The following is a 115,343-nucleotide window of genomic DNA, read 5'->3' as shown; positions in this document are numbered from 1 at the left end:
CACGCACATATGGCGAGCTTGGCAACGTTCTGCGGCGAGTTCGGCATCTCAGTTTTCTTCGCTATGCGCGCGGCGCGCGGCATCAAGCATGTCGAGCACGGCGGCTGATTTGACGATATCGAATTTACGCGCAAAAAATTTTCCCGATGTGGCCAGCGCCGGAAAATCGCTGGCATCAAAGACGGCAGGATCTTCACGCGCGGGATTCCAGTCTATGTAATGCAGGGACACTTTATTTTCGTTTTTCATGTCGCCAGGCATGCGCCTCAGCACATCCTCCTCGAAATTTTCCAAGGTGGCCGCCCATGGTGAATTAAGGACGATGGTCTGGAAAAAAATCTCGTCCGCGCAATTGACCGAGTGGAAGAATTTCAGATAGGCCTGATTGGCGGGATCGGCGACAAAGGCCAGCAGGTAGGCCACGACGGACTGCGACAGGCACCATGAAGTGGAGCCGCGATACGGCTGCATGCCGGATATAAAGGTACGTGCGGGTAAGGCATTGCTGATGTCGCGCACCATACGATTGGCCACGCGTTGCAGCCAACGGCCAGGCAGGCGGGCATAGATATCGTAATAGCAGTAGCGGCGCACTTTGTCGACAAAATCGACACCATCCGTCAATGCATAAAAATTCATGTAGCTTTTGCCTCCGCTGGCAGCCAAGTGAGCGCTGATTGCTCGCTGGCTACGCAGTGGATAATCGCGTCCGCTGAGGAAAACATAATAATCGTGGGGTCCATGTTGCGCGGCCAGTTGTAGCAAGCTCAACATAGCCGCGACCTGGGAATACCCGCCCCAGTTCACGCTCACCGGCGCCGCCACGAAATGCACAGGGTGCGCGGACACGGCGGCGCGAAACGGCGCGGCATCGGCCTTAGCATCGATATGTGCAAAAAGACGCGCATCCGCGCCAGCCAGCGCGCCAGCCAGGCGCGCAAACAAGGCCGGCTGGTCGTGCGCCAGAATCAAATAAGCTATTTTCATTCATTCTCCAGTTCAACAACAAGCTGCCGGGACAATATCGCCCCCGGGCTCACCTGGCCGAAATAAGCATGAACATACGCGCCAGGCGCGGCGACACGGTGGAGACGCTGTCGACTTCATCACGATAAAACAAAGACATCTTACGCAATACCAGATAATAAACTAACACGCTGCCGACAACAGCCGTCAACACACCCCATACCGGCCAGGCCGCCAGTAACCAGCAGGCCAGGCGCGCCGTCATGGCGGCAGCCGCTACCGGCACGGCCAGGCGCACGATAGCGCCCATGCCCAGGCCGCCGAGCAGGAGCGGTTCACGCTGAATCCAGCGCAGAGTAGCGAACACGAGCAGATAAGGAATGGCGCTGACCACGATCAGCAACGGAATATTGCGCAGCCAGGCGGCCAGGCCGATCGCTGCGTAGCAAACCATGGAAACCCATATCCAGATGCGATTATGTGGTCCGATGCGGCCGATAGGATTCAGCCCGATCCACAGCGCCTCGCCCAAGGTCATGGCGCCCAGTTGCAGCAACAGCATGATGGCGATCCAGCTTTCAGAACCATAGCGTCCATGCGTCATCCAGTCGACCAGCGGCACGCCACAACCAAGCAGGATCGCCATGCCAAGCCCGAGAATGACAAAGTTCAGCCGGATCAGCAGCGAGACCATTAGCCGGATACGGGCAAAGTCGCCGCGCACGGCAAAATCGCTGGCCAGCGCCGGCTCAATCATCCCCTTCATCATGAAAATCGGCATGAACTGATATGCGCGGTCGGCGATCGTCTGAAAGAAACCGAAGGAAGCTGTCGCCACCGGTGTGGCAATGGCACCAACAATGAGCTTCAGCAAGCCACCACGGAATGGCAAGCTCAGCATATACGTCATTTGCGTGCCGAGACTGTCGCCGATCAGCATTTTCCAGGTAAAGCCAAAGACCAGTGGGCCCGCCGCTGGCGCCTTGCCGCGCAAGGCAAAAAACTCCCGCGCCAGCACCGCCAGCATGGTGGCGGCGAGCAGGCTTTCCGTAATGATCATGACGTCGGCCACCATGAAGGCATCGAGCGCACCGTGCCATGCCAGCCAGCCGATAATGACGGCAATACGCAGAAAGGTCATACTGGTCTGCAACATAGCCTGTCGCCCCTGCTGCCCCAGGCTATTGCAGAAGATGGCGAAGGTATCCGTAAACGCCGTGGCTACGGCGAACAGCGCGTATTGCACCGACATCAAGCGCACTTCCGCCAAGATGGGCACAGGCAGGATCAGCTGGCCCGCGCCCCAGAAGAGCAACAGCAACAGCAAGACCACCAACTGGCGCACACCGATCAAGCCGGCCATCAGCAGCAGCATCTCGCGCCAGCGCATAGCCTCGCGCAGCGGAGGCATGAAGCGATAAACGACCCGGTCCATGCCAAACATGGTAGCGAAGACCAGTAAGCCGTTGGCAGCCGTAAAGATCGTAAACGACACATAGTCGGCCACACTGAGATTGCGTATCAGCACAAACTGGAACCACAAGGCGGCCAGTGCCACGCCTATCTTTGCTATCGCGAACCACTTTGCCTGCAATATCACCCGCGCAGCGTGATATGGACTCTCAGCCATGCGGCGCACTCACAGCCGCCACGTGCCGCGGCTTGTCCCATGCCCTACCGTGCGGGATTGCTTGCACGCCGTGCAATTGCGGCGGCGCATCGCTCTGGGCGCCAAAACGCACGATCTGCAAGATGCAAGACAGACAGAAAACGAACAATAGCTGGCTACCCGGGTCGTCCATCAGGGTACGGTTATAAATCAGCAGGGAGGCGAACAGCACCAGCAAGCCGGTGGACGTTTCCACGATCGCCATCTGCAGCGGGCTGCCGCGCGCCTCCTTGACATAGCGCCATCCGGCGCGGATACCGAACAACATCATCGAGACATATGCCAGGCATCCGACCAGCCCCAAGTCCCACAGCAAGACGGAAATGGCAATCGAATCGACGTGCAGTGGTGCAAAACGTTGATACAGCGGCCCAGCGCCCAGGCCAGGACCGGATTTGACCGCACCGGGACCATAGCCGATCAGGCGAGTTGGTGTGGTAGCCAGATGATCCTGCGCCCAGATCGCAATCGAGGCGCCGCGCCCGACCTCACCCGTTTCATAGCTGACGCTGTTCGGATCGAAGAAATAACCGCCCCCGGCCTTCAGCTTACCGCTGAGCGTGTGCTGGCTATCGAGCTGCTTGCCCCAGTAAAGAGCGTTATAGGTTAGGTAAATCGTACCGCCCAGCACCACGGCAAGCAAGCCATACCAGATGAGGGTCAGTAAGTTCTTCATGATGCGCTTGCGCAGTACAAAAAACAGCGCGATAGGCATCCAGATAAAAGCAGCCTTCACTTCGCCCAGCAAAATCACTGCCAGGCACACGGCACAAATGAGGCCGGCGCGCATGCCCGTCATCAGGCCGCGGTTCCACAGCGCCAGGCTATAGCTCATCACGGCAATGACAAACATGACCAGAAGCGCGCTATTACCGCCGCCCAGGGGATTGCCGCCAAACGTGCCGACCACAGCGTCATGCGCGGCAAACGTGCGTCCGCTGGAAATAAAGAAATGCTGATATATCGTGACTGGCAACTGCACCATCGCCACCACAATGAGTATCCACCATAGACGGCTCAAGCGCTCTGGATGCCATCGCCCCCAGGCGAAGGCCAGCAGCAGCCCGAACATGGGCCAGGAAGACTTTATGGCAACGATCAGCTGCGCCGTCGAGGGACGGTTCAGCACCGTGCTGGCGCAGAAACACATGGCATACACCAGAAGCGACACCATCACGCCCGTATCGGCTGTGCCCGTATCCGGCTTGACCTTGCCCGTCCGCGAGAACATCAGCTCCATCAAGGCACGCAACGCAAACAATCCCGTCAGGCCGACCACGACCCAGGGCGCTTGCCGATTGCTAAGGAAATACACTGCCGACCCCTGTACAAGGAAAGTCAGCACGAAGACCGCCAGCAGTAGCTGGTAGGCGTTCAGCATGAAAAAAACCAGAGCAACAAAAATGGCGCCACCGAACAGGGTGACGAGCACAGGCGAATCCAGGCCGATGATGGCGCCCATGAAAAGAGCCAGAATTACGATGACAAAAAATAGCAGAACTGGCGCACCGCGCGACGCGGACGAGCGCGCACGCTTGCGCGCCGCCGGTGCTGCAGCACGCCGGATTCCAAACGCAAATTTCATGATGGTTTCCCTCGTCTAAACACCGGGTGCGCCTATCAGTCTGGTACGCGTTTCCTGGTTCACTGAATTCAACAGATCATTCACAAACTTATCCTGCAGGCGATAGCCAACAGCCGTATCTGTACCGATGGAAGACACTCGCACCAACATGCCATCGGGGACGGTTCCCGTCAACCCCAGGCGAATCTGAGTCAGTTTCTGTCCGATACCGGGTTTGATGAGTTCGTCACCGATGGTAATCCAGTAACTGATAGGTTCATGACGTTCGCCGTTTACCGCCATCAGGCGCTTGACAGGCAGACGGCCAAAGGCGGTGCCCAAATCCTCCACCTTGTCCGACTCTACCGAAAATCCCTGCGCCGCATAGCACACCTCGGGACGATGCAGGCCCAGGCCTTCGCTCTGATCACCGCCATAGGCAATCGACAGCATGACTCGGCTGCCATCGCGATTGACGTATGTACGAGTAACAGTTTGGTTATACAGCTTGTCGAGCTTTGCTTGCACTTCAGGATCGAGTTTGAGGGGCACCATGCTGGTGTCGACCTGCCATTCCGCAAAGCGGGTGGGGATCATAGCGTCCAGGTTGAAGCGCGGCTGCGAATCGGCCTGCTTGGCCGTTGGCGTCAAGGCTTTCGTCATGCCAGCCGAGGCCAGCATCAATGCACACAGGATCAGGCTGACGGAAAGGGGTTTGGTGATCATTGCTCGCTCCCGGCGCTGCGGCCGGTCTTGGCCGCACGCTTCTTGACAATCCATTGCAAAAAGGAATCCATGCTCAATATCAGCATCAGCGCAGTGAGGAACAGCACCATGCCGGCAAAACCATGCAGAAAACCCTGCCCTGCGGCATCACCGAAATAATAGGTAATCAGGCACAAGACGATGACGCGGATAACGTTCGCAGAGAACGAAATCGGAATGATAAGCAGGGCCAGCATCACATTGCGGAACGCCGAGGTATGACGTACCAGATTCAGATAGAACAGGCCCAGCGCTTCAAGTGTCAGCAAGGTTTGCAAACCTGCGCACGCATCAGCCACGAGCAACTGGTATTGACCGATCTGAAGAATCACGCCACTACGGGCAATCGGATAGCCGGCCAGGAACAGCAAGTGCTCGGTTACATAGGATACCGCCATCTTCATCGGCATCGTCAGCATGCTCACCAGTGGTCCGGGAAGCGGGACCATAAACAGCATGAAAAAGAAGGGAAACCACAGTAGCGCCAACGCGCGTGTACCCCGTTTTATCAGCAGGACGGCTGCCAGCGCCAGAATGAAGGACAGGATCTCGAAGGCCGTGATCTGCTGCGAACGGCCAACGATGTACAGCAGCATCGCCAGCACGGCCAGCGGCCAGCCGGCTGCGGACGGTTTGACAGGCGCGGCGAGCACGGCCGGCCAAGTGCGATAGCCCAGCCACAGCGACAGGAAGAGGATGATCGGTCCATGCGCTTGCTCTTCCGTGGTCCACATACCCGTAAACAGCGTGTAGAAAGTAGGAATGAACAGGCAGGCTAGGCCCAAAAGCACAGGCCACCATTCCGGCAATGCCAGGCGCAAGCCGGTGAGCGGCGCAACGGGCCAGGGCAGGATATCGCGTGCCATCAGAAGTCAACCAGGACAGAGCCCACAAGCTCTGCGCCAGAATTGGCCAGCTGCTCGCCAACCGCGGCTACGTCATCGAGCAAGGTCTTATTCTTGCGCACCACCAGCAACACACCGTGCGCGCGTCCGGCGACGGCCAGCGCATCTGCGCCTGCGGTAAAGGCAGACGCGTCGTACAGCACGATGTCGTGCTGCGTCTCGAGCTGGGTAACCAGTCCGCCGAAGGACGAGCGGCTTAACAATTCTTGCGGATTCGGCGGCAGTGTGCCAGCACCCAGCACTGACAGGGAGACAAACGATTCGACCTTCGCCACCGCATGCAGATCGGCGCGGCCGGCAAGCACGTCGGACAAGCCCTGCTTGCCCTTCAGGTCAAAGATTTCATGTTGGCTGGGCTGGCGCAAGTTGGCATCGACCAGCAGCGTATTTTCGCCCAACTGGGAAAATACCACGGCCAGGTTGGCGGCAAACAGGCTGGCGCCATCGCCTGGGTCGATACTGGCGATGACAAGCGACTTGTTGCCCCTTGAGAACCAGCGCAGCATCAGCTGGCTGCGCACGGCGCGCAAGGTTTCCACCTGCCGGCTGAAAGGCTCATAGGCCGCCACCAGCTTGTTGGAAAATTTGGCCTCGCCCGGTTGCAGATACGGGTAATCGAATTGCTGCGCCAGCACTTGCTGGATATCGGCTTCGGTAATCAAGCCCAAACGCAATGCAGCTTCGCCAAAGCGGATACCCAGCTCCTTCTGCATGCGCAGGACGCGCTCGGCATTTTCAGGCGTGATCTTGCCCGATTCCAGCAGCAGACGGCCGATGCTCGAATCACCGCGTCCTGGAGCCGCGGCGGGCGCGGGGGCTGTCATTGCCGTATGGTTCAACGTTGTATCCATAAAAATCCTAATTTAAGCGAAGGCGGCGTGGAGCAAGCGATTTGAACAAACCGAAACGCTTGCGTGGTTTGCCATTCCAGTCGATGACGCCCAACACGGGAATTTGCGCGCTCTCGGACAAATCACTGTCGGAGCGCACGCGGCGGTCCAACATTTCCGCCAGCATTGCCAGGCCCAGGCCCAGCATGGTTCCTAGGAAGAACGACAGCATTGTATTGAGTAGCACCCTTGGTCCCGATGGCTCGATTGGCGCCGCGGCGGGATTGAGCACGGCCACATCGGATTGGTCGGACTGTCCTTCGATGCGGGTTTGCGAAAAACGCTGGGAAGCGATATCAAACGCGCGCTGGGCATTTTCAACGTCCTTGCTCAGCACATTCATTTCATCGCGAGTCCGGTTTAATTCCAGCACGCGTGTCTTCTGAGCCTGCATGGCCGCACGGATAGCGCCTTCGCGTTGCTGGAATATCTGCGCGTTGTTACCGACGCTACGCGAAGCGACCGCCATTTGCTCACGCAAATCGGCGCGCAGTTTCTCCACCTCAGCCTTGGCGCTCAGGTATTGTGGATGATTGCTGCTCAAACGCTGCGACACCTCGGCAAACTTGGACTCAGCGTTGCCCAAGCCAATTTTCAGGTTCTGTATCAAAGGATTCGAAGCAACATCCGGCGAATCGGCAAACCGGCTACCCGCTGCCATATTTTGGCGCGACATTGCTTCCATGGACTGTCCCTGTGCAACGACGAGTTGCGCGGACAGATCATTGAGGCGGTTTGATTCCACGTCCAGGCGATTATCCAGACTGACAATGCCATTGTCTTGCTGATACTTGGACAATTTGCTTTGTGCCACTTCCACGTTGTCACGCAAGAGCTTGATCTGCGAGTCGAAATACAAAGCCGCCTTTTTCATCGGATCAACTTTGAGCTGAATATTGATCTTCTGGTATTCATCCGCAAAAGCGTTGGCAATGGCTGCAACAAATTGCGGATCCGCCCCCTTAAAGCTGATATCGACCACGCTGCTTTCGCGCGACGGTACCACTTCGAGTTTTTTCAGCAACAGGTCGGCAAGCCAGTCGCGTACTGTACCCTTGCCCTCGGTCGCCTGGCGGAACTGTTCAATAACGGCCGGACTCTGGGCCAGGCCCAAGCTATCAACGACGCGCAAGGCCACATTTTTGCTGCTGATAATGTCAATTTGCGTGGCCATATAACCAGGCAACAGCTGGCCAGGCATGGTCAGGCCGGTCAACGGATCGACACCCTTGTAATTGAGCACCAGCGAACTAGTTGCCTGATATGTCTTCGGCAGCAGCAAACTGACCAACAACGTCGTCGCCACAGTGATCAGCAACGTGATCACCACGATCCGCATACGCGCTCGCAGAATCAGTAAAATTTGGGAAAAATTCATAATCTAACTCTCAACTCTCTAAAAATGCCAGCCGTACCGCCGTGAAAGCCCTGCGATGGTCGTGGGTCAGAACAGACTTTCCTGCACATAGACGACATCGTCCACCTGCAGCAAATCGTCGTGCTTGGCCGTGATCACCTGCATCACCCCGTTCGCGTCGCGGCGCTTGATGCGCATGTTGCGCTCGGTACCACGCGGCGTCAGGCCACCGCCGACCGACAGGGCTTGCAACACAGTCATGCTGCGTTCCAGACGAAAGGCGCCGGGGCGCTGCACTTCGCCATAAATGTAGAAACGCGGCGCGCGCTCAACATAAATGACGTCGTTGCCGGCCAAATCAAAGTCCCGGTTCAAGTTCGCGTTGCGCACCATGTCGATGATGTCGATATCTTCCTTGGTCGACTTGCCACCCCGTTTACGGATCAGGCTAACCGTATCGCCCCCTTCAGCACCGATACCGCCGGCCATCGCCAGCAAATCCATCATGCTGCGCTTGCCTTCGATCGGATAGCGGCCAGGGCGATTTACCTGCCCCAGCACGGATACCTGCTGGCTTTGCAAGGACGTGACAATGATGTTCACTTGCGCCTTGCGCAGGAAATTACCGCTTTCAAGCAATCCGCCGATTTTCTTTTCCGCGGCCGAGACGGACAAGCCGCCGAGCGCCACATTGCCTATCAGTGGAAAAGTAATTTCACCGGCTTCGCTCACGCGCGTCTCGAGTGCCAAGTCAGGATTGCCGTACACAGAAATCTTTAATACATCACCAGCGCCCAGCAACACGTCGGCCGCGCCGGCGAATCCGGCGCTCAGCGTCAGCAGGAGCGCCATACACCACATCGAAAGTCGTTTCATGATTCGCTCATTTCAATAATAAATTAATAACCAAAAAAAAGCCGCGATTTACTTCAACCCGGCAACGCCACGCTCATTAGCTTCCGTGGAAGCGGACGCCGCCGGCACTGGTGCGACTGGCAGGGGAACACTGGCCGGTGCAGGTGCAGCCACCACAGGGGCGCTGGCTGCCGGCTTGCTGTCCGCGTCCTTGTTCAGATACTCGACCTTGGCAGCGGCACGCAGGCGTTTCAGTTCGGCATCGGCAGTATCCTTGTTCTTTTTATTGAACAGGAATTGTTCGATCTGCGGTGCCGCCTGCGCCAGAGTGGCCGGGTTATCACGAATGTCTGCCAGCGAGATCAGCAGCGTGCGGTCGCCTTCGCGAATGATGAACAACTGCCCTTTCGGCATCGCCAGCAATTTCGCGGTCAGTTCCGGTGCCAGGTCGGCGCTGGTACGTGACAATTGCGTACGTGCATACTTGACCTTGTTGCTCTCCAGCCAGGCTGCCACGTCATCCAGCGACTTGGCTGCGTCCATCGCGGCTTTGAGCTGATCATTCATGTCGGCGCTGGCAATCACCAGCTCGCGCATGTCAAACTGCTTGCGCTGGCTGAAAAACTGCGGATTCTTGTTGAAGTAGTCTTCCACTTCCTCTTTTGTCGGCCGCGCGATGGTACCGATGCGTTTTTGCATATACGCTTGCGCAATAATCAGCGCCTTGGCGCGCTCGACGGCCTGCACCACTTTCGGATCACGATCCAATTTCTCCTTGACGGCTTCATTCAGCAGTAACTGACGGTCGATCAGGGATTCCAGCAGCTGCTTGCTGGCTACTTCTTGCTGAGCAGCTTGAATATTGGCGCGTTGCAATTCTTCATTCAGCTGCAACACGGTCACTTCCTCACCGTTCACGCTGGCCAGAGCCTGGCCAGGTTTTTTTTCCTTGCCGCCACAAGCAGACAAGCTGACCGCTGTGAGCAAGAACAAGCCCGCACACAGCAAACGCGGGGAAAATGTGGAGATGGGCGTGATCAAACGTGTGTGGTGCGTATGGTTCAAAATTGCTCCTTCAGTTCAGGTAAGGAAATCGGATGCCGCCAACGATAAACATTGAAACAATATTTACACACGAAAATATTGGCAAAAAACACAAATTTCCCGCGAAATTATGCCGCTTGACCACATAATTGTCAATATTATAAATATGATACACAATGTACAAGAGTCGTCGGGAATTATTTGCTTAAAAATCCATTAAGAAGGTTTAAAAACAACTGTTTCCACGAAAACTTAGATATAAGAAACGTTTATCGTCAGCGCAAAGCTTTAACAAGATAGCATTTCTTGCGCTTGGTACGATTGTAGTTTTTTGCGGGAGCGCTGTCGTATCGCGCTACCGCCCAGGACCGGCGAAGATGGGGCCGTAATCTGAGGCGCTACATGAAGAAACACAGGCTTGTGGGTAAAGCCAAGCGCAGGCCAAGCTGGCCTGGTATGGCATCGGGAGCAACACGCGTCGCCACCTGCCTTCACATGATGTTGTCGCGCCTGTCTCATATATTCTTTGCATTACCGCCTGGTTTGCCTGTGCGGGCCATGGACCCGCACTTCGAATGCTTGCTTCATTTTAACGCGTATTGATCTGGCGCAAAACAAATTCCATACAGTGTTGCTTGAGCACTTCATTCAATGAGCATTGTCCCGCTTCAGCACGACTTTCACCGTGCGCATGATAATCCACAGATCCAGCCATAACGACCAGTTGCGCAGGTAGTCGAGGTCGAAATGAATGCGCGCCTCCATCTTGTCCAGGGTTTCCGTCTCCCCCCGCAAGCCATTCACCTGCGCCCATCCAGTGATGCCAGGCTTCACCTTGTGACGCAACATGTAGCCCTTGATCAACTTACGGTACTGTTCATTGTGTGCCACCGCGTGTGGACGCGGCCCCACGATACTCATACGCCCCTGCAGCACATTGATAAACTGTGGCAATTCATCGAGTGAACTGCGGCGCAAAAACCCTCCGATGCGCGTGACGCGCTGGTCATCCTTGGTTGCCTGCACCACCTTGTCACCATCCTCGCTGACAGTCATGGAACGGAATTTATACACAATGATCTCCTCGCCATACAGACCGTAGCGACGCTGGCGAAAAATCACCGGTCCCTTCGATGTCATCTTGACAGCGATGGCGATGACCAGCATCACTGGCAACAGCATGACCTGGATCAGCAGGCCCAGCACGATATCGCTACCGCGCTTGACCATGCTGTTAAAGCCTGTGAACGGCGATTCGCGGATGGCAATGACCGGCATGCCACCCACGTTGTCGAAGCGTGCCTGCATCAGGTCGAAGATATAAATATCAGGCAGGAAATACACGGACGCCGTCGTATCCTGCAATTCATCGAGCATCTTGCGGATACGTGGCTGGGCCGAAATGGGCTGGCTGATGAATATCATCTTGATATTGTGCTCGCGTACATAGGCGGCGATATCGGCCATCTTGCCCAGCATGGGTTCGCGCATCGTCTCGGGCCAGCGGTCATCGGTGCGGTCGTCAAAAAAACCGCGCACGCTCATGAACAGGTTCGGATTACGCTCGACGGTGGCGGCAAACTTCAGGCTGGCATCATTGGCGCCAATGATGACGACCGAACGCACTTCGCTATCGCGGCCGGGATCGGCCACCATGCGACGCGCGGCAAGATGACTGAGCAGCAATATGAATGGCGTCAGCAGGAACCACGCCAGCACCAGTTCGCGTTCAAAATGAAACGCCAGCCCCGTCGCCGAGCCAAGAAAGATCAGAATCAGGGCGGTGATGGCCCAGCTGACAAAAACATCGCGGGCGTAGGCCAGCATGCGGCCGCTGCGCCATGTACGATAGGGGTCGACATACTGGAACACCGACGATGAAATAAAAAAAGCCAGGATCATCAACACCAGCGAATATCCGGTAAATGGTGTGCCGGACAAAAGCGACAGCAAATACAGGGTGCCCATGATGATGAGCGGGTCCAGAATACGCTGAAAGAACGAAATTAGGGGTATATCGTTAACCGTCATGATGCTCTTTAAAACTGGGCGCTGGCATTAAACGAAATGCCTTTGGCATGATAACTGCCAGTGTTGATCACAGGCGCTCCGCTACGTGCATCGCGGAAGGCACTAATACCAAGCTGAATATTCTGCTTCGGTGAATACGTCACACCTAGCGATGCCGTGCGCGTCGTATCACTGACATCGCCGGGCAAAGTCAGGCCGCTGGCGGCAGAAAAATCGCGCTTTTCACGCCGCACCTGCGCATCCACGCGCACCTTGGCTGAAACATCCCAGGCGGCGGCCAGACTGGCTCCATTGTTCAAACTGCTGGAAATCAGGGAATTTTCCACTGCAGCAAACTCATGCCACAGGCTGCCCGTGAAACGAACCTTGCCCAGCGGTGCCCAGTAGACGATCAGCCTACCATTGGCGCCGCTCGAATCGCGGCCGGAAAATACCTCATTTTTACGCTTCACCCAGCCACCCAACAGTTGAATCTGGGTAACTCCGCTAAAGCGCCAGTAGATATTAGCCTTGATTTCATCCTGCTCGTATCCGTGCTCGATGTTGGAAAAGATCGGATCGGAGCGATTCGGATAACTCCCTTTCAGATGGCGCAACTGCAGGCCGATCCGGCTATCGCTGGGAGCCAGGTAATCAACGCCCAGTTCAGTCGCATCTTCGCGTCGGTTGGCGTAGCGCTGCGCGACGGCATCATAGGAATAGCGCTCGCGCGTGAAGCCAGCACGCACCCGCCAGCTGGGATGAAAACGCCAGGCACCGTTAGCGTACTCGCGCTGCACCACGCGCAAATTGCGGTCCGTGGTGCGCAAGTCATTAAACGGCGTCAGGGTCTGCGCATAGCTCACACCCACATGTCCTTCCAGATGATTCGCGATATGCCATTCCAGATCGGCGAGGTAATCCTTGCCGCTGTAGTTCAGCTGATCGAAGTGATCGAATGACACGCGCGACCACTTCACCTGCCCGGTGAGTAATTGCCGTCCGATCGGGCGATTGAATAGTAGGCCCACTTGCAATTGCCGCGAAGTATCCGAACGAGAGCCATCAAAACCCGGCGAATTATCGGGCAAGCGGAAAAGATTATCGTCATAGGAATACGACGTGGCGATAAATGGCGCGATGGTATCGCTAATTGCCGCCACCGCCGGCAAGCTAAACGCGGTACTACCAAGCAGCAGCACGGCAGCAGGCAACCGTGCCAAGCGCGGGTGCGGCAAGGCGCAAGTACCTGACAGGCGATATTTCTTACGCAAGGTATTCAACATGGGTATTGTCTTTGAAAGAGCAAACAGTTAGTTGGTAATATTACCAGTAAGTCCAGTGTCCACCGGAAACAATCCAGAGGCCCAGCACGCCATTCGTCACGCCATGGGCGAGGATGGGCGACCATAGCGTTTGGCTGCGCATGTACAGCAAGCTATAGGCGGCGCCCGCAACGATACCGGCCAGCCACAAATTGTGTTCGAAGCCAAACAGTACCACGGTGATAACAAAGGCCTTCGCACTCGCCAGGCGCGGGTTGAACCGCAGAAAGTCAGGGGCATCGATCCAGCGCAACAGGAAGGAGCGCCAGAACAGCTCTTCCATCACAGGCACCACGAGCGCCGCGCCGGCGATGCGCAGCACCACCAGCGTCCACTCGATGCGGCCGTCATCGCGGGGATCGAAGCCGTCGGCGCTGCCGATCGTCATCCAGCCTGCGTCCAGGTTGATCCACAGCAGAAAAACAACAATGCCGGTCGCCAGCGCCACGGCGAGCGCGCGCGCACCCAACGGCACCCAGGCCAGTTCCGTATAGCTGCGGCGCCAGTACAACAACATGCCCATCACGACACCGATCTTGACGGCGTACAGCCAGCGCAAATCGTGCGCGGCATAGCCCGCCCGGCCCAGCATGTCGGCGATAAAGATAAAGGAGAGGTAGGCCAGGAACGGCGCTACGCGGGGCAAGGCGGCGCGATCAAACATGCTGATGCGCACCGGAGGTGGAACCACGCGCCGGACGCAGTGGTCCGGAGCGCGTGTTTTTGATAACAAACATGCATCCTCCGATGTAAAAAATATAATTATATAATTATATCAAGCGGAACCGTTGCCGTGGCAAGTAATCCTAACTTAAATTACAACAGAGGATGCAAGAAACTAATCAGGCATTGCTGCGCGCCTCGATCTGCTCCCACTTTTCCAACGCTTCCAGCAGCTCACCTTCGATCTCGGCCACGCGCGCGTTCAGGCGCTTGCCTTCGGCCGGCGTCTTCTTGTAGAAGTCCGGATGCGACAGTTCGGCGGCCAGCACCGATTGCTCGTCTTCCAGCTTGGCGATCAGTTTCGGCAACTCTTCCAGCTCGCGCTGTTCCTTGTAGCTGAGCTTTTTCTGCTTGGCGGCCGGCGCGGCGGCTTCGACCTTCACGGCCGGCTTGCTGGCGGGCGCCGTGGCGATCGGCAAGGTGCGCACGCGCTCCCAATCCGTGTAGCCGCCGACGAATTCGCGCCATTTGCCCTCGCCTTCGGCGACGATCACTTGCGTGACAACGTTGTCGAGGAAGGTACGGTCATGGCTGACGAGGAAGACGGTGCCGGTGTATTCTTCCAGCAACTCTTCCAGCAATTCCAGGGTATCGATATCCAAGTCATTGGTCGGCTCATCGAGCACCAGCACGTTGGCCGGCTTGGCGAACAGACGGGCCAGCAGCAAGCGGTTGCGCTCGCCACCAGACAGCGACTTGACGGGCGAGCGGGCACGTTCCGGCGCGAACAGGAAGTCGTTCAGATACGTCATCACGTGGCGGCGCTGGCCATTGATCTCGACCCAGTCGCTGCCTGGCGCGATGGTTTCCATCAGGTTCGCCTCTTCGTTCAGCTGCGTGCGCATCTGGTCGAAATACGCGACCTGCAGCTTGGTACCCAGGCGGATGGTGCCCGTGTCCGACTCTTCCTGGCCCAGGATCATCTTCAGCAAGGTGGTCTTGCCGGCGCCGTTGGCGCCGATCAGGCCGACCTTGTCGCCACGCAGGATGGTGGCGCTGAAATCCTTGACGATGACCTTGTCGCCATAGATCTTCGAGACGTTTTCCAGGTCCGCCACGATCTTGCCCGAGCGTTCGCCGGCCGATACGTCCAGTTTCACTTGCCCCTGCTGTTCGCGGCGCGCATTGCGCGTCAGGCGCAGCGCTTCCAGGCGGCGCACGCGGCCTTCGTCGCGCACGCGGCGGGCCTTGACGCCCTTGCGTATCCACACTTCTTCCTGCGCCAGGAACTTGTCGAACTTGGCGTTTTCCACTTCCTCGATTTCCAGCTGCTCCGCCTTGCGGGTCTGGTAAGCCGTGAAGTTGCCCGGATACGACAGCAAACGGCCGCGGTCGAGTTCGATGATGCGCGTGGCGACGTTGTCGAGGAAGGAGCGGTCATGGGTAATGAACAGCACGCTGCCCTTGAAGTCGCGCAACAAGCCTTCCAGCCACAGGATGGAGCTGAAGTCCAGATGGTTGGTCGGCTCATCGAGCAGCAGCACGTCTGGCGCCGACACCAGTGCACGCGCCAGGGCCACGCGCTTTTGCATCCCGCCGGACAGGGTTTTCATCAGCATATCGCCCGTCAGGTTCAAACGGTCGAGCACAGTTTCCACCTTGTTCGGCAAGCTCCACGCATCGGCCGCATCGAGTTTGACCTGGATGTCGTGCATGCGTTCCATCAGTTCGTCGTCATTGCCCTGGCCAAACTGACCGGTCAGCGCATCGTACTCCTTCAGCCACGCCTGCGATTCGCCCATGCCGGAAGCGACGGCGTCGAACACGGACATCTCCGGGTCGAATTGCGGCTCCTGCTCCACATACGCGATCTTGATGCCTTGCTGCATCACCAACAAACCGTCATCGAGCTTGAACTTGCCCGAAATAACCTTCAACAGCGACGATTTACCCGTGCCGTTGCGGCCGATCAAGCCGACCCGCTCCGAGGTTTCCAGTGAAAATTCCGCGTGATCGAGCAGCGCGACGTGACCGAACGCAAGTTGCGCCGATGAAAGAGAAATGACAGCCATAATGAGTAAGAGTGCTCGGGCGCCGTCTCGCGCACACCGCGTGGTGTGCAAAACAGCCGCCGATTGGATGAATGAAGCACGCATTGTACCGATAACTCGGACTTCAATCGCCATCGACCAGTAACTACCGCCTGGAATATCACAGGCTGCCGACGCGCGTTGCGTGGAAACGTGGTGTCGCCAGCAGGAATCGAACCTGCATTTAAGTCTTAGGAGGACCTTGTACTATCCATTGTACGATGGCGACACGCGCAGCGGCATTATACAGGCTAGTCCCACCTATTAATAGTCCGGCAAGCCGACATGTGCAAGGCAGGGATCCTCAATTCCTGGCCGTCGGGCCTGCCGGCAGCGATGACGAAGCCGTATTTAATAGCGGCAATATCTGTTGTGCCGCCAGGCCATGTGCCACCTTGTTCCAGTGCCCATCCATGGGCAGGAAATCCATGCGTTCGCGCCGCAACGCCCAATGCTGCGCGAACACAGGCTGCATGTCGACCACCGCAAAACCATGCTTCCTGACACGATCCATGAAAAATTCGCGGTCATCGCCATGCCATAGGGGTTTGGCCGAGCCAGAACCGTACAGCGTGTTACGGTCGCCGTCGACCAGGAAGATAAACCGCGTTGCCGCGCCACCACCCACTTGGCGCAGTTGCGTCAGGTAATACTCCAACACCTCTCCGCGCGCGGCGGACGCATCAGCCACTGCCGCACCGCCTGACCGGCCGCTCCGCATCTTGGACATGATCCAATCGGACAATTTCAAGTTGTAATACACATACCGCGCCAATGCAGAATACGATACCAGGCGCTTGATCTTCGATTCGGTATACGGATTATGTACCACCGCCACGCCCTGCCCGCTCACCACAAAATTACTGTGTCCGCGCGGCGCTGGCGCCAGCATATCGCTCAAGTCACCGGAATCGACGAACAACACCACATTGCGCGGATGCAGACGTGGTTGATAGTAGCGGACCATTTCCAGGGCATCGGCAAGGCCGTTGCCGGAACTGGCAGCGGCATAGACGCTGCCACCCAATACTTTGTCGAGTTTGCCTTGCACGGTATCGGGATAATTCAGCATCAGGCTTTCAATAAAGCTGTCGCCGACGACCATCACGGCAGCGCCATCCTGAAAGTCGGCCGAATTGTTATACCCCTGCTGGCTGGTCGCGCCGCGCCTGGCATTCGCCATGGCCCAGCCGTGAGAATATACATAGTGCTGGCGCGGCAGGTAACGATTAAAAGGTACCGCAGAACTGGTATTTTCCATGCGCAAGCCAGACACAACCGGCATGCATTGCAAGAAAATTTCCAGTGCCAGCGCCGTGGCCGCGACACCGAGGCCGATTGCGAATATGGAGCGCATAGGATGAGTTAGAAATTAAAGTACAAGAATTCGGAAACGCCGCGCGTTTCACTGATCGCCAGCAATAACAAGCACAGCATCAACATAGCACCAAGCAAGATATCGCCACGGCCGCCGCTCAGTCGCACTTCCTGCTCGCGCCGCAAACCGCGTCCCAGCAATTGATAGGCATTCGGCAAGAAAAAGGTAATTGCAGCGCAAGCACCCAGCCACCACAAACAGTTCCCCAGTTCCATGATGCGGTTAACACCCAGCGCACCTTCGCGCATCTGCGGCGTTAACGTGCCGCCAACCATGCCGCGCAACACATCGAATGCTACACCCACTGAACTGGCGCGAAAGAAAACCCAGGCCAGCACGACCGCCAAAAAAGTAGCCGCGCAACCGCCGAGACGAATCAACAGGTTGCTACGCCCCCCCAGAAGATGTCGCATAGCATGATTGATGATCAGATAAACGCCATGCAGGGTGCCCCATACCAGGAAAGTCCAGTTGGCACCATGCCACAGGCCACCCAGCAACATGGTCAACAGCAGGTTGCGGTAACGCTGGAAAGCGCCCTGGCGGTTGCCGCCAAGGGGAATATACAGATAATCGCGCAAAAAATTAGACAAGGTAATATGCCAGCGACGCCAGAAATCGATGATGGAAGCGGCCTTGTAGGGCGAATTGAAGTTGATGGGCAAAATGATGCCAAACATATATGAGAGGCCGTATGCCATGTCGGAATAGGCAGAAAAATCAAAGTACAGCTGGAAGGTATAGGCCAATGCGCCAGCCCAGGCTTCCAGCATGCTCAGATGTTGGTGATGCAGATCGAATACAGGGCTCACATACCGTGCCACGCCATCGGCCAGGATCACCTTCTTGAACAGGCCGATGGTAAAGAACGACAAGCCCACAATCAACCTGCCGCGGCTGAAGACATGCGACTCGGGCGCTACGAATTGCGGCATCATCTCCTTGTGATGCAGGATAGGACCGGCAATCAGGTGTGGAAAATAGGTAACAAAGAGACCGTAGCTTTCAGGCTGGTAGTCTTTCACCTTGCCTGCGTGACAATCGACGAGATAGGCGATTTGCGTGAAAGTAAAAAATGAAATGCCAATTGGCAGCGTGATGCCGATCGGCTCGATCGGCGCGCCCGTCAGCGCTGCGATATTGCTGAGCAAGAAGTCAAAATACTTGAAAAAGAGGAGCAGGGACAAGTTGAAGACGAGACCGGATATCAGCCATGCCTTGGCACTCTGCGCCTGGCCCTGCTCCTGGCGCTGCGAAATGCCACGGCCGATCGCGAAATTGCTGCAGACAGACAATGCCAGCAAAGGCAGAAATGTGATATCCCAGTAGCAGTAGAAAGCAATCGAGGCAAATAGCAGGAAGACGATTGACAGGCGCAATGAATATTTTGACAAAACAAAATAGCCGAGCAACGCCAATGGCAGAAACACCAGAAAAAAAGGAAATGAGTTAAATAACACAGCGCTATCCCAAAAGAGGAAGGTGACTCATGCAAAAATTTCAATCACAAAATAATATAATTATAGCAATTTTATTGTATCAACGGGGGGGATTTGTCGCTAAAACGGACCTCATCAGACAGGCAACGCGCATCAATGCCATGTCGTCGCCTGTAGCGTGGCAACGGTCTGGCCCGGCGTTTCACCGCACCAGGCAGGCGCATGGATGCCGCCCGTCAGCCACCATAGCGGACGTCTTTGCAGACTCAAGCCAAGTGGCTGTCCAAGTGGCGTTTGCGTGCCTGGATGCCGCCAATCAGCGCCAGACCAAGCACCATCAGGGCATAGCTTGCTGGCTCGGGCACGGCGCTGATGGAAAATACCTGGATCGCGCCAAAGGTCACATTCGGATGGGAGGAATAAGGTTTGCCGTCAAGTAAGCTGATACCGAAGACGCCCTGATCCGGATCAATATACGAATACCGGTAAGAGACGCCTTTTGTCGTCAGATCGGAAGAAACGCCAAGATCAGCACCGATGCCAAACGTGGGACCAGCGTTGATATCGTTAAGAGTCTGATAGGCACCGATGGAATCCAGAGCATAGCTCTTCGGCGTCTGGATATGACGCTGTCCAGTACTCAGATTGAAGATGAAAGCAGTTCGCTGACTATCTTCCGGAGTCATGTTATATGTGCCAGATGAATTCCAGCTTTGAGGATTGTAACCGCCGACCAGCCAGGTCTGCCCGGACTCATTGCGCGCTTCCATCACGGAGAACGTGCGCCCTTTTCCATCGGAGGCTTTGTGAAAATCCAACGAAGTATCACCGACGGACTTGGTATAGATTGCCTTGAGCGATAATGGCCCTTCGCCGAGCCAAGATGCCAATTGCGCCTGACTCGCACTATCAAGTAGTGATTGCGCAAAAACAGCGGGCGCATGACCGAGGCACATGAGCAGGCCAGCACAGCACAGCACCGGACGGGCTTTTTCGATGTTACTCTTGATTATTTTTCGCATCGCACATCCTTGATTGGAGCCAGAAATTTTCGGCATTCCAATATAGCATGAGAGATGCATTTAATGCATCCATTAAGTGTAACTATATTATCATATTTGACATTTAACAAGATGGTGGCAACACCGCCGTCACCTCGATCTCAACTCTCGCTCTGTCCTCGATCAGTCCCGCCACCTGCACGGCCGTCATGGCCGGGAAATGCTTGCCGATGATTTCCCTGTAGGCAACGCCAATTTGTGGATATGCCGCCACATATTCCCTCTTGTCCAGTACATACCAGTTCATGCGCACGATGTGTTCGGGCAAGGCGCCCGCCTCGGCCAGCACGGCGACGATATTTTGCAAGGCCTGGCGCACCTGCCCCGCAAAATCGTCCGTGTGGAATTGCCCCTGTGCATCCCAGCCTATCATGCCGCTGACGTACACCGTGCGCCCGCTGGCGGCGATGCCGTTCGCATAGCCGCGCGGTCTGGCCCAGCCCGCTGGTTGTAACACTTGCATATTGTTTTCCTCGTTGTTCATGCGGTTCATGCTGCTCATGCGTTTCCCGCCTCGCGCAGCAGTTCGCGCGCAATAATCAATTGCTGTACTTCGCTGGCGCCCTCGTAGATGCGCAAGGCGCGAATTTCGCGGTACAGGCGCTCGACCGGATGCCCGCTGACGACGCCCATGCCGCCAAACAGCTGCACGGCCGCATCGATCACCTGCTGCGCCGTTTCCGTGGCCGTCAGCTTGGCCATCGCCGCTTCCTTCGTCACCTTGCGGCCCTGGTCGCGCTGCCAGGCGGCGCGGTAGGTGAGCAAGGCGGCAGAGTCGATGCCGGTGGCCATCTGCGCCAATTTTGCCTGCGTCAGCTGGAAGTCCGCCAGGGTCTGGCCGAACATCTGGCGCGCCGTCGCGTGGCGCAGCGCTTCGTCAAACGCGCGCCGCGCAAAGCCCAGGGCGGCGGCGGCCACCGATGTGCGGAACACGTCGAGTGTCGCCATCGCCACCTTGAAGCCCTGCCCCGCTTCGCCCAGACGCTGCGACACGGGCACGCGACAATTGGCAAAACGCAGGCGCGCCAGCGGATGCGGGGCGATGACGGCGATGCGCTCGACGATTTCCAGGCCCGGATTGTCGGCGTCGACGATAAAGGCGCTGATGCCGCGCGCACCGGGCGCCTCGCCCGTGCGGGCAAACACCACGTAAAAGTCGGCGATACCGCCGTTCGAGATCCACGTCTTTTCGCCCTCGAGCACATACTCGTCGCCGTCGCGGCGCGCCGCGCAGACCAGGGCCGCCACGTCGGAGCCGGCCTGCGGCTCGGACAGGGCAAAGGCCGCGATGCGCTTGCCGCTGGCTACGTCCGGCAGATAGCGCGCCTTGTTGTCCAAGCTGCCGAACAGGCCGATGGCGCCCGAACCGAGTCCCTGCATGGCAAAGGCGAAATCGGCCAGGCCGTCGTGGCGCGCCAGGGTTTCGCGGATCAGGCAAATGGCACGCGTATCGATCTTGCCATCGGCGCTTGTGGCATGCGCGAGCCAGCCTCCCTGCCCCAGTTGCGCCACCAGCGCGCGGCAAGCCGCATCGACATCGCCATCATGGGCGTCGTCCAGGTGCTGCGTCGCCCACGCATCGAGCTCGGACTCAAGCTTTGCATGATGCGCCTCGAAAAATGGCCAGTCCAGATAGCTCATGTCACGCATGTCAGTTACCCTCGAATTGTGGTTTTTCCTTCGCCACGAAAGCGTGATAGGCGCGGTGGAAATCGTTGGTGGCCATGCAAATGGCCTGCGCCTGCGCTTCCGCCTCAATCGCTTCATCGACGCCCATGTTCCACTCCTGCTGCAGCATTTTTTTCGTCATGCCGTGCGCGAACGTGGGGCCGCTGGCCAGGCCGGCGGCGAACAGCTGCGCCGCCTCTGCCAATTCTTCCGGCTCGACGAGGCGGTTGAGCCAGCCGCAGCGCTCGGCCTCGGCGCCGGCCAGGGAGCGTCCCGTGTACAGCAGCTCGGCGGCGCGGCCCTGGCCAATCACGCGCGGCAGCAAGGCGCAGGCGCCCATGTCGCAGCCGGCCAGGCCCACGCGGGTAAACAAAAAGGCCGTCTTGCTGCGCGCCGTGCCGATGCGGATATCGGAAGCCAGCGCCAGCATGGCGCCGGCGCCCGCGCATATGCCGTCGATGGCGGCGATGATGGGCTGCGGACAGGCGCGCATGGCTTTCACCACGTCGCCCGTCATGCGGGTAAACGCCAGCAGGCCAGGCATGTCGAGCTTCGTCAGCGGGCCGATGATGTCGTGCACGTCGCCGCCCGAGCAGAAATTGCCGCCGCTGCCCGTGATGATGACGGCCTTGACGTCGTCCGCATGCGCGAGCGCGCGAAACAGCTCGCGCAATTCCGCATACGAGTCAAAAGTGAGCGGATTCTTGCGCTCGGGGCGGTGCAGGGTCAGTGTGGCAACGCCTGCGTCGACGGCAAACAGAAAATGCCGCGCGGCGTAATGGGCCAGGCTGGCACGGTTGCCTGGCAGGTCTTGCGGCTGGCCGGGGAGGTGGCGCATGGTCAGTCCTTTATCGAGGTGTCATTCAGTTGCTGCTTCATGTGCGACAGCAGGTCGATCAACTGGGTTTTGTCGTCGGGCGTCACGCCGTGCAGCAGTTCCGCGATCCAGCCTTCGTGCACGCGCGCCATCTCGTCGAAGGCGCGCCGGCCCGCTGGCGTCAGCTTGACGCTGTACGAGCGGCGGTCCTTCGGATCGACCACGCGCACCACGAGTTTTTCCTGCTCCAGCTGGTCGGTGATGCCCGTGATGTTGCCGCCCGTGACCATCATGCGCTTGGACAGTTCGCCCATGCGCAAACCATCGGGAAAGCGCTCAAGCTGCGCCATCAGGTCGAAACGGGGCAAGGTGATGCCGAAGGTGGCGCGCAAGCGCGTGCGCACCTCGTTTTCAATCTTCACCGTGCACGAGAGCATGCGCAGCCACAATTTCAGCGACTGGTGGTGGTCCTGCGTCAGCCGGCTCGCCAGGTCCAGCACGGGTTCGTCGTGCAAATTTTCGGGTTCTTTATCCATGGTCTTCAATCAGTTACATGACTTCGCCGCCGGCGACGGCGATCGATTGTCCATTCATGGCGGACGACGCGGGCAGGCAGAGCCACGCCACCGCATCGGCCACTTCCTGCGGCTGCACCAGCCGCTGCTGCGGATTGGACGCCGCCAGTTCCGCACGCGCCGCGTCTTCGCCACGCCCCGTCTTGCGCACGATGTTTTGCACGGCCTGCGCCACCATGTCCGTTTCCGTGTAGCCGGGACAGACGGCGTTGACGGTGACGCCGCGCGGCGCCACTTCCAGCGCCAGCGCGCGCGTCAGGCCGATCACGCCATGCTTGGCCGCGACATAGGCGCTGACATAGCGATACCCCTTCAAGCCCGCCGTCGACGCCACGTTGACGATGCGCCCCCAGCCCGCTTCCAGCATGGCCGGCATGGCCGCCTGGCAGCAGTGATACACGCCCGTCAGGTTCACGGCCAGCATCTGCTGCCAGATGGCGGCGTCCGTCTTGCCGAAAGGCGCCGCATGCGCCCGGCCCGCGTTATTGACCAGGATATCGACGCGGCCGAAATGCGCGGCCGCCTGCGCAAACCCTGCCTGCACGGACGCTTCCACGGCCACGTCGAGCACGCAGATGGCGACCCTGCCCGCGTGGCCCGCCTCTTCCAGCTGCATGCACGCGCGCGCCAGCCGCGCGCCGTCGCGCCCGGCCAGGGTGACTCTGGCGCCCATGTCCAGCAAGGCGCCCGCGCAAGCGAGGCCAATACCGCTGCCGGCGCCCGTCACCAGCGCGTGCTTGTCGGCCAATGCACCGTCCAGTCGTTCCTTGCTCATGTCATCCTTCCAGCAGCCGCGCGGCCACCTGTTGCGGGGTGAGGCCCGTGTTGGCGGCGGCCAGCTGGCGCTCGCGCTGCAGATTGCGTTCCAGCTGCTGCTGGCCAGGGCGGTACTGTTTCGGCCACGCTGCGCCTGCCCCGGCGCCGTTGTAGCCGATGCGCGCCATTTCCGTCAAGGTCCAGGCCGGGTTGGCCAGATGCGGGCGGCCCACGGCGCACAGGTCGGCGCGCCCGGCGGCGATGATGCTGTTGGCGTGGTCGGCTTCGAAGATCGAGCCGACGGCCATGCTGGCGATGCCCGCCTCGTTGCGCACGCGGTCGGCGAACGGCGCCTGGAACATGCGTCCGTACACCGGCTGTTCGAGTTTACTCACCTGGCCCGAGGAACAGTCGATCAGGTCGGCGCCGGCCTGCTTGAACAGGCGCGCGATGCGCACCGCATCGTCGGGCGTGATGCCGCCTTCGACCCAGTCGTGGGCCGAGATGCGCACGCTCATCGGTTTATCCTGCGGCCAGGCGGCGCGCATGGCGCGGAACACGCGCAGCGGATAGCGGCAGCGGTTTTCCAGGCTGCCGCCATATTCGTCGCTGCGGCGGTTGGTCAGCGGCGAGATAAAACTCGACAACAGATAACCATGCGCACAATGCAGTTCCAGCCAGTCGAATCCGGCGACGGCCGCCGCCAACGTGGCGCGCACGAAGTCCTGTTCGATGCGCGCCAGGTCGCTTTCCGTGGCCGCGCGCGCCACCTGCGACACACCCGCCAGATATTGCTGTTCCGAGGCCGAGATCAAGGGCCAGTTGCCCTCGCTGAGCGGCAGGTCGATGCCGTCCCACATGGGCCGCGTCGAGCCTTTCGCGCCCGCGTGGCCCAGTTGCAGGGCGATCTTCGCATCGCTGTTCGCATGCACGAAATCGACGATGCGGCGCCACGCCTGCGTGTGCGCTTCGCTGTACATGCCGGGACAGGCGGGCGTGATGCGCGCATCGGCCGACACGCATGTCATCTCGGCAAACACGAGTCCCGCGCCGCCCATGGCGCGCGCGCCCAGGTGCATCAAATGGTAGTCGCCCGCCACGCCATCGACGGCGCTGTACTGCGCCATCGGCGAGACGGCGATGCGGTTTTTCAGCAGCACGCCGCGCAGCCGGAACGGTGTAAGCATGGGCGGCAAGGCTTCGTCCCCCATCTCCACGCCGGCCTGCTCGCCCGCGCGCCGCGCCAGCCACTGTTCATAATCGGCCACGTAGGCAGGGTCGCGCAGGCGCAGGTTTTCATGCGAAATGCGCTGGCTGCGCGTGAGCATGGAATAGGCGAACTGCGGCGCTTCCATGGCGCTGTAGCGCTCGACGTTTTCAAACCACTCCATGGAATTGCGCGCCGCGCTCTGGATTTTCAGCACTTCGATGGCGCGCAGCTGCTGGTAGGCGGCCAGCGCAGCGTCGCTATCGTCATGTTGGCCGAAGCAGCGCGCCAGCTCGATCGCGTCTTCCAGCGCCAGCTTGGTGCCGGAACCGATCGAATAATGGGCCGTGTGGGCCGCGTCGCCCATCAGCACGACGGGCACGCCATCTTCATGATGCACCCATTGCCGGCAAACGATGCGCGGGAAGGTGATCCACTGCGCCGAGCCGCGCAAGTGCGGCGAATTGCTCAGCAAACCGTGGCCATCGAGCTCTTCGGCGAACAGCGCTTCGCAAAAGGCGATGCCCTCTTCCTGGCTCATGCTGTCCAGCCCCGCCGCGCGCCACACGTGCTCGGGCGTCTCGACGATGAAGGTGGAAGTGTCGCCATCGTATTGATAGATATGCGCCTGGAACCAGCCGTGCGGCGTCTGGCGGAAGGCAAACGTAAACGCCTCGAATTTCTTGCGCGTGCCCAGCCAGACGAAGCGGCAATGGCGCTGGTCGATCTCGGGCTGGTAGCTGGCCGCATAGCGCGTGCGGATACGGCTGTTCAAGCCATCGCTGGCGATCACCAGGTCGGCGCCGTACTGCTTCGCGATGGCCTGGTCGTCCTGTACTTCCGTCTCGAACACCAGCTGCACGCCAAGCTCCTCGCAGCGCGCCTGCAGGATGTTGAGCAGGCGCTTGCGGCCGATGCCGCAAAAGCCATGGCCGCCGGAACGCACGGTCTGGCCCTTGAAGTGGATCTCGATATCGTCCCAGTGGTTGAACGCTTGCAGGATGGCGCGCGCCGTCGGCTCGTCCGCGTTGGCCAGGTTGCCCAGGGTCTGGTCGGAAAACACGACGCCCCAGCCAAACGTGTCATACGGGCGGTTGCGTTCGATGACAGTGATGCGGTGATCCGGGTTCTGCTTTTTCATGAGCAGGCTGAAATACAGGCCGGCGGGGCCGCCGCCGATGCAGACAATATTCATGGGGTGTCCGTGCGAAGTTTGAAGCGCTGCAGCTTGCCCGTTTCCGTGCGCGGCAGCGAAGGCAGGAAGCGGATGGCGCGCGGATATTTATACGGGGCGATCTGCTGGCGCACGAAGTCCTGCAGTTCGGCCGCCAGCGCATCGCTGGCCTGGCTGCCGTCTTTCAGCACCACGTGCGCCTCGACGATCTGGCCACGCTCGGCATCGGCGCGCCCGACCACGCCGCATTCGGCCACGGCAGGGTGGCGCAGCAGCGCCTCTTCCACTTCCGGGCCGGCGATGTTGTAGCCGGCCGAGACGATCATGTCGTCGCTGCGCGAGCGGTAATAAAAATAGCCGTCGGCATCCATCTCGAAGGTGTCGCCCGTCAGGTTCCAGCCATTCTGCACGTAATCGCGCTGGCGCGGGTCGGACAGATAGCGGCAACCGGTGGGGCCTTTTACGGCCAGGCGGCCTGTCACGCCGGGCGGCTGCGGTACGCCCGCATCGTCGACGATGCACGCCTGGTAGCCGGGAATGGCCTTGCCGATGGCGCCGCGGCGTATGCCCTCGCCCGTGGCGGAAATGAAGATGTGCAGCATCTCGGTGGCGCCGATGCCGTCCGTCATGGCCAGCCCGGTCGCCGCCTGCCACGCGTCGCGCGTGGCCAGCGGCAGCGCTTCGCCGGCCGACACGGACAAGCGCAGGCTGCGCAAGTCGTGGCTGGCTGCCAGGGGTGCCATCTGGCGATAAAAGGTGGGCGCCGTGAAGCAGATCGTGGCTTGATAGGCGCCGATGGCGCGCAGCAGGCCGTCGGGCGTGAGTTTTTCCAGCAGCACGGTGGCCGCGCCAAAGCGCAGGGGGAACAGCAGCAAGCCACCGAGGCCGAAGGTGAACGCCAGCGGCGGCGTGCCGATGAAGATATCGCCGGCGCGCACCTGCAGCATGGAGCGGGGAAAACAGTCGCAGATGGCCAGCAGGTCGCGGTGCATGTGCATGGTACCTTTGGGGACGCCCGTCGTGCCCGAGGTAAAGCTGATCAGACAGACGTCGTCAGCCGCCGTGTCGCATGCGGAAAATGGCGCAGCGTGGGCCGCCATGCGCCGTTCCAGTTCCGCGTCGGCGGCGCCAAAGCACAGCATGGGCGGCAAGCCGGGCACGCCATCGAGTTCCGCGCGCAAGCTCTGCGCGCACAGCACGGCATTCACTTCCGCTTTGGACAGGATGATGGACAGTTCGCGTGCGCGCAGCAGCGGCATGGTGGGCACGGCGATGCAGCCGGCTTTCAGCACGGCGAGCAGGCAGGCGGCCATCATGGGCGTATTCGCGCCGCGCAGCAGCACGCGGTTGCCGGGGATCAGGCGTAAATCGCTGCGCAGCACGTGGGCGATGCGGTCGACTTGCCGCGCCAGCTCGGCGTAGCTCCAGCGCTGGCCGTCGGCAAGGATGGCGGTACGCTCGCCGCCGCCGTTGGCCACGGCCGCATCAAGCAGCGCGGCGACGCAATTGAGGCGCGCCGGATACTGGAGCTCGGGCAAATCAAGGCACAGCTGCGGCCAGAGTGCGCGCGGCGGCAAATGCGTGCGCGCAAAGTCGTCCTGGGGAGATGCTGTGGTAGGCGAAGGGTCGCTGCTCATGCTCATCCTGGCGGGTAGCGGGCGCGTGCACAAGGCCCGGAAGCAGATACTTTAAACCTAAAGTATTTTTCCGGCAAGCGAAAAACAGCAGATTCAGTCGTCTCTGTCCTGTTGCTGCAGCAAACGCGCCTGCTGTGCCACGCTGCGCGCCAGCGCGGCCAGGGCCGTTTGCATCTGGCCGCCGTCAAGCACCGCCGATTGCAGCAGCGCGCTCATACCGGCTTCCGCGCCATGCAGTCCCAAGGTGCGGCAACCGAGGTGCAGCCGTTCCAGCTGCTGGCGCGCCTGGGCCGGTTCGCCGCGTGCCAGCAAGGCGTCGACCTGTTCGCTGGCGGCGCCGATCTGTCCCTGAAAGCCCGTCAAGTAGGCCAGCAGGCGTTCGCCGTCGATGCCCAGCCGCTGCAAGGTATCGCGCGGCGCCTCGGCCGGCAAGGCGGAAACGTCGAAGCAGGCGTCGATATGCTGGCGCACCTGCTCCGGCTGGAAGGGTTTCACGATGTAGCCGGCGGCGCCGGCCTGCACGGCGTCGCGCACCGTGTCCTGGTCATTGGCCGACGAGACGAGCACCAGCGGCATGGCGTCGAGCGCGCTGTCGGAGCGGATTTTCTGCAGCAGCTCCATGCCGGACAGGCGCGGCATGCGCAAGTCGCAGAAGCACAGCGAGGGACGCAAGCCGCCTTCGAGCTGCTCCCACGCCGCCGCGCCATCTTCGGCTTCCACGATATCGTGCACGCCGCAGCTGTCGATCAAATGCATCAATACCATGCGCGACACGACATCATCGTCAACCACCAGTACTTTCATTGCTTTCTCCATTGGCGGCAGCGTCAAGGTGCCTGGCCGTATTCTACCCAGTTTCGCCGCGCGCCCGATGGCCGGCATTGCCTATTTTACATTTCTTGACCCGAAACGGCTATTTGCGCCAACAGTGCGCGCAATTGCGGCAAATGCAGGGCCACCTGCGTCCAGCGCCCGCCATCCGCCGCCTCTTCCATTTCCGTGCACAGCATGTGCAGCTGCGTTTCATCGAGATAGGCGGCGCTGCCCTTCAAGCCGTGCAGCAGGCGCCCGGCGTTATCGCGGTCCTGCGCCGCCAGGGCGGCGTCGAGTTCGCGCAAGCGCCCTTCCAGGTCGGCGACGAAGGCGACACGGATGCGCCGTTGCAGCTCGCCGCTGCGGATCGACTGGGAAGGCGCCGGAACAGGAACTGCCGGCGCGATGCCGAACAGGGCATCGAGTTCGGCCTGCCCCCGCGCGGCGCCGCGCGGCGCGTTCGACGGCATGCGCGGCAGCATGAAACCGCGCTGCAGCTGGCGCTCGATGGCGCGCGCCAGCAAGCCATGCAGCGCCGCCTCGTCCACCGGCTTGCTGAGGAAATCATCCATGCCGACGCCCAGATAGCGGCTGCGGTCTTCTTCGCTGGCGTTCGCCGTCAGGGCCACGATCATCAGCTCCTGGTCGCGCACGGGCTGGTCCGGCCAGCCGCCCACGCGGATCAACCGCGTCGCCGTGGCGCCGTCCATCTCCGGCATGCGCCCGTCCATCAGGATCAAGTCATAGCGCGTATGCACGCAGGCCGCCACCGCCAGCACGCCGTTGGCGACCACGTCGACCCGGTGTCCCAGTTCCTCGAGCATGACGCGGATGATGATCTGGTTGGTGGGGAAGTCTTCCGCGCACAGCACGCGCAGCTGGTGGCTGTGCGGCGCCAGCGCCACCTGCGGCACCAGCGGCGGCGCCACGCCATCGGCCAGCGGCAGGGTGAAGGCGAACGTGCTGCCCTGCCCCGGCGTGCTGGCCACTTCGATTTCGCCATCCATCAGTTCGACCAGCTGGCGGCAGATGGCCAGGCCCAGGCCCGTGCCGCCGTAGCGCCGCGTGGTGCTGGCGTCGGCCTGTTCGAACTTCTGGAACAGGCGCGCCATCGCATCCGCATCGATGCCGATGCCGCTGTCGCTGACGGTAAAGCGGATCAGGTTGACACGTCGCCCACCCCTGCCGCTGGCCACGCCGGCCCGCTCGACGCAGACGCTGACGCCGCCGCGCTGGGTGAACTTGAAGGCGTTGCCGACCAGGTTGACCAGCACCTGGCGCAAGCGGGTCGGGTCGCCCACGACGAAAGGCGGCAGGTCAGGCGCGAAATCGATGGAAAAGCCGATGCTGCGCGCGGCCGCCTGTTCCTCGAACAGGGTCACCACCGTCTCGATGGCCGCGCCGAGTGCGAAGTCGATGTTTTCGATACTCAGCTTGCCCGCCTCGATCTTGGAAAAGTCGAGCAAGTCATTGATGATCACCAGCAGCGACTGGGCATTGGCCTGGCCGCGCAGGATCTGCTCGCGCGTGGCGTCGTGCAGCTGCTCGTCGCGCAGGGCAAAGCCCAGCATGCCGATCACGCCAGCCAGCGGCGTGCGCATCTCGTGGCTCATGTTGGCCAAAAATTCCGATTTCTGGCGCGTCGCATCTTCGGCCTTGCGCTTGGCCTGGCGCAGGCTTTCCTCGTTTTTCGTCAGGCTGCTGTTGACCTGCGCCAGCTTTTCCGACTGGGCCAGCACTTCGATTTCCTTGCTCTGCAACTCGGCCGTGCGTTCGCCGACCAGTTTTTCCAGTTCGTTCTGCTGGCGCCGCAGCGTGCGCACGCGCTGGCGGTAGGCGCCATACACGGCGCCCAGCAGCAGCGCCGCCATCAGGGTGCGGAACCACCAGGTTTTCCAGAACGGCGGCAAGATCGTGATGGCCAGGGTGGTGCCGCTCTCGTTCCACACGCCATCCTTGTTGGCCGCCTTGACGCGAAACACGTAGTTGCCCGCATCGAGGTTGGTGTAGGTGGCAAAGCGCCGGCCCGCATCGGTCATGACCCAGTCCTGGTCGAAGCCTTCGAGCCGGTAGGCGAACATATTGCGCTGGGGCGCGGCGAAATGCAGGGCCGCGAATTCCAGCGAAAAGACGCTTTCGCGGCTGGTCAGCACCAGCTCGCGCGTATGGTCGATGGCCGTCTTGAGCACATGCGCGAACTCGCCGCGGCCGATGCCCACCGGCTTGTTGAAGATCTGCAGTTCCGTGACGGCCACCAGCGGCGGCACGCGGTTGTCGTGGATATCCTGCGGCATGAACGCCGTCATGCCGTTGAAGCCGCCGAAATACATGGTGCCATCGGACGCGCGCAGGGCCGCGCCATCGAAGTACGAGCCTTCCACCGTGCCGTCGGCGCTGTCGTAGTTGCGAAACAGGCCGCTGCGCATGTCGAGCCGCGTGATGCCGCTATTCGTGCTCAGCCACAGCTGCTCGTTGTCGTCGCCGAGGATGCTGGCGACGGCATCGTCGGCCATGCCATCCTTGCGCAGGAAACGGCGGAAACGGATCTCGCCCTTGGCGTCGATGTCCATGCGGTTCAGGCCATTGGCCGTGCCCACCCACAGCACGCCGCGCTTGTCCTCGTGCAGGAAATGCACTTCGTCGTGGCTCAGGCTCTGCGGGTTTTGCGGGTCGTGGCGGAAATGGCGGAAGCGGCCGCTGGCGCGGTCCAGCAAGTCCAGGCCGTGGAAGGAGCCTATCCACAGCCGCCCCTTGCCGTCTTCCAGCACGGGCCGCACCATGTTGTCGGACAGGCTGTTCGGGTCGGCCGGGTCGTGGCGGTACGTGGTAAAACGCTTGCTGGCCGGGTCGAAGCGGTGCACGCCGCCCCGCGTCGAGACCCACAGCATGCCGCTGCGGTCGCTGACGATATTGCGGATGGTGTCGCTGTTCGGATCGCCGGCGGCAAAGCGCATGGTGAAGAAACGCCCCAAGGCCGGATCGAATCGGTGCAAGCCCGTCGAGCCGCCCACCCACAGCACGCCGTCCGGCGCCTTGTACAGGGTCGTGACCTGCTCGTCGCGCGACATGCCGGGCGCGCTGCGCAGGTCGAACAGGCGTGAGCTGCCGTCGCGCGTGTCGTACAGTTTCAGGCCGCCCTTGGTGGCCAGCCACAGCTTGCCGTCGCCCGCGTCGGCCACGGCGCGCACTTTCTTGTCCGCCAGCGCGCCCACGTCGCCGGGCGCGCGCGCCATGCGCGAAAAGCCGCCGCTGCCCAGGTCGACCCGGCTCACGCCGTTGTACCAGGAGCCGACCCAGAAGGTGCCGGCGCGGTCGCGGTACAACGACGACAGCTGGTTGTCGGCCACGCTGAACTTGTCGCCCGTCTGGTGGCGGTACTGCAGGAAGGTGTCGCTTTCGGGCAGCCAGCGGAACAGGCCATCGGCATTGCTGCCCAGCCAGACGGTGGCGTCGACATCCTGGTACAGGCTGGCCACGCGGATGGCGGAAAAACCATGTTTCTCGCCTAAGCGCACTCTCGATTGCGGCGGCTGGCCGGCGGCGCCCAGGCGCCAGCGCTCGGCGCCGGCCATGGTGCCGATCCACAGGTTCTGCTGGCGGTCGATCAGCAGCGATTGGATCACGTTGTACTTCGAGCCGGGCGTCGCATCGACGGCGAAATGCTCGAAGCGCTCGCTGCCCGGCGCCAGCATGTCCAGGCCCGTCACCGTGCCTATCCACAGGCGCTGCTGCGCATCCAGCGCCAGCGCCTTGATTTCATTGTCGCCCAGGCTGTGCGGGTTGCCCTCTTCATGGTGCCAGGTGCGGAAGCGGCCCGTGGCGGGATCGAAATGCTGCAAGCCGTCCGAGGTGGCGATCCAGAAGCCGCGCGCGCCATCGTCGAGAATGGCGTGGATATGCCGGTTGCCGTTGCCGCGCTTGCTCTTTTCTGCCGGGCCGTAATGGATGAAGGTCTGGCTGGCGGCGTCGAAGCGGTCCAGGCCATTGTCCGTGCCCACCCATAGCTGGCCCTGGCTATCGACATGCAGCTCGCCGACCCAGTTATCGGCAAGGCTGGTCTTGTCGCCCTCGATATTCTTGTAGACGACCATGCGGTAGCCATCGTAGCGGCTCAGGCCTGACTGGCTGCCGAACCACATATAGCCTTGCCGGTCCTGGGCGATGGCCAGCACCGATTCCTGCGCCAGGCCCTGGTCGACGCTGAGCTGGTCGAAACGCAGGGTGGGCGCAGGCGCCGCCACGGCCCATCCGCCCGCCATCAAAATTAACAGTAAGGCAACATCGCAAACACGTCGAAATACCCGCACAATCGTCCTGTCAAAAAAACGCGAAAAACCCGCACACCGCTCCAAGGGCCGTCTCAAGAACCAAAAAACGCCAGTACATCGTCCTTGCGGGCCTGCGTATCGCGCTGTCCAAGACGGATCAGCTCGTTAGTATACGTCGATTCGAACAATAAATACGATGCCAGCGCCGCGCCGCGCGCTTCTGCCGCGCCGATGCCCGACAACATGGTGCGGATGGGACGCGGCAAACTGCCGATATGCCGGCTGGCGATGGCGTCGAGCCGCTCGGACGGCGCGATGACGAGCAATTCCACCGGCCGCAAGGCCGTCTTGCCCAGCAACTCGGGCGGCAGCATCGACAGGGTCAGGTTGATGCGGTTCAGGCGTTCGATGTCGACGGCCAGGCCATCGAGGAAGATCGACGACAGCGCGTGGCCGGCGATCTGCGCCAGGCTCGGATAGCGCGCCGCTTCGGACGCGGCGGGTGCCGGCTCCGTCATGCGCCCGGCGCCCACCACCAGCACCTTGTTCGCGCCCAGGTGAATCGCCGGCGAGATCGGCGCCAGCTGGCGCATGGATCCGTCGCCGCAGTATTCGCGCTGGCCGCCCACGTACAGGGGCACGGCGGGGAAGATGAAGGGGATGGCGGCCGAGGCCAGCAAATGCTCCACGCCGATCTGGTCCGGCAGGGCCAGGCGCTGCGTGCGTACCCATGGCGCGATATCCTCGGCCGTCTGGTAAAACGTCATGTGGCGGCTGCCCGAATACGACGACGCCGTCACGGCCAGCGCATGCAGCAAGCCGTCGGCCAGGGCCGCGTCCAGGCGCGGCAGGTCGAGCATGCGGTGCAGCAGGCTGACCAGCGGGGTATTGTCGAGCAGGGAATTGGGCGGCGACGCATGCCACTGGCGCAGCAGCCAGCCGAACGACAGCAGGGACAGCCAGCGCGCGCCCGAGCGGATCACGCCCAGCGAATCGGCACGGTACACTTGCTCGACTTCGATGTGCTGCCACACGTCGAGCAGCTTTTGCACGCCTTCGCCGAAGTTATCGGCACGGCAGGCCAGTGCTGTGGCATTGATGGCGCCGGCCGAGGTGCCGCAGATGATGTCGAACGGATTGCGCGCCGGCGCCCAGCCCGCTTCCCACAGTATCGCCGAAATCGCCTGCAGCACGCCCACCTGATAGGCGGCACGGGCGCCTCCTCCCGTGAGTATCAAGCCTGTTTTATTTTGCATTCCCATGCCGGCAGATTAGCAGGGTCTGGATGCTTTGTGGAAAAGTTTGGAAGGTAGACGCCAGTTCCTGCAGGTATATTGTTGGCAGCACGGCGCCGGACAAAATCGTAGCGAGCGGAAGGGAGAGGCGGCTAAGAAGCGCAACCGTACTCTAGTACGGTGAGCATCGCAGGCCGCCTATACCGACGCGCAGTAGGTTTGGTCCGGTGCCCCTAATCGCCCCTGACCATGCCTTCACGCCGTGGATCCGCCCCCCCAAACCAGAAATCCTTGCCATGCGCATTCAGGCGCATGATGCCCTGCAAGCCCGAGTTCTGCTCGATCACGCGCACCTCGTGGCCCATCGCCTGCAGCGCCTCGACTTGCGCTGCCGGCGCGCGGCCCTTTTCCAGTTCCGTCGGGCCGTTGCGGCTGCCGAAGTTCGGCAGACTGATCGCCTGCTGCACGTTCAAGCCCCAGTCCATGGTGCCGACCAGGACCTTGGCCACATAATTGATGATGGACGAGCCGCCGGGCGAACCCGTGGCCAGCACCAGCTTGTGCGTGCCCTTCTCGAACACGAGGGTGGGCGACATGGCGCTGCGCGGACGCTTGCCCGCTTCGACCCGGTTGGCGATCGGGCCGTCCGCATCGCGCGAATCGAACGAGAAATCCGTCAGCTGGTTATTGAGCAAAAAGCCGTCGACCATCTGGCGCGAACCGAACGCGTCTTCCACGCTGGTGGTCATCGACAGGCCGTCCCCAAAAGCGTCGACGGCCACCAGGTGCGACGTCGACGGGCGCTGCAGCGCGTTGTCCATGCCCCACGCCACCTGCATGCCGGGCGGCGTGCCGGGTTTCGCCTTGCCCATGGATTTTTCACCGATCAGCGCGGCGCGCTGGGCAAGGTAGGTTTTATCGAGCATCGAGGCGACGCCATTGCCCGGCAGCGGCACGAAGTCCGTGTCGGCCACGTAGCGGTTGCGGTCCGCGTAGGCCAGGCGCCCCGCTTCCGAGAACAGGTGGATCGCTTGCGCATTGAGCACGCCGTCGACGGGCGGATACGACCGGATGTCTTTGACCTCCAGGATGCCCAGCATCTGCGCGATGGCGATGCCGCCCGACGATGGCGGCGGCATGCCGCACACGGTCCAGGCCTTGTAATCGCTGCAGACGGGCTCGCGCACCTTGGCCTTGTAGCCGGCGATGTCGGTCGCCGTCAGCTTGCCCGGGTTGGTCGGGTGCGAGGCCACCTTGGCGGCGATGTCGCGCGCGATGCGGCCGTTGTAAAAAGCGTCGGCGCCGCCGCGGGCGATCTCGCGCAAGGTGCGCGCCAGTTCGGGATTCTTCAGCACGTGGCCGACGGACCAGGCCTTGCCCTCTTTGTCATAGAAATACGCGGCGGCGACAGGGTCGCGCTTCAAGGCCTGGTCCCAGTTCAGCAAGCCGTTGAGGCGCTGGCTGACGGGAAAGCCGCCGTGCGCCAGCTTGATGGCGGGGCCGAACAGGGTCGCCCACGGCAGCTTGCCATGTTCCTTGTGCGCCAGTTCCAGCATGCGCAGCACGCCCGGCGCGCCCACGGAACGCCCGCCCACCACGCCCGTGGCGCGCGAGACGGGGCTGCCGTCCGGATTCTGGAACAGGTGTTCATCGGCGGCGGCCGGCGCCGTTTCGCGTCCGTCGAACGCCTGCACGCCCTTGGCCGTGGAGTACAGCAGGAATGCGCCACCGCCGATGCCCGACGATTGCGGCTCGACCAGGGTCAGCACCAGCTGCGTGGCGATGGCCGCGTCGATGGCGCTGCCGCCCTTTTTCAGCATCTGATAGCCCGCATCGGCAGCCAGCGGATTGGCGGCGGCGACCATGAATTTCTGCGCCGCCCAACCCGATTTTTCCGCATACGCGGTGGCGACTTCCGGCGCCTTTTGCGGCACCTCGGCAAATACGGGACTGGCAGCGAGTGCTCCCAGCAAGGTCAGGCTCAGCGCCAGCGGCTTCAATGTGATCATGCTTACTCCGGTAAAGATACCCGGGTATGCTACCTCAAATGCCGGCCACGGCGCTGCACCCTCGCCGAGGGCTTACTTCGGTTGCATGCGGATCGCGCCGTCGAGACGAATCGTTTCGCCATTGAGCATGACGTTTTCCACGATGGCTTTCACCAGTTGCGCGTATTCGCCGGGCTTGCCCAGGCGCGATGGGAACGGCACCATCTTGCCCAGCGCATCCTGCACTTCGGCCGGCATGCCCAGCAGCATCGGCGTTTCGAAAATGCCGGGCGCCACCGTCATCACGCGGATGCCGTTGCGCGATAGGTCGCGCGCCATCGGCAGGGTCAGTCCCACCACGGCTGCCTTCGACGAGGCGTAGGCTGCCTGGCCGATCTGGCCATCGTAGGCCGCCACGGACGCCGTGTTGACGATGATGCCGCGCTCGCCCTCAGCGGTGGCATCCTGCTTGGCCATGGTGTCGGCCGCCAGGCGGCACATATTGAAGGTGCCCACCAGGTTGATGTTGACGACTTTCTGGAACAGGGCCAGCGGATGCGGGCCATCCTTGCCCACGGTTTTCACGGCCGGCGCCACGCCGGCGCAGTTGACGAGGCCACGCAAGGTGCCCAGCTTGGTGGCCGCGGCCACCACGGCCATGCCGTCTTCTTCCGACGTCACGTCGCACTGCACAAACACGCCATCGAGTTCCGCGGCCAGCGCCTGGCCCGCTTCCGTCTGCACGTCGGCCAGCACGACCTTGCCGCCCGCCGCCGTCAGCATGCGCGCCGTGGCCGCGCCCAGGCCCGATGCGCCGCCCGTGATGATGAATACATTGTCTTGAATCTGCATGAAATCTCCTGAGTGATAAGGGCCGTGTTCCCGGCGCCTGATGGTTACATGGTGCCATAGTTACGTTTACGTAAACGTAATGTCAGCGACAATTGTAGCTATTTTTGAACCCACCAAGCGAAAACTTGCAGCGTTAGAGAACGGATAGGCTAAAAACACTGGATGAACGCGCCATTGCGATGGCAGATGCGCCCGTTGGCATCGAGCGTGGCGTTGCCCGCGCCGTTGTAGCGCGCGCCGGCCGCATCGCGGCAACCGCCCGTGTCGCAAGCGCCGATCGGCTGCGGCGCACGGGGGATGGGCACGGCCGGGCTGGGCGGCAGGGGCGCCATGGGCACGACGGGAGGCGCGGGCTGCGCCGGCATGCGGCCGATCACTTGCGGCACGGAACGGCGCGGCTGCACGGGCGGCGCCGGGCGGCAAGGTTCGACGGCCAGCTTGCTGCTGTCGCGCGGGTCGAGCTGGCACACAGGCAAATCATCGGAAACGGCCTGTTCCTGACCGTCTGCATGGCCGCCAGCGAGCAGCAGGACGCAGGCCAGCGCCGGTATGGTTTTGATCATCGTCTTCATGCCACCTCCCCATGCATCGATCATACCGCTTTCATTATTGGCACACGCGGCGCCAGATGCCATGCATATGCTGCAACGGTGTTTTATTTCCTTTCATCACTTTCCTTCTTGCCAGGATAGCATTACAATAAGAACGATTCTTATTCTCATTAGCAGAATGGGAGCGCAGTTTATTGCATTTTCAATCATTCATACCCGAGCCACCCGGAAGGCAGCCAGGAAAAAACAACATCCGGAAAGTTCACCATGACCAAGCGCAGTCCCGCCTTCGCAACCTTCGCAGTCCCAGCCGCCATTCCCGCCCGTCCCCGCCATTGCACCACCCTGATCCTGCCCTGCCTGCTGTCCTTGGCCGTCAGCAGCGCCTGGGCCGAAGGCAATGTGGCCGCCGATCCCACCATGAACACGGTGGTCGTCACCGCGTCGGGTACGGCCATCGACATCAAGGATGCGCCGGCCAGCATCAGCGTCATCACGCGCGAGGAAATCGAGCGCCAGCCCGTGTACGACCTCAACACCCTGCTGCGCCGCATCCCCGGCGTGACGGGCGGCACCAGCCCGGTAGGCGAAGAATCGAAGATCAAGCTGCGCGGCCTGCCCGACAAATACACCTTGATCCTCGTCGACGGCAAGCGCGTGGGCAGCTCGGCCGACACGGCTTACCGCCCGGACCTGGGCCGCCAGGACTTGAACTGGATCTCGCCCGACATGATCGAGCGCATCGAAGTGGTGCGCGGCCCCATGTCCTCGCTGTACGGCTCGGACGCCATGGGCGGCGTGATCAACATCATCACGCGCAAGGTGCCGGGCAAGTGGAACGGTTCGGCCACGGCCAACTACACGCAGCCGCAGGACAGCGGCCGCGGCACGGCGCACCAGCTGGGCGTGAACCTGGCCGGCCCCTTGTCGGACACGGTCGGCATGCGCCTGGGCGTGGGCCAGACGCGCCAGAATCCCGATGAAAAAGCCATCGGCAAATCGGGCGGCATCGGCGGCGAACGCAACCAGACTGTCACAGGCCAGCTGAGCTGGGCGCTGGACAAGAAACAGAACCTGACGCTGGACGCCAGCTACGGCAAGCAGCAATCGACGGATTCAACCACGCTCGACGCGGACGGCTACCCGCTGTTCGGCGCCTGGGGCGCCAGCAAGCTGATACGCAAGAGCGCCAGCATCGGCTATGAAGGCCGCTGGGACTTCGGCAAGGCCATGGTCAACCTGTACCACAACGATTTCGACAACGAAGTCGTCGGCACGGTGGCAAAATCCAAGGACAGCACCCTCGACGCCAGCCTGGAAAAACGGGTCGGCTGGGGCGGCATCGAGCAGATGCTGGTGATGGGTGGCCAATGGAAGCACCAGGAACTGACGAACACGGACACCATCGGCACCATCCCCACCGACTACCTGGGCAACCCCGTGAGCGGCGCCACCCTGTCCGGCACCACATCGGCCCTGTTTGCGGAAGACCAGCTGTTCCTGCGCGACAACCTGACGGCCACGGCCGGCCTGCGCCTCGACCACCACAGCAAGTTCGGCAACCATTACAGCCCGCGCCTGTACCTGGTGTACCACCCTGCCCCCGCCTGGACCATCAAGGGCGGCGTGTCGCAAGGCTTCCGCGCCCCGAGCCTGAAGGAAAACTCGCCGGCGGCGGCCACGCAGTCGGGCGGACGCGGTTGCGGCAGCCTCAAACCCCTGGGCTACATCACGGGCGGCTGCTACATGGCCGGCAATGCGGACTTGAAGCCGGAAACGAGCACGGCCGGCGAAATCGGCGTGGCGTGGGAACAGAATGGCTGGGACGTGGGCGTGACGTACTTCCACACGGATTTCAAGAACAAGATCGACTACGCGCCGCTGGGCTTTTACCAGAAGCAGTGGTGGACCAAGATGACGAATATCCAGAAAGCGCGCACCAGCGGCGTGGAAGCGACGGCCACCATCCCGCTGACGAAAAACCTGAACTGGCGTAACAACATGACCTACATGGCGGAAGCGAAAAACCTGACGACGGGCGCCAACCTGCTGTCGACGCCGAAGCTGTCGTGGTACTCGGCCCTGGGCTGGCAAGTCAACGACCAGCTGTTCGGCGAAGTATCGGCCCAGTACACGGGCAAGGAACTCGACGCGGGCCAGGCGGCCAACAAGGCCTACACCATCGTCGACACGGTCGTGTCGTACAAGGTCACGCCACAATGGACCGTGCGCGGCGGCGTGGAAAACCTGTTCAAGAAAGGCCCGCTGGCCGATGGACTGGTCGACTATTACGTGCCGGGACGGCGCATGTTCGTCGGCCTGACGTCGCGCTTCTAATAGCGGGGCGGCGGCGTATTTGGCGGCGGCGTGGCGGCATTGGCCGGCACGCTGCTCAGCATCTGCCCGGCCACGGGCACCTTGTGGCCGCTCGCGTACATGCATTGCTGGTAGGCGTAGTCATAGCGGCGCTGCATGCCATACGCCGAACTGTCGGCCGCGCCCGTGCCGGCCAGCGCGCCAAAGACCAGCCCAGTGCCGGCACCCACGCCGGCGCCATGGCTGCCATCGATGGCGGCGCCGGCCACCGCACCGAGCAAGGTGCCCAGGGCCGCACTGCGCACGCCGCTGTCGGCCGCGGCCTGCTGCGCCGAACTGCCGCCCAGCTGCGCCTGCGCATACCCGCGGCACTGGGCGTCATCGCCCTGGAATTGCGCGAAACTCTTGCCCGTGCCGGGCAACACCATGGCCGATGGCCCTTGCGGCATCACCGTGCATGCCGCCAGCACAAGGGGCGCCAGCACGCCCCCGCACACTGCGCCTGTTTTCCCGTTCATGTCGCACCTCGCTTTCAGCGCACACTGCCCGGCGCCACGGCGCGCCACGGCAATGTACAACTTGTCACGTAGGGATAATAGCCTTGCGGCTGACGGCAGTAGTACCACATCGGCGCCGTCGGCACCCCGCCCTGCTCGACATACACGGGCGGCGCGACGGGCAGCGGCTGTACCACGACCGTGCGTCCGTACGGATGGCGGTACCACGGGTCGCCGTACCACCCCGGCCCGTAGCCCCAGCTAGAACCCAGCCACACGCCGACATGCGAGCGGCCACGGAAATGGCCGTGTCCGTGATGACCATGATGGCCGTGGAAGCCGTGTCCACCGTGCCGTCCATGCCTGCCAGGATCGGCCCAGGCGCTGCCGGCCAGCGCCAGCCCCACCGCCACGGCCAGCCCCCGCATCAGCCAGCGCCGTTTGTCTGCCTTGTCCATGATGCCTCCTGCCTTCTGCTGCCTGAAGTGACTCCTTCATTATTGGCAGGCGGCTGGCGCAGGCAAGGCGCTGTAACATTTGCTCACTTTTGATACGTACACGATATGGAAATCAGGAAATTTTGACATGCCCGACGTAAAAACAGCCCCTGGAAACGGGGCTGTTTGACGTGGCGTTTATTGCGCCGGCAAGCTTTGCACCGGTGTGGCCGGCGCCAGGATGGGCGGCACGGGCGCGTGGATCGGTGCCGGCGCCTTGACCGCCAGCCAGCCCGTGGCCGGCAGCAGCGGCACCAGCAGCAGGGCCACGATATTGATGATCTTGATCAGGGGGTTCACGGCCGGACCGGCCGTGTCCTTGTACGGGTCGCCCACCGTGTCGCCCGTGACGGCCGCCTTGTGCGCATCGGAACCCTTGCCGCCGAAATGGCCATCCTCGATGTATTTCTTCGCATTGTCCCAGGCGCCGCCGCCCGTGGTCATGGATATGGCCACGAACAGGCCCGTGACGATGGTCCCCATCAAGAGGCCGCCCAGGGCCGCAGGCCCCAGCAGCATGCCCACGACGATGGGCACCACCACGGGCAGCAAGGAGGGCACGATCATTTCGCGGATGGCCGACGCCGTCAGCATGTCGACGGCCTTGTCGTATTCGGGCCGCGCCGTGCCTTCCATGATGCCCTTGATGTCGCGGAACTGCCGCCGCACTTCCACCACCACGGCGCCGGCCGCGCGGCCCACGGCTTCCATCGCCATGGCGCCGAACAGATACGGTATCAGGCCGCCGATGAACAGGCCGACGATGACCATGGGGTTCGACAGATCGAAGGTGATGTGCTGGCCCACGGATTCGAGCGCATGCGTGTAGTCGGCAAACAGCACCAGCGCGGCCAGGCCGGCCGAGCCGATGGCATAGCCCTTGGTGACGGCCTTGGTCGTGTTGCCGACGGCGTCGAGCGGATCGGTAATGGCGCGCACGGAGTCGGGCAGGCCCGACATTTCCGCGATGCCGCCCGCGTTGTCCGTGATGGGACCATACGCGTCGAGCGCGACGATGATGCCGGCCATCGACAGCATCGACGTGGCGGCAACGGCGATGCCGTACAGGCCCGCCAGTTGATACGAGACGAGGATGGCGACGCAGACGGCCAGCACCGGATACGCGGTGGACTTCATCGACACGCCCAGGCCGGCGATGATGTTGGTGCCGTGGCCCGTCGTCGACGCTTCGGCGATGTGGCGCACGGGCTTGAAATCCGTGCCCGTGTAGTATTCGGTGATGTACACCATCAGGCCCGTGAGGACGATGCCGACGACGGTGGCGCCCAGCATCTTGTAGCGCATGGCGTCGTCGGGCCACAGCAGCCACGTGACGACGGCAAAGCCGACCAGGGACAGGCCGGCGGCCCACCACAAGCCCGTGTACAGGGCCGACATGATCTTCGCACCCGGCTTGGTCTTGACCATCGAGCAGCCGACGATGGAAGCGAGGATGGACACGGCACCCAGCAGCAGCGGGTAGATGATGGCCGTGCTGCTCGCTTCTGCCATCAGCAGTGCGCCCAGCAGCATGGTGGCGATCAGGGTCACGACATAGGTTTCGAACAGGTCGGCCGCCATGCCGGCGCAGTCGCCCACATTGTCGCCCACGTTGTCGGCGATGACGGCCGGGTTGCGCGGATCGTCCTCGGGGATGCCCGCTTCGACCTTGCCCACCAGGTCCGCGCCCACGTCGGCGCCCTTGGTGAAGATGCCGCCGCCGAGCCGCGCGAAGATGGAAATGAGCGAGGCGCCGAAGGCCAGGCCGATCAGCGGTTTGATCAAATCATGCTGGGTCAGGCCGGGCGCGCCCGTCGTCACCAGCAGCCAGTAGAACAGGGTCACGCCCAGCAAGCCCAGGCCAACCACCAGCATGCCGGTGATCGCCCCGCCCTTGAAAGCCACGTTCAGCGCCTGGTTGATGCCATGCGTGGCCGCCTGCGCCGTGCGCACATTGGCCCGCACCGAGACATTCATGCCGATGAAGCCGCAGGCGCCCGACAGCACGGCGCCGATCAGGAAGCCCAGCGCCGTATGCAGGCCGAGCAGCAGATAGATGGCGATCAGCAGCACCACGCCGACGATGGCGATGGTGCGGTACTGGCGCGCCAAGTAGGCGGCCGCGCCCTGCTGGATGGCCAGCGCGATTTCCTGCATGCGCGCGTTGCCGGGATCCTGCCTCAGGATCCAGCTGCGCGACACCAAACCGTAAATGACTGCGACCACGCCGCAGGCTACCGCAAACCACAAACTGGCTGCCATATCGTCCCCTTCTGTTTTTATCCGACGTCATTGCCAACAGCTGCAGACCGCACCGGGTAGGCACGCGCAGCCAGGAAAACACGACCTGCAAAAAAACTGAACCACGAAAACGATACGGCGCCCGCCTGAAGCGCGGGCACAAAAAAAGCGGACACTCAGGTCCGCTTTTCAAACACTGCTTATTCCGCCAGGGCGGCAAATGCGCTGTCGCGGATTTGCTCGACCGGACCGACACCGGCGATGCGGCGGTATTTCGGCGCGCCTGGCAGGCCGGACTTGGCCCAGTCATTGTAGTAGTTGAGCAAAACCTTGGTCTGGTTGTGGTACACGTCCAGGCGCTTCTTGACGGTTTCCGCCTTGTCGTCGTCGCGCTGGATCAGCGGCTCGCCCGTGATGTCGTCGACGCCGTCGACTTTTGGCGGATTGAATTTGACGTGGTACACGCGGCCCGAACCCGGGTGGCTGCGGCGGCCGTCCATGCGCTCGATGATCGAAGCGTCAGGCACGTCGATTTCCAGTACGTAGTCGACATTGATGCCGGCATCTTTCATGGCGTCCGCTTGCGCGATGGTGCGCGGGAAGCCGTCGAACAGATAGCCATTGGCGCAATCGGCTTCCTGCAGGCGGTTCTTGACCAGGCCGATCATGATGTCGTCCGACACGAGGCCGCCCGCATCCATGACTTTTTTCGCTGCCAGACCCAGTTCCGTGCCTTCCTTGATCGCCGCGCGCAGCATGTCGCCCGTGGAGATTTGTGGAATATTGTATTTTTCTTTGATGAAGTTAGCTTGGGTGCCCTTGCCGGCACCGGGTGCTCCTAAAAGTATCAGACGCATTGAAAAGTTCCTAAAAAACAGATTTTGGATGGTGGTATGTGTAATTATTTTTAGATGATGTTGCTATGGCTATCTTTCCCTACGAAACTTACCACAAAAAATCCCCGGAACGCCAGTTTGCTGTCGAATTGCTATGCCCTGATTGATCAAAGCCAGCAATTAGCGAAGCAGACGTTTCAAAATGTGGTTTTTGCTGCAGGCGCACAAAATTATATTTGCACGCCTGCCGTTTTGCGGGTAACGCGCTTACTGGGCGCGATAGTGGGCTTGCACCCTGGCAAGATCTTCCGGTGTGTCGACACCGGCGGCCGGGGCCGAGTCCGTGACATGCACGGCGATGGCAACACCGTGCCACAGCACGCGCAACTGCTCGAGCGCCTCGATCGCTTCCAGCGGCGACGCGGACAATTGCGGATACTCTTGCAGGAATGCATTGCTGTAGGCATACAGGCCGATATGGCGCAGCGGCACATAGCCGGCCGGCAGGCTGTCTTTCGACTGCGCGAAGCCGTCGCGGTGCCACGGAATCGTCGCGCGCGAGAAATACAAGGCGCGGCCATTCTTGTCCAGCACGACCTTGACCACGTTCGGGTTGAACGCATCGGCCACGTCGTGCAACGGATGGGCGCACGTGGCCATGGGGACGGCGGCGCTGATCTGCGCCGCGCAGGCGGCCAGCAAGGCCGGATCGATCAACGGTTCGTCGCCCTGCAGGTTGACGACGACGGCATCGAGCGGCAGCTCGAGCGTGCGCGCCACTTCGGCGATGCGGTCCGTGCCCGACGGATGGTCGCTGCGCGTCATGCACACTTCCACGCCATGCGCGGCGCAGGCGGCGCGGATGGATTCGTGGTCGGTGGCGACGATGACGCGCGCGGCGCCCGACAGGGCTGCCTGCTCGGCCACGCGCACCACCATGGGTTTGCCGCCCAGGTCAGCCAGCGGCTTGCCCGGCAGGCGCGTCGAGGCCAGGCGGGCCGGGATGATGACGATGAACGCCATCGTTATTCCACTGCGTCTTGCAGGGTGCGCGCTTCGTCCGCCCACATGATGGGGATGCCATCGCGGATAGGATAGGCGAGGCGGTCGGCGCGGCAAATCAGTTCCTGCGCCTTCTTATCGTGTTCAAGCGGACCCTTGCAAACAGGGCAGACCAGGATATCAAGCAGTCGAGCGTCCACGACATTTCTCCACAATTTGTTGGGCCAGCGCGCTATCGATGCGCGCACTGACGGGGACGACCCACAGTCTCGGGTCATCTTTGAGATATTCAATTTGCGCACATTTTACTGCATCCTTCTCGGTGATCAAGATCACATCCGTGTCGAGTGCCGCAAATGGCTGGTCGAGGAAGTCGTGATGATCGGGCAAGGGCAGTTCCGTGAAGTCCAATCCGGCGCCGCGCAGCATGGCAAAGAAGCGCTGCGGGTTGCCGATGCCGGCCGCCGCCACGATGCGCCGGCCGCTGGCCGCCAGGGTTGCAAGCGCCACGCTTTCACTGCGGTTCACCATGCGCTCGGCCACGCCGCCGGCCAGCAGCATCTGCACCACCAGCCCGCCCTGCGGCGCGACCCTGGCCACCAGATCCGGCGCCAGCTCGGGCGCATTGATCACCGTCACGTCGCGCCGGCGGCGCGGCGATTCGCGCAGCGGGCCCGCCGGCAGCAGCCAGCCATTGCCCGCGCCGCGGCCGTCGAACAGCACGATTTCCACGTCGCGCCGCAAGGCGTAATGCTGCAAGCCGTCGTCCGTCACCAGCACGTCGACGTCCGGGTGCGCGGCCAGCAGCGCCCTGCCCGCTTGCGCGCGGTCGCGCCCCACCATCACGGGGCAGCCGCCGCGCTGAAAGATCAGCAGCGGCTCGTCGCCCACCTGCTGCGGCGTGGAAGCAGCGGTGACGGCGCGCGGCGAACGGTCGGCGCTGCCATGGCCGCGCGAAATGACGCCCGGGCGCATGCCAGCGTCGCGCAAGGCTTGCACCAGCCAGATCGTCAACGGCGTCTTGCCGGTGCCGCCAATAAAAATGTTGCCGACGACGACGACGGGCACGGGCAGTCGCGCGGATGTCAGGAGGTTTGCCCGGTACAGGCCTCGCCTGACACTGCTCAAAGCGCCGAACAGCAGGGAGACGGGCCACAGCGCGCACGCCAGCGGGCCGCGCGTCAGCCAGGCGCGGGTGAGAGTGGTTTCAAGCTTGGCGGGGGAGGATGTGGGCATGGGGGGAGGAGTAAAGGGCTGGGGTCTGACCCGGCGGGTCAGACCCCAATTTTGTTGCCGGTAACGGTCGAAGCTTACTTGCCCCCAGCTTGCGCCGCGAACGTCAGCTTTTCATAGCCGGCCAGGCGGGCCGCTTCCATCACGTGGATGACCATCTGGTGCATGGCGAACTGGTCGGCGTTGACCACCACGACGGGCGTCTGCGCGGGCGCCTTGCCGCCGTTGGCCGCTTTCGCCGCGTTCTGCAGGGCGTCGGCCAGGCCGGCCACGTCGCGGAACGAGATGGGCTCGCGGTTGACCGTGTAGTTGCCCTTGGCGTCGATGGTGACGTCGATCTGCTGCGGCTTCTCCTTCGCCTGCTCGGCGTCGGCCGTCGGCAAGGTGATCTGCAGCTCCGTAAACTTGCTGTAGGTGGTGCTGACCATGAGGAAGATCAGGATCACCAGCAGCACGTCGATGAACGGGATCAGGTTGATTTCGGGGTCTTCACGCCCCTTGCCTTTGCGGAAGTTCATTTGCGGCCACTGTGGACGATGTCGACGAACTTGACCGCTTGCTGCTCCATGTCAATGACGAAGCTGTCGACGAGGGCGCGGAAGTGGCGGTAGAAGACGAGTGTCGGCATGGCGATGGCCAGGCCGAAACCCGTGTTATACAGGGCCACCGAAATGCCGTGGGCCAATTGTGCGGGATTGGAGCCGCTGGCGTTTTGCGAGCCGAAGATTTCAATCATGCCCACCACCGTGCCAAACAGACCCATCAGCGGCGCCAGGGTGGCGATCGTGCCCAAGGTCGTCAGGAAACGTTCCAGCGTGTGGGCCACGCCGCTGCCCGCCTCTTCGATCGATTCCTTCATCACGTCGCGCGGCGCGTCGACATTGCGCAAGGCGGCGGCCAGCACCACGCCCAGCGGCGAATTGCTTTCCAGCTTGGCCACCGTGTCCGGCGTGATTTTGCCGCTGCGATACACCTGCACCACTTCATCGAACAGCTTGCGGGGCAGTATCTTGGCGCGGCGCAAATACAGCAGGCGCTCGATGATCAGGGCCAGGGCAACGATGGAAGCGATCAACAACAGCCAGATGGGCCAGCCAGCGGCTTGAAATATAGCGAGCAAAAGAAACTCCTGGTAAAGGGAAGGCGATGAATCGCCCGAACAGCCTGTATTGTACCGAGCGCCGAAGACCGATTGTACGTGCGCGCAGGAATGGCGCAATGTAGCGCGTTGCCGCGCCGGCGGCAAGTGGCGCCTGCATGGTACCTGTCCCCAGCGCGCTGGCGGGAGCCCAGTTTTGCACACTTTGTGTGGATAAGATTGTGAGCAAGCATGAAGTACAGCATGCAAGCCATTGATTTACATTGGAATTATCGTGCTGCGCAAAATACAGGCATAGCAGCTTATCGACAGTAGTCAATGTCAATAAGTTAATGTTTGAAGAGTTCTGCACATTTACTGTGGACAAGATTGTGCGCAAAGCAGAGGAATGTAATCAAGCCATTGATTTTAAAGGAAATTAAATCAATGCGTAAAAAAGTGGCAGCAAGCGCGCAATCGGCGCCAGACATGCCCTCAAAGTTCTGCACACAATCTGTGGACAAGATTGTGCGCAAGCGTACGGATACGCGCCAAGTACATTGATTTATATCGTTTTTATTGCCATGCATAAAAATGTGGCATTGGCTGAAAAGCGTGTTTTTCACGGCCCGATTCCACTTCAAAACAGCAGTTTTCCACCGCCAGCGCAGTTCCACACATAAAGTGTGGATAAGATTGTGAGCAAGCCGATTGACTCCATGCAAGAGCATTGATTCTAAAGGGATTTTTTTCTCTGCTGAAAAATAAGGCAGCAATTCAACATGCTCACACGGTGGAAAACCCGGACAAACCACGAAACGGTTTATGCAGTTTTGCACACGTTCTGTGGATAAGATTGTGAGCAAGGCGCACGGTACGATGCTATACCCTTGATTTGTAAGACTATTTTTATGCTGCGCAAAATTAAGGCAAGCCATGCCATGGGCCTTCCCGTGGATAAATCCGGTGCCGCGCCAGAGTTCTGCACATTTTTTGTGGATAAGATTGTGCGCAAGGCCATGCATGACATACTAAGCGCTTGATTCATAGGCACTTTATTTCCGTGCGCAAAAATGTAGCAAGGCACTTTTATCGCTCGATCAGGGCCAGCCCTGCCATGTTTGTCCAAGGCAAAAAGTTCCGCACACTTTCTGTGGATAACTTTGTGCGTAAGTGGCAGGGGCTACACTGATGTGCTTGATATTAAAGGATTTTTTCCCTGTGCACGCAAATCAGGCATACGGGGAATTCATCATGAAATCAATTACTTAGAAATAGAACTTGTTGTTTTGCGCGATATATGACATAAGCATGACCTCGCCGATAATATGTGGACAGTTGCCTTCCCGCTCCCAGCTTTATGATGACCGACAACCCGACTGACAGCGGCTTTGCCGCCCCGCCCGTGCTGACCGTCAGCGCCCTGAACCAGGCTGTCGCGCGCCTGCTCGAGCGCTCGTTCCCTCTGACCTGGATCGCCGGCGAGATTTCCAACTTCACGCGCGCCGCTTCCGGCCACTGGTACTTCACCTTGAAGGACGATGGCGCCCAGGTCCGTGCCGTGATGTTCCGCGGCCGCGCCCAGTACGCGGGCTTCACGCCGCGCGAAGGCGACAAGGTCGAAGTGCGCGCCCTCGTCACCCTGTATGGCGCGCGCGGCGATTACCAGATCAACGTGGAAGCCATCCGCCGCGCCGGCGTGGGCGCCCTGTACGAAGCGTTCCAGCGCCTGAAGGAAAAGCTGGCAGCGCAAGGCCTGTTCGACCAGGAACGCAAGCGCGCCATCCCCATGTTCGCGCGCAGCATCGGCATCGTCACCAGCCCGCAGGCGGCCGCCCTGCGCGACGTGCTGATCGCGCTCAAGCGCCGCGCGCCGCACGTCAACATCATTCTGTACCCGACACCCGTGCAGGGACAGCAGGCGCCGGAAAAGATCGCGCACGCCATCCGCACGGCATCGACAAGGGCCGAGTGCGACGTGCTGCTCGTGTGCCGTGGCGGCGGCAGCATCGAGGATCTGTGGTCGTTCAACGATGAAACCGTCGCGCATGCGATTGCCGATTGCTCCATGCCCGTGATCAGCGGCGTGGGACACGAGACGGATTTCACCATCGCCGACTTCGCGGCCGACCTGCGCGCGGCCACGCCGACGGCGGCGGCCGAACTGGCGGCCACGCCGCGCGCCGACTGGATGGCATCCCTGCGCGCCGATGCGGCCGACCTACGCCGCGCCATGCGCCGCAGCCTCGATGACGCGGCGCAAACCTTGGACCGCCACAGCCGCCGCCTGCTCAACCCGAAGGCGCAGCAGCAGCAGCAGCGATTGCAGCTGCTGGCCCTGTCGACGGCCATGACGCATGCGGCGCGCGCGCCCGTGAACCAGTCGCAGTACGCGCTCGAACGCCTGCGCTCGCGCTGGGCCAACCTGCGGCCCGACGTCACGGCATCGCGCACGCGGCTCGTAGAAATGCAGCGGCGCAGCGGCGCGGCCATGGCGCAGCAGCTGGGCCAGCGGCGCCACCGCCTCGACGGCCTGGCGGCGCAGCTGGAACTGCTGAATCCCCAGCGCACCCTGGAGCGCGGCTACGCGATACTGCGCGATGAAAAAGGGAATATCGTGCGCTCGCCGGCGCAGCTGCAGGCGCGCCAGAACGTCAACGTGCGCCTGGCCGAAGGCAGCGCGCAGGTCGGCATCGCCAGCGTGCAAGCCAGCCTGGAATAAGCGCTGGAATAAAAAAGGCCGGGGAAGAACCCCGGCCCAACACCTTCCCTACTGAGTGGACTGCTACCGCAACTGCTCTTTCACACTACCTGACTTAGAACTTCATCGACACGCGCGCGCCAAACGTGCGCGGCGCGTTGTAGAAGGCGCCGTAGATCTGCTGCGTCGGCTGGCATGGCATGCCCACGTCCGTGCAGATTTCATTGACGTCCAGCTTGACCGCCTTGTCCGTGGCGTTCTGCACGAACGCTTCGACCGTGTAGGCCTTGTTGGCCGGCTGGAAGCGCAGGCTCAGGTCCAGGGTCGTGTAGGCTTCCTGGCGCTTGACGCCGGCATGGCCCGGCACGTCGCCGTTGAACGCCCCCGCCCCCACGTACGACATGGTTTCATAGTGCACCGAAGCGCGCGGCGTGATCTGGCCGCCGGCGACATTGAAATCATGCTCGTACTGCACGGTGGTGGAAAACTTCGGCGCATGCTTCATGGTGCTGCCGCCCACGTTCACCAGTGGCGCCGTCGAACCGCAGGACTGGCCATTCGCGCGCGCCGCATCGACGTCGCACGACATGAAGTCGTCATACACGGCTTTGAGCCAGGTGGCATTGCCCGTCAGACGGTCGACCTTCGTTGGTCGCCACACCCACTCCGCTTCCAGGCCCTTGACGGTGGCGCCGGCCGCGTTGAAGTTGGCCAGCACGCTGTTGACCACCTGCGACTCGAGCTTGTCCTTGTACTTCATCAGGAAGGCGTCGAGGTTCAGGGTCAGTTCGCGGTTCAGCAAGTCCGACTTGAAGCCGATTTCATAGCTGGTCAGCTTTTCCGGCTTGGTGGTGGCGCCGCCGTCGCCGATGGCCGGCGAATGGAAGCCCGTCGTCACGGAACCGAACAGCAGGATGTCCGGGCGCAGCTTGTACTCGATGCGGCCCAGCCAGGTGGCCTGGCCGTATTTCAGGTCGGCCGTATTGTCGCCTGGCGTATTGCCGCAGGTGGCGGCCGTGATGGCGCCGCCCGGGCCGATATTGTGCGTGTTGGCCAGGCCCGTGCCCGGCGTAACGAGTTGGCGCAGCTGGTCGGCAGTGAGGACCGTGGTGCCCAGCGGGGTATTGGCCGGCCAGTTCGGGCATGCCCAGTTCTTGCCGCCGATGTCGAATTTATGGTCTTTCGTGTAGCGCGCGCCGGCCGTCAGCTTGATCTGGTCCGTCACTTGCTGGCTGACCTGGCCGAACACGGCTTTCGATTTGAGCTGGCGGTCGCCCTGGATGAAGGACATCGACGACGCATACTGGCCCACGGTCGGCTGCACGAAGATCACGGCGCCGTTGGCGATATCCTGCTGCACGGCCGCCTGCGAAATCTGGCTGCGGTCGATATCGAAGCGCACCTTGTTCTTTTCATTGAACAGGAACAGGCCGGCCACCCACTGGAACGGCGCGTCGTCGTCCGAGCGCGCCTGCAGCTCGTGCGAATAGCTGTCGAACTGCGCCCAGTCCGTGCGGTTCTCCGACTTGAAGCCGGGGAACAGGCCCGCATCGGAGTCGTTGCTGTTCTGGCGCTTGTAGCGGCTCCAGCTGCCCAGGTACGTGAAATCCAGCGCGTCCGTCGGCTTGTAATTGAGCTTGCCCTTGTAGGTCAGAATCGACTGGTCCAGGGTGCCCGGCGTGTCGATCAGGGCCGAACGCAGCTTCTCGCCCCGTTTCGGTTCGGCCGCCAGGTAGACGTTGCCGGCGCCCTGGTCGAGGAAGTAGTCGGCGATGAAGGTGCCGCGCAGCTGCGGCGTGAACTTCCACAGCAGCGAGGCGCGCACGCCCATCTGGTCGCCGGCGCCATACTTGGCCGTGCCCGGCATGACGTTCGAGCCGCGGCGGAAGTCCACCGTGCCGTCATGGCTATCCTTGATGGCGGCGATGCGCAGCGCCACGTCGTCGGAAAACGGGATATTGATCATGCCCTGCGTCTGCAGGTGACGCTTGTCGCCCACGGTGATGCCGGCCGAACCCATGAACTTGGCCGTGCTAGGCGCGGCCGACACGAGGTTGACGGCGCCGGCAGTCGAATTGCGGCCGTTCAGCGTGCCCTGCGGTCCGCGCGCCACCTCGACGTGCGACAGGTCATACATCAGCGCCGTGGCGCCCTGGGGACGCGGCGAATACACGCCATCGACATAGAAGGCGACGGCCGGGTCGCCCAGCTCCGTGTGGTTGGCCGAACCGACGCCGCGCATGTAGACGTGCACGCCGCCCGAGTCGCCATGCTGCTCGACGACGAGACTCGGCACCATGGTGGCCAGCGACGCCAGATCCTTGACCTGGTTGTTTTGCAGGGTGTCCTGGTTGAAGGCGGTGACGGCCAGCGGCGTCTCCTGCACGAAGGTATTGCGGCGCGTGGCCGTGACGACGATGCGGTCCATCTGTTCGGCTGCCGGTTTTGCCGCGTCGGTGGCGGCTGCCTCCTGGGCCATGGCGGCGCCGCTGCCCAGCAAGATGAACTGGGCGAAGGTCGCATGCGCCAGGCTGAGGGCGATGGTATTGCGTTTGAGCTGTTGCATTGTTGTTGTCTCCTGTACCGCTGGTTGATTGATGATCACATAGCTCTTTGGCTATTGCTGCACATTTTTTGGGTGTCAATCTGAAGTCATGTCGCCTCCGTGCGGGGTCAATGGGTAGCCACGGCGCGACCGGCCGTGTCGAATAGAAAGGCATGGCCTTCTTCCGGTGCAAAGCCGATGGCGCTGCCCTGCGCCAGCGCGTGGCGCGCCTCGCCGTGCAGCTTGATGGCCACCGCGTGCGGGCTGCCGTCCAGCATCGCGTGAATGATTTGCGCGTCGCCCAGCTGCTCGATCAGGGTCACCGTAGCGCCATAGCCCTCGTGGCGCGGCACCAGGCGCAGGTGTTCGGGGCGTATGCCAACCAGCATGCCCGCCTCGCCGCCAAGCTGGCTGGCCAGCGCGGGGACGGCGGCGCACGGCAAGAAATTCATGCGCAGCGCGCCGATGAAGCCGGCCACGAACTGGCTGGCCGGCTGGCGGTACAGGTCCAGCGGCGCACCCACCTGCTCCAGGTGGCCGCCGTGGAAGACGGCGACCCGGTCACCAAGGGTCATGGCTTCGACCTGGTCGTGGGTCACGTAGATCATGGTGGTGCCCAGTTCCTGGTGCAGCTTGGCCAGCTCGATGCGCGTCTGCACGCGCAAGGACGCGTCGAGATTGGACAGCGGCTCGTCAAACAGGAACACCTTGGGCTGGCGCACGATGGAGCGGCCGATGGCCACACGCTGCCGCTCACCGCCCGACAAGGCCTTGGGCTTGCGGTCAAGCAGGTGCGTGATCTGCAAGATCTCGGCCACCTTGCCCACGGCCGCGCGCACTTCCGCTTCCGGCTTGCCCGCCAGTTTCAAGGCAAAGCCCATGTTGTCGCGCGCCGTCATGTGCGGGTACAGGGCGTAGCTCTGGAAGACCATGGCGATACCCCGCTCGGCCGGCGCCACGTCGTTGGCCAGCAGGTCGCCGATGCGCAGCTGGCCCGCGCTGATGTCTTCCAGTCCCGCGATCATGCGCAGCAGGGTCGACTTGCCGCAGCCGGATGGCCCGACGAAGACCATGAATTCGCCGTCGTGGATATCGAGGTCCAGGCCCTTGACGATTTCCGGGCCGTCGCCATAGGTCTTGCGGATGCCGCGCAGGGAAATGGCGGCCATGTCAGTGCTCCTCGGCCAGGACAGCGGCGTGGGACGCGCGCTGCGCGGCGATGAAGTCGCGGTACCACAGGGCACTGTCCTTGAAGCTGCGCTGCTGCGTGGCGTAATCGACGTAGACCATGCCGAAGCGCTTGGCATAGCCCGAGTTCCACTCGAAGTTGTCCATCAGGCTCCAGTAGAAATAGCCGCGTACGTCGATGCCCTGCGCGATCACGGCGCGCAAGGCGTCCAGGTGCAGCTGCACGTACTCGATGCGCGGCGCGTCGTGGATCTTGCCGTCGACGGGCTTGTCGGCCACGGCCATGCCGTTTTCCGTGATGTAGACGGGCGGCAGCCGGTATTCGCGGTGCAGGCCGACGAGCAGTTCCGTCAAGCCCTGCGGATAGGTTTCCCAGCCCATGTCGTTGACACCGAGCTTGCACTCGGGCTTGCGCGGCGGCGTCTCGGCACTCATGAAAGCGCGCGTGTAGTAGTTCACGCCAAGGAAATCGATGGGTTGCTTGATATCTATGAAATCGTTTTCAAAGATAGCTAAAGCAGAAGCGTCGACGTGTTTCAGGGCCAGCGCCGGGTAACGGCCCTTGAAGATGGCGTCCATATACCACTGCACCGAGCGCGCATATTCGAGTTCGGCCAGCTCGCGGTCCTGGGCGCTGTCAGTGGCCGGCGTGGCCGTCCATTGATTGAGCACGATGCCCAGTTTCGCGGGCGGATTGACGGCGCGCATCGCCTGCATGGCCAGGCCGTGCGACAGCAGCAGATGGTGCGACACTTGCACGGCGGCGGCCGGGTCGGCCATGCCGGGCGCGAACTGGCCCGTGCCGTGGCCCAGCACGGCCGTGCACCACGGTTCGTTATGAGTAGCGATGCTGGCGACCTTGTGGCCGAAGCGGCGCGCCACTTCGGCCGCGTAGGCGGCAAAGTGGTAGCAGGTGGCGCGATTGAGCCAGCCGCCCTCGTCCTGCAAGGCTTGCGGCAAGTCCCAGTGGTACAGGGTCAGATGGGCGTCGAGCCCCTTGGCGGCCAAGGCGTCGAGCAGGCGTCCATAGAAATCGAAGCCGGCCTCGTTCCAGGCGCCGGAACCCGTGGGCTGCACGCGCGACCAGGACATGGAAAAGCGGTAGGCGTTCACGCCCAGGCTGGCGATCAGCTCCACGTCCTCCGCGTAGCGGTGATAGTGGTCGCAGGCCACGTCGCCATTGCTGCCGTCGATGATCTTGCCATCCGTATGGCTGAAGGTATCCCAGATGGATGGGCCGCGGCCGTCGATGGCGGCGGCGCCCTCGATCTGGTAGGCGCTGGTGGCCACGCCCCAGGTGAAGGTGGCGGGAAAGTTGGTGTCAATATCGTCGTTATGCATGGTGGTCATGTCAGTGTGAGTGGATGAAAAAAAGTGCTAGCCTTTGACGGCGCCCTGGGTCAGTCCTTCAATTAAACGCTTCGAGGCGACAAAAAACATGAGCAGCAGCGGCAGCACGGCGATGGCGGCGCCCGTCATCAGCGCGCCCCACTCCGTGTTGTTCGGCGCCTGCATGCTGCGCAGGGCCAGCGGGATCGTGTAGTTCTCGACCGAGCGCATGACGACCAGCGGCGTGATGAAGTTGTTCCACGAGTTGATGAAGGTGATCAGGCCCAGGGTGCCCATGGCGGGACCGATCAGCGGCAGCACGACTCTCCAGTAGATGGCGAATTCGCCGCAGCCGTCGATGCGCGCCGCCTCGATCAGATCCTTCGGAATCGCCGTGCCGATGTACTGGCGCATGAGGAAAATCCCCAATGCGCCGGCCGCGCCAGGCACGTACAGGGCGCGCGGCTGGTCCAGCCATCCGAGGAAATCCATCAGCATGAAGGTCGGAATCATGTTCATGAAAGACGGGATGATCATCGACGCCATCACGAGGGTGAACAGGGGCCGCTTGAAGCGGAACTCGTACATGGCGAACGCATAGCCGCCCAGCGAGCAAAAGAACAAGGTCAGCGCCGTCGTCATCAGGGCCACGTACAGGCTGATGCCGATATTGCGCCAGAACGGCAGGCGCTCCTGCAGCAGCTCGATGTTGTTGAGCAGGGCCGTGCCGAACCAGCGCGGCGGCGGCAGGCTGTAGATCTCGGCGCTCGTGTGCGTGGCGAAGACGAACATGAAGTAGAACGGCGCGACCATGATCAGGGCGCCGATGGCCACCATGGCGTAGGCCGTCCAGCGGGTGGTTTTCATCGGACCTCCTTGCGTTCATTGCGGCTGAAGATGCGGTTGTTGACCCAGGTGGTGCTGGCGATGATCAGGAACAGCAGCCAGGAAATGGCCGACGCCGTGCCGAAGTCGCCCGAGGAAAACGCCGTCTTGTAGACGAAGATGGCCGTCGTCATCACCGACTGGCTCACGCCGCTCGATTCGGCCACCAGCACGAACGGTTCCTCGAACAGCTGCAGGTTGCCCATGATGGTGAGTGTCACGGCCAGGTAGATCATGGGGCGCAGCTGCGGCAAGGTGATGTACCAGAATTGCTGGCGTTTCGACGCACCGTCGATGGTGGCCGCTTCATACAAATCCTTGGGGATCACCTGCAGCGCGGACAGATACAGCACCAGGTTCCAGCCCAGGTAGCGCCAGAAAATGACGAAGGCGACGGCCGGCTTGATGAACAGCGAGCTGCCCAGCCAGTCGATCGATTCCGCCGGAAACAGGCCGCCGACGAGCGGCAGGCTGGCGCACCATTGGATCAGCACATTGATCTGGCCATAGTCGCGCGAGAACAGGGTATTGAAGACCATGGCGATGGCCACGCTGGACGTGATGAACGGTAAAAAGTAAATGCCGATCACCAGGTTGCGCGAGCGCTTGAAGCTGTTGTGGATGAACGCTGCCAGCGGAATGGCCACCAGGTGCTGCGGCACGCCCGAGGCCAGCGCCAGCCAGACGGTATTGCCCAGCGAGCGCAAGAACCACGGGTCGCTCAAGGCATACTTGTAGTTGTCCAGCCCCACCCACTGCATGGCTTCCACGCCGCTGGCCGCTTCCCACTGGTTGAACGACAGATAGATGGAAAACAGCAGCGGGAACAGGCTGAAGACGGCGAACAGGATGAAGAAGGGGCTGATGAAAATATACGGCGCCCACTTCTTCATGTTGAAGCGTTTCCTGGCGGGCCTCGCTGCAGCAGCAGCGGGCGCGCCATCGGTACAAGGCATGGAAGTAGTCATGCTGCTCCTAGCGCCGCGCGCGGTGGGTGATCAGGGCCTTGGCGTCGGCCAGCGCCGTCTTGATATCCTTGTTTTGCGCCAGCACGCTTTCCAGTTCCATGTTGACGATGTCGCGCGCCACGGCGTCGAACTTGTCGACGCGGATGACGGGGATTTTCGCCGCCGTGTCGCGCGCCAGCAAACGCGTCTTCTGGCCGCCGAAATACGGCTGCGGCTCGTCCATCATCGGGTCCGCATACGCGGCCTTGAGGGCCGGGAAGGCGCCGATCTCTTTGAGCGAGTGCAGCTGGATATCCTTGTTGACGGTCATGAACTTGATGAATTCCCAGGCCTGGGTTTTATTCGCCGCCTTTTTCGGGATGCCGTAGAACGAGCCGCCGTAGGATGCCAGCGCGCCGGCCGGCAGGCTCGCCGCGCGCCACTGGCCCTTGGAATCGGGCGCCAGCCACTTGGCCAGGTGGCCGCTCAACCACGAACCCATCATCTGGCTGGCCACCTTGTCGCGCTTGAAGCCTTCGGCCCACTCGCCCGTCCAGGCCACGGTGCGCGCATCGATGCCGGCGACCCGCGCCGCCTTGGCCAGTTCGAACGCCTTGACGAAGCGGGGCGAGTCGACCAGCACCTGGCCCTTGTCGCCAAAATAGATGCCTTCGCCATCTTTCAAATTGGCGCGGATATAGATATCGGCCAGGTCGCTGGCGCCGGCCAGCAGATAGGTGCCGGTGGCGGCCTTGAGCTTCTTGCCGGCGGCGATATATGACTCCCACGATTGCGTCAGATCGGTTTCCTTGATGCCCGCCTTGTCCATCAAGTCCTTGCGGTAGAACAAGGTGCCAGGCCCCAGGTCGGCCGGCATGGCGCCCAGGGTGCCGCGCGAACTGGTCGCCTGCACGAACGTGAACGGCACGAACTGGGCGCGGTACTGCCCTGCCCCGTATGGCGGCTGCAGCAAATCTTCCATGCCCTTCGATTCGGCGAAGCTGCCGACATAGCGGAAGTCGATGGCCATCACGTCGGGCAGGCGCGCACCGGCCGCCAGCGCCGTCGTCATCGAGTTATGGTGGTCGTCGATCTGCAGGCTGACCAGCTTGACCTTCACTTGCGGATACAGCTTTTCCCACAGGGGCAAGGCTGTTTTCACGGCGCGGTCCAGGTCGGGGAACGAGGCGACGGTAATCGTGGCCGGGGCCAGCGCCGGCAGGGCGGCGGCCGGCGGGACGGCTGCGGGTGCGGCGGCCACACTGGCGGCCAGGGTCAGCGCTGCCAAAGGGGCGGCGCCAAGGATGCTTGACTTCATTATTTCATCTCCGTTTATTGAGCGTCTTCTATCTTGAAAACGTTTTCACAACATGTGCTCATTTAACACCGCAAAGAAAATCAAGTCAATCGAAAAAGTTGTCATTTTTATTGAGGGCAGCGTGGCAAGGTCCATGCCATGGCGCGTGTTCTCCTATGAAAAGACACAAAAATCCGCCATTTCAAGATGCTGTTGTTTTTCGTGAAAACGTTTTCAAGCGTAGGTCGGATTAGCGCTACGCGCGTAATCCGACAACATTGTTGGCGCAAGAGGCATGGTCCCGACGCATTGTTGGCTGCGCTGTGTCGGCTTACGCCCTGCGGGCTAACCCGACCTACTCCGACCTACCCCGACCGACGGCCCTGTAGCCATTTATGGTAATCTTTCGATGAAAAGGTTTTCAGAGCACTGAGAACCAGTCATCTTGATACCCAGGAATCACCTTGAACGATAGCGCCCGCCTTGCTCCCCCTTCCACCCTGCTCGACGTGGCCCGCCAGGCCGGCGTGTCGCCCAGTACCGTCTCGCGCATCCTCAATGGCACGGCCAGGGTCTCCGACGACAAGCGCGATGCCGTGCTGGCGGCCATCGCGCACATGAAATTCGCGCCGAACCAGATGGCGCAAGGTCTGAAGAAGGGCCGCTCGATGACCATCGGCATCGTGGTGCAGGATATTTCCAGCCCCTTCTTCGACGAAAGCCTGCGCGGCGTGGACGACGGCTTGAAGGACACGGGCTATGCGTCCGTCATCGTCAGCGGGCACTGGAATGCCCAGGAAGAGGCCGATCGCATCCGCTTGCTGCTGGCAAGGAAGGTCGACGGCATCATCCTGCTGTCGGGGCGCATCTCGGACGAGAGCGTGCTCGATTTCTCGCAACAGCGGCCCATCGTCTCGACGGGCCGCTTGCTGGCCACGAAAAGCGCCATCGGCTTCAAGCTCGACAACGAATACGGCGCCTACCTGGCCGTGCGCCATCTGGTGGAACTGGGCCACCGCCGCATCGCCTTCGTGGCGGGCCCCGCCAACAACACGGATGCGGCCGAGCGCCTGACGGGCTACCAGCGCGCGCTGCGCGAAGCGGACATCGCCATCGACCCGAAGCTGATGGTGGAAGGCGATTTCCACGAGGCAAGCGGAATGCTGGCCATGAACCATTTGTTCGATACGCAGCAGCAATTCAGCGCCGTCTTCGCCGCCAACGATCTGTCCGCCTACGGCGTGCGCCTGTGCCTGTACCGCAAGGGCATCCGCGTGCCCGACGATATCTCGCTCGTCGGTTTCGATGACTTGCCCGGCTCGTCCTACACGACGCCGCCGCTGACGACCATCCACCAGCCCCTGTACGACATCGGCCGCATCGCCACGGAAGCGCTGCTGGGGCTGATCAATGGCGAGGCCGTGCAGGCGGCCATTCCACCGCTGGAACTGATCGTCAGGGAAACCACCCGGCGCATCCGTTGAGGCTTGCGACCGGGAACTTTTCCGCCCGATTCAGGCTGAACGAGAATCACTACGCCAAAGGCATCCGCGACGCGTGCCGGAATCTGCAGCAATGGCGCATCCGCTTTACAATAGTGGCTCGTTCAGCAAGAATGCCTGCTTCAAGCAAGCTTGGCTCAACCCTCCGGCCACAGGCTGGAAGACTCCGAACACTCACCATAAAGGGACATCACATGGAACATACTCTGCCACCACTGCCATATGAAATGGACGCTCTGGCGCCGCATATTTCGAAAGAAACCCTGGAATACCACTATGCCAAGCATCACCAGGCGTATGTCACCAACTTGAACAACCTGATCAAGGGTACCGAGTTCGAGAACCTGTCGCTGGAAGAGATCATCAAGAAATCGTCGGGCGGCATCTTCAACAATGCAGCCCAGGTATGGAACCACACCTTCTACTGGAACGGCATGAAGCCGGCCGGCGGCGGCGCGCCTGCGGGTGCCGTGGCTGACGCGATCAACGCCAAATGGTCGTCGTTCGACAAGTTCAAGGAAGAATTCACCAAGTCGTGCGTGGGCAACTTCGGTTCGGGCTGGACCTGGCTGGTGCAAAAAGCCGACGGCTCCGTCGACATCGTCAACACCTCGAACGCCGGCTGCCCGCTGACCACCGGCGACAAGCCGCTGCTGACCTGCGACGTCTGGGAACACGCCTACTACATCGACTACCGCAACCTGCGCGCCAAGTACGTGGAAACGTTCTGGGGCCTGGTCAACTGGGACTTCGTTGCCAAGAACTTCGCGTAAGCGCGGAACCTTGTCAACGTAGGGCGAAAAGAAGCCTGCGCCACCCCGCGCAGGCTTTTTTTTGCCTGCTGAAAGGCCCGGCGCTGCGCTACAATCACTGCCCCGCCACCGCTATCTCCCTCTGCCACGATGTCCGCCCGCCTGCTGCGCCGCCTGTTGATCCTACCCCTGCTGGCGTGCCACCTGCACGCGTGCGCGGCCGCCCCATCGCCCCTGCTGTCCGATTACACCCACAACGCCTGGGGTGCCCTGCAAGGCGCGCCCGTCGATGTGCTGAAATTCGCCCAGGGCAACGATGGCTGGCTCTGGATCGCCACGGCCACCGGCTTGTATCGCTACGATGGCGTGCGCTTCGACAGGGTCGACAGCGTGTACGGCCACCGCCTGCCGTCGAGCAATGTGCTGGGCCTGGCCACGCCGGCCGACGGCGCCGTGTGGGTCGGCTACCGCCTCGGCGGCGTCAGCGTCTTTCGCAAGGATGGCACGCGCACCTACCGCGAAGCGGACGGCTTGCCGCCGGGCGCCGTGTTCCACATCGAAGTGGCACCCGACGGCGCCATCTGGGTCGGCACGCGCGATGGCGCGGCGCGCCTGGCGCCGGGTGCGGACCGTTTCGTTGCGCAAGCGGCCAACGTGGGACTGCCCGACAAGCGCGTGTACCAAATCCTGTTCGCCCGCGATGGCACGCAGTGGGTGGGCACCATGCTTGGCGCCTACTTCCGCAAGCCGGGCGAGACGCGCTTTTCCCACGCCTGGCCGCGCACCATCCTCACCGGCATGGATGAAGCGCCCGACGGCGCCATCTGGGCCGTCGATGCGCAAAGCAATTACTACCGCGTGCGCACCAGCGCGCCGCGCGGCGATGCGCCCATCCGGCCCGACGCCAGGGGCAACAGCATCCGCTTCGACCGCGCCGGCACCATGTGGCTGATGCAGCCCGATGGCATCGAACGCAAGTTCGACCCTTCCGGCCCCAGCCTGCCGGCCCAGCGCCTGACGCGCCAGAACGGCATCAGCGGCCCGCTGCCGCAGACCTCGTTCCAGGACCGCGAAGGCAATCTGTGGTTCGGCACCTCGACGGGCCTGGACCGGCTGCGGCCGAACCGCCTGAAGACCCTGGCCGTTGCCGTGCCCTTCGACCATCCCGGCATGCTGCCGGGGCCCGACGGCGACGTGTGGATCGGCGACTACGTGAGCGACGTGCGCAGCTTTACGGCCGATGGCATGAAAAAAGTGATCTTGAAAGGGGCGCTGGCGGCCAGCCACTGGGCGCCCGACGGCACGCTGTGGCTGGGCAACGAGCAGGAACTCCACCACCGCGCGCGCAACGGCGCCATGACGCGCGTGGCGACGCCCGTGCAGGGACTCGATCCGCAGGCGCTGCAGCAAGACCGCTCGGGGGCCCTGTGGGCCTCGTTTTCCGGCGGCGGCCTGTTTCGCCTGAGCGAAGGAAAATGGAGCGCGAACGGCGGCCTCTCGGGCTTGCCGACGGTGCTGACGACAGCCATGGCGATGGATGGCGCGGGCACCGTCTGGCTGGGCCATGCCGACAATACCATCAGCCTGGTGGCCGACGGCCAGCGCGCGGGCGCCGTCAGGCGGCTTGGCGCGCCCGAGGGACTGCAAGTGGGCACCGTGCTGCAGCTGTACCGCGATGGCGACACGATGTGGGCCGGCGGCGAAAACGGCGTGGCCCTGTACCGCGCCGGCCGCTTCCACACCTTGCGCGGCGCGCGCGGCACGGTATTTCGCGGCGTGTCGGGCATCGTGCGCCTGCCGGACGGCGACCTGTGGCTGCATGGCGCGGACGGCATAGCCCATATCGGCGCCGCCAGCCTGGCCGCGTGGATGCGCGACGGCAGCGCCGTCGCCTCCGAACGCTTCGACGCGCTTGACGGCTTGCAGGGCCATGCCTCGCAGCTGCGCCCCGTGCCGTCGCTGATCCATGCGCCCGATGGCAAGCTGTGGTTTTCCACCTCGGCCACCATCGGCATGCTCGACCCGCTGCATATCCGCCGCAACGCCCTGGCGCCGCCCGTGCAGATCCACAGCCTGCTGGCCAATGGCGTGCGTTACGCGCTGGACGATGGCAAGCCGCAGCACCTGCCGCAAGGCAGCAAGACCCTGCAGATCGGCTTCACGGCCCTGAGCCTGTCGATGCCGGAACGCGTGCGCCTGCGCTACAAACTGACGGGCGTGGATGCCGGCTGGCAAGAAGCGGTCGGACGCCGCGAAGCCTACTATACCAACCTCGCGCCCGGCAGCTACCGCTTCGAGGTCACGGCCGCCAACGAAGACGGCGTGTGGAACACGCAAGGGACAGGGCTAGCCATCGTCATCGCGCCCGCCTTCGTGCAAACGCCGTGGTTCATCGTGCTGCTGGCGCTGGGCGCCGCGCTGCTGCTGTATGGCGGCTATGTGCTGCGCATCCGCCACCTGACGCGCAACATGCAGGAGCGGCTGCAGGAACGCTTGCAGGAACGCCTGGCCGAACGCTCGCGCATCGCCCGTTCGCTGCACGACACCCTGCTGCAAAGCGTGCAGGGCCTGATCCTGTCATTCCATGCGCATGCGGACATGCTGCCCAAGGGCACGCGCGAACGGGCGCGCCTCGACGGCACCCTCAACCTGGCCGACCAGCTGCTGATCGAAGGACGCGACCAGATCATGGACTTGCGCGCCTCGGCCGAACCGGACGAACTGCGCCTCGCGCTGCAGCAATTCGGCAAGGGCCTGGCCGAGCACCGCGCGCACGCGTTCACCGTGCATGTGAGCGGCACCTGCCGGCGCCTGCAGCCGCGCGTGCATGACGAGATCTATGCGATCGCGCGCGAAGCGCTGTTCAATGCCTCGCGCTATGCCGAAGCGGCCAACATCGTGCTGGAACTCGACTATGCGGAACAGGCATTCACCCTGCGCGTGCGCGACGACGGCTGCGGCCTCGATGACGCCGTGGCGCAAGCGGGCCAGCGGCCCGGCCACTGGGGCCTGGTCGGCATGCGCGAGCGCGCCGCCGGCATCGCGGCCAGCCTGCGCATCGACAGCCGGCCAGGCGCCGGCACGCAGATCGAAGTAAGCGTGCCGGGCCGCCTCGCTTACTGAGGGCGCGCTGGCCGCCGGGCTGGTTTTATGTGGACCGCGATCGCGCCACACCGTGAACTGCATCTGCGCCAGCGCAAACGGGAGCGGGCGGCAAGCGCCCATACTGGCCGCTCCGATGTCTTACCCGTTTGTGCCATGAGCAAACTCATCGATATTTCCCTGGACAGGTGGGACGCCAGCGGCAGCGCCGCACAGCAGGCGGCGGCGCAGCAGGCACTCGAAGATGGGCAGGTGCTGCTGCTGCCCGCGCTGGGCTTTCCCCTGCGACAGGAAGAGCATGCGCTGCTGAACGGCGCTGTGGGTAGCGCCAGCAGCGCCAAGAACATCAGCTGGGAACCGGTGCGCGGCGTGCGCGGCCATGGCGACGCCTACGATGCGACCCTGCTGGCCGCGCTGATGCAGCGCTATGCGCGGCACACGCAGCGCCTGCTGGCCGGCTTGCTGCCTGGCTATTGCCCCCATCTGCAGCAAGGCAAAGGCAGCTTTCGTCCCGTGGAAATCGCCGGCCGCGTAACTTCCTGGCGCAAGGACGATACGCGCCTGCACGTCGACAGCTTTCCCTCCTCGCCCACGCAGGGCCGGCGCATCCTGCGCGTGTTCACCAACATCCATCCCCGCGACGCACCCCGCGTGTGGAAACTGGGCGCGCCATTCGAGCAGGTCGCGCAGCATTTCCTGCCCGTCGCGAAACGTCCGCAACCGGTGCTGGCGGCCCTGCTGCAATGGCTGCGCGTCACCAAGTCGCGGCGCACGGCCTACGATCACTACATGCTGCAGCTGCACGACGCCATGAAGGCCGACCTCGGCTACCAGGCGCAGGTGGAACAGCACACGCATGCGTTTGCGCCGGGCCAGACGTGGATCGTCTTCAGCGACGCCGTATCGCACGCGGCCCTGCGGGGACAGCATGCGCTGGAGCAAACCTGGCTGCTGCCCGTGCGCGCCATGGCCGCTCCGCACAAGTCGCCGCTGGCCATCCTCGAGCGCCAGTTGCAACGCCCGCTGGCCTAGCCGGGCTCAGGCCGGCAAGCGGGCCGCCTTGAAGCGCCGCCAGGCCTTGTGCATGCGGCCATCGCTGCCTTGCGCCTGCGCGCGCGCCGCCAGATAGCCGCGCACGAAGGCCGCATGCAGCCGCAGCCCGTCCTGTACGGACTGGTCAGCCTGGCCGGGCTGGTCAGTCTGAACTTCGGGCAATTGCCGCAGCAGCCGGTCGGCCACCTGCACATCGTTGAGCCAGCCCAGTTCATCCTGCAAGGCCGACAGCCGCCCCACGTACGGTTTCACGGCCCTGCCCGCAAACAGCGAGGCAAAAAATTCCGTCGCGTAGCGCGTCTTCTTGGCCGCGATGCGCACCCGGTGGCGCTGCTGCGGCGTCGCATGCAGCAAACGCTTGCCACGCTTTATCAGGCGGCGCTGGTCCTTGCGCAAGGTCGCGCGGGCAAATGGCGAAACGCGCGCATCCAGGCGCCGCAATTGGCGCGCGGAACAGCTGTCGCGCCAGGCGCGCGCCTGCAGCCAGCGCTGCAAGCCCAGCATGCAGGCCGTGTAGCGCGCCGAGGTGACGGCCTGGGCCGCTTGTTCGTGCTTGAGGCGCGCCTGCGCGTGCGCCGCCTCCGCCAGCGCAGCCGCATCCGTGGCCGCCTCGCCATCGAGCTGCGCCAGGGTATTGCCCGCCAACACATCCCAGTCGCGCGCCTCGCCCAGCGCGCCGCCCAGCCACTCGAGTTCGCCCTTCAAGGCGTCCGGCAGCGCCAGCAGCGACTTGAACATGCCCAGCGCCGAGCGCAAACGGCGCAGGCCCACGCGCATCTGGTGCACGCTTTCCACGTCCTCGCCTCCCGCCACGCCATCCTGGTTACCGCTCACTTGTTCGAGGCAATTGCTGGCGATGGCCAGGAATACCTGTTCCACGGACATGGCCGCGTCCAGCGCCAGGGGCTGTGCCTTGACCGCCTGCAGAGGCTGTGCCGCCGCCAGCCGGTAACCGCGCTCCGCCTTGCTCATATGGCCCAGCTGCAGCGGCACCTCCTGCAGCAGGGCCAGCGCCACGTCGAACAGGCTGGACGCCTGCCCCTGCTTCAATTCCAGTTCGATCTCGCTGACGGGCACGCTGCGCGCGGCGCCATCCGCGCCGCTTTCAATGACACCCTGGTCCAGCACGCATTCGATCTCGTCGCCCTGCGGCGTGCGCAACTGCCATACGGTGCGCTCCATGCGCGTGGTAAACACGGGCCGCAAGGCGTCGCGGATGGCGTCCTGGCGCAGCAGCGCGCGGATGGGCTGCTTGCGGCCGATGACCGAGTCGAGCGCGGCCAGGTCCGGTTGCGGCCCCGGCACCTCGCCCTCCCATTCGTGGCGGCTGTGCAAGCCGCCGCTGACCGTGCCGCCCGCCTTCAGGGTTTGCACCCAGCGGCCGTCCACCTGGCGCACGCGCAAGCCGGCCTGGTGGCGGCACAGCTGCAGATCGGGTGTGTCGACATAGATATCGTGCATCCGCAGCAGTTGCGGCTCACCTTGCGTGGATTGCGCCAGCAGCGGGTGCGCGCGCAAACGCGATACATCTTGCTGTGCCAGCAACAATTTCAATTCAATTTCCATGACCACTCCTTGCGAGACTCCTGATCGCCCATTGTAAGGCGCGTCCGGCCACGCGTACGGCGCACGCACACGGACCTTGATTTTGCGCGAAAATAAGCGCTTCATTCAACCAGGAGATGCCATGACCTACCACGCCGCCGAGAACCGCTACGACAGCATGCAATACCGCATCTGCGGGCGCAGCGGGCTGAAACTGCCGCTGCTGTCCCTGGGACTGTGGCATAACTTTGGCGACAGCAACAATCTGGCTTCGCAGCGCGACATGCTGCGCACGGCGTTCGACCTGGGCATCACGCATTTCGACCTGGCCAATAACTACGGCCCGCCGTATGGCAGCGCGGAAAGCAATTTCGGCAAGCTGCTGCGCGACGATTTTCTGCCCTATCGCGATGAGCTGATCATTTCCACCAAGGCGGGCTGGGACATGTGGCCGGGCCCGTACGGCCAGGGCGGCGGTTCGCGCAAATACGTGCTGGCCAGCCTGGACCAGAGCTTGCGGCGCCTGGGTCTCGATTACGTCGACATCTTTTACTCGCACCGTTACGACGCCGACACGCCGCTGGAAGAAACCATGGGCGCGCTGGCCACCGCCGTGCAGCAGGGCAAGGCGCTGTACGTGGGCCTGTCGTCGTATTCGCCGCAAAAGACGGCCGAGGCGGCCGCCCTGCTGAAGGAATGGAAAGTGCCGTGTCTGATCCACCAGCCTGCCTACAACATGCTCAACCGCTGGATCGAGGAAGACGGCTTGCTCGACACCCTGCAGCAGGAAGGCATGGGCTGCATCACGTTCACGGCCCTGGCGCAGGGGCTGCTCAGCGACAAGTACCTCGATGGCGTGCCGCAGGATGCGCGCGTCAACCGGCCCGGCGGCGGCTCGCTGATGCAACAGCATCTGAGCGCGGACAACCTGGCCCGCGTGCGCGCCCTGAACCAGATCGCCGCGCAGCGTGGGCAAACCCTCGCGCAGATGGCGCTGGCCTGGGTGCTGCGCGATCCCCGCGTCACTTCGACCCTGATCGGCGCGAGCAGCAGCGCGCAAATCCGCGAAAACGTAGCCGCGCTGCAGCAACTGTCGTTCACGGCCGACGAACTGGCCGCCATCGACGTGCAAGCGCGCGAAGGCCATATCAATCTGTGGAAAGGTCCATCGCGAGCCACCTGAGGACCGTCCTGCGCTTGTGGAGGCGGCAGCGGGCAGGTAGACTGCCGCCGCCCCCAACTTCCGCGACAAGATTCCATGCACGCCATCCCCGCCATCACCTTTTGCCTGCTGCTATCCTGCGCAGCCAACGCCCGCGCGGCCAACTATTGCGACTCGCCGCAATGGTCGATCGTGCACAACAAGAGCTACGACGAGGTGATGCAGATCGCCACGAAGCGCGACAAGATCCGCGACGCCGAATGCAGTTTTACCGATGTGATCCTGAGAATCCAGAACGAGGAGGCGGGCATCGGGCGCTATCCGGGCATCCTGCTCATCGCCGACCAGCAGGATGAAAACTTCGTCGTCACCAGCCGCGTCGGCGCCTACACCATCTTCAGCTACCGCTACAACGACAAGCGCCTGCTGCAGTTTGCGATGAAAGATCACAGCTGGGCGGAAGGGGAAGCGTTCCAGGCCGGCGCCTACAAGATCACGGGCGTGAAGGAATTCAAGACCATCACGGGCTTCCCCACCACCTTGCTGGTGGTACAGACATTCCAGTTTTACGGGCCCAAATAGGGCGGCAGCAACGCGCCCAGTTCCTGCGCCACTTGCCAGCGCCGTTCCGGCGTGGCGAAGACGCCCACCGCCACGTGCCGGGTAGCATCATACATATCGTTGATGTGTATCAATTGGCGCGGCCCTTGCGGCATGGCGATGCGCGTGCGCCACGGCGCAAAGTGGTGGCGCCGGCAATGCCCGCCGCTGACCTGTTCGATGATCAGCTCGCCATCGCGCAGGGCGATGTGTTCATAGTCGCGCGCGTGGCGCAGGTAATGCAGCAGGGCGGTGGCCACCAAGCCCAGTTCAACGAACGAAAAGACGGGAATGTACCAGAGGCCGCGCAGCGCAAAGGCGGCGGCAATGACGAGGGAAAACAGGCATAGCAAGCCATAGGCGCGCAGCAACTGGCGCGCCGTCAAGGCACTGTGGCGCGCCAGCAGCCATTGCGGCTGCTCGCGCGAGTGATCGCGTGGCATGGCGCCTCCCGCACTATCGCTCCATCACCGCAGCGGCCCTCGCCGCCGCCAGGTTCAGCCAGCTTGCGCCAGGGTCAGGCGCCCATGCGCACCAGCGCATGGCCCACGTGCTGCCACCAGTGATCGCGCGACTTGACCTGTTTCAGGCAAGACGTGTCGATTTCCGTGGGAAACACGTGATCCTGGCAAGCCTTCGTTTCCAGGGCATAGCGCTGGTTTTCCGCCGCCGCCAGGGCTACGATCAGCCAGAACGCCAGCGCCAGCAAGACCACCAGCAAACTCCAGGCCAGGTGGTTGGTATTACTTTTTTCGCCAAAAAACTCGCGTGGCCGCGTCTCGCGGTACATCGACATCAAGTCTTTTTCTTTCTCTTGCGACATCTGCGTTTGCATCCTCTGACATCCTATCCTGTGCCGGCCGGCTGGCCATGGCGGCGCGCACGCCGCCTTGCCGCCATTTTACGCTGATGGCGCCACAGCGGCGGCAATTTGCGGCCGGCCACTGGCATCAGGAGCGCGGCGCTGGCGCCTGGGGAGCGCCGGGTTCGCCATCGCCGTCCTCTGCAGGCCGCACGGGCGCCATGCTTTCCACGTGGTCGACGTCGATATCGCCGCCGTCAGGCGCCGTATTGCGCGGCTCCACGCCGGCCCGCTCGCCCGTGCCCGCGGCATCGCTGTCGTTATCGAGCTCTTCCGGGTCCTGGCCCGGTACGCCCTGCATGTCGCTGCCGCTGTCGGAACTGTCGCTGGGGCCCAGCGCCCCCTTGCCATGGCCGCTGCCCAGGACGCGGTCGGGGATGACGGGCAAATTGTCCGGATCGAGTGAACTGCTGCTCATGGCGGCCTCCGTTAACAAAAAAACCAGCTTACTCCCCTGGCCCGGCCAGTGGCGCACGCCTGCACGGCCTTTCCCCCAAGGAATGCGGCGGCGCACAACTATTTTCATAAATTACTTCACAAATGTACTATTCATTGCTATAGTTAATTCAAGTAAGCATCTTCTCACCCAGAAACTGCTTCATCGTCGGCATGGCGCCCACCAGCGCCATGCCGCCGAACCGACCGGTACGTGGCGATCCGGCCCATCCACCCAGCCATCAAGCACATTTTGGAGTCTTATCATGCAAGCCAAATCCCTTATCGCAGCATTGTTTGCCGTCACCACCGCCACCTCGGCTTTCGCCCAAAGCGCCGCGCCTGCCACCACGGGCCAGCAATTGTCGCGCGAACAAGTCACGGCCGAATACGTCCGTGCCCGCAACGCCGGCGAAATCGCCACCAGCGAAGTCGACTACCCGAAAACATCGGCCACCGCCGCCAGCCAGGTGACGCGCGAGCAAGTCATGGCCGAGTTCTACGCCGCCCGCAAGGCTGGCCTGATCCCGCAAACGGAAGCGGACTTTGACGTCGCGCAAACGGCAAAACACGTCGTGCAATAAGAAACCAGTCAGCCGGTTTCAGTCAGTAACAACTCAGTTGCGGCGCAGCACCCGGGCCACTCCCGGCGCTCACCGCGGCGAGCTGTCAGCAGTACCCCAACACCTTCTTCCGGAGTTCCTGCATGTCCCTGCACCGCCGTTTGCTTGCCGCCAGCCTGATCCTTGCCTTGAGCGCGTGCGCCGACATGGGCCATATCGCGCCGCAATCGGCCATGCTCGACGCCAACAAGCTGCAGGCGAACCAGGCCATGGATGCCGCCGCCAGCGCAGCGATCGCCTGGCCGCGTACGCAATGGTGGCAAGACTTGCACGACCCCCAATTGAACCGTTTGATGGAGCAGGCCCTGGCCGACAGCCCCACCCTGCGCGGCGCCCAGGCGCGCGTGCGCCAGGCCGAGGCGCTGGCCGGTGCCGCCGAGGACAAGACCCGTCCGCAGGCCGACGCGGCCGTCTCCATCAACCGCGAACTGTATTCGCAGCACGGCAGCACGCCGGCGCCGCTGGCCGGCAATTACGCGTGGCGCAACCAGGCCACCGTCACGGCTTCGTACGACCTGGACCTGTGGGGCCGCAACCGTGCCGCCCTGTCCGCCGCCTTGGGCGACGTGCAGATGGCGTCGGCCGAATCGCAGATGGCCCGCCTGGCACTGGAAACGGCGCTGGTGCGCACCTACATCCAGCTGTCGTACGAATTCCAGCTGCAGGACGTGATCGAACGCAGCCTGGCGCAACGCGCCCGCATCCTCGACATCACGCGCCAGCGCAAGGCGGCCGGTATCGGTACCGACATTGACGTGGCGCAGATCGAAACCACCTTGCCGGCCGGACGCCGCCAGTTGGAACAGTCTGCCGAATCGCTGGCCCTGCTGCGCAACCAGCTGGCGGCCCTGGCGGGCAAGGGCCCGGCAGCCGGTGCGGCGCTCACGCGTCCCGTGCTGCGCCTGGACCAGCCGCTGGCCATTCCCGCCGCCCTGCCCGCCGACCTGATCGGCCGCCGGCCCGACATCGCCGCCCAGCGCTGGCGGGTCGAAGCGGCGGCGCAGCGCATCGACGCGGCCAAGGCCGAGTTCTACCCGAACGTGAACCTGGTGGCGTTTGCCGGCTTCCAGGCCTTCGGCTTCAGCCATTTTCTTGACGCCAATTCGCAGGTGCGCGGCGCCTCGCCCGCGCTGAGCCTGCCCATCTTTGCCGGCGCCCGTCTGCGCGCCCAGCTGGGCAGCCAGACAGCCGTGTACGACGGCGCCGTCGAGCAGTACAACGCCACCGTCATCAACGCCATGTCGGACGTGGCCAACGCCGTCACCAAGGCGCAGTCGCTGGCCAAGCAACACGAGCTGACCGTGCAGGCGCTGGCCACGGCGCGGCGCGCGCGCGACTTGGCGGAAAAGGCGTACAAGGCGGGCATGAGCGACGCCATCGCCATGCTCAACACGCAAGTGGCGCTGCTGGCGGAAGAACAGCAGCAGGCGCAAAATGGGGCGCGCGAGCTCGATCTGTACGTTTCCTTGATGAATGCACTGGGAGGCGGCATATAAGCTTGCAATCCTGGCATTGCCCTAGCTCAACAAGATACAATCGGAACTTTATTCACACATGAAGGAATATGACATGACCGCTTTTGACGCCACCGCCAAGCGGCTGCAAAACATCCGCACGCGCATGCCAGGCTTCCCCATGGAACTGATGCGCCTGTTGCGCATGACGTACCACATTCAAAAAGGCATGAAGGACCTGACCAACGCCGCGCTGAAAAAGCACGACCTGGTCGATGCCAGCTACATGGTGCTGGCCGTGCTGTACGGCACGGACGACGAAACCTCGAACGCCTGCACCCTGGGCATGGCCTGCCATGAAAAGCCGGCCAACCTGACGCGCGTGTGCAACGACCTGGAAACGCGCGGCCTGATCCACCGCGGCACGCGCCCCGGCGACCGCCGCTCCGTGATGATCTCGCTGACCGACAAGGGCCGCGCGCTGATCGAAACGGCGCTGCCCGACGTGTACCAGGAAACCTCGGCCCTGTACGAAGGGTTCACGGAAGAAGAGCTGCAAGTGCTCGACAAGCTGTACATGCGCCAGCTGCGCAATTTGAACAATCTCAACAACCAGAACTGATAGCCTATCGATGACGCCAGCCACAGCAACAACACCTATAGACGGCCCCCTGCCCCGGGCGGCCCGCTGGCTGGCGCTGGCGCTGCAGGACTGGCGCGCGACGGAAGGCGAACGCTGGATCTACGTCGGCAAGACTCTGATCGCCGCGTTCTGCGCCCTGTGGCTGGCTTACCGCCTGGGCCTCGATTCACCGAGCACGGCGATGACCACCACCATCATCCTGGCCCTGCCCAGCAGCGGCATGGTGCTGGAAAAAAGCTTTTACCGCCTGTGCGGCACCCTGCTCGGCTGCACGGCCGCACTGACCCTGATCGGCCTGTTCCCGCAGCAGCCCGTGCTGCTGTTCGCCGGCCTGGCCCTGTGGGTGGGCCTGTGCACGAGCGGCTCGGCCCTGCACCGCAACGCCCAGTCGTATGTGTACGTACTGGCCGGCTACACGGCTTGCATGATCGTGCTGCCCGCCATCGAGCAGCCGATGCAGGTCTTCTCGCTGGCCGTCACGCGCGTGGCTGAAGTGAGCCTGGGCATCATCTGCTCGGCAGCCGTCTCCAGCGTGCTGCTGCCGCGCCACCAGGGCACGCAGGTGATGCGCACGGTGCAGGCGCGCTACGGCAAATTCCTCACCTTTTGCCAGGACGTGCTGCAGCAAAAACTCACGCCGGCGCAAGTGGAACTGACGCATCTGCAGTTTGCCGCCGACGTGGCGGCGCTGGAACTGGGCCGCTCGGCCGCCCTGTTCGAAGTGACGAGCAAGGTCAGTCACGTGCGTGCGCAAAACCGCAAGCTGCATGCCTTCAACGCCACCTTCATGACGGCGCTGACGACCTTCTATACCTTCCACCGCCTGTTCGACCGCTTGCAGCGCGATGGCGAAACCCAGGTCATGCAGGCCTGCGCGCCCCTGTACGCCATCGTCGCCGAAGCGCTGCAAGCGACGCCGTCGCAAGACTCGCTCGACACCATGCAGCGGCATCTGCAAACGGCGCTGGGCCAGGCGCGCGCGGACATCGATGGCGCGGCCATCGCGCATGCGCAGCGCATCGATTTCGACACCGTGTGCGAATTGCTCGAACGCTTCGCGCGCGACATGAGCCGCTTTCACGAAGTGTATTTCAGCCTCGTGCACGACACGCCGCTGGACGTGAGCACGCCGCAGGCATATGCGCCGAAGACGCCGCCCGCGCTGGTGCTCGCCAGCGGCGCGCGCGCCGGCATCAGCCTGGCCCTGCTGGCGCTGGGCGCCTACTTCCTCGCCTGGCCCTACGCCAGCACGGCAATGCTGATGGCGGCCGTGTTCTGCGCGCTGGCCTCATCCTCGCCGCGTCCCATCCTGATGATCCGCCAGGTGCTGGCGGGCTTTTTGATCGCCATGCCGCTGTCGCTCGTCTGCGTGTATTTCGTGCTGGTGCACGGCGACGGCTTCCCCATGCTGGTGCTCAGTTTTGCGCCGTTTCTCGCCGTCGGCCTGTACCTGATGACGAATCCGGCCAAGCTGGGCGTGGGCCTGGGCGTGTCGACCTTCATCACGCAGATGGCGCCGACGAATGTGATGCATGTCGATGGCGCGGCTTTCCTCAACACGGGCATGGCGCTGATCGTGGGACTGATGCTGGCCGCCCTCGTGTTTGCCGTGCTGCTGCCCGAGCACACGATGGGCCACAAGGACCATATCGGCCGTGCCCTGTGGCGCGAAGCGCTGCATGCGTGCACGGCGCCCGCACGCCGTGTCAAACACCGTTTCGACAACCGCGTGCGCGACTTGCTCAGCCAGCTCAATGCGGCGGCCGGCCCGGCGCCGGGCGAAGCCACGCGCGCCGTCGTGCGCCAGGCATTGACCCTGCTGGAAATCGGCCACTCCGTGATCGAACTGCGCGAACTGATCGCCACCGCCAGGCCAGGCGCCACGCGCCACGCGCTGCAGCAGTGCGTGGACCACATCGCCGGCTGGCTGCGCACGCGCAGCGATACGGCACTGCAGGCGGCGCTGGCGGCCACCCTGCAGGCGGGCGCCGTCGTGCGCACGGCCCAGACGGAAGCCGATGCCACCGGCGAGCGCAGCGCGCGCCTGCAGACGGCGCTGGCCGACCTGCACTCGATCTATACCTCATTGCTCGACCACATGGCGCCTGGCGCCGGAGACCACCATGCCGCGTGAATTCGCCCTGTTCGGAATTCTGATTCCTACCCTGCTGCCCCTGTTCCTCCTCAGCATAGCCCTGCAAACCCTGCTCGACCGCGTGCTGGGCTGGCTGGGCGTGTACCGCATGGTGTGGCACCCGTCGCTGGCGCGGCTGTGCATCTTCATCGCCATCTTCGGCGCGCTGGCGCTATCGCTATACAAATAAAAAAAACCGTTCAACCCGATCAAGGAAAGGCTGCCGACATGGTAAGCAAACTGACCCGCTATGCAATCACCGTGCTGCTATTGGCAGCCGCCCTGTGGATAGGCAAGACCGTCTGGGACCGCTACATGGAGTCGCCGTGGACGCGCGACGGCCGCATCAAGGCCGACATCGTCAACATCAGCGCCGACGTGGCCGGCACCGTCACGGACGTGCTGGTGCGCGATAACCAGGTCGTGCAAAAAGGCGACGTGCTGTTCGTCGTCGACAAGGAACGCTATGCGAGCGCGCTGGCGCAGGCCGACGCCGTGCTGGCCGCGCAAAAAACGGAACAGGGCCGCCGTGGCAAGGAAGCGCAGCGCCGCGCAGGCCTTGACGCCAGCATCATCTCGACGGAAAGCCGCGAAAGCGCGGCGTTCGCCGCCACCTCGGCCACCTCGCAAGTGCAGGCCGCCATGGCCGCCCGCGCGCTGGCGCAATTGAACCTGGAGCGCACCACCGTGCGTGCGCCCGTCAGCGGCTACGTGACGAACCTGAACGTGCACAAGGGCGACTTTGCCGCCGTCGGCGCGGCCAAGCTGGCCGTCATCGACAGCGCCTCGTACTACGTCGTCGGCTACTTCGAAGAGACCAAGCTGGGCATGCTGGCGCAGGACGACAAGGCGGAAATGAATCTGATGAGCGGCGGCACCCTGCACGGCCACATCGAGAGCATCGCGCGCGGCATCACCGACCGCGACGCCGCCACGGGCCGCGAACTGCTGGCCGACGTCAACCCCACCTTCAACTGGGTGCGCCTGGCGCAGCGCGTGCCCGTGCGCATCCACATCGACGAGCAGCCGAAGGGACAACTGCTGGTGGCCGGCACCACGTGCACCGTGGTGATCACGCCCCACTCTGCACCGGCGCCGAAACCAGCGGCCGCGCACCCCGCATGATACGCGGCGGCGCCGGACGCCTGGCGGAAATCGCCCTGTTCCTCGACGCCGCGGCGCTGGGCAGTTTTTCCGCGGCCGGCCGCAAGCACGGCCTGTCGCCGGCCGCCGCCAGCGCCGCCATCGCGCGCCTGGAAGCGGCACTGGGCGCCACCCTGTTCGAACGCACCACGCGCCAGCTGCGCCTGACGGAAGAAGGCCTGCACTACCGCCGCTACAGCGAACAGGCGCTGGACTTGCTGGCGCAGGCCGAAGACGGCTTGCACGCGGACGGCGGCGCCGTGCGCGGCGTGGTGCGCATTTCGGCGCCGTCCGACATCGGCCGCCAGTTGCTGCTGCCCATGCTCGACCGCTTTGCCGCGCTGCACCCGCAGGTGCGCCATGCGCTGACCCTGACGGACGCCACGGCCAACCTGGTGCAGGACGACGTCGACCTGGCCATCCGCTACGGCGAGCTGCCCGACAGCGACATGGTGGCGCGCCTGCTGCACCCGGGCCGCCGCGTCGTGTGCGTGGCGCCAACGCTGGCCGCCAGGGTCGGCGTGCCGGCCGCGCCGCGCGACCTGGCATCGCTGCCGACCCTCGTGCTCAAGGCCGGCGACGGCGCGCCGCAGGAATGGCGCTACCGCGAAAACGGCAAGCGCCACGGCCTGCGCCTGCAGGGGGACTGGCACAGCAACGACGGCGAGATCATCCGCCGCTGGGCCGTGGCCGGCCATGGCTATGCCTACAAATCCCTGCTCGACATCGGCGACGACCTGCGCGCGGGGCACTTGCAAACGGTGCTCGACGATTACTTTGCCGACAGCGTCCCCCTGAACCTGCTGTACCGGCGCAGCCGCTTCCAGCCGCCGCGCGTCACCCTGCTGGTCGACTTCCTGCTGCAGCAGTTTTCCGCGCTGCCGGCGCACGGTTAGCGGAGCATCATCACGGCGCCAGCACGCCCATCTGGCGCAGCAGGGTCAGATTGTCTTCCAGGTGCCAGTTGTCGCTGATGCGTCCCTGCGCATTCACGCGGTACAAATCAAACGCATGGAAATCGATGGCTTGCCCCTGGCCGCGCAGCTCGCCCTGCGGCGTGGGGAAGACGCCCGTGAAGCGGCCCGTGAAATGCAGGCGCAAGGTGACCCGGTCGCCCGCCACCAGCATCTGCTCGATGGCGACCTTCAAATCCGGCACCGCCGCATGGAATACCTGCGACGCCTGCAGCGGACCGGCCAAGCCCTGCGGCCGGCCGGCGGGCAAGGTACGGTCGGTGAAATCGTCGGCCAGCGCCAGCCGCGCCAGGGCCGGATCGCCGCTTTGCCAGAACGCGGCATAGCGGCGCGCGGCCAGCGCCACGGTGGCATCGGCTTTCGCGCCGGACAGGTGGGCCGGCATGGGCAAATCCATGGCGGCATGGGCTGGCGCGGCGGCCAGCAGCGACAGGGCAAGGATGGCGGGGACAAAAGCGGGCATAGTAGTTCCAAATGAGTTGATCGGCGTGCACATGGCACACCGCCATTCTGGACTCGCTTGCCGTACTTGATAATTGGCCCCGCACTTGAAGCAATTACTTGCAGGATTTGAAAATCAGCGCCCGCCCGCCGCGTCGAGGATGCTGCCCGTCACATAGCTGGCGCCCGGCCCCAGCAGGTACAAAATGGCGTCGGCGATTTCTTCGGGCTGGCCGCCCCGCTGCATCGGCACGCCGGGCGCCAAACGCGCCACCCTGCCCGGTTCGCCGCCCGAAGCGTGGATCTTCGTATAGATGATGCCGGGCCGCACGCCGTTGACGCGGATGCCCTCGGCCGCCACTTCCTTCGCCAGGCCCAGGGTCAGGGTATCGACGGCGCCTTTCGAGGCCGCGTAATCGATGTATTCGTCCGGAGAGCCGAGGCGGGCCGCCGCCGACGACACGTTCACGATGCGCCCGCCCTGCCCGCCATGGGCCGTCGACATGCGCCGCACGGCTTGCTGGCAGCACAGGAAATAACTGATCACGTTGGTGCGCAGCACGCGTTCGAGGCGCTGCGCGGACATGTCGACGAGCCGGCATTTCTGCTCCAGCACGCCCACATTGTTGACCAGCGCCGTGAGCGTCCCCAGGCGCTCGTCGACTTCCGCAAACAGGCGCGCCACGTCCGCTTCATCGCTGGCATCGGCCTGCACGGCGATGGCCTCGCCCCCGTCGGCCACGATGCGCGCGCACAGTGCCTCGGCCGCCTGCGCGTCGCGCACATAGTTGATGCACACGGCATAGCCCTGGCGCGCCGCCAGCAGCGCCGTCGCCGCACCGATGCCGCGGCTGCTGCCGGTAATCAAGATCACTTCCTTCATCGTCCCTCCTGAATAGTTGTGGCTTCATCATACGCGGACGAAAAAAAACCCGCGCGCGGCGGGTTTTTCCTACTAACACATTCAATTTCGGAAATGCGTCATGGCGTAAGTGAGGTGCTGCCACCAGTGTTCGCGCGACTGCACGGACGCCAGGCATTTCGCATCGACCTCGTTCTTGAACGCGGGGTCCACGCACGCCTTGGTCACCAGCGCATTGCGCTGGTTTTCCACGTTGACGATGGCAATCGCCAGCCACGCCACGAGGGCGAGGGCCAGTACGCACAGGGTCCAGGGCAGCTGTTTCATGACGTCTCCGCTTACTTCTTCGCTGGCGCCGGTGCGCGCTCTTTCAGCACGCGCGCCACCAGTTCATCCATCACGCGCAGGGTCGCCGCCTGGGTCTGCGGCTCGGACTGGCCAGGACGCGACAACTGCGCCGGCGACGTGACGAAGCGGCCATCGATGACGATGGTCGGGGCGCTGTCGATCTTGCTGGCGGCGATCAGCTGCTCGTTGCGTTTCAGCTTGGTCTGCACGCCGAAGGAATTGAACATGTCCAGGTATTTGGCCTTGTCGATGCCATTCTTGACCAGCAGGTCGAGGATGGCGTCATCGCGGTTCAGGCGGTTGCGCTCGACGTGGATGGCGCGGAAGATCTTGTCGTGGAACTGGTCCAGCTGGCCCATCGCTTCCAGGGTGGCATAGGCGTGCGCCTGCGGGTCTTTCGGGCCGGTGGCAGCCAGGTGGACGCGGCGGAAGGCGATCTTGTCGCCCTGCTTCTTGACCCAGTCGTGCATCAGCGGATCGAGCGCGTAGCAATGCGGGCACGAATACATGAAGTACTCGACCACTTCCACCTTCTTGCCCGTGTCCGTACGCACTGGCGTCGTGAGCGTGGTAAAGCCGGTATCGGCCGCCATGGCGCCGCCGGTGGCCGCCACCAGGGTGACGGCGGCAAGCAGGGGACGCAAGAAACGCAGAAAACGCATATAAATCCTTCATCATAAGTGGTCGTGAACGGGGCGAGATTACCACTTTTTGCGCCGGACGATGTCGCCCGGCCGGAAAAAAAGCGCTTTTATCCGCTCCGTTTGCGCCCGCTTAAGCCGCATTTAAGCCCCGCCGCGCCCCTGCCTCAAAAATGGTAGCGCGCCGACACGCGCAACTGGCGCGCGTCATTGAGGTAAATGCTCGAGCGGCAGCCCGGCGCATCGCCGTAATGGCGGCGGTTGGCCAGGTTGCTGCCGGCCAGTTCCAGCTCCCAGGCGCCCAGCTTGCGCACATAGCGTCCGTCCACGGTGGCAAACGCTGGCACTTGCGCCAGACAGCTGCTGGCGAAATCGGGGCCATAGCGCAGCGCGCGCAGCCATTGCACGCCCACATCGGCACTGGCGCCCGCCTGCCCCGTCCAGTACAGGCGCAGGCTGGCCAGAGTCTTGGGCACGAGAGCGATGTCCGGGCCATCGTAGGCGTAATCGTCATAGCGCGCATGCACTTGCCGCAGTTGCCCGTCGAGGCGCCAGTCGCGCGCCAGCGCCATGCTGGCCTCGATGGCGACACCGTCGCGGCGCGAGGGATCGAGGTTGCCCGCAAAGCCCAGCTGGCCCAGGTTCTGGTCGAAGACGATCTGGTTGCTCAGGCGCTCGCTGAACACGCGCACGGAAGCGCTGCGCGCCGCGTCGCCAAAGGTGGCGCCCACTTCCATTTCGCGCCGCAGCTGTCCCGCCAGCGGGCGGTAGCCGGCGCGGGTGTAGCCATCGTCGTCGATGCGGTAGCTGCGCGCGGCCTTCGCATATACGCTCAGTTGCGGGCGCAGCTGCAGGCTGCCCTGCACGTCCCAGGCATTCTGGTTTTCCCAGTCGCTGCCGCCGGCAGGCATATCGGCCGGATCAAGCTGGAACTGTTCATGCCGCAGCCCCAGCAACAGGCGCGGCGCATACGCACCGCTGAAGGCCAGCTCTTCGCGCAGCAGCAGCGCGCGCGAATACTGGCGGCGCTGCGCATCGCCCGCGCGGCCCGAGCGCCGCTGCCACTGCATCAGGTCCAGGCCCACTTCCGTATCCGTGCCCACGCCGCCCACCTTGCCGTAATGGCGCAGGCGTGGCGCCAGCTGCCGGCGGCGGCTGCTGTACGTCGATTCGCTGCTGCCGTCCTCGCCCGCATAGTGAGCCGTGGCGCGTTTTTCCCGCTGCGACAGTTCGACACCCAGCTCGAAACTGCCCACATAGCGCTGCACGAAGGCGCTGGCGCGCCGCACTTCATAGCGGTACAGGTCTTCCGGACGGGCCGCCAGCAAGGCCAGGAACGGCGCCTCGGGCGCGGGATAGCGGGTGTCCTGGTTCAGCTGGTCGGCGCTGAAACCGAAGCGGCCCTGGCGCAGCTTCCATTCCGCGCCGCCGTTGAAGCCGCGCTGGTGAAACACGCTGCCATCGCGGTAATTGCCGTTGCGCAGACCATCGATGGCCACATCGAGCACCATGCCGCCCTGGTCGCGCGACAAGGCGCCGCGCACGCTGTGCTGGCCGCCCTGCGCCAGTTCGGCGGACAAGTCGCCATGCGTGACGCCGGGCGCGCTGGCATCCGCGCCTTCCTGCGCACACGCCGGCATGGCCAGGGCGCACAACAGCAAGGTGCGCGTGGCGATGGTCAGGGCGGAAGGGACAGTCATCATGGCGGAAAGCTGGATGCGCTACCGGAGCGCGCACGCACGGCAGCAGGAGGGATGGCAAAAGCGAATCATTATACGCACGGCGCGCGGCGCCGCAACAGCCGGCAAAGCTGCCAGCACAATTCATTGCTTATTTGTAATTTTTACAGGTATATTAAGGAACGCCCGGCGATCCTGGGCGCAGCCGACTGCATTTGAAGATCATCAATCAGAAGTCACTGTGGGAGTCACGCATGGAAAGTCGTAGCACACCGCGCCGCCGCATTTCCCTCATCCCGGGCAAGCTCAAGGCCCTTTCCATCGCCGCCCTGCTGCTGGCCGGCCTGGCCCTGCAAGCCGACCTGTTCGCCCAGCCGGATCAGGGCAAGCCCGCCAGCGCACCCCTGCCGCCGGCACCATCGGCCGACGGCATCGCCCTCGCTTCGCCGCATGCGTCGGCCGTCACCACGCCCAGCGCCAGCAACGCCTGGGGCGGTGCGCGCACGGGCGCGCAAGCGACCCTGTCGGACCGCGTGGTCGACTACCAGATCGAAGCGACGCTCGATCCCGTCAAGCACACGATCGACGGCCGGCAGAAACTGCGCTGGCGCAACCGCAGCGCGCAAGCCGTCAGCAGCGTCTACCTGCACCTGTACCTGAACGCGTTCGAAGGCGAGCATTCGACTTTCTTCACCGAGAAGCGCAAGCTCGACACGGGCTTCCGCTCGGGCGTCGATACGCGCGACGGCGAGTGGGGCTACATCGAACTGCGCAGCATGACGCAGAACGGCGCCAGGGCGCCCTGGCATTTCGTCCAGCCCGACAACGGCCCGGCCACCGACCGCACGGTGGTGCGCGTCGACTTGCCGCAGGCCGTCGCGCCGGGCACCGAGACGACGCTCGACATCGGCTTCTTCGACCAGCTGCCGCGCGTCATCGCGCGCACCGGCTATTTCGGCAGCTTCCACCTGGTGGGCCAGTGGTTTCCCAAGATCGCCGTGCTGGAACTGCCCGGCGAACGGGGCGCCACCGCGCCGCGCTGGAACGCGCATGAGTTTCACCTGAACTCGGAGTTCTACGCCGACTTCGGCCACTACGACGTGAAGCTGACCGTGCCCAAGGAATACACGGTGGGCGCCACGGGCGAGCTGCAGGGCGCGCCGCAGGAAAAGAACGGCATGCTCACGCATCACTACGTGCAGGGCGACGTGCACGATTTCGCCTGGACGGCCGACAAGCGCAGCGCGCCGCCGCTGCTGGACAGCTGGAACGGCCCTGGCAGCCCGCCCGTGGCCATCAAGGTGCTGTACCCGCCCGAGTACGCGTCGAACGCGGCGCCCGCGCTGCAGGCTGCCAAGGATACACTCACGTATTTTTCGCGCACCCTGGGCCCGTATCCGTACAAGACCCTGACGGTGGTGATTCCGCCGTTTAACGCGGCCGAAGCGGGCGGCATGGAATACCCGACCTTCTTCACGGCCTCGGGCTACGCCGGCCTGCAGCCGAAGACGGCGGCCGAATTCGGCCTCGATTTCGTCACCATCCATGAATTCGGCCATGGCTATTTCTACGGCATCCTGGCCTCGAACGAATTCGAGGAACCGATCCTCGACGAAGGCTTGAACGAGTACTGGGACCAGCGCATGCTGCGCGCGCGCGGCCAGGATATCCACGCCACCACGCCCCTGCTCAAGCGCCTGGGCTTCGCTCCCGCCTTCAAGGTCTTCGAGTTCGAGCGCACGGCCGCACCGCGCCAGGACGCGGCCGACCCGCTGGGCCAGAACGCGTGGGACCGCCTGCAGGGCGTGGGCCCCGTCTACACCCGCACGGCCACCACCCTGCGCGACCTGGAAGCGCGCATCGGCAGCGAGGCCATGGAACGGGGCTTCAAGGCCTACTATGAACAGTGGAAATTCCGCCACCCGAGCGTGGCCGACTTGCGCGAAGCGCTGGCCGAAGCGACAGGCCAGCGGCGCATCGTGGAACAGGTCTTCGCGCAGCAAGTGTATGCCAGCGCGAATATCGACGACCGCATCGGCAGCTTTACCAGCGACGAGCAGACGCCGCTGGCCGGCATGGCGCTGGTGAACGGCAAGCGCGTGGAACGCACGCCCGAGGCGCTGGAACAAGAGGAGGACAAGGTGCGCGAGGCGTGGAACAAGGCGCACCAGGACGCCAAGCCCGGCACGGGCCCCTATCCGTATCTGACCAGCGTGGTGCTGCGCCGCCGCGGTGCGCCCGTGCCGCAGGTGCTGCTGGTGAAGTTCGCCGACGGCACGTCCGAACGCGTGGTGTGGGACAACGACCAGCTGTGGCAGCGCCACACCTGGAGCAAGCCCGTGAAGGCCGTCTCGGCCGAACTGGACCCCGACCGCGTGCACTACCTCGACGTCAACAAGCTCGATGACAGCCGCACCCTGAAAGCCGACAAGTCCGCCGCGCGGCGCTGGAGCATCGACCTCGCCGCCGCCTTCCAATACCTCCTTTCCCTGATCGCCATCGTATGAGCGCCATTTCCACGACACGGGCCAGCGGCCTGGCCCTGACCACGCGCGCCAGCCGCGCCGCCCTGCAATGGCGCTTGCTGCTGCTGTGGGCCGGCCTGCTGCTGATCCCCGCCATCGTTGCCGTCATCCCCATCTGGCGCACCTTGAGCGCCAGCCTCGATCAGGCCGTGCATGCGGCGGCCCTGGCGCAGCAGCTCGACCTGATGACCCTGGCGGACCTGGCCGCCAACGCCAGCCGCAATGGCGCCGCCATCAGCCAGGCCGCCATCGCCGGCATCGTCCTGACCCTGCTGCTGTCGCCGCTGCTGAGCGGCCTGGTGGTGACAGCCGCGCGCGCGCCGGCCCCATTGGGTTTCTGCCCCCTGCTGACGGGCGCCTTCAGCGCATACGGCCGCATGCTGCGCATGCTGTTGTGGAGCATCGTGCCGCTGGGCCTGGCGCTGGCGATCGGCGCCGGCGCGCTGAAACTGGCCGACAAGCACGCGGCGACAGCCATCCTGGAAGCGGACGCCGACCTGGCCCGTCACCTGGCCTTGCTGTTCGCGGGCGTGCTGTTCCTGCTGGCCTGCGCCACGCTCGATGCGGGCCGCGCGGCGCTGGCCATCGACCGGCGCCGTACGTCGGCCGTCAAGGCGTGGTGGCGCGGCCTGGGCATGCTGCGCCGGCGTCCGCTGGCCTGCCTGGCCATCTACCTCGCCATCACCGTGCTGGGACTGGCCCTGTATGCGCTGCTGGGCGTGGCGCGCCTGAACCTGGCTGGCCCAAGCCCGCTGGCCATCGTGGCCGGCTTGCTGGCAACGCAGCTGGCGGTGCTGGTGCTGGCGTGGATGCGCAGTGCGCGCCTGTTCGCGCTGATCGACGTCAAGCGCTCGCTCGCGTAATCAAGCCCCCAGGCGCCCTTCATCGGCGAGGAAGTCGATGAAGGTGCGCACTTTCGAGGACAGGTAGCGGCGGCTCGTGTAGACGGCATACACCTTGCCGCCCGCCAGCTGGTAAGCGTCGAAAAGGCGCACCAGCCGCCCCGCCGCCAGGTCCGCATCCGTCTGCCACGATGGCAGCAGTGCGATGCCCATGCCGTCGAGCGCGGCCGCGTGCAGCAGGCTTTCGTTATTGCATTGCAGGACGGGCGAGAACTTCACCGTCTCGCGTCCCTGCGGGCCGTCGAACGTCAATTCGTTGCCGTTCGCCAACAAGGAATAGCTGATCATCGCGTGCTGCGCCAGGTCTTGCGGCAGCTGCGGCTGGCCCGCGCGCGCCAGGTAGGCGGGCGCGGCCACCAGGTGAAAGGCGATGCTGCCGATGGGCCGCGCGATCAGGGCCGGCGATGGCGCCTGGCTCACGCGCAGGGCCAGATCGAAGCCCTCTTCCACCAGGTTGACGACTCTTCCGCTCAAGTCGATGTCGAACGTTACTTCCGGGAAGCGCTCGCGGTAGGCCACGAGGGTGCGCGTAAAGATGGCGTTGGCAAACCAGACGGGGGCGCTCAGGCGCAGCATGCCGCGCGGCACCACGGTCGTGCGGCCCACCGTCGCTTCCACCTCGTCGAGGTTGTCGAGCATGTCGCGGCACTGTTCAAAATACACCTTGCCGATTTCCGTCAGGCTCAGGTGGCGGCTGCTGCGGTTCAGCAACCGAGCGCCCAGGTGGCGTTCCAGATGCATCACGTGCTTGCTGACCATGGCCGGCGACAGGTCGAGGCGCTCGCTGGCGCGCACGAAACTGTCCAGTTCCACCACGGCGCGAAACACGCGCATGCTGCGCAAGGTATCCATGACGGCCCGATCATCAACAAAATGGAAATGATATATCAATAATGATGATCTTGATCAACTGGCTGGCCATGACTATCATCGATAGCATCAGCCATTCCACTGCGGAGCCGCCATGCAAGAACACACCTTCCCCACCTACTTCCTGTCGCACGGCGGCGGCCCGTGGCCGTTCATGAAAGACCAGTTCGGCGGCCGCTACGACGTGCTCGAAGCGTCGTTGCAGGATATCCCGCGCCAGATCGGCGCGCGTCCGAAAGCCGTGCTGGTCGTCACGGCGCACTGGGAAGGGCCGCAATTTCTCGTCTCGGCCAGCCCCCGGCCGGGCATGATCTATGACTATTCGGGCTTTCCGCCGCACACGTACCAGATCCAGTACCCGGCACCGGGCGCGCCGGAACTGGCTGCGCAGGTAAAACAGTTGCTGGACGCGGCCGGCCATCCGGCGCGCCTCGACCATGAACGCGGTTTCGACCATGGCACCTTCAGCGCCCTGTTTCCCATCTATCCGCAGGCGGACGTGCCGCTGGTGCAGCTGTCGCTGAAACACGGCTACGACCCGCTCACCCACGTCGAGGTGGGCCGCGCGCTGGCCAGCCTGCGCCGGCAAGGCGTGCTGATACTGGGCAGCGGCCTGTCCTACCATAATCTGCGCCAGTTCGGCCAGGCGGGCGCCGTCGCCTCGCACCAGTTCGACGCCTGGCTGCGCCAGACGATGGCCTTGCCGCCGGAACAAAGGTTGGAGCAGCTGCTGGCCTGGGACCAGGCACCGGGCGCACGCCAGGCCCATCCGCAGGAAGACCATCTGCTGCCGCTGATGGTGGCGCTCGGCGCGGCCGAGCAGGAAGCGGCGCACGTGGCGTATCACGAGGAGGATTTTTTTGGGGCGCTGGCGGTGACGAGTTTCCGGTTTGGAGCGACTGGCGGAAATTAGCAACGAGCCGGGGTCAGACGGGGACGCCGAGTCCCTCGACACCGCTAACGGCTGGTTCAGCGCCAACGTCACCGGGGGTCTGACCCCAGAATTTAAAAAAGCCGCTAACAAGCGGCTTTTAGTTCATTACGTACCGCGCTTGCCCCGCGCCGCATTCTTCGCCTTCTCGGCAGCAATCTCGGCCGCCTTGGCCGCTTTTTCCGCCATCTCGGCCGCATGCTGGGCCATCAGGGCGGCGCGCGTATCCGGCGTTTCCAGCGAGATGCGTCCCAGGATACCGCTGCGGTAGTCGAGCAGCAAGGTGTGCGACGCTTTCTCGAAATCGTAGTCGCCACCCTTGATGCGGAAGCCGCGCTTGGCGGCGATGCCTTCGACCACGCCGATGGCGTCGACTTCACCGATCTTGGTGCCGTAGCGGGTTGCCAGCAAGTCCGGGTAGCGTTTGAGCAATTCCTCGGCCAGGAACACGGCCACTTCCTCTTCGATCAGCGCGTTCGAGCCGATGGCGTGGCTGGCGGCCAGCATCAGACCGTCGCTGGGGATGGCGATCTTCGGCCACAGCATGCCGGGCGTATCGACGAGGATGGTGTTCTTGTCCAGATACAGCTTTTGCTGCATCTTCGTCACGGCCGGCTCGTCGCCCACCTTGGCCACGCGCTTTTTCAGCAGCGCGTTCATCAGGGTCGACTTGCCCACGTTGGGGATGCCCATGATCATGATGCGCAGCGGCTTGGTCGGCACGCCGCGGTGCGGCGCCAGCGACTTGGCCAAGTCCGGAATGCGCGCCACGTCGCCCGGCTTCTTGGTCGTCATCGCATACGCGGTCACGCCTTCCTGCGCATTGAAATACGCCACCCAGGCGGCGGTCGCGGCAGGGTCGGCCAGGTCGGTCTTGTTGAGGATTTTCAGGCAAGGGCGCTGGCGGAACAGGCGCAGCTCGTCCACCATGGGATTGCAGCTGGCTGCCGGCAGGCGCGCGTCCACCACTTCAATCACCAGATCGGTGTTTTCCATGGTTTCGGCCGCTTTCTTGCGGGCCGCGTTCATGTGTCCTGGGTACCATTGTATCGCCATGCTCTTGCCTTCAAAATCGTTCAGTCAATCCGCTATTTTACGTGGTTGCCGCCACGACGTCCCATTTTCCGCCGCCAGCGCCAGCCGTGCGACGCGAACGAGACAATTGGTGATAATTTAGCAGTTACTCGAATGATAAGATCCGCAGTCCGTCCAGCCTGGACGGTTTCCCCATTGCACGCTCAACCTGGCACGCATTCCATGCATCTTCCCCGCTTTTGCCTCCTTGCCTCCCTTTCCACTTGCCTGCTGCCCGCCATGGCCCAGGAACAAGCAGCGGCGCCAGGCGACCCGGTGAACCAGGAAATGCAGCAGATTGTCGATGTGCAAGGCACGCGCGATCCCGACCTGCGTCCCTACCGCACCATGCTCAAGGGACTCGACGCGTATGCCGACCACCAGCGCCTGGCGCCGGACGCGCCGCTGCGCTTCATGCTGATCCCCGCCACGCCGAAGGCCAAGCTCGATGGCGTGACCCTGCACTTGTCGGCCGACAATCTGTCGATCCCCGTGCCGCTGGCGGCGGACGGCGGCTTCATCCTGACGCGCGACAAGACCGCCTACGATGCGAATGCCGACCTGGTCAGCAACAAGAAGCGCGCCACCCTGCGCTGGCGCGCCGACATCCACACGCCGGGCCTGCCCCACAACGTGCGCCGCCTGGGCGACTTGCGCCTGGAATGCGAAATCCGCTGGGCCGTCGAGCAGGATGACTTGCCGTTTGTGCGGCGCAACCTGTTCCGCCTGGCGGGCGGACCGTGCCACTCGTCGCTGATCCACGTGCCGTATCCCGTGTTCCGCAAGCTGCTTGCCGTCCAGGCCCGCTCGGGCGAGCGCACGCTGGACGTCCGCATCACGGAAGACCGCCAGCGCTACGTGCCGCCGCTGCACGACGTGAGCTGGGACGACAATACCCTGCTGACCCTCACGTATGCCGATGACGGCAACATGGCGCAAGCCGCCCCTGCGGGGGCACTGCGCCAGTGATACGCGCGCTGGAAACCAGGTCAAGTATTTCCACATGGATTCTTTTATTTACTGAGAGTAATAAAAAAGTGTGCTCTAATATCGCCTCTTAAATGAAAAGCAATAATTTTCCAGGCTGGCTCCCGCCAGATGCAGGGAGATAGGCGATGGGGAATAGCTCGATATGATGATGGAACACACTGGCAAGGCGCCCGAGCGCGTGCCGCGCAATGACTGGAAGAAGGAATGCCGGCAGTTGCAGCAGCAAGTGGCGCAGCTGGAAGAGCGCCTGAAACGCCAGAGCGCCGACAGCTATGGCTTGCAAATGCTGTATGACCAACTGGTCAATGAAATCAAGCACCACCGCGACATGTTGCAACTCGACAGTTTTGATGCGGATAAATCATCGCTCGTCTACACGCAAGCCTGGCACCGCTTCATGGCGGGCGACGCGCTCGACTACCAGACGCACCGCCACACGAATTCCAGCAGCCGCCCCACCTTGCTGTAGCGCGCAGGGCCCTTACAGTTCCGCCAGCGCCTTCACGTGCGCCGCCACGCTGCGGCCCAGCGACGACAGGTTGTAGCCCCCTTCGAGGCAGCTGACGATACGGCCTTTGCCATACTGGCTGGCCACGGCCATCATCTGCTGCGTCATCCACGTATAGTCGGCCTCCACCAGGCCCATGCCGCCCACGTCGTCTTCGCGGTGGGCGTCGAAACCGGCGGAAATGAAAATCATCTGCGGCTGCTGCCGGTGCAGCGCGGGCAGCCAGTGGTCGAGCACCAGCTGGCGCACGGCGTCGCCCTTCGAGCGGGCTGGTACGGGCACGTTGACGCGCGTGTCCGTATACGATTCCACATCGCTGTACGGATAGAACGGGTGCTGGAAAAAGCTCACCATCAGGATGCGCGGATCGTGCGCAACGGACTCGGCCGTGCCATTGCCATGGTGCACGTCGAAGTCGACAATGGCGACCCGTTCAAGCCCGCGCACGTCGAGCGCATGCTTGGCGGCGATGGCGACATTGTTGAACAGGCAAAAACCCATCGGTTCGCTGGGCCGCGCATGGTGGCCGGGCGGGCGGATCGCGCAGAAGGCGTTGCTGATCTCGCCATCGATGACGGCGTCCGTGGCCGCTACGGCCGAGCCGGCGGCGGCCAGCGCCGCCTCGTAGCTGTGCGCGTTGAGCAGGGTGTCGCCATCGAGCGGATAGTAGTCGCCCTCCTGCGGCACATTGTCGCGCACGAGGCCGATGGCCGTGGCGCTGTGGTTGCGCTCGATATCGGACAATTGCGCGCGCACGCCATCGCGGTGCTCGACCAGGTCGCTGATGTGCGCGAGTATCAATTGATCATTGATGGCCTGCAAGCGGGCCGGCGATTCAGGGTGCCAGTCGCCCATTTCATGGCGCTGGCAATCGGGATGGGTATAAATGGCTGTGCTCATGCGCTGTACTGGTTACCTCTGTCTCTGTCCATTCTCCGGGAACACTGCATGGCATTCCTGTTCGCCCTGCGCGTTCTCGCATAAAATCACTGGCCGGTCTGTGCCGCTACCGCACTAATCTACCACGTGCACGGCACGGGCGGGCGGCACGGCTTGACCTGGCCAAAGCGATTGTAAATTAAATAATCCGTCTTACTGTGATAGAAATAGCATGTTTTCGAAAATACACCAGGCCGCACAGCAGATCGGCGAAGTTCTCGTCGGCAAACACTTGCAGATCCGCCAGACCCTCGCCTGCGTGCTGGCCGGCGGCCACCTGCTGATCGAAGACGTGCCCGGCGTAGGCAAGACGACCCTGGCCCACGCGCTGGCCATCTCGCTGGGCCTGCAATGGAAGCGCCAGCAATTCACGAGCGACCTGCTGCCCGCCGACGTGGCCGGCATGAGCGTGTATGACCGGGGCAGCGGCAGCTTCGTGTTTCATCCCGGCCCCCTGTTCACGCAAGTGCTGCTGGCCGACGAGATCAACCGCGCCACGCCGAAGACGCAATCGGGCTTGCTTGAAGCGATGGAAGAGCGGCAAGTGACGCTCGATGGCGTCACGCACGCGCTGCCGCAGCCGTTTTTCGTCATCGCCACGCAGAACTGCGCGCACCAGCTGGGCACCTTCCCCTTGCCCGAATCGCAGCTCGACCGCTTTCTCATGTGCGTAACCCTCGGCTACCCCGATGCGGCCGCGGAACGGGCGCTGCTGCTGGGCGCCGACCGCCGCGCCATGCTCCACACCTTGCCTGCCGTCATGAACGCGGAAGAATTGCTGCAAGCGCAAGCGGGCCTGCGCGCCATCCACACCGCGCCTGCCGTCGTCGACTACGTGCTGGCCCTCGTGCATGCCACGCGCGCGCCCGGTGTGTTTGCCGATGGCCTGAGCCCGCGCGCCGCGCTGGCCCTGCTGCAGGCGGCGCGCGCCTGGGCCGCCCTGGAAGGCCGCGACCACGTCACGCCCGACGACGTGCAAGCCGTGCTGCTGCCCGTCTGCGCCCACCGCCTGCATGCCGCGCAAGGGGCCGTCGATAGCCGCAGCCTGCTGCAGCACATGCTGTTGAGTATCCCCGTCTGATCGGCATGCGCTGGCGCAATATCCAATGGCTGCCGGCTCGCCCCTGGCTGGGCGCGCAGCGCGTGCACATCCGTCCCTCGGGCGCGGGCCTGGCGTTTGCAGCGCTACTGCTGGCGCTGTGGATCGCCGCCGTCAATTACCGCCTGGGCCTGGGCTATGCGCTCACGTATTTCGCGGCCTCCTGCGCCATCGCCGACATGCTGTTTGCCAGCCGCAATTTGGCGGGCCTGGCCCTGGCCGCCACGCCGGGCAGCCCCGTGTTCGCGGGCAGCCAGGCCACGTTCACCTTGCGCCTGATCAACCGCAGCGCGCGCCCGCGCCATGCGATCCACGTGGCCATCCGCGATTCGGCGGCAGCGCCCAGCCTGGCCGACATCGCCGCCCACGGGGAAACGGCCGTCAACATCGTCGTGGCCGCGCCGCAACGGGGATGGCTGATTGCCCCGCCCGTGCGCCTGTCCGGCAGTTTTCCGCTCGGTCTGTTCCTTGCCTGGTGCCACTGGCAGCCAGAGGCGCGCGTGCTCGTGTATCCGCAGCCCGAACACAATGCGCCGCCGCTGCCCTTGCCTGCCGGCACGCTACAGCAGGCACGGCAGCCACGTACGCAAGATGGCGCCCTGGAACTGGCAGGCGTGCGCGCCTACCAGCCCGGCGACCCCTTGCACCGCCTGGCCTGGCGCCAGATCGCCCGCCATGATGGCGAGCATGTATTCAGCAAGCAATTCCAGCCTGCCGCCGACTCTCCCGCAGGCGCAGCCCATGGCAGCATCATGCTCGAGCACGCTTCCCTGCACGCGCTGGCGCCGGAAGCGCGTTTGTCGCGCTTGGCCGCCTGGGTGCTGCAGGCGGAACGCACGGGCCTGCCATATGGCTTGCGCCTGGACACGCTGACTGTCGCGCCTGCCCTGGGCGCCAGCCACCGCGACGCCTGCCTGCGCGCACTGGCCCTGCACGGTTCGCCACACGGTTCGCCGCACGATTGGCGGCACGATTTTCCGCCAACGCAGGCGACGCCATGAAAGCCTGGCTGAGCAACTTGCCGCGCGACAAGGCCGACATCGTGCTGCTGTTGCTGGCCGCCGCCATGGTGCTGGCGCCGCACGCGCTGCACCTGCCTCCGTGGCTGTCGGCCGCCGCAGCAGCCCTTCTGCTGTGGCGCGCCGTCATCACCGTGCGGGGCAAGCGCCAGCCGCGGCTGGCCCTGCTCGCGCCGCTGGCCTTGCTCGGTATCGCCGGCGTCTACGCCAGCTATGGCACCGTGCTGGGACGCGATCCCGGCGTGGCCATGCTGGCCTTGCTGCTGGCCTTGAAATCGCTGGAAATGCATGGCCGGCGCGACATCTTCGTCTTTGTTTTCCTCAGTTTTTTCCTCCTGCTGGCAAATTTCTTCCATGCGCAAGGCATCCTCAGCGCCGCCTGGATGCTGGCCACCGTCATCGTCTTGCTGGCCGCCCTGCTGTCAGCCCAGTACGGCGCCGTGCAGCCCCGCCTGGCGCAACGGTTAAATTTACTGGGACGCATGCTGGCGCTGGCCATCCCCCTGTCGGCCGTGATGTTTTTTGCCCTGCCGCGCGTGGACGGCCCCCTGTGGGGTACGGCACCGGAAGGCGCGCAGGCACGCACGGGCTTGTCCGACAGCATGCAGCCGGGCGCCATCGCCTCGCTGGCCCTGTCAAGCGAACCCGTCTTCACGGCCCGATTTTCCACACCGCTCCCGCCGCAAGACCAGCTGTATTGGCGCGGCGTAGTGCTGGGCGACTTCGACGGCGCCACCTGGACGCGCCGGGGCGCAAAGGGCCGCGCGCCTGCCAGCGACAGCCGGATAGATATCGCGCTGGAAGGCCAGCCCAGCCACTACGAAGTCACCCTGCAAGCAAGCGGCCAGCGGCGCATCTTCGCGCTCGACGTGCCGCGCAGCATCGAACGCTTGCCCGGCAATCCGTACGTCGTGTCGTCCGCGCTGGAAGTGCTGACCATACAGCCTATTACTTCGACCGTGCGTTACCGCGTCAGTTCCCAGCCGCGCTACCGGCTGCAGGCAAACCTGTCGCCAGAACAGCAGCAGCCATGGCTGGCCTTGCCCGCTGGCAGCAACCCGCGCAGCGTGGCCTGGGCCCGCGCATTGCGCGGCAGCGGCGCGCGGGCGCTGGCGCCCGCCGGCGCGATCGCCGCCGTTCTCGGGCACTTCCGCCGCGCGCCGTTCCGCTACACCCTGCAGCCGCCGCTGCTGGGCAAGCAGGGCGTCGACGACTTCCTGTTTGGCACGCAGGCGGGCTTTTGCGAACATTACGCGGGCAGCTTTGTCGTGCTGATGCGCGCCATGGGCATACCCGCGCGCGTCGTCACCGGTTACCAGGGCGGCGTGCGCAACGGTACGGACAACAGCTTGACGGTGCGCCAGTCCGACGCCCATGCGTGGAGCGAAGTGTGGCTGGCGGGCCGAGGCTGGGTGCGCGTCGACCCGACAAGCGCCGTCGCCCCCCTGCGCACGCAGCGCAACCTCGACGCCGCCCTGCCGCCGGCCCCGTCGCCGCTCACGGCGTGGCGCGCCTTGGCCGGCCTTGATGGCGGCGCGCAAGGGGCGGTTGCCGCGTGGCGCCAGCAATGGCAGCAGGCCGAGCACGCCTGGAGCAGCTGGGTGCTCGACACCACGCCGCAGCGCCAGCGCGCCATGCTCGAGGGCTTGAAAAACGTGCCGGCGAAAAAGCTGGCACTCGCGTGCGCCGTGCTGGCCCTGCTGTCCGCCGTGGCGGGCGCACTGGTCTGGTGGCGGCAGGCGCGGCAAGGCGATCCGCTTGAAGCCCTGTATGCGCAGTTTTGCCATTTACAGGCGCGGCGCGGGTACAGCCGTGCGCCGCACGAAGGCCCGCACGGTTATGCTGCGCGGTTGGCCGCGGGCAAGGCCACACAAGAGGCACACGCCGCCATCGCACAGTTTCTGGCAATCTATGCCGCGATGAAGTATGGTAATGCCAGCCCAGACGAACAACTCCGCGCGCGGCGCCACTTGCGCCGCCTGTTAACCCAATGCCGATGAGACGCTCCTTGTTACCGATCAAATACCCCGCCCTGTCCCTGCTCCTCTCCCTTCCCCTGTGCCTGGCCACCGCGCACGCTGGCGAAAACAGCAATATTTCCGCTGCCGACCGCGCCCGTGCCGTGCGCGCGGCCAAAGCGCCGCCCGCCAAGGCAGCAGCCAAAAAGGCACCGGCGAAATTCGACTTCGAAGGCGAATTTGTCGACTATGCCAACTGGAAGGAAGTACGCGCCTTTCTCGACGACATGTCCGCCAAACACGGCTTTGACCGCGCCGAACTCGATACCCTGATCGGCAAGGTCCGCTATGTCGAGTCGACCGTGCAACTGATGAAGCCCGCGCCGCCCGGCAAGCCGAAGAACTGGCAAGCGTACAGCTCCCGCTTCATCGAACCGGTGCGCATCAATGCGGGCGTGAAATTCTGGGAAGAGAACGCGGAAGCGCTGGCGCGCGCCGAACGCGAATATGGCGTGCCGGCCGAGATCATCGTCGGCATCATCGGCGTGGAAACTGTATATGGACGCAACACGGGCCGTTTCCGCGTGCTCGACGCACTGACGACCCTCGCGTTTTCCTATCCGGAAAGCCCGACCCGCGCCGCGCGCATGGAATTTTTCAAGGGAGAGCTGGAAAACGCGCTGCTGTACGCGCGCAAGGATGGCATCGATCCCCTGACCCTGCTCGGCTCGTATGCGGGCGCCATCGGCCTGCCACAATTCATGCCTAGCAGCATCATGAAATATGCGGTGGATTTCGATGGCGATAGCCACATCGACCTGCGTAATTCCACATCCGACGCCATCGGCAGCGTCGCGCACTTCCTCGTCGAGCACGGCTGGCGTCGCGATGATCCAGCCATCAGCACCTATCCCGTCACCGTCTCGGCCAGCCGCGCGTGGGAAAAGTTCATTGGCCAGGGCTTGCAAGCGAAGTACCGGCTGGGGGAATTGCAGGAAGCCGGCGTGAGTGCCGCCCCGTCCACGCCCCAGAACATGCTGTTCGGCTTGATCGACTTGCAAAATGGTTCAGAAGCAACTGAGTATCACTTGGCAACCAATAACTTCTTTGCTATAACTCAGTACAACAGAAGTTATTTTTATGCCATGTCGGTGATCGACTTGGGCAAAGCCATCAGTCAAGTGCGCGCACGCTAACCGAAAGTCAGTGTAAAGTTATAATATTACTTGTAAGAAAGCGTAAGGGATATTGAATCGACCAGCAAACAGGTCTATGGTAGGCCCGATAACATGTGCCAGCCTCGCTCGCCAGCCTTTGTGCGGCACGGAATGCAGTAATGGTTTTATACTTAACTTTTGTCAAAGTACAATTTTTGTTCTATCATAGAGCATAATAAAGAATAAATAGGTGTTGCAGCTAGACAACACCGGTTCTGTACCAAGCAAGATTATTGGGCTTTCCCGCCTGAAATTGAATCCTGTTGTACAATTGTGTATATATCATGAAAAACTGTATCCCGGATCGTACCGTGTGTGAATTCGTTCCTTTTAGTAAAGAATGAACATGAACGCAGCAAGAGCGAGCTCCGAGTGTTTTTTACTTTGCAGTGCAACTACAGAAGGAACAATAACATCATGACAAACCAAGTCGGCATTGATATGAACAGCGATTCGGACTCCGACGATCTGCTTCAGTACAACCCAAACAGACTGCTCGATACCCTGATCGAAAACCTGCGCCTGAAAAACGACGCAGCCTTGTCCCGCGCGCTGGAAGTGGCGCCACCGGTCATCAGTAAAATCCGCCACCACCGCCTGCCGGTCGGCGCATCGCTGCTGATCCGCATGCACGAAGTCAGCGACCTGAGCATCCGCGACCTGCGTTACCTGATGGGTGACCGTCGTAACAAATTCCGTATCAGCGACAAGCAATTCAAGCCAAAAGAAGGCGAAACGCCACAAGGCTGATCCTGCCAGTTTTGCAGGTTTTCCCTCCCCGCCATGGGGAGGGGGTCTTTCCAGCAGTTCTCAGGCCGTTCTGGCCGATATATTTCCCGTATTAACTATCAGGCAGGAAACACGCCCGTCGAGAGATAGCGGTCGCCGCGGTCGCACACGACGAACACGATCGTCGCGTTTTCCACCGTTTGCGAGATGCGCAGCGCGATTTCGCACGCGCCGGCTGCAGAGATGCCGCAGAACAAGCCCTCTTCCGCCGCCAGGCTGCGCGCCATGCGCTCGGCCACGCCCTGGCTTACGTATTCCACCTGGTCCACGCGCGACTTGTCGTAGATTTTCGGCAAGTACGCTTCCGGCCACTTGCGGATGCCGGGAATCTGCGAACCTTCCTCGGGCTGGGCGCCGATGATCTGGATGGCGGGATTCTGTTCCTTCAAATAGCGCGACACGCCCATGATGGTGCCCGTCGTGCCCATGGCGCTGACGAAGTGCGTGACGCGGCCTTCCGTATCGCGCCAGATTTCCGGGCCCGTGCTTTCATAGTGGGCGCGCGAATTGTCTTCGTTGGCGAACTGGTCGAGGATCACGCCGCGGCCATCCTTCTGCATCTGTTCGGCCAGGTCGCGCGCATATTCCATGCCGCCCGTCTTCGGCGTCAATAAAATGTCGGCGCCGTAGGCGGCCATGCTCTGGCGACGCTCCACGCTCAGGTTATCAGGCATCAAGAGCAGCATCTTGTAGCCGCGCAAGGCGGCGGCCATGGCCAGCGCAATGCCCGTATTGCCGCTGGTCGCCTCGATCAGGGTGTCGCCGGGCTTGATGACGCCGCGCTCTTCAGCGCGCTTGAGCATGGACATCGCCGCGCGGTCCTTCACGGAGCCAGCCGGATTATTGCCCTCCAGCTTGCCCAGGATGACGTTGTTGCGCGCAAGCGCATCGGCACCCGGCAAGCGCGTCAGCTGCACCAGCGGGGTATTGCCTATCGTATCTTCAAGTGTCTTGTAAGCCATCGTGTCTGTTTGAGTAGATTCAACAAAGACCCATTCTAATATGAGATGCTGGACGGCGTATCGCTGATCGGCAGCAGCAGCCGGGCCCGTTTGTGCGTCCGGCTGCGCCGCCACTTGCCGCATGGCGCCTGCCGCGCTGCCATTTCCGGGCGTGCGCAAGGGGTATTGCGGCAGGCGCGCACCGCATGCGCTAGACTCGTCACTATTAGTTATTTTTGTTATTTGCTTATTCAGCCTCCGAACGGACTCGCCATGGCCAGCAGCACACCCGAATTCATTCCCGAAACGACGCAGGACGATCCCGTCCAGTTCGCCACGCTTGACTTGCATGGCCGCAGCCATCAGATCTCGCCCGTCTTCACTGGACCCGAACTGCAGCGCTTGCAGCGTTATGGCACGCGCCATCACTTTGCCGATGGCGAGACGCTGTTCGAGGCGGGCAGCAGCAGCTTCGGCATGCTGGTGATACTGTCCGGACGGGTCAGCATCAAGCGCCATGAAGTGATGGGACAGGCGTCCGTGCTGCGCGAAGTGGGCGTTGGTCACTTCATTGCCGAGGTGGCGCAATTGTCGGGCCGCCCCACCCTCGTCAACGGCAGCGCCGTCGGCGCCGTGGAATTGCTCGACATCAGTTCGGAATCGCTGCGCGCATTGATCGTGGCCGAGGCCGAAATGGGCGAACGCATCGTGCGCGCCCTGATCCTGCGCCGCGTCGCGCTGATCGAATCGAATTCAGGCGGCCCCGTGCTGGTGGGACCGCGCGGCAATGGCAATCTGTTCCACCTGCAAAGTTTCTTATCGAGCAATGGCCACCCGCACACGGTGCTCGATCCAGCCACGGATGCGGCCGCCGCCGCGCTGGCCGAACGCTACCAGCCCACGCCGCAGGAATGGCCGCTGGTCGTCTGCCCTGACGGCAAGATCATGAAGAATCCCGGCAATGCGGAGCTCGGACGCTGCCTGGGCATGCTGCCCGATTTGTCCGGCAACAAGATTTTCGACGTGCTGGTGGTGGGCGCCGGACCGGCCGGCCTGGCCACGGCCGTGTATGCGGCCTCCGAAGGCTTGAGCGTGCTGGCGCTCGAGCAGCGCGCGTACGGTGGCCAGGCGGGCGCCAGCGCGCGCATCGAAAATTACCTGGGCTTTCCGACAGGCATCTCCGGCCGCGCGCTGGCGGGGCGCGCCTATGTGCAGGCACAAAAGTTCGGCGTCGAAATCGCCACCCCGGCCAGTGCCGCCAACTTGCTGTGCGACACCTGGCCCCTGCGCGTCAATCTGTGCGACGGTACGCAGGTACGCGCCCGCACGGTCGTGCTGTCGTGCGGCGCGCGCTATCGCCGCCCCTCGCTGGCCAACCTGAAAACGTATGAAGGACGGGGCGTGTATTACTGGGCCTCGCCCATCGAAGCCAAGCTGTGCCGGCAGGAAGAGATCATCCTCGTTGGCGGCGGCAATTCGGCCGGCCAGGCGGCCGTGTTTCTATCCGGCCACGCCGCCAAGGTCCACATGGTGATCCGCGGCGAAGGTCTGGCGGCCAGCATGTCGAGCTACCTGATCGAGCGCATCGCCGCCACGCCCAACATCATCTTGCACACGCACACGGAAATCATCGCCCTCGAAGGCGACGACGATGGCTTGACGGAGGTGCGCTGGCGCAACAACCGCACGGGCGAGGAAGCCGATTGCGCCGTGCGCCGCGTGTTTCTTTTCGTCGGCGCCGACCCGAACACGGACTGGCTGCACGACTGCGCCGTGGCCGTCGACGAACAGGGCTTTATCCGCACGGGCTTCGACGTCACGCGCGCCGAATGCCGCGCCCACGGCCACGCAATCTATCCGCCAGACTTGCCGGACCGGGCCGCGCTGGAAACGAGCGTGCCGGGCGTGTTCGCCATCGGCGACGTGCGGGCCGGCTCCACCAAGCGCGTGGCCGCCGCTGTCGGCGAAGGCGCTGCCGTCGTTTCCCAGATTCACGGCTTTCTTGCGCGCCTGCCCGTCAACAGCGCTTAACGCAAGGGCATGGGATACGTGGCCACGCTGACATTGCCGTCGCTGTCGATGGCCTGGACGCCAAAGAAATAGTTGTCTTTCGACAGCTTGACCCTGGCTTCGGTGACATTGCCCACGTCCTGTGCGCCCTGCCACTGGTCCGCCGTCGTGGCGCGCCAGACGATGCGGTAGCCGGCCAGGTCCGGTTCCGTATTCGGCTGCCATAGCAGCGAGGTGGCGTTTTCCAGCTGGGCCGTGCGCACCTGCACGCCGGCTGGCGCGGCCGGCGCCAAGGCCAGCGACGCGAGCGCCGCCGCATTCACGCGCGCCACTTTCGCCACGTAGTCATAGTCGACGAATTGCGGCAAGTCGCCGTACTGCACGCCGTTTTCCACGCGTACATCCTGGTGCTGATGGGCAAAATCTTCGTGCGGTTCCGTGAAACGCAGCGCCGCGTACCCTTGCGCGAGGAAAGGCATATGGTCGCCGCCGCGCAGGTAGCGGTCGGCGCGCTGGATGACGTTGACCGTAAAGCCGGGCACATAGCGCTCGCCCACCTGTTTCACATGGCGCGCCAGCTGGCGCGAAATCGAATCGTTTTCGCCGCCCGTCGCCACCAGGGCGCGCACGCCGTCGCTCATCTCCTTCACGGCCGGGATGCCTTCGGCAAACAGGCGCACCTGGCCGCCATCGACCGTGCCGTCTTCCGCGCGCGAACTGCCGATGATGTCGTTATTGAGCATGCCGGCGATATTGAGATTTTTCAATTTTGCCTGCTGCGCCCAATGGCCGGAACCCAATAGTCCCTGTTCCTCGGCCGCCACGGCCATGAAGACGATGGTGGCGTCGAACTGGTAGCGCGCCATGGCGCAAGCCGTCTCGATCACGGCCGCCGTACCGGACGCGTCATCGTTGGCGCCAGGCGCGTCGCCCTGCGCATCCATCACGTCGGTGGCGCGCGAGTCGTAATGGCCGCTGACGACATAGATGCGCCCGGCCGACTGCGGCTGACTGCCGGGCAAGGTCGCCACCACGTTGACGATGTCCGTCGGCCGCGCAATGCGTTTCGAGACGGGCGCGATATGACTGTCGAACGCCACCTGCAACCGACCGCCCGCCTGCGCGCCGCAGCGCTCGAGCTCGGCCTTGATCCAGCGCCTGGCCGCGCCGATGCCGCGCGTGTCGGACACGGTATCGGACATCGTATGCCGCGTCTGGAAGCCCACGAGCTTGCGCACATGCGCCTCGATGCGCTGCGGCGAAATGTCGGCCACCACCTGCCTGATCTGCTGCTGCGCCGGTTCGGCGCCCGGTGCAGCCGCCGCGCCCGCCGACAGCATGGCTGCCGTCATTGCCGTCAAAATCCGTCCCATGCGTGCATCCCCCGGTGATTGATTGAGCTGGCCATTCTCGCATTTTTGACGACGGGCAAGGATGTTCCTGGACGAAAATCGTGCATTATAGAAACTGCTACAATCGGCTGTTGCCCCGCTCACGAAAGACACCGCATGCGCCTGACCACCCATCACCCCGCAAGCAGCAGCCTCAGCCTGCGCGCGGTCCGCTGACGGTGCGCCGCATGCTCGTCAAATTGCTGCTGCTGGCCACCTTGTTTGCCGTGCTCAGCATCGCCACCCTGTACAGCTACGGACGCTTCGCCGAACGCTCGCTGGGGGCGCCGGGCACGGCCTTGCCCGTGGCGATCGATGCCACCCTGCTCGACCGCGTGCTGGCGCCGCAGCTGGCGCAGCGCCCGGACCACAGCGGCACGGCCCTGATCGACGACAATCTGGAAGCGTTCGCCCTGCGCGCCCTGAGCGCGCGCGAAGCGGGCCGCAGTCTCGACCTGCAATACTACATCTGGCATAACGACGTCACGGGACGCCTGCTGGTGCGCGAACTGCTGCGCGCGGCCGACCGCGGCGTGCGCGTGCGCGTGCTGCTCGACGATATCAACGCACGGGGCCAGGACGCGGCCATCCTCGCGCTCGACAGCCATCCGCTGATCGATGTGCGCATCTTCAATCCGGGCCGCAACCGCGACGGTATCTGGATGCGTGCCGTGGAAATGGCCTTGCGCGCCGTCAGCCTGAACCGGCGCATGCACAACAAGGCCTGGATCGTCGACGGCAGGGTCGCCCTCGTCGGCGGGCGCAATATCGGCGATGAATACTTCGATGCCGCCGAACAAGTCAATTTCCAGGATGCCGACCTGCTGCTGGTGGGACCCGCCGTGCGGCAGACGAGCGACATCTTCGACCGCTTCTGGAACAGCCGCGCCGTCATCCCCATCGGCGCCTTGCACGAGGGGAAAGACGCTGGCGCGGCTGAACTGCAGGCGGTACGCGCCCGCCTCGATGCGCTCACGGGCGAACTGGGCGCCTCACCCTACCTGCGCCAGCTGACCGATGCGGGCCAGTTGCAGGCCCACCTCGATGGCCGCGTGCGCCTGCACTGGAGTACCCAAGTGCAAGTATTGTCGGACCCGCCGGAAAAAGCCGCACCCGTGGCCAGCTTGCAGCGCAGCGAGCACTGGCTCATGCACAGCTTGCTGCCCCTGCTGACGGACGCACGCGAGGAAGCGCTGCTGACCTCGCCCTATTTCGTGCCCGGCACGGAACTGACGCAGACCCTGGCCGGCAAGGTCGCCGCTGGCGTCAAGGTCCAGGTACTGACCAACTCGCTGGCCGCCACCGACGTGGCCCTCGTGCATGCGGGCTATGCGCGCTACCGCCAGATGCTGCTGGGCGGCGGCGTCGACCTGTTTGAATTGAAGACCCAGCACCGCAAGCGCATCAGCCTGATGGGCTCAAGCCGCGCCAGCCTGCATACCAAGGCCGTGGTGGTCGATGGGCAGCGGGGCTTCGTCGGCTCCTTCAACCTCGACCCGCGCTCGGCCCAGCTGAACACGGAAATGGGCGTGCTGTTCGACGATGCCGCGCTGGCGACCGACATGCGCACGCTGTTCCTGCACTCGACGGCGAGCGACACCAGCTACCGATTGTTCCTCGACAACGGCGCCCTGCGCTGGTCCGATGCCACCGAAGTACCCGCCAAGGTGTGGACGCAGGACCCGGAAACAGGCTTCTGGCGCCGCATGCTGGTGTCCGTGATGCGCTGGCTGCCGATCGAGTCGCAGCTGTAGCCGCATAAAAAAAACCCCGCGCGGCCGGTACCACGCGGGGTTTTCTTCTCGTGCTGCGCGGCACCACCACGCAGCACGCCTTACAGCAACACGCTTACTTTTTCTCGGCTTCGGCCTTCTTCGCATCGGCCGCAGCCAGCTTGGCTTCCTTCTTCGCAGCCGCTTCCGCAGCCTTGGCTTCTTTTTTCGCTGCAGTAGCCGCCTTCTTCGCGGCGGCTGCTTCCTTCTTCGTTTCGGCCGCCGTTTTCACGGGGACGGCATCGGCGGCGGCTGGCGCGGTAGCGGCGGCAGGCACGACCTTGGCGGCGGCTGCTTCTTTCTTGGCGGCGGCAGCGGCGGCCTTGGCTTCTTTCTTCGCGGCAGCAGCTTCTTTCTTCGTTTCAGCGGCTGTCTTGGCTGGCGCCGCAGCGGTGTCGGTCGCAGCAGCTGGCTTCGCTGCGGCTTCTTTCGCTGCAACTTCCTTCACAGCAGCTTCCTTTTTAGCTGCGGCAGCTTTCGGCGCCGGAGCGGGCGCCGCTGGCGCGCCGGACATGGACTGGCCATTTACTTGCAAGCCCGCTTCCGACAGTTTCACGGAACTTTTCGGGCCGATGCCCTTCACGCGGGTTTCGAAATCGGCCCAATCCTTGAAGGCGCCGCCCTTGGCACGTTCATCGATAATGGCTTTCGACGTGACGGGGCCGATGCCCTTGACGCTGTCGAGTGCCGCCTGGTCCGCCTTGTTGACATCGACCTGGGCAAAGGCAAAGCCCATCGTCGCAATCAAGGTGGCGATGGCCAGCAGTATTTTTTTGAACATGGGTATCTCTCCGTGGTGTGGTTTCAAGTTGACTCGAACGCAAGGGAAGAGCAGCGCCTTAACGGCTTTAACGGCTGTGGCGTGATACGGTTGACAAGACGGGACAGCGGAAGGACGGGAAAACCTGCGCCAGATCAAACGGACTGGCGCAGGTGAGATGCGGAATACAGCGGCATAGTTACTGCGGGAACAGCTCGTCACGGGTGACGGTGGCCGTGCCCAGCTTGCCGACGACGATGCCGCCAGCCCGGTTGGCCGTGCGCACGGCCTCGCCCAGGCCCATGCCGGCGCCCAGCATGGCCGCCATGGTGGCGATCACCGTGTCGCCGGCGCCCGAGACGTCGAACACTTCGCGCGCATCGGTGGGCATGTGCAGCACCTCATCGGCCGTGTACAAGCTCATGCCTTCTTCGGAACGGGTCAGCAGCAAGGCGTCCAGGCCCAGCTGCGCACGCATCTGCTGTGCACGTTCCGTGAGTTGCTCTTCCGTGCTCCAGTTGCCGATCACGCGGCGCAGTTCCGATTTATTCGGAGTGAGCACTGACGCTCCCGTATAGCGGCTGAAATCATCGCCTTTCGGGTCGACCATGACGATCTTGCCGGCGGCACGGGCCGCCTTGATCATCTCGGCCACGTTCACCAGGCTGCCCTTGGCGTAGTCCGACAGGATCACCACGTCGTAATGCGGCAACAGGGCATTGAACTGCTTGAGCTTGTCGCGCAGCACCGTATCGCTGGGCGCATCCTCGAAATCGATGCGCAGCATCTGCTGCTGGCGGCCGATCACGCGCAGCTTGATGATGGTGGAAATGGCCGCATCGCGCTGCAGATAGCTGTGGATGCCGCCGCCCTCGAGCAGGCGTTCGACCTGGCTGCCGGCCTCGTCGTCGCCGACCACGCCCAGCAAGCTCGTCTTCGCTCCCAGCGCGGCCGCGTTGCGCGCCACGTTGGCCGCCCCGCCCAGGCGCTCTTCGCGCTTCTCGATGCGCACGATGGGCACGGGCGCTTCCGGCGAAATACGGCTGACGTCGCCGAACCAGTAGCGGTCCAGCATCACATCGCCCACCACCAGCAGGCGTACCTGGGCCAATGCGGCCGGCGCCGTCAAGGCGACCACCTCTTGGGCGCTCATGCGCGCGTCAGGATCGAGCGACCGATCCCGTGGTATTCGATGCCATTCTCGGCCATGACGGCCGGCTCGAACAGGTTGCGTCCGTCAAAGATCACGGCCTGCTTCAGGCGCGCCTTGACCTGCTCGAAGTCAGGGCTGCGGAAGGCTTTCCATTCGGTCACGATGACCAGCGCATCGGCGTCCTGCAGCGCATCCTTCGAACTGTCGGCAAAACGTACCTTGGCCAATTGCTCCGGCGTCAAGTCCAGCTGCAGCACGCGGCGCGCCTCGGCCATGGCGACGGGGTCGTACACGGCCACAGTGGCGCCGCGCGCCAGCAAGTCGGCCAGCAGCACGCGGGCCGACGCTTCGCGCATGTCGTCCGTATTCGGCTTGAAGGCCAGGCCCCACACGGCGAAATGCCGGCCCGTCAGATCTTCGCCGAAGCGAGTAACCACTTTGCGTCCCAGCACCTGCTTCTGCTGGTCGTTGACGGCTTCGACGGCACGCAGGATCAGCAATTCCTGGCCGTGGCCGCGCGCCGTGCGCTCAAGCGCCTGCACGTCTTTCGGGAAGCATGAACCGCCATAGCCGCAGCCGGCGTACAGGAAGCTGTAGCCGATGCGCGGGTCGGAACCGATGCCGTGGCGCACGGCTTCGATGTCGACGCCGACCTTGTCGGCCAGGTTCGCCAGTTCATTCATGAACGAGATGCGCGTGGCCAGCATGGCGTTCGCCGCATACTTCGTGAATTCGGCCGAGCGCACGTCCATCCAGTAGGTGCGCTCGTGGTTGCGGTTGAACGGCGCGTACAGGCTTTTCAGCAGTTCGCGCGCGCGTTCGCCTTCCGGCGTGGCGTCGACGCCGATGACGATGCGGTCGGGGCGCATGAAGTCTTCGACGGCCGCGCCTTCCTTGAGGAATTCCGGGTTCGACGCGACCGAGAACGTGGCGGCCACGCCGCGCGCATCGAGTTCGCCCTGGATGGCGGCGCGCACTTTTTCGGCCGTGCCGACGGGCACGGTGGACTTGTCGACGATGACCTTGAAGTCCGTCATGTACTTGCCGATGCCGCGCGCCGCAGCCAGCACGTATTGCAGGTCGGCCGAGCCGTCTTCGTCGGGCGGCGTGCCGACGGCGATGAATTGCATCACGCCGTGTGCTGCCGCCGCTTCAATGTCGGTGGAAAAGGTCATGCGCCCGGCGGCGCGGTTGCGCGCCACGACTTCTTCCAGGCCCGGTTCATGGATGGGAATGCCGCCGCTGTTGAGCAAGGCGACCTTCTGTGCGTCCAGGTCGAGGCAAAAGACGTCGTTGCCCAGCTCCGCCAGGCAGGCGCCGGTCACGAGGCCAACATAGCCGGTGCCGATAATAGTGATTTTCATGGATGTACCGTATGGATAAAAAGCAGGTCTTACATAGAAGTACACGCCACATTGCTCAGGGCAAGGTGACGTGTACGAATCAGTTCATGACATTGAGTTCTTCTGTGCGGCGTGGTGGGTAAGTCTCCCACTTGTTGCAGCCAGGGCAGTGCCAGTAGAACTGGCGGGCCTTGAAACCGCAGTGGCTGCACTGGTAGCGGGCCAGCTTCTGCGTGTAGCCGTGCACGAGGTTTTTCACCATCGACAGCTCGGACCAGATCGCGGCCGGCGCGTCCATCATGCGCGCTTCCAGCAGTTTATCGAGGCCCAGCAGGGTCGGTGTGCGGCGCAGCTCGGCGCTGACCAGCTGCTTCGCCGCTTCCACGCCGTCGAGTTCGATGACGGCCTTGAAGACGACTTCGATCAGGTCGATCGACGACGCTTCTTCCAGGTAGGAACGCAGCAGGTTGACGCCTTCCTGTGGACGGCCCAGCTTGGTATAGCCATCCATCAGGCGCTGCGCCACCAGGGCCACGTGCGGCACGCTTTGCTGCTCCACGCGGCGCCAGGTGGTCAGCGCGCCTTCCACGTCGCCGCGCGCCAGCAGCACGTCGCCCGTCAGGATGGTGGCGCGCACGCTCTTGCGGTCCGTCTGCAGGGCTTTTTCCAGCAGCGGCATGGCGTCGTCCGGCTTCATGTGCACGAGGGCGTCATGCGCCAGTTCGCAATAGAACTGGGCGATTTCCTTCTGGCGCGCGCCGGCGCCCGATTCTTGCAAGCCCACGGCCGCTTCGATGGCGCGTGGCCATTCCTTTTCGCGCTGGTAGATTTCCAGCAGCGCGCGGCGCGCCTGGGCCGCATATTGCGTGTCGATCAGGCTGTTGAAGGTTTCTTCGGCGCGGTCCAGCAAGCCCGCCTTCAGGTAATCCATGCCCAGCTCGTAGGCGGCGTGGCCCTGCTGTTCCAGCGGCAAGTCCGGGCGCGCCAGCAAGTTCTGGTGCACGCGAATCGCGCGCTCCGTTTCGCCGCGGCGGCGGAACAGATTGCCCAGCGCGAAATGCATATCGGCCGATTCCGGGTCCAGCTTGACGACTTCGATGAAGGCGTCGATGGCCTTGTCATGCTGCTCGTTGAGCAGGAAATTCAAGCCCTTGAAATAATTGCGCGGCAGGCTGCGCGATTCGGACACCAGTTGATGAATGTCCACGCGCGCGGCGATCCAGCCCAGCGCGAAAAACATCGGGATACCCAATAGCCACCAGAGTTCAAAATCCATGCGATTGTTTTTATTCGAGTAAGAGAGATAGGAGCGACGGCGGCGCTTACTGCGCGCTCACGCTGTCCGGTTGCGGCTGGACATTGCTGGCCACGCCAACGGTCTGCAGCGCGGCAATGGTGGTTTTTTGCTTGGTCGCTTCGCGGCGGTGACGGAACACGGTCGGCGTCAGGGCCAGTACGCCCAGGCTCGCGCCAGCGACAAAAAAGCCCAGCAGCATCAGGACCAGGGGGCCACGAATTTCATAATTGAGGAAAACATGCAGGTCGACAACCTGCGCATTCTTCAGCGCAAAACTGAAGAACAGGACGAAAAGAACACAGCCAACGATGGTGGAGATGATTTTCATCGATAGGTCCAGAGTGAACAAAAAAATACCAGTGCGACATGGCAAATGGCAAATGGCGCAAACGTAGAGTGCTGACCAAACCGTAGCGAGCGGCAGTGATTTGTGGCCGAGAAGCGCAACCGTACTGAAGTACGGTGAGCATCGCCGGCCGCAAAGCGCGCCGCGCAGCAGGTTTAAGCAGTGCTCTACAGCATATTAACAAAAAAAAGCGGCATCCAAGGACGCCGCTCTTTATTTTCCGCCTTCCAGCAGACGATTAATCCTCGATAATCGGTTGCCCGACCATCGCGTCCACGCGCTCGCGCAACTGTTTGCCCGGCTTGAAGTGCGGTACCCGTTTTTCGGGAACCATCACCTTGTCGCCGGATTTCGGGTTGCGGCCGATGCGCGGGGGCCTGCTGTTCAGGGCAAAACTGCCAAAACCGCGGATCTCGATACGCTGACCGGTCGCCAGGGCGTTGGTCATCGCATCGAGAATGGTCTTGACGGCATACTCCGCATCTTTCGCCACCAGCTGAGAATAACGCTCAGCGAGGCGGTTGATCAGCTCGGACTTTGTCATCTGCCAGTATCCGCGAAGTCTTAGTTCTTGTTATCGAACTTAGCTTTCAACAAGGCGCCCAGGCTGGTGGTGCCCGAAGCTGCATTGTTGTCGGTAGCTGCCATCTTCTGCATGGCTTCCTGGGTTTCAACGTTGTCTTTCGCTTTGATCGACAGTTGGATACCACGGGCTTTGCGGTCGATGTTCAGCACCATTGCTTCAACGGTGTCGCCGACTTTCAGGTGCGTACCAGCATCTTCAACGCGGTCGCGCGAGATTTCGGAAGCGCGCAGGTAGCCTTCAACTTCTTCGGACAGTTGGATCACGGCGCCTTTAGGCTCAACCGATTTAACGGTACCGGTTACCAGCGAGCCTTTGTCGTTCATGGCTGCGAAGTTGTTGAATGGGTCACCTTCCAGTTGCTTGACGCCCAGGGAAACGCGCTCGCGCTCAACGTCGATGGCCAGAACGATGGCTTCCAGTTCGTCACCTTTCTTGAAGCGACGCACGGCTTCTTCGCCGGTTTCGGTCCAGGACAGGTCGGACAGGTGCACCAGACCGTCGATGTTGCCGGCCAGGCCGATGAACACGCCGAAGTCGGTGATCGATTTGATCGCGCCGCGGACTTTATCGCCCTTCTTGTGGGTTACGCCAAAGTCATCCCAAGGGTTGGCTTTGCACTGTTTCATACCCAGCGAGATACGACGACGCTCTTCGTCGATTTCCAGAACCATCACTTCTACTTCGTCGCCCAGTTGGACAACTTTGTTAGGAGCAACGTTTTTGTTCGTCCAGTCCATTTCGGAAACGTGTACCAGACCTTCGATACCCTGTTCCACTTCAACGAACGCGCCGTAGTCGGTCAGGTTCGTTACTTTACCGAACAGACGGGTGCTTTGTGGGTAACGACGGGACAGACCGGTCCAAGGATCGTCGCCCAGTTGTTTCACGCCCAGCGAAACACGGTTTTTCTCTTGATCGTATTTCAGGACTTTGGCGGTGATTTCCTGGCCAACCGTCAGGACTTCCGACGGGTGACGTACACGGCGCCATGCCAGGTCGGTGATGTGCAGCAGGCCATCGATACCGCCCAGATCCACAAACGCGCCGTAGTCGGTGATATTTTTGACGACGCCGGTCACGACCGTGCCTTCTTTCAGCGTTTCCATCAGTTTCTGACGCTCTTCGCCCATCGAAGCTTCGATGACGGCGCGGCGGGACAGAACCACGTTGTTACGCTTGCGATCCAGCTTGATCACTTTGAATTCGAGGGTTTTGCCTTCGAATGGGGTCGTGTCTTTGACAGGACGGGTATCAACCAGCGAGCCCGGCAGGAATGCGCGGATGCCGTTAGTCAACACGGTCAGACCGCCTTTGACTTTACCATTGACGGTACCGACGACGATTTCGCCCGATTCCATCGCTTTTTCCAGAGCCAGCCACGAAGCCAGACGCTTGGCTTTATCGCGCGACAGGATGGTATCGCCGAAACCGTTTTCCAGCGATTCGATCGCCACGGAAACGAAGTCACCAACTTTGACTTCCAGTTCGCCGTGGTCGTTCTTGAATTCTTCGACAGGGATGAATGCTTCGGATTTGAGGCCAGCGTTCACGATCACGAAATTGTGGTCGAGGCGCACGACTTCAGCGGAAATAACTTCGCCGGAGCGCATATCTTGACGCGACAACGATTCCTCGAAGAGCGCAGCAAAACTTTCCATACCGGTAGATTCGTTAGTTGTAACAGTAGACATAGGGTTCACACAGGTTATCCAGCAGAGATCGCACGATGCGACTTAAACTGGGTTAGGTTTTTGACACACCCGGACAGGCCAGGAGCCGTCAACGGGCACCACATAGCACAACAACACGCTATTTTGCTGCGGCGGCATACCATTTCAACACGGTTTCAACGGCAACATCTGCCGTCATTTCCGACGTATCGAGGACATGCGCCCCTTCCGCAGGGACCAGCGGCGCAATCGCACGGTGAGTATCACGTTCGTCCCGCGCCTGCAAATCCATCAGAAGGTCTTCCATATTAGCAGAAAAACCCTTGTCTATCAATTGCTTGTAGCGCCGTTGCGCGCGCGCCTCGACGCTGGCCGTCAGGAACACCTTCAATTGGGCGTGCGGGAAGATCACCGTGCCCATGTCGCGCCCGTCGGCCACCAGGCCCGGCGTCTTGCGAAAGCCCAGCTGCAAGCTGACCAGCGCCTGGCGTACGGTTGGCAACACGGCAATCTTCGACGCCGTATTGCCCACTTCTTCGGCACGGATCTGCTCGGTGACGTTTTCCTGCGCCAGCAGGATCTCGCCATTAGCAAAGTGGCAAGGCAAGTGCTCGGCCAGCTTGGCCAGCGCGTGCTCGTCGCGCAAGTCCGTGCCGCGGCGCAGCGCGCTCAAGGCCGTCAGGCGGTACAGCGCGCCCGAGTCCAGGTAATGAAAGCCCAGCTTGTCGGCCACGCGGTGCGCCACCGTGCCCTTGCCGGAAGCGGTGGGGCCGTCGATGGCGATGACTGGGATGTGGGAAGTCGGCATAGTATGAGCAATCAATTAAATCAGGGTGTCTTTGGCAATCCCCGCAAACGCGGCGAAATACTCGGGGAAGGTCTTGGCCACGCATTTCGGGTCGTTGATGCGCATCTCGTTGCCGCGGCGCGCGGCGCCATCGAGCGAGGCCAGCGAAAAGCACATGGCCATGCGGTGGTCGTCATACGTGTCGATGGTGGCAGCCTGGATTTCGGCCGGCGGCGTCACGCGCAGGTAGTCCGCGCCCTCTTCCACTTCGGCACCGAGTTTGCGCAGCTCCGTGGCCATGGCGGCCAGGCGGTCCGTTTCCTTCACCCGCCAGCTGGCGATATTGCGCAAGGTCGAGGTGCCGTCCGCGTACAGGGCGGCCACGGCGATCGTCATGGCCGCGTCGGGAATGTGGTTGAAATCCATGTCGACGGCTTTCAGCACGCCGTTTGAGCGCGCTTCGATCCAGTTCTCGCCCATGGTGATGGTCGCGCCCATCTGCTGCAAGGCTTCGACGAAGCGCACGTCGCCCTGGATGCTGTCGCGCCCAACGCCTTCCACGCGCACGGGACCGCCGCCGATGGCGCCGGCCGCCAGGAAGTACGATGCCGACGAGGCGTCGCCTTCCACATGGATCGTGCCCGGGCTTTGGTATTGCTGGCCCGGCTGCACGGTGAACGACTGCCAGCCGTCATGCTCGACCGTCACGCCGAAACGGCGCATCAGGTTCAGGGTGATCTCGATATACGGCTTCGAGATCAGCTCGCCCGTCACGTCGATGGTCACCGCATGGTCGCGCGCCATCAGCGGCGCCACCATCAACAAGGCCGTCAAGAACTGGCTCGACACGTTGCCGCGCACGGCGATGCGCTGCGCGTGGATGTGGCCGCGGCGGATGCGCAGCGGCGGGAAACCCTGCTCGCCCGTGTATTCGATCTGCGTGCCGACGGCGTTCAGCGCGTCGACCAGATCGCCGATCGGACGCTCGTGCATGCGCGACACGCCGTGCAGCGTGTAATCGCCGCCGATGACCGCCAGCGCCGCCGTCAGCGGACGGATGGCCGTGCCGGCGTTGCCCATGAACAGGTCCGCCTCGTGGTGCGGGAATACGCCGCCGCAGCCTTCCACGTGGTGCACCTGGTGGGCGGTGGCCGGGTCGCCCGTCAATTCATCCTGCGTCCATTTCACGCCCAGCGACGTCAAGGCCGTCAGCATGACGAAGGTGTCGTCGGAGGCGAGCAGGTCGATGATCTTCGTCGTGCCCTTGGCCAGCGCGGCCAGCAGCAGCACGCGGTTGGAAATGCTTTTCGAGCCGGGCAGGCGCACCGTGCCTTCGGCGTGCATCACCGGTTTCAGATCGATATGGTGGGGGTAGTGCTTGGTCTGGGTCATGCTGGAATCCTTGAGTATTTATCGTGTGGGCGCGGCCGGTATTTCCGCCGTTTCAATCGCCTCGATCCATTGCTGCCGCGCGTGCTGGGCGTTCGCATACACGCCCTCGATGGCGGCGCCGTCGTTCGCGGCCAGGTGGGCGCGCAAGGTCGTCAACTGCGCCAGGTAGGCGTCCAGTTCGTGCAGCAGCGCCGGCTGGTTGGCCAGGCTGATGTCGCGCCACATTTCCGGCGATGAGCCGGCGATGCGCGTAAAGTCGCGAAAGCCGCTGGCCGCGTATTGAAACAGCAGGCCCGCGTGCGGTTTGTTGGCGATGTCGTCGACCAGCGCAAAGGCCAGCAGATGCGGCAGATGGCTGACGGCGGCAAACACCTTGTCATGTTCTTCGGGGCTCAAGGTGTGCAGGATGGCGCCGCAGGCGCGCCACGCGGCCGCCACCCGTTCCACGTCGTCCGCGGCGTTTTCCGCCAGCGGCGTGAGCACCACTTTCTTGCCTTGATACAGGTCGATGATGGCGGCATCGGGACCATTCGTCTCGCGCCCGGCGATCGGGTGGCCGGGCACGAATTGGGCCACCTTACCACCGAGCGCCGCGCGCGCGGCCGCCACCACGTCGCTCTTCGTGCTGCCCGCATCGGTGACGATGGTGCCCGGCTGCAGATGCGGCGCGATGGACGTCAAAATAGCGCCCGTCTGCGCCACGGGGGCGGCCAGCAGCACCAGGTCGGCGCCATGCAAGGCTTGCGCCATGTCGCCGCCGATGGCGTCGATGATGCCCAGTTCGAGCGCGCGCGCCATCGACGCCGGCGAGCGGCCCATGCCGACCACGGTTTGAACCGCGCCCGCGTGTTTCAGGGCGCGCGCGAACGAGCCGCCGATCAGGCCTACGCCAAAGATCACTACCTTGTTCAGTGCAGGCGTCGTCATATCGTCAGGCCAGCGCTTTCGTCAGCGCGGCGATGAAGATGGCGTTTTCCTGCGGCAGGCCGATGGAAATGCGCAGCCATTGCGGCAAGCCGTAGCTGCCGACGGGACGCACGATCACGCCCTGCTTGAGCAGCGCCAGGTTCACGCGCGCGCCCGCTTCATCGTCGTCGCCCACTTTCACCAGCACGAAATTGCCGTGCGATGGCACGTATTCCAGGCCCAATTGCGCAAACGCTTCCGTGAACTGCTGGTAGCCGGCCGCGTTGTTGCGCGCGCTTTGCTCGAGGAAGGCCTTGTCGTTCAGGGCGGCAATCGCGGCCGCCTGCGCCAGCGAGTTGACGTTGAACGGCTGGCGGATGCGGTTCATCAGGTCCGTCAGCACGGGCTGGGCGATGGCAAAGCCGATGCGCAGGCCGGCCAGGCCGTAGGCCTTCGACAGGGTACGCGATACCACCAGGTTCGGATACTGGCGCACCCACGCCGTCGACTCGTACTGGTCGTCGGCGGACAGGAATTCGTTGTAGGCTTCATCCAGCACGACGACGACATGTGCCGGCACTTTTTGCAGGAACGCTTCCAGCTGCGCGGCCGTCAGGAAGGTGCCGGTCGGGTTGTTCGGGTTGGCGATGAAGACCAGACGCGTGTCGTCGGCAATGGCCGCCGCCATGGCGTCCAGGTCATGGCCGTAGGCTTGCGCCGGCACGACGATGTGACGCGCGCCCAGGCCTTGCGTGGCCAGCGCGTACACGGCGAACGAGTACTGCGAGTAGACGACGGATTGGCCATGCTGCACGAACGCGTGCGCGGCGATTTCCAGGATGTCGTTGCTGCCATTGCCCAGGGTGATCCAGTCGGCCGGCACGTCGTAGCGCTTGGACAGCACGGCTTTCAAGTCGAAGCCGTTGGCGTCCGGATAGCGTCCCAGGTCGTCGATGGCGGCGATCATCGCCTGCTTCGCCGATTCCGGCATGCCGTACGGGTTTTCATTCGACGCCAGTTTGACGATGGCTGCCTCGTCGAGGCCGAATTCGCGCGCGACTTCCGCGATCGGCTTGCCGCTCTGGTAAGGGGCGATGGCGCGGACGTATTCTGGACCGATATTTTTAGACATGGTGTTCTTTAAAAGTTGGTGAATGAATGGCAGTCAATGGAGGTGGTTTGTTGGGTTACGCTGCGCTAACCCAAGCTACAGCTTACCGTATGTCGGGTAGGTCGGATTAGCGGAGCGTAATCCGACACCACCACAGGCATCAATCGAAGTCACAGACTGACCGGATACGACCCCAGCACCTTGAAAAACGCCGCATTGCTCTGCAGCTCGGCCAGCGCCTGTGCGACGGCGGCATCGTGCACGTGGCCCTCCACGTCGACATAGAAATAATACTCCCAGCTGCCCATGCGCGCCGGGCGCGACTCGAAGCGCGTCATCGACACGCCGTGCTTGGCCAATGGCGCCAGCAACTGGTACACGGCGCCCGCCTTGTTCGGCACGGCCAATACCAGCGAGGTCTGGTCCTTGCCCGACGGCGCCGTCTGCAAGGTGCCGACGACGGCAAAGCGCGTGCGGTTGTGCGGGTCGTCCTGGATATGGCCCTTGACCACGCCCAGCTTGTACTGCGCACCGGCCAGTTCGCTGGCAATCGCGGCCACCGTGCCATCTTCGCCGGCCATGCGGGCCGCCTCGGCGTTCGAGGCCACGGCGTGGCGCGCCACGTGCGGATAATTCTGGTTCAGCCACACCTGACATTGGGCCAGCGCCTGAGAATGGGCGCAGATGGACGTGACGCCCTCCATGTTGCCGCTCTTCGTCATCAGGCTGTGGTGCACGGCGATCGCCACCTCGCCGCTGATGATGAGGCTAGTCTGCAGCATCATGTCCAGCGTGCGGTTGACGGCGCCTTCCGAGGAATTCTCGATCGGCACGACGCCGAAGTCCGCCGTGCCCGCCTCGGCGGAACGGAATACCTCGTCGATCGACGCGCACGGCAAGCCTTCGACGGCGCTGCCGAACTGCTGATACACGGCCTGTTCGCTGAAGGTGCCGGCAGGGCCCAGATACGCCACGGTGACCCTCTTTTCCAGCGAGCGGCAGGACGACATGATTTCGCGGAAGATGGTCTGCACTTCGCGGTCGCCCATGGGGCCGGGATTGCGCTCGGCCACGCCGCGCAGCACCTGCGCTTCGCGCTCGGGACGGAACACGGGCGCCTGCGTCTCGGCCTTCACGTGGCCCACCTGCTGGGCGATTTGCGCACGGCGGTTCAGCAGCTCGAGGATTTGCGCGTCGATCGCATCGATCTGTTCGCGCAGCGGTTTCAATTTATCGGTCATGGTGGTTTGTTTCGTCAGCTGTACTTCAATCATGGCCGCACGGCCTGCGCCGGCGGCGGGCCGGCGCGGTCGTCTAGGCGACTCAGCGTCCGGCAAACTCGTTCAAATAATTGACCAAGGCTTGCACGCCTTCGATCGGCATCGCGTTATAGATCGATGCACGCATGCCGCCGACGGACTTGTGGCCCTTCAGTTGCAGCAGGCCGCGCTGCTTGGCGCCGGCCAGGAATGCGTCGTTCAGACTTTCATCGCGCAGATAGAACGGGATGGTCATGCGCGAGCGGTATGCGGGCTCGACCCGGTTCTGGTAGAAGTCGTCCGCATCGAGCGCTGCGTACAGCAGAGCCGCTTTCTCAATATTACGCTGTTCCATGGCCGCAACGCCACCCTGGCGTTTGAGCCACTGGAAAACCAGGCCGGCGATATAGATGCCGTAGGTGGGCGGCGTGTTGTACATCGACTCATGTTCGGCCACGATGGTCCAGTCGAAAGCGGACGGGCAAATCGGCAGCGCCTTGCCCAGCAAGTCTTCGCGCACGATGACGAGGGTCAGGCCGGCCGGGCCGATATTTTTCTGCGCGCCGCCGAAGATGACGCCATATTGCGACACGTCGATCACGCGCGACAGGATGTGCGAGGACATGTCGGCCACGATGGTGGTCCCTGCCGGCACGTTCGGCGCCTGCTGGAATTCCACGCCGTCGATGGTTTCATTGGTGCAGATGTGCAGGTAGGCGGCGCCTGGCGTCAGCTTCCATTCGGAGACGGGCGGCACGCCCGTGAAATGGGCGGCCTTGGACGACGCGGCCACGTTGACGTTGGCGTACTTGGCCGCTTCCTGGATCGACTTGCCCGACCACGAACCCGTATGCACGAAGTCGACGGTGGCCGGCTGCTGCGCGGCCAGGCCCGCCAGGTTCATCGGGATGATGGCGTTTTCGCCCAAGCCACCGCCCTGCAGGAACAGGATCTTGTAGTTGTCGGGCACGGCCAGCAGTTCGCGCAGGTCGGCCACGGCCTGCTTGTAGATGGAGATGAATTCGGGACCACGGTGGCTCATTTCCATCACCGACATGCCACTGCCATGCCAGTCCTGCATCTCGGCGGCCGCTTGCGCCAGCACTTCCTTGGGCAGGACGGCGGGGCCGGCTGAAAAATTGTAGATATGGGTCACGATACGATCCTTGGCAAAAATGAAAATCTTATTGGGGCGACTGCGTGGCCGCCCGCATGACCTGGTCAAGCACGGCATTCACCCGCGGGATCAGCACGCGCTGGCTGATGGCCATCGATTCGGCGGACAGTTGCGGCATGGTGGCCAGCATCTTGCGGCCCAGCGGCGTCCTGTAGAAAGCCGTCAGCTGCTCGACTTCCTGCACCGTGTAAAAGCGCGCATACAGGGGCACCATTTCGTCGCCCAGCTCGTCGATCAGGGTCGGGTCGGCCAGTACCTGCGTCAGGGTGGCGATGGCCAGGGGGATTTCTTCCTCGGCGCTGGCCAGCGCGCGCGCCTTGCGCTGCTCGTCCAGTTTCGGGTTGCTGTTGATTTGCTGCTGCGCCGACTGGCGGATCATGGCGGGCACCGATTGCAGCATCTGGTCGAAGATGCTGCGCGTCAGTTGCGGGAACTGCATCGCGTCGAGCATGCGCCGCACGGCCACTTTCATGGCGGGGCTGGGCGCCGCCTGGCGCACGGGCGTGGCTTGCGTGCTCTGGGCCAGGGCCGGCAGGGTCGCGAGGAAGGCCA

At 63.2% G+C, this 115,343-nt stretch carries 100 protein-coding genes and 1 tRNA gene (1 of these 101 only partly in view); 27 read left to right on the top strand and 74 right to left on the bottom strand.

Annotated features, from left to right (window positions below):
* Positions 1–48: 48 nt before the first annotated feature.
* From SKZ59_RS18090 to SKZ59_RS17945, 30 genes are all read right to left on the bottom strand, one after another.
* Entirely contained in the window at positions 49–987 is a 939-nt protein-coding gene (locus SKZ59_RS18090; RefSeq protein ID WP_319992533.1) for a beta-1,6-N-acetylglucosaminyltransferase, read from the bottom strand.
* Positions 988–1,036: 49 nt separating this feature from the next.
* The gene (locus tag SKZ59_RS18085) at positions 1,037–2,596 is read right to left on the bottom strand and encodes a hypothetical protein (RefSeq protein ID WP_319992532.1); all 1,560 of its coding nucleotides are present in this window, start codon (positions 2,594–2,596) and stop codon (positions 1,037–1,039) included.
* Positions 2,589–4,220, bottom strand: a complete 1,632-nt coding sequence (locus tag SKZ59_RS18080; protein WP_219329184.1) for a hypothetical protein — start codon at positions 4,218–4,220, stop codon at positions 2,589–2,591. Before SKZ59_RS18080 ends, SKZ59_RS18085 begins: the two co-directional genes overlap by 8 nt.
* Positions 4,221–4,235: 15 nt before the next feature.
* The gene (gene epsI, locus SKZ59_RS18075) at positions 4,236–4,925 is read right to left on the bottom strand and encodes an exosortase-associated protein EpsI, B-type (RefSeq protein ID WP_219329185.1); all 690 of its coding nucleotides are present in this window, start codon (positions 4,923–4,925) and stop codon (positions 4,236–4,238) included.
* Entirely contained in the window at positions 4,922–5,830 is a 909-nt protein-coding gene (gene xrtB / locus SKZ59_RS18070) for an exosortase B (protein WP_219329186.1), read from the bottom strand. The genes epsI and xrtB overlap by 4 nt, the downstream gene beginning before the upstream one ends.
* Complete coding sequence (epsG, locus tag SKZ59_RS18065; RefSeq protein ID WP_219329187.1) at positions 5,830–6,720, bottom strand: chain length determinant protein tyrosine kinase EpsG; 891 nt, start codon at positions 6,718–6,720, stop codon at positions 5,830–5,832. The genes xrtB and epsG overlap by 1 nt, the downstream gene beginning before the upstream one ends.
* Before the next feature lie 7 nt (positions 6,721–6,727).
* Positions 6,728–8,137: a chain length determinant protein EpsF gene (gene epsF, locus SKZ59_RS18060; protein WP_219329188.1), complete on the bottom strand. Its 1,410-nt coding sequence runs from the start codon at positions 8,135–8,137 to the stop codon at positions 6,728–6,730.
* A gap of 66 nt (positions 8,138–8,203) precedes the next feature.
* Positions 8,204–8,992 (bottom strand): polysaccharide export protein EpsE, encoded by a 789-nt coding sequence (gene epsE / locus SKZ59_RS18055; RefSeq protein ID WP_219329189.1) that lies wholly within the window; start codon positions 8,990–8,992, stop codon positions 8,204–8,206.
* 48 nt (positions 8,993–9,040) lie between these two features.
* On the bottom strand, positions 9,041–10,036 hold the full coding sequence (locus SKZ59_RS18050) for an EpsD family peptidyl-prolyl cis-trans isomerase (RefSeq protein ID WP_319992531.1): 996 nt from the start codon (positions 10,034–10,036) through the stop codon (positions 9,041–9,043).
* Between the two features lie 627 nt (positions 10,037–10,663).
* The gene (locus SKZ59_RS18045) at positions 10,664–12,046 is read right to left on the bottom strand and encodes an undecaprenyl-phosphate glucose phosphotransferase (RefSeq protein ID WP_219329190.1); all 1,383 of its coding nucleotides are present in this window, start codon (positions 12,044–12,046) and stop codon (positions 10,664–10,666) included.
* Positions 12,047–12,054: 8 nt separating this feature from the next.
* A complete protein-coding gene (gene epsL, locus SKZ59_RS18040) occupies positions 12,055–13,311 on the bottom strand; it encodes an XrtB/PEP-CTERM-associated polysaccharide biosynthesis outer membrane protein EpsL (RefSeq protein WP_319992530.1) in 1,257 nt (418 codons plus the stop codon).
* Between the two features lie 40 nt (positions 13,312–13,351).
* Positions 13,352–14,014 carry a CAAX prenyl protease-related protein gene (locus SKZ59_RS18035; RefSeq protein ID WP_319992529.1) on the bottom strand — a complete coding sequence of 221 codons (663 nt, stop codon included), beginning with the start codon at positions 14,012–14,014 and terminating at the stop codon, positions 13,352–13,354.
* A 178-nt stretch (positions 14,015–14,192) separates the two neighbouring features.
* Entirely contained in the window at positions 14,193–16,085 is a 1,893-nt protein-coding gene (locus SKZ59_RS18030; RefSeq protein ID WP_034751693.1) for an ATP-binding cassette domain-containing protein, read from the bottom strand.
* Between the two features lie 172 nt (positions 16,086–16,257).
* Positions 16,258–16,332, bottom strand: a tRNA-Arg gene (locus tag SKZ59_RS18025).
* A 75-nt stretch (positions 16,333–16,407) separates the two neighbouring features.
* Entirely contained in the window at positions 16,408–17,460 is a 1,053-nt protein-coding gene (locus SKZ59_RS18020; protein WP_319992528.1) for a hypothetical protein, read from the bottom strand.
* Between the two features lie 8 nt (positions 17,461–17,468).
* Complete coding sequence (locus SKZ59_RS18015) at positions 17,469–18,941, bottom strand: MBOAT family protein (protein ID WP_319992527.1); 1,473 nt, start codon at positions 18,939–18,941, stop codon at positions 17,469–17,471.
* A gap of 245 nt (positions 18,942–19,186) precedes the next feature.
* A complete protein-coding gene (locus SKZ59_RS18010) occupies positions 19,187–19,942 on the bottom strand; it encodes a PEP_CTERM-anchored TLD domain-containing protein (RefSeq protein WP_319992526.1) in 756 nt (251 codons plus the stop codon).
* A 103-nt stretch (positions 19,943–20,045) separates the two neighbouring features.
* Complete coding sequence (locus tag SKZ59_RS18005; RefSeq protein ID WP_319992573.1) at positions 20,046–20,444, bottom strand: RidA family protein; 399 nt, start codon at positions 20,442–20,444, stop codon at positions 20,046–20,048.
* A gap of 35 nt (positions 20,445–20,479) precedes the next feature.
* Positions 20,480–21,631 (bottom strand): acyl-CoA dehydrogenase family protein, encoded by a 1,152-nt coding sequence (locus SKZ59_RS18000; RefSeq protein WP_319992525.1) that lies wholly within the window; start codon positions 21,629–21,631, stop codon positions 20,480–20,482.
* A 1-nt stretch (position 21,632) separates the two neighbouring features.
* Positions 21,633–22,487 carry an enoyl-CoA hydratase family protein gene (locus SKZ59_RS17995; protein WP_319992524.1) on the bottom strand — a complete coding sequence of 285 codons (855 nt, stop codon included), beginning with the start codon at positions 22,485–22,487 and terminating at the stop codon, positions 21,633–21,635.
* Positions 22,488–22,489: 2 nt separating this feature from the next.
* A complete protein-coding gene (locus SKZ59_RS17990; RefSeq protein ID WP_034751704.1) occupies positions 22,490–23,002 on the bottom strand; it encodes a MarR family winged helix-turn-helix transcriptional regulator in 513 nt (170 codons plus the stop codon).
* 13 nt (positions 23,003–23,015) lie between these two features.
* Positions 23,016–23,816, bottom strand: a complete 801-nt coding sequence (locus tag SKZ59_RS17985; protein WP_319992523.1) for an SDR family NAD(P)-dependent oxidoreductase — start codon at positions 23,814–23,816, stop codon at positions 23,016–23,018.
* 1 nt (position 23,817) lies between these two features.
* Positions 23,818–26,199, bottom strand: a complete 2,382-nt coding sequence (locus SKZ59_RS17980) for a bifunctional salicylyl-CoA 5-hydroxylase/oxidoreductase (RefSeq protein WP_319992522.1) — start codon at positions 26,197–26,199, stop codon at positions 23,818–23,820.
* Complete coding sequence (locus SKZ59_RS17975) at positions 26,196–27,815, bottom strand: AMP-binding protein (RefSeq protein ID WP_219329201.1); 1,620 nt, start codon at positions 27,813–27,815, stop codon at positions 26,196–26,198. Before SKZ59_RS17975 ends, SKZ59_RS17980 begins: the two co-directional genes overlap by 4 nt.
* Positions 27,816–27,908: 93 nt before the next feature.
* Entirely contained in the window at positions 27,909–28,619 is a 711-nt protein-coding gene (locus SKZ59_RS17970; protein ID WP_219329202.1) for a response regulator, read from the bottom strand.
* 86 nt (positions 28,620–28,705) lie between these two features.
* Complete coding sequence (locus SKZ59_RS17965) at positions 28,706–32,887, bottom strand: two-component regulator propeller domain-containing protein (RefSeq protein WP_319992521.1); 4,182 nt, start codon at positions 32,885–32,887, stop codon at positions 28,706–28,708.
* 101 nt (positions 32,888–32,988) lie between these two features.
* Positions 32,989–34,158, bottom strand: a complete 1,170-nt coding sequence (locus SKZ59_RS17960) for a patatin-like phospholipase family protein (RefSeq protein ID WP_319992520.1) — start codon at positions 34,156–34,158, stop codon at positions 32,989–32,991.
* Between the two features lie 206 nt (positions 34,159–34,364).
* Positions 34,365–36,140: a gamma-glutamyltransferase gene (gene ggt / locus SKZ59_RS17955; RefSeq protein WP_319992519.1), complete on the bottom strand. Its 1,776-nt coding sequence runs from the start codon at positions 36,138–36,140 to the stop codon at positions 34,365–34,367.
* Positions 36,141–36,212: 72 nt separating this feature from the next.
* Complete coding sequence (locus SKZ59_RS17950) at positions 36,213–36,971, bottom strand: 3-hydroxyacyl-CoA dehydrogenase (protein WP_072454462.1); 759 nt, start codon at positions 36,969–36,971, stop codon at positions 36,213–36,215.
* 149 nt (positions 36,972–37,120) lie between these two features.
* Complete coding sequence (locus SKZ59_RS17945; RefSeq protein ID WP_319992518.1) at positions 37,121–37,543, bottom strand: hypothetical protein; 423 nt, start codon at positions 37,541–37,543, stop codon at positions 37,121–37,123.
* A 246-nt stretch (positions 37,544–37,789) separates the two neighbouring features.
* Here SKZ59_RS17945 and SKZ59_RS17940 point away from each other — a divergent pair, with 246 nt between their 5' ends.
* Positions 37,790–39,859 carry a TonB-dependent receptor domain-containing protein gene (locus SKZ59_RS17940; RefSeq protein WP_319992517.1) on the top strand — a complete coding sequence of 690 codons (2,070 nt, stop codon included), beginning with the start codon at positions 37,790–37,792 and terminating at the stop codon, positions 39,857–39,859.
* Here SKZ59_RS17940 and SKZ59_RS17935 read toward each other — a convergent pair.
* From SKZ59_RS17935 to SKZ59_RS17890, 10 genes are all read right to left on the bottom strand, one after another.
* On the bottom strand, positions 39,856–40,356 hold the full coding sequence (locus SKZ59_RS17935) for a glycine zipper family protein (RefSeq protein ID WP_319992516.1): 501 nt from the start codon (positions 40,354–40,356) through the stop codon (positions 39,856–39,858). The genes SKZ59_RS17940 and SKZ59_RS17935 overlap by 4 nt on opposite strands.
* 14 nt (positions 40,357–40,370) lie before the next feature.
* On the bottom strand, positions 40,371–40,793 hold the full coding sequence (locus SKZ59_RS17930; protein ID WP_083292778.1) for a hypothetical protein: 423 nt from the start codon (positions 40,791–40,793) through the stop codon (positions 40,371–40,373).
* Between the two features lie 177 nt (positions 40,794–40,970).
* Positions 40,971–43,094, bottom strand: a complete 2,124-nt coding sequence (locus SKZ59_RS17925; RefSeq protein WP_319992515.1) for a sodium-translocating pyrophosphatase — start codon at positions 43,092–43,094, stop codon at positions 40,971–40,973.
* Between the two features lie 179 nt (positions 43,095–43,273).
* Positions 43,274–43,930 carry an adenylate kinase gene (gene adk, locus SKZ59_RS17920; protein ID WP_034751729.1) on the bottom strand — a complete coding sequence of 219 codons (657 nt, stop codon included), beginning with the start codon at positions 43,928–43,930 and terminating at the stop codon, positions 43,274–43,276.
* Between the two features lie 246 nt (positions 43,931–44,176).
* Positions 44,177–44,932 carry a 3-deoxy-manno-octulosonate cytidylyltransferase gene (kdsB, locus tag SKZ59_RS17915; RefSeq protein WP_072454458.1) on the bottom strand — a complete coding sequence of 252 codons (756 nt, stop codon included), beginning with the start codon at positions 44,930–44,932 and terminating at the stop codon, positions 44,177–44,179.
* A gap of 2 nt (positions 44,933–44,934) precedes the next feature.
* A complete protein-coding gene (locus tag SKZ59_RS17910; protein WP_010395789.1) occupies positions 44,935–45,111 on the bottom strand; it encodes a Trm112 family protein in 177 nt (58 codons plus the stop codon).
* Positions 45,092–46,147 carry a tetraacyldisaccharide 4'-kinase gene (gene lpxK, locus SKZ59_RS17905; RefSeq protein ID WP_319992514.1) on the bottom strand — a complete coding sequence of 352 codons (1,056 nt, stop codon included), beginning with the start codon at positions 46,145–46,147 and terminating at the stop codon, positions 45,092–45,094. The genes SKZ59_RS17910 and lpxK overlap by 20 nt, the downstream gene beginning before the upstream one ends.
* Before the next feature lie 74 nt (positions 46,148–46,221).
* The gene (locus tag SKZ59_RS17900) at positions 46,222–46,662 is read right to left on the bottom strand and encodes an ExbD/TolR family protein (RefSeq protein ID WP_121668760.1); all 441 of its coding nucleotides are present in this window, start codon (positions 46,660–46,662) and stop codon (positions 46,222–46,224) included.
* Positions 46,659–47,264 (bottom strand): MotA/TolQ/ExbB proton channel family protein, encoded by a 606-nt coding sequence (locus SKZ59_RS17895; protein WP_070303928.1) that lies wholly within the window; start codon positions 47,262–47,264, stop codon positions 46,659–46,661. Before SKZ59_RS17895 ends, SKZ59_RS17900 begins: the two co-directional genes overlap by 4 nt.
* A 308-nt stretch (positions 47,265–47,572) precedes the next feature.
* Positions 47,573–48,247 carry a hypothetical protein gene (locus tag SKZ59_RS17890; protein ID WP_319992513.1) on the bottom strand — a complete coding sequence of 225 codons (675 nt, stop codon included), beginning with the start codon at positions 48,245–48,247 and terminating at the stop codon, positions 47,573–47,575.
* 335 nt (positions 48,248–48,582) lie between these two features.
* Here SKZ59_RS17890 and xseA point away from each other — a divergent pair, with 335 nt between their 5' ends.
* Positions 48,583–49,944: an exodeoxyribonuclease VII large subunit gene (gene xseA, locus SKZ59_RS17885; RefSeq protein ID WP_319992512.1), complete on the top strand. Its 1,362-nt coding sequence runs from the start codon at positions 48,583–48,585 to the stop codon at positions 49,942–49,944.
* 94 nt (positions 49,945–50,038) lie between these two features.
* On the opposite strand, the gene SKZ59_RS17880 is transcribed toward xseA, so the two are convergent.
* The 6 genes from SKZ59_RS17880 to SKZ59_RS17855 form a co-directional block, all read right to left on the bottom strand.
* On the bottom strand, positions 50,039–52,489 hold the full coding sequence (locus SKZ59_RS17880; protein WP_319992511.1) for a TonB-dependent receptor: 2,451 nt from the start codon (positions 52,487–52,489) through the stop codon (positions 50,039–50,041).
* 107 nt (positions 52,490–52,596) lie between these two features.
* A complete protein-coding gene (locus SKZ59_RS17875) occupies positions 52,597–53,637 on the bottom strand; it encodes a sn-glycerol-3-phosphate ABC transporter ATP-binding protein UgpC (RefSeq protein ID WP_319992510.1) in 1,041 nt (346 codons plus the stop codon).
* A 1-nt stretch (position 53,638) separates the two neighbouring features.
* Entirely contained in the window at positions 53,639–55,006 is a 1,368-nt protein-coding gene (locus SKZ59_RS17870) for a GH1 family beta-glucosidase (RefSeq protein ID WP_034751744.1), read from the bottom strand.
* 27 nt (positions 55,007–55,033) lie between these two features.
* Positions 55,034–55,852: a carbohydrate ABC transporter permease gene (locus SKZ59_RS17865; RefSeq protein ID WP_070282696.1), complete on the bottom strand. Its 819-nt coding sequence runs from the start codon at positions 55,850–55,852 to the stop codon at positions 55,034–55,036.
* On the bottom strand, positions 55,849–56,838 hold the full coding sequence (locus SKZ59_RS17860) for a carbohydrate ABC transporter permease (protein ID WP_034751747.1): 990 nt from the start codon (positions 56,836–56,838) through the stop codon (positions 55,849–55,851). Before SKZ59_RS17860 ends, SKZ59_RS17865 begins: the two co-directional genes overlap by 4 nt.
* Positions 56,839–56,845: 7 nt before the next feature.
* Positions 56,846–58,135: an extracellular solute-binding protein gene (locus tag SKZ59_RS17855; RefSeq protein WP_319992509.1), complete on the bottom strand. Its 1,290-nt coding sequence runs from the start codon at positions 58,133–58,135 to the stop codon at positions 56,846–56,848.
* A gap of 443 nt (positions 58,136–58,578) precedes the next feature.
* On the opposite strand from SKZ59_RS17855, the gene SKZ59_RS17850 reads away from it, so the two are divergent.
* The 4 genes from SKZ59_RS17850 (at position 58,579) to SKZ59_RS17835 (ending at position 64,502) form a co-directional block, all read left to right on the top strand.
* Entirely contained in the window at positions 58,579–59,598 is a 1,020-nt protein-coding gene (locus tag SKZ59_RS17850; RefSeq protein WP_128140218.1) for a LacI family DNA-binding transcriptional regulator, read from the top strand.
* A 212-nt stretch (positions 59,599–59,810) separates the two neighbouring features.
* Positions 59,811–60,389 carry a superoxide dismutase gene (locus tag SKZ59_RS17845; protein ID WP_034751750.1) on the top strand — a complete coding sequence of 193 codons (579 nt, stop codon included), beginning with the start codon at positions 59,811–59,813 and terminating at the stop codon, positions 60,387–60,389.
* Positions 60,390–60,518: 129 nt separating this feature from the next.
* Positions 60,519–63,491, top strand: a complete 2,973-nt coding sequence (locus tag SKZ59_RS17840; protein WP_319992508.1) for a triple tyrosine motif-containing protein — start codon at positions 60,519–60,521, stop codon at positions 63,489–63,491.
* Between the two features lie 135 nt (positions 63,492–63,626).
* Positions 63,627–64,502: a Kdo hydroxylase family protein gene (locus SKZ59_RS17835; RefSeq protein ID WP_319992507.1), complete on the top strand. Its 876-nt coding sequence runs from the start codon at positions 63,627–63,629 to the stop codon at positions 64,500–64,502.
* A 6-nt stretch (positions 64,503–64,508) separates the two neighbouring features.
* On the opposite strand, the gene SKZ59_RS17830 is transcribed toward SKZ59_RS17835, so the two are convergent.
* Positions 64,509–66,089 carry a CYTH and CHAD domain-containing protein gene (locus SKZ59_RS17830; RefSeq protein WP_319992506.1) on the bottom strand — a complete coding sequence of 527 codons (1,581 nt, stop codon included), beginning with the start codon at positions 66,087–66,089 and terminating at the stop codon, positions 64,509–64,511.
* A 121-nt stretch (positions 66,090–66,210) separates the two neighbouring features.
* On the opposite strand from SKZ59_RS17830, the gene mgrA reads away from it, so the two are divergent.
* Positions 66,211–67,251, top strand: coding sequence for an L-glyceraldehyde 3-phosphate reductase (mgrA, locus tag SKZ59_RS17825; RefSeq protein ID WP_319992505.1), 1,041 nt, complete (start codon positions 66,211–66,213; stop codon positions 67,249–67,251).
* A gap of 75 nt (positions 67,252–67,326) precedes the next feature.
* Positions 67,327–67,812, top strand: a complete 486-nt coding sequence (locus tag SKZ59_RS17820) for a hypothetical protein (protein ID WP_319992504.1) — start codon at positions 67,327–67,329, stop codon at positions 67,810–67,812.
* On the opposite strand, the gene SKZ59_RS17815 is transcribed toward SKZ59_RS17820, so the two are convergent.
* From SKZ59_RS17815 to SKZ59_RS17805, 3 genes are all read right to left on the bottom strand, one after another.
* Positions 67,797–68,273, bottom strand: coding sequence for a DUF2244 domain-containing protein (locus tag SKZ59_RS17815; protein WP_319992503.1), 477 nt, complete (start codon positions 68,271–68,273; stop codon positions 67,797–67,799). The two genes, SKZ59_RS17820 and SKZ59_RS17815, sit on opposite strands and share 16 nt — an antisense overlap.
* A 74-nt stretch (positions 68,274–68,347) precedes the next feature.
* Positions 68,348–68,665: a hypothetical protein gene (locus tag SKZ59_RS17810; RefSeq protein WP_034751758.1), complete on the bottom strand. Its 318-nt coding sequence runs from the start codon at positions 68,663–68,665 to the stop codon at positions 68,348–68,350.
* 115 nt (positions 68,666–68,780) lie between these two features.
* Positions 68,781–69,110: a hypothetical protein gene (locus SKZ59_RS17805; protein ID WP_034751759.1), complete on the bottom strand. Its 330-nt coding sequence runs from the start codon at positions 69,108–69,110 to the stop codon at positions 68,781–68,783.
* A gap of 283 nt (positions 69,111–69,393) precedes the next feature.
* On the opposite strand from SKZ59_RS17805, the gene SKZ59_RS17800 reads away from it, so the two are divergent.
* The 7 genes from SKZ59_RS17800 to SKZ59_RS17770 all read left to right on the top strand — a co-directional run bounded on the left by SKZ59_RS17800 (position 69,394) and on the right by SKZ59_RS17770 (position 76,020).
* Entirely contained in the window at positions 69,394–69,711 is a 318-nt protein-coding gene (locus SKZ59_RS17800) for a DUF4148 domain-containing protein (protein WP_319992502.1), read from the top strand.
* Between the two features lie 122 nt (positions 69,712–69,833).
* A complete protein-coding gene (locus tag SKZ59_RS17795) occupies positions 69,834–71,246 on the top strand; it encodes an efflux transporter outer membrane subunit (protein WP_319992501.1) in 1,413 nt (470 codons plus the stop codon).
* Positions 71,247–71,319: 73 nt separating this feature from the next.
* Complete coding sequence (locus SKZ59_RS17790) at positions 71,320–71,826, top strand: MarR family winged helix-turn-helix transcriptional regulator (protein WP_034751839.1); 507 nt, start codon at positions 71,320–71,322, stop codon at positions 71,824–71,826.
* A gap of 10 nt (positions 71,827–71,836) precedes the next feature.
* On the top strand, positions 71,837–73,981 hold the full coding sequence (locus tag SKZ59_RS17785; protein WP_319992500.1) for an FUSC family protein: 2,145 nt from the start codon (positions 71,837–71,839) through the stop codon (positions 73,979–73,981).
* A complete protein-coding gene (locus SKZ59_RS17780; protein WP_034751763.1) occupies positions 73,971–74,171 on the top strand; it encodes a DUF1656 domain-containing protein in 201 nt (66 codons plus the stop codon). The genes SKZ59_RS17785 and SKZ59_RS17780 overlap by 11 nt, the downstream gene beginning before the upstream one ends.
* A gap of 38 nt (positions 74,172–74,209) precedes the next feature.
* A complete protein-coding gene (locus SKZ59_RS17775) occupies positions 74,210–75,106 on the top strand; it encodes an efflux RND transporter periplasmic adaptor subunit (RefSeq protein WP_319992499.1) in 897 nt (298 codons plus the stop codon).
* A complete protein-coding gene (locus SKZ59_RS17770) occupies positions 75,103–76,020 on the top strand; it encodes a LysR substrate-binding domain-containing protein (protein WP_319992498.1) in 918 nt (305 codons plus the stop codon). The genes SKZ59_RS17775 and SKZ59_RS17770 overlap by 4 nt, the downstream gene beginning before the upstream one ends.
* 10 nt (positions 76,021–76,030) lie before the next feature.
* On the opposite strand, the gene SKZ59_RS17765 is transcribed toward SKZ59_RS17770, so the two are convergent.
* The 5 genes from SKZ59_RS17765 to SKZ59_RS17745 all read right to left on the bottom strand — a co-directional run bounded on the left by SKZ59_RS17765 (position 76,031) and on the right by SKZ59_RS17745 (position 80,093).
* The gene (locus tag SKZ59_RS17765; RefSeq protein WP_072454443.1) at positions 76,031–76,561 is read right to left on the bottom strand and encodes an ester cyclase; all 531 of its coding nucleotides are present in this window, start codon (positions 76,559–76,561) and stop codon (positions 76,031–76,033) included.
* A gap of 114 nt (positions 76,562–76,675) precedes the next feature.
* Positions 76,676–77,422 carry an SDR family oxidoreductase gene (locus tag SKZ59_RS17760; protein WP_319992497.1) on the bottom strand — a complete coding sequence of 249 codons (747 nt, stop codon included), beginning with the start codon at positions 77,420–77,422 and terminating at the stop codon, positions 76,676–76,678.
* A gap of 81 nt (positions 77,423–77,503) precedes the next feature.
* The gene (locus SKZ59_RS17755; RefSeq protein ID WP_034751769.1) at positions 77,504–77,728 is read right to left on the bottom strand and encodes a hypothetical protein; all 225 of its coding nucleotides are present in this window, start codon (positions 77,726–77,728) and stop codon (positions 77,504–77,506) included.
* 11 nt (positions 77,729–77,739) lie between these two features.
* The gene (locus SKZ59_RS17750) at positions 77,740–78,411 is read right to left on the bottom strand and encodes a thiol:disulfide interchange protein DsbA/DsbL (protein ID WP_092714993.1); all 672 of its coding nucleotides are present in this window, start codon (positions 78,409–78,411) and stop codon (positions 77,740–77,742) included.
* Positions 78,412–78,557: 146 nt separating this feature from the next.
* Positions 78,558–80,093 carry a TonB-dependent receptor gene (locus tag SKZ59_RS17745; protein ID WP_319992496.1) on the bottom strand — a complete coding sequence of 512 codons (1,536 nt, stop codon included), beginning with the start codon at positions 80,091–80,093 and terminating at the stop codon, positions 78,558–78,560.
* 230 nt (positions 80,094–80,323) lie between these two features.
* Here SKZ59_RS17745 and SKZ59_RS17740 point away from each other — a divergent pair, with 230 nt between their 5' ends.
* Both SKZ59_RS17740 and SKZ59_RS17735 read left to right on the top strand, forming a co-directional pair.
* The gene (locus SKZ59_RS17740; RefSeq protein ID WP_319992495.1) at positions 80,324–82,576 is read left to right on the top strand and encodes a M1 family metallopeptidase; all 2,253 of its coding nucleotides are present in this window, start codon (positions 80,324–80,326) and stop codon (positions 82,574–82,576) included.
* Positions 82,573–83,457, top strand: coding sequence for a hypothetical protein (locus tag SKZ59_RS17735; protein WP_072454440.1), 885 nt, complete (start codon positions 82,573–82,575; stop codon positions 83,455–83,457). Before SKZ59_RS17740 ends, SKZ59_RS17735 begins: the two co-directional genes overlap by 4 nt.
* On the opposite strand, the gene SKZ59_RS17730 is transcribed toward SKZ59_RS17735, so the two are convergent.
* Complete coding sequence (locus tag SKZ59_RS17730) at positions 83,458–84,348, bottom strand: LysR family transcriptional regulator (RefSeq protein ID WP_319992494.1); 891 nt, start codon at positions 84,346–84,348, stop codon at positions 83,458–83,460. It abuts the gene before it with no gap.
* Between the two features lie 112 nt (positions 84,349–84,460).
* Between SKZ59_RS17730 and SKZ59_RS17725 the strand changes: the two genes are divergently transcribed.
* Positions 84,461–85,279 (top strand): class III extradiol ring-cleavage dioxygenase, encoded by an 819-nt coding sequence (locus SKZ59_RS17725; protein WP_319992493.1) that lies wholly within the window; start codon positions 84,461–84,463, stop codon positions 85,277–85,279.
* Between the two features lie 126 nt (positions 85,280–85,405).
* Here SKZ59_RS17725 and ylqF read toward each other — a convergent pair whose 3' ends face one another.
* A complete protein-coding gene (gene ylqF / locus SKZ59_RS17720) occupies positions 85,406–86,353 on the bottom strand; it encodes a ribosome biogenesis GTPase YlqF (RefSeq protein ID WP_071650173.1) in 948 nt (315 codons plus the stop codon).
* 201 nt (positions 86,354–86,554) lie between these two features.
* On the opposite strand from ylqF, the gene SKZ59_RS17715 reads away from it, so the two are divergent.
* A complete protein-coding gene (locus tag SKZ59_RS17715) occupies positions 86,555–87,340 on the top strand; it encodes a hypothetical protein (RefSeq protein WP_319992492.1) in 786 nt (261 codons plus the stop codon).
* A gap of 163 nt (positions 87,341–87,503) precedes the next feature.
* Positions 87,504–87,830: a hypothetical protein gene (locus SKZ59_RS17710; RefSeq protein ID WP_034751776.1), complete on the top strand. Its 327-nt coding sequence runs from the start codon at positions 87,504–87,506 to the stop codon at positions 87,828–87,830.
* A 12-nt stretch (positions 87,831–87,842) separates the two neighbouring features.
* On the opposite strand, the gene SKZ59_RS17705 is transcribed toward SKZ59_RS17710, so the two are convergent.
* Positions 87,843–88,769 carry a histone deacetylase family protein gene (locus SKZ59_RS17705; RefSeq protein WP_034751778.1) on the bottom strand — a complete coding sequence of 309 codons (927 nt, stop codon included), beginning with the start codon at positions 88,767–88,769 and terminating at the stop codon, positions 87,843–87,845.
* Between the two features lie 211 nt (positions 88,770–88,980).
* Between SKZ59_RS17705 and SKZ59_RS17700 the strand changes: the two genes are divergently transcribed.
* The 5 genes from SKZ59_RS17700 to SKZ59_RS17680 all read left to right on the top strand — a co-directional run bounded on the left by SKZ59_RS17700 (position 88,981) and on the right by SKZ59_RS17680 (position 94,851).
* Entirely contained in the window at positions 88,981–89,889 is a 909-nt protein-coding gene (locus SKZ59_RS17700; RefSeq protein ID WP_319992491.1) for an AAA family ATPase, read from the top strand.
* 5 nt (positions 89,890–89,894) lie between these two features.
* Positions 89,895–90,908, top strand: coding sequence for a DUF58 domain-containing protein (locus tag SKZ59_RS17695; RefSeq protein ID WP_319992490.1), 1,014 nt, complete (start codon positions 89,895–89,897; stop codon positions 90,906–90,908).
* Positions 90,905–92,926 (top strand): DUF3488 and transglutaminase-like domain-containing protein, encoded by a 2,022-nt coding sequence (locus SKZ59_RS17690; RefSeq protein WP_319992489.1) that lies wholly within the window; start codon positions 90,905–90,907, stop codon positions 92,924–92,926. Before SKZ59_RS17695 ends, SKZ59_RS17690 begins: the two co-directional genes overlap by 4 nt.
* The gene (mltB, locus tag SKZ59_RS17685; protein ID WP_413774570.1) at positions 92,917–94,080 is read left to right on the top strand and encodes a lytic murein transglycosylase B; all 1,164 of its coding nucleotides are present in this window, start codon (positions 92,917–92,919) and stop codon (positions 94,078–94,080) included. The genes SKZ59_RS17690 and mltB overlap by 10 nt, the downstream gene beginning before the upstream one ends.
* A gap of 438 nt (positions 94,081–94,518) precedes the next feature.
* Positions 94,519–94,851 carry a hypothetical protein gene (locus SKZ59_RS17680; protein WP_034751784.1) on the top strand — a complete coding sequence of 111 codons (333 nt, stop codon included), beginning with the start codon at positions 94,519–94,521 and terminating at the stop codon, positions 94,849–94,851.
* 98 nt (positions 94,852–94,949) lie between these two features.
* Here the strand turns inward: SKZ59_RS17680 and cysM are convergent, their stop codons facing one another.
* The gene (gene cysM, locus SKZ59_RS17675; RefSeq protein WP_034751785.1) at positions 94,950–95,852 is read right to left on the bottom strand and encodes a cysteine synthase CysM; all 903 of its coding nucleotides are present in this window, start codon (positions 95,850–95,852) and stop codon (positions 94,950–94,952) included.
* A gap of 252 nt (positions 95,853–96,104) precedes the next feature.
* Between cysM and SKZ59_RS17670 the strand changes: the two genes are divergently transcribed.
* Entirely contained in the window at positions 96,105–97,862 is a 1,758-nt protein-coding gene (locus SKZ59_RS17670; protein WP_319992487.1) for an FAD-dependent oxidoreductase, read from the top strand.
* Here the strand turns inward: SKZ59_RS17670 and SKZ59_RS17665 are convergent.
* Positions 97,859–99,214 carry a M20/M25/M40 family metallo-hydrolase gene (locus SKZ59_RS17665; protein WP_319992486.1) on the bottom strand — a complete coding sequence of 452 codons (1,356 nt, stop codon included), beginning with the start codon at positions 99,212–99,214 and terminating at the stop codon, positions 97,859–97,861. The two genes, SKZ59_RS17670 and SKZ59_RS17665, sit on opposite strands and share 4 nt — an antisense overlap.
* 206 nt (positions 99,215–99,420) lie before the next feature.
* On the opposite strand from SKZ59_RS17665, the gene SKZ59_RS17660 reads away from it, so the two are divergent.
* Positions 99,421–100,986, top strand: a complete 1,566-nt coding sequence (locus tag SKZ59_RS17660) for a phospholipase D family protein (protein WP_319992485.1) — start codon at positions 99,421–99,423, stop codon at positions 100,984–100,986.
* 94 nt (positions 100,987–101,080) lie between these two features.
* Here the strand turns inward: SKZ59_RS17660 and SKZ59_RS17655 are convergent, their stop codons facing one another.
* The 14 genes from SKZ59_RS17655 to SKZ59_RS17590 form a co-directional block, all read right to left on the bottom strand.
* Complete coding sequence (locus SKZ59_RS17655; RefSeq protein WP_319992484.1) at positions 101,081–101,785, bottom strand: ComEA family DNA-binding protein; 705 nt, start codon at positions 101,783–101,785, stop codon at positions 101,081–101,083.
* Positions 101,786–101,963: 178 nt separating this feature from the next.
* Positions 101,964–102,917, bottom strand: a complete 954-nt coding sequence (gene rfaE1, locus SKZ59_RS17650; RefSeq protein ID WP_319992483.1) for a D-glycero-beta-D-manno-heptose-7-phosphate kinase — start codon at positions 102,915–102,917, stop codon at positions 101,964–101,966.
* Positions 102,914–104,281 carry a UDP-glucose dehydrogenase family protein gene (locus tag SKZ59_RS17645; protein WP_072454428.1) on the bottom strand — a complete coding sequence of 456 codons (1,368 nt, stop codon included), beginning with the start codon at positions 104,279–104,281 and terminating at the stop codon, positions 102,914–102,916. Before SKZ59_RS17645 ends, rfaE1 begins: the two co-directional genes overlap by 4 nt.
* Positions 104,282–104,360: 79 nt before the next feature.
* Entirely contained in the window at positions 104,361–105,536 is a 1,176-nt protein-coding gene (gene lapB, locus SKZ59_RS17640) for a lipopolysaccharide assembly protein LapB (protein WP_034751794.1), read from the bottom strand.
* A 46-nt stretch (positions 105,537–105,582) separates the two neighbouring features.
* Complete coding sequence (locus SKZ59_RS17635; protein WP_034751796.1) at positions 105,583–105,885, bottom strand: lipopolysaccharide assembly LapA domain-containing protein; 303 nt, start codon at positions 105,883–105,885, stop codon at positions 105,583–105,585.
* Positions 105,886–106,141: 256 nt separating this feature from the next.
* On the bottom strand, positions 106,142–106,447 hold the full coding sequence (locus tag SKZ59_RS17630; RefSeq protein ID WP_008446215.1) for an integration host factor subunit beta: 306 nt from the start codon (positions 106,445–106,447) through the stop codon (positions 106,142–106,144).
* 20 nt (positions 106,448–106,467) lie between these two features.
* Positions 106,468–108,180: a 30S ribosomal protein S1 gene (gene rpsA, locus SKZ59_RS17625; RefSeq protein ID WP_071650172.1), complete on the bottom strand. Its 1,713-nt coding sequence runs from the start codon at positions 108,178–108,180 to the stop codon at positions 106,468–106,470.
* A gap of 118 nt (positions 108,181–108,298) precedes the next feature.
* Complete coding sequence (gene cmk, locus SKZ59_RS17620) at positions 108,299–108,967, bottom strand: (d)CMP kinase (protein WP_046682679.1); 669 nt, start codon at positions 108,965–108,967, stop codon at positions 108,299–108,301.
* Positions 108,968–108,982: 15 nt separating this feature from the next.
* Positions 108,983–110,338: a 3-phosphoshikimate 1-carboxyvinyltransferase gene (gene aroA / locus SKZ59_RS17615; protein ID WP_034751802.1), complete on the bottom strand. Its 1,356-nt coding sequence runs from the start codon at positions 110,336–110,338 to the stop codon at positions 108,983–108,985.
* Between the two features lie 18 nt (positions 110,339–110,356).
* The gene (locus tag SKZ59_RS17610) at positions 110,357–111,265 is read right to left on the bottom strand and encodes a prephenate dehydrogenase (protein ID WP_034751803.1); all 909 of its coding nucleotides are present in this window, start codon (positions 111,263–111,265) and stop codon (positions 110,357–110,359) included.
* Between the two features lie 4 nt (positions 111,266–111,269).
* Positions 111,270–112,376 carry a histidinol-phosphate transaminase gene (hisC, locus tag SKZ59_RS17605; RefSeq protein ID WP_034751805.1) on the bottom strand — a complete coding sequence of 369 codons (1,107 nt, stop codon included), beginning with the start codon at positions 112,374–112,376 and terminating at the stop codon, positions 111,270–111,272.
* Between the two features lie 149 nt (positions 112,377–112,525).
* Positions 112,526–113,596, bottom strand: coding sequence for a prephenate dehydratase (gene pheA, locus SKZ59_RS17600; RefSeq protein WP_034751850.1), 1,071 nt, complete (start codon positions 113,594–113,596; stop codon positions 112,526–112,528).
* Between the two features lie 82 nt (positions 113,597–113,678).
* The gene (gene serC, locus SKZ59_RS17595; protein ID WP_319992482.1) at positions 113,679–114,770 is read right to left on the bottom strand and encodes a 3-phosphoserine/phosphohydroxythreonine transaminase; all 1,092 of its coding nucleotides are present in this window, start codon (positions 114,768–114,770) and stop codon (positions 113,679–113,681) included.
* A 28-nt stretch (positions 114,771–114,798) separates the two neighbouring features.
* On the bottom strand, positions 114,799–115,343 hold the 3' portion of the coding sequence (locus tag SKZ59_RS17590) for a DUF2059 domain-containing protein (RefSeq protein WP_319992481.1). The gene runs 40 nt beyond the window's last position; 545 of the gene's 585 nt are visible here — the last part of the coding sequence; its start codon lies beyond the right edge, outside the window — the gene reads right to left on this strand; it ends in the stop codon at positions 114,799–114,801.

The sequence above is a fragment of the Janthinobacterium sp. GMG2 genome (assembly GCF_033949445.1).
Classification (GTDB): Bacteria; Pseudomonadota; Gammaproteobacteria; order Burkholderiales; family Burkholderiaceae_D; genus Janthinobacterium; species Janthinobacterium aestuarii.
This window is presented reverse-complemented; position numbering and strand designations above follow the sequence as displayed.

What these genes read in the sequence shown, in the direction of transcription:
- rfaE1 (WP_319992483.1), bottom strand. Translation starts at nt 102,917, where the DNA reads ATGAGCGCCCAAGAGGTGGTCGCCTTGACGGCGCCGGCCGCATTGGCC.
- SKZ59_RS17950 (WP_072454462.1), bottom strand. Translation starts at nt 36,971, where the DNA reads ATGCAGATTCAAGACAATGTATTCATCATCACGGGCGGCGCATCGGGC.
- SKZ59_RS17965 (WP_319992521.1), bottom strand. Translation starts at nt 32,887, where the DNA reads ATGGCGGGCGGATGGGCCGTGGCGGCGCCTGCGCCCACCCTGCGTTTC.
- SKZ59_RS17750 (WP_092714993.1), bottom strand. Translation starts at nt 78,411, where the DNA reads ATGCGTTTTCTGCGTTTCTTGCGTCCCCTGCTTGCCGCCGTCACCCTG.
- SKZ59_RS17785 (WP_319992500.1), top strand. Translation starts at nt 71,837, where the DNA reads ATGACGCCAGCCACAGCAACAACACCTATAGACGGCCCCCTGCCCCGG.
- SKZ59_RS17900 (WP_121668760.1), bottom strand. Translation starts at nt 46,662, where the DNA reads ATGAACTTCCGCAAAGGCAAGGGGCGTGAAGACCCCGAAATCAACCTG.
- ylqF (WP_071650173.1), bottom strand. Translation starts at nt 86,353, where the DNA reads ATGGCGATACAATGGTACCCAGGACACATGAACGCGGCCCGCAAGAAA.
- SKZ59_RS17695 (WP_319992490.1), top strand. Translation starts at nt 89,895, where the DNA reads ATGCGCTGGCGCAATATCCAATGGCTGCCGGCTCGCCCCTGGCTGGGC.
- xrtB (WP_219329186.1), bottom strand. Translation starts at nt 5,830, where the DNA reads ATGGCACGCGATATCCTGCCCTGGCCCGTTGCGCCGCTCACCGGCTTG.
- SKZ59_RS17940 (WP_319992517.1), top strand. Translation starts at nt 37,790, where the DNA reads ATGACCAAGCGCAGTCCCGCCTTCGCAACCTTCGCAGTCCCAGCCGCC.
- pheA (WP_034751850.1), bottom strand. Translation starts at nt 113,596, where the DNA reads ATGACCGATAAATTGAAACCGCTGCGCGAACAGATCGATGCGATCGAC.
- SKZ59_RS17820 (WP_319992504.1), top strand. Translation starts at nt 67,327, where the DNA reads ATGCACGCCATCCCCGCCATCACCTTTTGCCTGCTGCTATCCTGCGCA.
- SKZ59_RS17890 (WP_319992513.1), bottom strand. Translation starts at nt 48,247, where the DNA reads ATGCATGGCCTTGCGCACAATCTTATCCACAAAAAATGTGCAGAACTC.
- SKZ59_RS17680 (WP_034751784.1), top strand. Translation starts at nt 94,519, where the DNA reads ATGACAAACCAAGTCGGCATTGATATGAACAGCGATTCGGACTCCGAC.
- SKZ59_RS17870 (WP_034751744.1), bottom strand. Translation starts at nt 55,006, where the DNA reads ATGACCACCATGCATAACGACGATATTGACACCAACTTTCCCGCCACC.
- SKZ59_RS17630 (WP_008446215.1), bottom strand. Translation starts at nt 106,447, where the DNA reads ATGACAAAGTCCGAGCTGATCAACCGCCTCGCTGAGCGTTATTCTCAG.
- SKZ59_RS17690 (WP_319992489.1), top strand. Translation starts at nt 90,905, where the DNA reads ATGAAAGCCTGGCTGAGCAACTTGCCGCGCGACAAGGCCGACATCGTG.
- SKZ59_RS17925 (WP_319992515.1), bottom strand. Translation starts at nt 43,094, where the DNA reads ATGGCAGCCAGTTTGTGGTTTGCGGTAGCCTGCGGCGTGGTCGCAGTC.
- SKZ59_RS17770 (WP_319992498.1), top strand. Translation starts at nt 75,103, where the DNA reads ATGATACGCGGCGGCGCCGGACGCCTGGCGGAAATCGCCCTGTTCCTC.
- SKZ59_RS17635 (WP_034751796.1), bottom strand. Translation starts at nt 105,885, where the DNA reads ATGAAAATCATCTCCACCATCGTTGGCTGTGTTCTTTTCGTCCTGTTC.
- SKZ59_RS17855 (WP_319992509.1), bottom strand. Translation starts at nt 58,135, where the DNA reads ATGAAGTCAAGCATCCTTGGCGCCGCCCCTTTGGCAGCGCTGACCCTG.
- SKZ59_RS17790 (WP_034751839.1), top strand. Translation starts at nt 71,320, where the DNA reads ATGACCGCTTTTGACGCCACCGCCAAGCGGCTGCAAAACATCCGCACG.
- cysM (WP_034751785.1), bottom strand. Translation starts at nt 95,852, where the DNA reads ATGGCTTACAAGACACTTGAAGATACGATAGGCAATACCCCGCTGGTG.
- SKZ59_RS17875 (WP_319992510.1), bottom strand. Translation starts at nt 53,637, where the DNA reads ATGGCCGCCATTTCCCTGCGCGGCATCCGCAAGACCTATGGCGACGGC.
- hisC (WP_034751805.1), bottom strand. Translation starts at nt 112,376, where the DNA reads ATGTCTAAAAATATCGGTCCAGAATACGTCCGCGCCATCGCCCCTTAC.
- SKZ59_RS17985 (WP_319992523.1), bottom strand. Translation starts at nt 23,816, where the DNA reads ATGAGCAAGGAACGACTGGACGGTGCATTGGCCGACAAGCACGCGCTG.
- SKZ59_RS17935 (WP_319992516.1), bottom strand. Translation starts at nt 40,356, where the DNA reads ATGAACGGGAAAACAGGCGCAGTGTGCGGGGGCGTGCTGGCGCCCCTT.
- SKZ59_RS17990 (WP_034751704.1), bottom strand. Translation starts at nt 23,002, where the DNA reads ATGGATAAAGAACCCGAAAATTTGCACGACGAACCCGTGCTGGACCTG.
- SKZ59_RS17975 (WP_219329201.1), bottom strand. Translation starts at nt 27,815, where the DNA reads ATGAGCAGCGACCCTTCGCCTACCACAGCATCTCCCCAGGACGACTTT.
- SKZ59_RS17645 (WP_072454428.1), bottom strand. Translation starts at nt 104,281, where the DNA reads ATGAAAATCACTATTATCGGCACCGGCTATGTTGGCCTCGTGACCGGC.
- xseA (WP_319992512.1), top strand. Translation starts at nt 48,583, where the DNA reads ATGATGACCGACAACCCGACTGACAGCGGCTTTGCCGCCCCGCCCGTG.
- SKZ59_RS17995 (WP_319992524.1), bottom strand. Translation starts at nt 22,487, where the DNA reads ATGCGCCACCTCCCCGGCCAGCCGCAAGACCTGCCAGGCAACCGTGCC.
- SKZ59_RS17970 (WP_219329202.1), bottom strand. Translation starts at nt 28,619, where the DNA reads ATGAAAGTACTGGTGGTTGACGATGATGTCGTGTCGCGCATGGTATTG.
- SKZ59_RS17960 (WP_319992520.1), bottom strand. Translation starts at nt 34,158, where the DNA reads ATGGGAATGCAAAATAAAACAGGCTTGATACTCACGGGAGGAGGCGCC.
- SKZ59_RS17845 (WP_034751750.1), top strand. Translation starts at nt 59,811, where the DNA reads ATGGAACATACTCTGCCACCACTGCCATATGAAATGGACGCTCTGGCG.
- SKZ59_RS17810 (WP_034751758.1), bottom strand. Translation starts at nt 68,665, where the DNA reads ATGCAAACGCAGATGTCGCAAGAGAAAGAAAAAGACTTGATGTCGATG.
- SKZ59_RS18035 (WP_319992529.1), bottom strand. Translation starts at nt 14,014, where the DNA reads ATGTTTGATCGCGCCGCCTTGCCCCGCGTAGCGCCGTTCCTGGCCTAC.
- SKZ59_RS17945 (WP_319992518.1), bottom strand. Translation starts at nt 37,543, where the DNA reads ATGAAGACGATGATCAAAACCATACCGGCGCTGGCCTGCGTCCTGCTG.
- kdsB (WP_072454458.1), bottom strand. Translation starts at nt 44,932, where the DNA reads ATGGCGTTCATCGTCATCATCCCGGCCCGCCTGGCCTCGACGCGCCTG.
- SKZ59_RS17660 (WP_319992485.1), top strand. Translation starts at nt 99,421, where the DNA reads ATGCTCGTCAAATTGCTGCTGCTGGCCACCTTGTTTGCCGTGCTCAGC.
- SKZ59_RS17730 (WP_319992494.1), bottom strand. Translation starts at nt 84,348, where the DNA reads ATGGATACCTTGCGCAGCATGCGCGTGTTTCGCGCCGTGGTGGAACTG.
- lapB (WP_034751794.1), bottom strand. Translation starts at nt 105,536, where the DNA reads ATGGATTTTGAACTCTGGTGGCTATTGGGTATCCCGATGTTTTTCGCG.
- SKZ59_RS18090 (WP_319992533.1), bottom strand. Translation starts at nt 987, where the DNA reads ATGAAAATAGCTTATTTGATTCTGGCGCACGACCAGCCGGCCTTGTTT.
- SKZ59_RS17760 (WP_319992497.1), bottom strand. Translation starts at nt 77,422, where the DNA reads ATGAAGGAAGTGATCTTGATTACCGGCAGCAGCCGCGGCATCGGTGCG.
- SKZ59_RS18080 (WP_219329184.1), bottom strand. Translation starts at nt 4,220, where the DNA reads ATGAAATTTGCGTTTGGAATCCGGCGTGCTGCAGCACCGGCGGCGCGC.
- SKZ59_RS18005 (WP_319992573.1), bottom strand. Translation starts at nt 20,444, where the DNA reads ATGCAAGTGTTACAACCAGCGGGCTGGGCCAGACCGCGCGGCTATGCG.
- lpxK (WP_319992514.1), bottom strand. Translation starts at nt 46,147, where the DNA reads ATGCCCACATCCTCCCCCGCCAAGCTTGAAACCACTCTCACCCGCGCC.
- SKZ59_RS17930 (WP_083292778.1), bottom strand. Translation starts at nt 40,793, where the DNA reads ATGGACAAGGCAGACAAACGGCGCTGGCTGATGCGGGGGCTGGCCGTG.
- rpsA (WP_071650172.1), bottom strand. Translation starts at nt 108,180, where the DNA reads ATGTCTACTGTTACAACTAACGAATCTACCGGTATGGAAAGTTTTGCT.
- SKZ59_RS17610 (WP_034751803.1), bottom strand. Translation starts at nt 111,265, where the DNA reads ATGACGACGCCTGCACTGAACAAGGTAGTGATCTTTGGCGTAGGCCTG.
- SKZ59_RS17865 (WP_070282696.1), bottom strand. Translation starts at nt 55,852, where the DNA reads ATGAAAACCACCCGCTGGACGGCCTACGCCATGGTGGCCATCGGCGCC.
- epsF (WP_219329188.1), bottom strand. Translation starts at nt 8,137, where the DNA reads ATGAATTTTTCCCAAATTTTACTGATTCTGCGAGCGCGTATGCGGATC.
- SKZ59_RS18045 (WP_219329190.1), bottom strand. Translation starts at nt 12,046, where the DNA reads ATGACGGTTAACGATATACCCCTAATTTCGTTCTTTCAGCGTATTCTG.
- SKZ59_RS17705 (WP_034751778.1), bottom strand. Translation starts at nt 88,769, where the DNA reads ATGAGCACAGCCATTTATACCCATCCCGATTGCCAGCGCCATGAAATG.
- SKZ59_RS17715 (WP_319992492.1), top strand. Translation starts at nt 86,555, where the DNA reads ATGCATCTTCCCCGCTTTTGCCTCCTTGCCTCCCTTTCCACTTGCCTG.
- SKZ59_RS17745 (WP_319992496.1), bottom strand. Translation starts at nt 80,093, where the DNA reads ATGATGACTGTCCCTTCCGCCCTGACCATCGCCACGCGCACCTTGCTG.
- SKZ59_RS18085 (WP_319992532.1), bottom strand. Translation starts at nt 2,596, where the DNA reads ATGGCTGAGAGTCCATATCACGCTGCGCGGGTGATATTGCAGGCAAAG.
- epsL (WP_319992530.1), bottom strand. Translation starts at nt 13,311, where the DNA reads ATGTTGAATACCTTGCGTAAGAAATATCGCCTGTCAGGTACTTGCGCC.
- epsE (WP_219329189.1), bottom strand. Translation starts at nt 8,992, where the DNA reads ATGAAACGACTTTCGATGTGGTGTATGGCGCTCCTGCTGACGCTGAGC.
- SKZ59_RS18020 (WP_319992528.1), bottom strand. Translation starts at nt 17,460, where the DNA reads ATGCGCTCCATATTCGCAATCGGCCTCGGTGTCGCGGCCACGGCGCTG.
- SKZ59_RS17710 (WP_034751776.1), top strand. Translation starts at nt 87,504, where the DNA reads ATGATGATGGAACACACTGGCAAGGCGCCCGAGCGCGTGCCGCGCAAT.
- SKZ59_RS17980 (WP_319992522.1), bottom strand. Translation starts at nt 26,199, where the DNA reads ATGAATATTGTCTGCATCGGCGGCGGCCCCGCCGGCCTGTATTTCAGC.
- SKZ59_RS17815 (WP_319992503.1), bottom strand. Translation starts at nt 68,273, where the DNA reads ATGCCACGCGATCACTCGCGCGAGCAGCCGCAATGGCTGCTGGCGCGC.
- epsG (WP_219329187.1), bottom strand. Translation starts at nt 6,720, where the DNA reads ATGGATACAACGTTGAACCATACGGCAATGACAGCCCCCGCGCCCGCC.
- SKZ59_RS17725 (WP_319992493.1), top strand. Translation starts at nt 84,461, where the DNA reads ATGCAAGAACACACCTTCCCCACCTACTTCCTGTCGCACGGCGGCGGC.
- SKZ59_RS17765 (WP_072454443.1), bottom strand. Translation starts at nt 76,561, where the DNA reads ATGCCCGCTTTTGTCCCCGCCATCCTTGCCCTGTCGCTGCTGGCCGCC.
- SKZ59_RS17800 (WP_319992502.1), top strand. Translation starts at nt 69,394, where the DNA reads ATGCAAGCCAAATCCCTTATCGCAGCATTGTTTGCCGTCACCACCGCC.
- SKZ59_RS17655 (WP_319992484.1), bottom strand. Translation starts at nt 101,785, where the DNA reads ATGTTCAAAAAAATACTGCTGGCCATCGCCACCTTGATTGCGACGATG.
- aroA (WP_034751802.1), bottom strand. Translation starts at nt 110,338, where the DNA reads ATGACCCAGACCAAGCACTACCCCCACCATATCGATCTGAAACCGGTG.
- SKZ59_RS17835 (WP_319992507.1), top strand. Translation starts at nt 63,627, where the DNA reads ATGAGCAAACTCATCGATATTTCCCTGGACAGGTGGGACGCCAGCGGC.
- adk (WP_034751729.1), bottom strand. Translation starts at nt 43,930, where the DNA reads ATGCGTCTGATACTTTTAGGAGCACCCGGTGCCGGCAAGGGCACCCAA.
- ggt (WP_319992519.1), bottom strand. Translation starts at nt 36,140, where the DNA reads ATGATCACATTGAAGCCGCTGGCGCTGAGCCTGACCTTGCTGGGAGCA.
- mgrA (WP_319992505.1), top strand. Translation starts at nt 66,211, where the DNA reads ATGACCTACCACGCCGCCGAGAACCGCTACGACAGCATGCAATACCGC.
- SKZ59_RS17780 (WP_034751763.1), top strand. Translation starts at nt 73,971, where the DNA reads ATGCCGCGTGAATTCGCCCTGTTCGGAATTCTGATTCCTACCCTGCTG.
- SKZ59_RS17665 (WP_319992486.1), bottom strand. Translation starts at nt 99,214, where the DNA reads ATGGGACGGATTTTGACGGCAATGACGGCAGCCATGCTGTCGGCGGGC.
- SKZ59_RS17700 (WP_319992491.1), top strand. Translation starts at nt 88,981, where the DNA reads ATGTTTTCGAAAATACACCAGGCCGCACAGCAGATCGGCGAAGTTCTC.
- SKZ59_RS17755 (WP_034751769.1), bottom strand. Translation starts at nt 77,728, where the DNA reads ATGAAACAGCTGCCCTGGACCCTGTGCGTACTGGCCCTCGCCCTCGTG.
- SKZ59_RS17670 (WP_319992487.1), top strand. Translation starts at nt 96,105, where the DNA reads ATGGCCAGCAGCACACCCGAATTCATTCCCGAAACGACGCAGGACGAT.
- SKZ59_RS18030 (WP_034751693.1), bottom strand. Translation starts at nt 16,085, where the DNA reads ATGGCTGTCATTTCTCTTTCATCGGCGCAACTTGCGTTCGGTCACGTC.
- SKZ59_RS17775 (WP_319992499.1), top strand. Translation starts at nt 74,210, where the DNA reads ATGGTAAGCAAACTGACCCGCTATGCAATCACCGTGCTGCTATTGGCA.
- SKZ59_RS17805 (WP_034751759.1), bottom strand. Translation starts at nt 69,110, where the DNA reads ATGAGCAGCAGTTCACTCGATCCGGACAATTTGCCCGTCATCCCCGAC.
- SKZ59_RS17795 (WP_319992501.1), top strand. Translation starts at nt 69,834, where the DNA reads ATGTCCCTGCACCGCCGTTTGCTTGCCGCCAGCCTGATCCTTGCCTTG.
- mltB (WP_413774570.1), top strand. Translation starts at nt 92,917, where the DNA reads ATGCCGATGAGACGCTCCTTGTTACCGATCAAATACCCCGCCCTGTCC.
- epsI (WP_219329185.1), bottom strand. Translation starts at nt 4,925, where the DNA reads ATGATCACCAAACCCCTTTCCGTCAGCCTGATCCTGTGTGCATTGATG.
- SKZ59_RS18000 (WP_319992525.1), bottom strand. Translation starts at nt 21,631, where the DNA reads ATGCGTGACATGAGCTATCTGGACTGGCCATTTTTCGAGGCGCATCAT.
- SKZ59_RS17840 (WP_319992508.1), top strand. Translation starts at nt 60,519, where the DNA reads ATGTCCGCCCGCCTGCTGCGCCGCCTGTTGATCCTACCCCTGCTGGCG.
- cmk (WP_046682679.1), bottom strand. Translation starts at nt 108,967, where the DNA reads ATGCCGACTTCCCACATCCCAGTCATCGCCATCGACGGCCCCACCGCT.
- SKZ59_RS18010 (WP_319992526.1), bottom strand. Translation starts at nt 19,942, where the DNA reads ATGCGAAAAATAATCAAGAGTAACATCGAAAAAGCCCGTCCGGTGCTG.
- SKZ59_RS17860 (WP_034751747.1), bottom strand. Translation starts at nt 56,838, where the DNA reads ATGACTACTTCCATGCCTTGTACCGATGGCGCGCCCGCTGCTGCTGCA.
- SKZ59_RS17880 (WP_319992511.1), bottom strand. Translation starts at nt 52,489, where the DNA reads ATGCAACAGCTCAAACGCAATACCATCGCCCTCAGCCTGGCGCATGCG.
- SKZ59_RS17740 (WP_319992495.1), top strand. Translation starts at nt 80,324, where the DNA reads ATGGAAAGTCGTAGCACACCGCGCCGCCGCATTTCCCTCATCCCGGGC.
- SKZ59_RS17830 (WP_319992506.1), bottom strand. Translation starts at nt 66,089, where the DNA reads ATGGAAATTGAATTGAAATTGTTGCTGGCACAGCAAGATGTATCGCGT.
- SKZ59_RS17735 (WP_072454440.1), top strand. Translation starts at nt 82,573, where the DNA reads ATGAGCGCCATTTCCACGACACGGGCCAGCGGCCTGGCCCTGACCACG.